At 66.9% G+C, this 115343-nt stretch carries 99 protein-coding genes and 4 tRNA genes (2 of these 103 only partly in view); 72 read left to right on the top strand and 31 right to left on the bottom strand.

From position 1 onward, the window contains the following. A protein-coding gene (locus HMPREF9006_RS02780; RefSeq protein WP_009212016.1) for an ABC transporter ATP-binding protein crosses the window boundary here: on the top strand, window positions 1–1785 show its 3' portion. It extends 144 nt beyond the left edge of the window; 1785 of the gene's 1929 nt are visible here — the last part of the coding sequence; the start codon falls outside the window, past its left edge; it ends in the stop codon at window positions 1783–1785. A 126-nt stretch (window positions 1786–1911) separates the two neighbouring features. On the opposite strand, the gene rpsT is transcribed toward HMPREF9006_RS02780, so the two are convergent. Then, complete coding sequence (gene rpsT / locus HMPREF9006_RS02775; protein WP_009212015.1) at window positions 1912–2178, bottom strand: 30S ribosomal protein S20; 267 nt, start codon at window positions 2176–2178, stop codon at window positions 1912–1914. A 211-nt stretch (window positions 2179–2389) separates the two neighbouring features. Further along, on the bottom strand, window positions 2390–3025 hold the full coding sequence (locus tag HMPREF9006_RS02770) for a type II toxin-antitoxin system PemK/MazF family toxin (RefSeq protein WP_009212014.1): 636 nt from the start codon (window positions 3023–3025) through the stop codon (window positions 2390–2392). Between the two features lie 161 nt (window positions 3026–3186). On the opposite strand from HMPREF9006_RS02770, the gene HMPREF9006_RS02765 reads away from it, so the two are divergent. The 10 genes from HMPREF9006_RS02765 to HMPREF9006_RS02720 all read left to right on the top strand — a co-directional run bounded on the left by HMPREF9006_RS02765 (window position 3187) and on the right by HMPREF9006_RS02720 (window position 14197). Next, window positions 3187–4182, top strand: a complete 996-nt coding sequence (locus HMPREF9006_RS02765; protein ID WP_034231996.1) for a tetratricopeptide repeat protein — start codon at window positions 3187–3189, stop codon at window positions 4180–4182. A gap of 111 nt (window positions 4183–4293) precedes the next feature. Beyond that, on the top strand, window positions 4294–6150 hold the full coding sequence (gene lepA / locus HMPREF9006_RS02760; RefSeq protein ID WP_009212012.1) for a translation elongation factor 4: 1857 nt from the start codon (window positions 4294–4296) through the stop codon (window positions 6148–6150). Between the two features lie 101 nt (window positions 6151–6251). After that, on the top strand, window positions 6252–6995 hold the full coding sequence (gene trmB / locus HMPREF9006_RS02755; protein WP_083806966.1) for a tRNA (guanosine(46)-N7)-methyltransferase TrmB: 744 nt from the start codon (window positions 6252–6254) through the stop codon (window positions 6993–6995). Window positions 6996–7043: 48 nt separating this feature from the next. Beyond that, the gene (gene hemW, locus HMPREF9006_RS02750) at window positions 7044–8336 is read left to right on the top strand and encodes a radical SAM family heme chaperone HemW (RefSeq protein ID WP_009212010.1); all 1293 of its coding nucleotides are present in this window, start codon (window positions 7044–7046) and stop codon (window positions 8334–8336) included. Between the two features lie 287 nt (window positions 8337–8623). Further along, window positions 8624–9307, top strand: a complete 684-nt coding sequence (locus HMPREF9006_RS02745; protein WP_009212009.1) for a SatD family protein — start codon at window positions 8624–8626, stop codon at window positions 9305–9307. After that, window positions 9300–10133: a hypothetical protein gene (locus HMPREF9006_RS02740; RefSeq protein ID WP_009212008.1), complete on the top strand. Its 834-nt coding sequence runs from the start codon at window positions 9300–9302 to the stop codon at window positions 10131–10133. Before HMPREF9006_RS02745 ends, HMPREF9006_RS02740 begins: the two co-directional genes overlap by 8 nt. A gap of 34 nt (window positions 10134–10167) precedes the next feature. Continuing rightward, a complete protein-coding gene (locus tag HMPREF9006_RS02735) occupies window positions 10168–11055 on the top strand; it encodes a DUF3097 family protein (protein ID WP_083806938.1) in 888 nt (295 codons plus the stop codon). Window positions 11056–11182: 127 nt separating this feature from the next. Next, window positions 11183–12226: a heat-inducible transcriptional repressor HrcA gene (hrcA, locus tag HMPREF9006_RS02730; protein ID WP_034230924.1), complete on the top strand. Its 1044-nt coding sequence runs from the start codon at window positions 11183–11185 to the stop codon at window positions 12224–12226. A 60-nt stretch (window positions 12227–12286) separates the two neighbouring features. Next, window positions 12287–13402 (top strand): molecular chaperone DnaJ, encoded by a 1116-nt coding sequence (gene dnaJ / locus HMPREF9006_RS02725; protein WP_009212005.1) that lies wholly within the window; start codon window positions 12287–12289, stop codon window positions 13400–13402. Between the two features lie 6 nt (window positions 13403–13408). Further along, window positions 13409–14197 (top strand): 16S rRNA (uracil(1498)-N(3))-methyltransferase, encoded by a 789-nt coding sequence (locus HMPREF9006_RS02720; RefSeq protein ID WP_009212004.1) that lies wholly within the window; start codon window positions 13409–13411, stop codon window positions 14195–14197. Here the strand turns inward: HMPREF9006_RS02720 and HMPREF9006_RS02715 are convergent. Further along, window positions 14194–15099: an aldose-1-epimerase gene (locus HMPREF9006_RS02715; protein ID WP_009212003.1), complete on the bottom strand. Its 906-nt coding sequence runs from the start codon at window positions 15097–15099 to the stop codon at window positions 14194–14196. The two genes, HMPREF9006_RS02720 and HMPREF9006_RS02715, sit on opposite strands and share 4 nt — an antisense overlap. Window positions 15100–15224: 125 nt before the next feature. Between HMPREF9006_RS02715 and HMPREF9006_RS02710 the strand changes: the two genes are divergently transcribed. The 5 genes from HMPREF9006_RS02710 to HMPREF9006_RS02690 all read left to right on the top strand — a co-directional run bounded on the left by HMPREF9006_RS02710 (window position 15225) and on the right by HMPREF9006_RS02690 (window position 20179). Continuing rightward, entirely contained in the window at window positions 15225–16556 is a 1332-nt protein-coding gene (locus tag HMPREF9006_RS02710) for an aminopeptidase C (RefSeq protein WP_009212002.1), read from the top strand. A 128-nt stretch (window positions 16557–16684) separates the two neighbouring features. Next, window positions 16685–17707, top strand: coding sequence for an adenosine deaminase (add, locus tag HMPREF9006_RS02705; protein ID WP_009212001.1), 1023 nt, complete (start codon window positions 16685–16687; stop codon window positions 17705–17707). Between the two features lie 386 nt (window positions 17708–18093). After that, complete coding sequence (locus tag HMPREF9006_RS02700; protein ID WP_034231990.1) at window positions 18094–18876, top strand: gamma-glutamyl-gamma-aminobutyrate hydrolase family protein; 783 nt, start codon at window positions 18094–18096, stop codon at window positions 18874–18876. After that, entirely contained in the window at window positions 18873–19550 is a 678-nt protein-coding gene (locus tag HMPREF9006_RS02695) for a sugar O-acetyltransferase (protein WP_009211999.1), read from the top strand. The genes HMPREF9006_RS02700 and HMPREF9006_RS02695 overlap by 4 nt, the downstream gene beginning before the upstream one ends. Continuing rightward, a complete protein-coding gene (locus HMPREF9006_RS02690) occupies window positions 19547–20179 on the top strand; it encodes a peptide deformylase (RefSeq protein ID WP_009211998.1) in 633 nt (210 codons plus the stop codon). The genes HMPREF9006_RS02695 and HMPREF9006_RS02690 overlap by 4 nt, the downstream gene beginning before the upstream one ends. A gap of 45 nt (window positions 20180–20224) precedes the next feature. Here HMPREF9006_RS02690 and pflA read toward each other — a convergent pair whose 3' ends face one another. The 3 genes from pflA to pflB form a co-directional block, all read right to left on the bottom strand. Further along, window positions 20225–21103 (bottom strand): pyruvate formate-lyase-activating protein, encoded by an 879-nt coding sequence (gene pflA, locus HMPREF9006_RS02685; RefSeq protein WP_009211997.1) that lies wholly within the window; start codon window positions 21101–21103, stop codon window positions 20225–20227. 133 nt (window positions 21104–21236) lie between these two features. Then, window positions 21237–21488: an autonomous glycyl radical cofactor GrcA2 gene (grcA2, locus tag HMPREF9006_RS02680; protein ID WP_009211996.1), complete on the bottom strand. Its 252-nt coding sequence runs from the start codon at window positions 21486–21488 to the stop codon at window positions 21237–21239. A 122-nt stretch (window positions 21489–21610) separates the two neighbouring features. After that, on the bottom strand, window positions 21611–23716 hold the full coding sequence (gene pflB / locus HMPREF9006_RS02675; protein ID WP_009211995.1) for a formate C-acetyltransferase: 2106 nt from the start codon (window positions 23714–23716) through the stop codon (window positions 21611–21613). Between the two features lie 274 nt (window positions 23717–23990). Between pflB and HMPREF9006_RS02670 the strand changes: the two genes are divergently transcribed. From HMPREF9006_RS02670 to HMPREF9006_RS02550, 26 genes are all read left to right on the top strand, one after another. Beyond that, complete coding sequence (locus tag HMPREF9006_RS02670; protein WP_009211994.1) at window positions 23991–25298, top strand: homoserine dehydrogenase; 1308 nt, start codon at window positions 23991–23993, stop codon at window positions 25296–25298. A gap of 1 nt (window position 25299) precedes the next feature. Beyond that, the gene (thrB, locus tag HMPREF9006_RS02665) at window positions 25300–26247 is read left to right on the top strand and encodes a homoserine kinase (protein WP_009211993.1); all 948 of its coding nucleotides are present in this window, start codon (window positions 25300–25302) and stop codon (window positions 26245–26247) included. Window positions 26248–26464: 217 nt separating this feature from the next. Continuing rightward, on the top strand, window positions 26465–28159 hold the full coding sequence (gene rho, locus HMPREF9006_RS02660) for a transcription termination factor Rho (RefSeq protein ID WP_009211992.1): 1695 nt from the start codon (window positions 26465–26467) through the stop codon (window positions 28157–28159). 229 nt (window positions 28160–28388) lie between these two features. Further along, on the top strand, window positions 28389–28610 hold the full coding sequence (gene rpmE, locus HMPREF9006_RS02655) for a 50S ribosomal protein L31 (protein ID WP_009211991.1): 222 nt from the start codon (window positions 28389–28391) through the stop codon (window positions 28608–28610). A gap of 94 nt (window positions 28611–28704) precedes the next feature. Further along, entirely contained in the window at window positions 28705–29799 is a 1095-nt protein-coding gene (gene prfA / locus HMPREF9006_RS02650; RefSeq protein WP_009211990.1) for a peptide chain release factor 1, read from the top strand. Continuing rightward, on the top strand, window positions 29796–30707 hold the full coding sequence (locus HMPREF9006_RS02645; RefSeq protein ID WP_009211989.1) for a N5-glutamine methyltransferase family protein: 912 nt from the start codon (window positions 29796–29798) through the stop codon (window positions 30705–30707). The genes prfA and HMPREF9006_RS02645 overlap by 4 nt, the downstream gene beginning before the upstream one ends. After that, window positions 30704–31378: an L-threonylcarbamoyladenylate synthase gene (locus HMPREF9006_RS02640; protein ID WP_009211988.1), complete on the top strand. Its 675-nt coding sequence runs from the start codon at window positions 30704–30706 to the stop codon at window positions 31376–31378. Before HMPREF9006_RS02645 ends, HMPREF9006_RS02640 begins: the two co-directional genes overlap by 4 nt. Then, window positions 31375–32478: an MraY family glycosyltransferase gene (locus HMPREF9006_RS02635; protein ID WP_009211987.1), complete on the top strand. Its 1104-nt coding sequence runs from the start codon at window positions 31375–31377 to the stop codon at window positions 32476–32478. Before HMPREF9006_RS02640 ends, HMPREF9006_RS02635 begins: the two co-directional genes overlap by 4 nt. Next, the gene (locus HMPREF9006_RS02630; protein WP_009211986.1) at window positions 32475–32768 is read left to right on the top strand and encodes a hypothetical protein; all 294 of its coding nucleotides are present in this window, start codon (window positions 32475–32477) and stop codon (window positions 32766–32768) included. Before HMPREF9006_RS02635 ends, HMPREF9006_RS02630 begins: the two co-directional genes overlap by 4 nt. 79 nt (window positions 32769–32847) lie before the next feature. After that, on the top strand, window positions 32848–33738 hold the full coding sequence (gene atpB / locus HMPREF9006_RS02625) for a F0F1 ATP synthase subunit A (protein WP_009211985.1): 891 nt from the start codon (window positions 32848–32850) through the stop codon (window positions 33736–33738). A gap of 40 nt (window positions 33739–33778) precedes the next feature. Beyond that, the gene (atpE, locus tag HMPREF9006_RS02620; RefSeq protein WP_003792932.1) at window positions 33779–33988 is read left to right on the top strand and encodes an ATP synthase F0 subunit C; all 210 of its coding nucleotides are present in this window, start codon (window positions 33779–33781) and stop codon (window positions 33986–33988) included. Between the two features lie 5 nt (window positions 33989–33993). Further along, a complete protein-coding gene (gene atpF / locus HMPREF9006_RS02615) occupies window positions 33994–34554 on the top strand; it encodes a F0F1 ATP synthase subunit B (RefSeq protein WP_034230901.1) in 561 nt (186 codons plus the stop codon). Next, a complete protein-coding gene (locus tag HMPREF9006_RS02610) occupies window positions 34551–35369 on the top strand; it encodes a F0F1 ATP synthase subunit delta (protein ID WP_009211983.1) in 819 nt (272 codons plus the stop codon). Before atpF ends, HMPREF9006_RS02610 begins: the two co-directional genes overlap by 4 nt. A gap of 48 nt (window positions 35370–35417) precedes the next feature. After that, the gene (gene atpA, locus HMPREF9006_RS02605; RefSeq protein WP_009211982.1) at window positions 35418–37055 is read left to right on the top strand and encodes a F0F1 ATP synthase subunit alpha; all 1638 of its coding nucleotides are present in this window, start codon (window positions 35418–35420) and stop codon (window positions 37053–37055) included. A gap of 3 nt (window positions 37056–37058) precedes the next feature. After that, the gene (locus HMPREF9006_RS02600; protein ID WP_009211981.1) at window positions 37059–37988 is read left to right on the top strand and encodes a F0F1 ATP synthase subunit gamma; all 930 of its coding nucleotides are present in this window, start codon (window positions 37059–37061) and stop codon (window positions 37986–37988) included. Between the two features lie 24 nt (window positions 37989–38012). Beyond that, a complete protein-coding gene (atpD, locus tag HMPREF9006_RS02595) occupies window positions 38013–39461 on the top strand; it encodes a F0F1 ATP synthase subunit beta (protein WP_009211980.1) in 1449 nt (482 codons plus the stop codon). Beyond that, the gene (locus HMPREF9006_RS02590) at window positions 39461–39733 is read left to right on the top strand and encodes a F0F1 ATP synthase subunit epsilon (protein ID WP_009211979.1); all 273 of its coding nucleotides are present in this window, start codon (window positions 39461–39463) and stop codon (window positions 39731–39733) included. Before atpD ends, HMPREF9006_RS02590 begins: the two co-directional genes overlap by 1 nt. 24 nt (window positions 39734–39757) lie before the next feature. Continuing rightward, the gene (locus HMPREF9006_RS02585) at window positions 39758–40162 is read left to right on the top strand and encodes a DUF2550 family protein (protein WP_009211978.1); all 405 of its coding nucleotides are present in this window, start codon (window positions 39758–39760) and stop codon (window positions 40160–40162) included. 22 nt (window positions 40163–40184) lie between these two features. Beyond that, on the top strand, window positions 40185–40877 hold the full coding sequence (gene nucS / locus HMPREF9006_RS02580) for an endonuclease NucS (protein WP_009211977.1): 693 nt from the start codon (window positions 40185–40187) through the stop codon (window positions 40875–40877). Then, window positions 40877–41980: a DNA glycosylase AlkZ-like family protein gene (locus HMPREF9006_RS02575; protein WP_009211976.1), complete on the top strand. Its 1104-nt coding sequence runs from the start codon at window positions 40877–40879 to the stop codon at window positions 41978–41980. Before nucS ends, HMPREF9006_RS02575 begins: the two co-directional genes overlap by 1 nt. Before the next feature lie 26 nt (window positions 41981–42006). Continuing rightward, window positions 42007–43197, top strand: a complete 1191-nt coding sequence (locus HMPREF9006_RS02570; RefSeq protein ID WP_009211975.1) for an N-acetylglucosamine-6-phosphate deacetylase — start codon at window positions 42007–42009, stop codon at window positions 43195–43197. 50 nt (window positions 43198–43247) lie between these two features. Then, window positions 43248–43490: a hypothetical protein gene (locus tag HMPREF9006_RS10220; protein WP_009211974.1), complete on the top strand. Its 243-nt coding sequence runs from the start codon at window positions 43248–43250 to the stop codon at window positions 43488–43490. A gap of 149 nt (window positions 43491–43639) precedes the next feature. Next, window positions 43640–45256: a hypothetical protein gene (locus HMPREF9006_RS02565; protein ID WP_009211973.1), complete on the top strand. Its 1617-nt coding sequence runs from the start codon at window positions 43640–43642 to the stop codon at window positions 45254–45256. Next, window positions 45253–46248, top strand: coding sequence for a hypothetical protein (locus tag HMPREF9006_RS02560; RefSeq protein WP_009211972.1), 996 nt, complete (start codon window positions 45253–45255; stop codon window positions 46246–46248). Before HMPREF9006_RS02565 ends, HMPREF9006_RS02560 begins: the two co-directional genes overlap by 4 nt. Window positions 46249–46346: 98 nt before the next feature. After that, window positions 46347–47249 (top strand): tetratricopeptide repeat protein, encoded by a 903-nt coding sequence (locus HMPREF9006_RS02555; RefSeq protein WP_009211971.1) that lies wholly within the window; start codon window positions 46347–46349, stop codon window positions 47247–47249. A gap of 730 nt (window positions 47250–47979) precedes the next feature. Further along, the gene (locus HMPREF9006_RS02550) at window positions 47980–48150 is read left to right on the top strand and encodes a hypothetical protein (protein ID WP_034231984.1); all 171 of its coding nucleotides are present in this window, start codon (window positions 47980–47982) and stop codon (window positions 48148–48150) included. Between the two features lie 93 nt (window positions 48151–48243). Here the strand turns inward: HMPREF9006_RS02550 and glgB are convergent, their stop codons facing one another. The 5 genes from glgB to glgX all read right to left on the bottom strand — a co-directional run bounded on the left by glgB (window position 48244) and on the right by glgX (window position 56512). Continuing rightward, the gene (glgB, locus tag HMPREF9006_RS02545; RefSeq protein WP_009211968.1) at window positions 48244–50439 is read right to left on the bottom strand and encodes a 1,4-alpha-glucan branching protein GlgB; all 2196 of its coding nucleotides are present in this window, start codon (window positions 50437–50439) and stop codon (window positions 48244–48246) included. 161 nt (window positions 50440–50600) lie between these two features. Beyond that, window positions 50601–52643, bottom strand: coding sequence for a maltotransferase domain-containing protein (locus HMPREF9006_RS02540; protein ID WP_009211967.1), 2043 nt, complete (start codon window positions 52641–52643; stop codon window positions 50601–50603). A 149-nt stretch (window positions 52644–52792) separates the two neighbouring features. Then, complete coding sequence (locus HMPREF9006_RS02535) at window positions 52793–53050, bottom strand: hypothetical protein (protein ID WP_009211966.1); 258 nt, start codon at window positions 53048–53050, stop codon at window positions 52793–52795. A gap of 23 nt (window positions 53051–53073) precedes the next feature. Beyond that, window positions 53074–54174, bottom strand: a complete 1101-nt coding sequence (trpS, locus tag HMPREF9006_RS02530) for a tryptophan--tRNA ligase (protein WP_009211965.1) — start codon at window positions 54172–54174, stop codon at window positions 53074–53076. Window positions 54175–54223: 49 nt separating this feature from the next. Continuing rightward, entirely contained in the window at window positions 54224–56512 is a 2289-nt protein-coding gene (gene glgX, locus HMPREF9006_RS02525) for a glycogen debranching protein GlgX (protein ID WP_009211964.1), read from the bottom strand. Between the two features lie 187 nt (window positions 56513–56699). Between glgX and HMPREF9006_RS02520 the strand changes: the two genes are divergently transcribed. From HMPREF9006_RS02520 to HMPREF9006_RS02480, 9 genes are all read left to right on the top strand, one after another. Beyond that, the gene (locus tag HMPREF9006_RS02520; RefSeq protein ID WP_034231981.1) at window positions 56700–57503 is read left to right on the top strand and encodes an electron transfer flavoprotein subunit beta/FixA family protein; all 804 of its coding nucleotides are present in this window, start codon (window positions 56700–56702) and stop codon (window positions 57501–57503) included. 1 nt (window position 57504) lies between these two features. Beyond that, window positions 57505–58485 (top strand): electron transfer flavoprotein subunit alpha/FixB family protein, encoded by a 981-nt coding sequence (locus HMPREF9006_RS02515; protein WP_009211962.1) that lies wholly within the window; start codon window positions 57505–57507, stop codon window positions 58483–58485. Beyond that, the gene (locus tag HMPREF9006_RS02510; RefSeq protein ID WP_009211961.1) at window positions 58482–59684 is read left to right on the top strand and encodes a cysteine desulfurase family protein; all 1203 of its coding nucleotides are present in this window, start codon (window positions 58482–58484) and stop codon (window positions 59682–59684) included. Before HMPREF9006_RS02515 ends, HMPREF9006_RS02510 begins: the two co-directional genes overlap by 4 nt. A gap of 3 nt (window positions 59685–59687) precedes the next feature. Further along, a complete protein-coding gene (mnmA, locus tag HMPREF9006_RS02505; RefSeq protein ID WP_009211960.1) occupies window positions 59688–60779 on the top strand; it encodes a tRNA 2-thiouridine(34) synthase MnmA in 1092 nt (363 codons plus the stop codon). Between the two features lie 113 nt (window positions 60780–60892). Further along, window positions 60893–60973: transfer RNA gene (locus HMPREF9006_RS02500), tRNA-Leu, on the top strand. A 52-nt stretch (window positions 60974–61025) separates the two neighbouring features. Further along, window positions 61026–61499 carry a peroxiredoxin gene (locus HMPREF9006_RS02495; RefSeq protein ID WP_009211959.1) on the top strand — a complete coding sequence of 158 codons (474 nt, stop codon included), beginning with the start codon at window positions 61026–61028 and terminating at the stop codon, window positions 61497–61499. A gap of 72 nt (window positions 61500–61571) precedes the next feature. Further along, entirely contained in the window at window positions 61572–62195 is a 624-nt protein-coding gene (locus HMPREF9006_RS02490) for a hypothetical protein (protein ID WP_156794380.1), read from the top strand. A 129-nt stretch (window positions 62196–62324) separates the two neighbouring features. After that, complete coding sequence (locus HMPREF9006_RS02485; protein WP_009211957.1) at window positions 62325–63110, top strand: ABC transporter ATP-binding protein; 786 nt, start codon at window positions 62325–62327, stop codon at window positions 63108–63110. Further along, window positions 63095–64786 carry a hypothetical protein gene (locus HMPREF9006_RS02480; protein WP_009211956.1) on the top strand — a complete coding sequence of 564 codons (1692 nt, stop codon included), beginning with the start codon at window positions 63095–63097 and terminating at the stop codon, window positions 64784–64786. The genes HMPREF9006_RS02485 and HMPREF9006_RS02480 overlap by 16 nt, the downstream gene beginning before the upstream one ends. Window positions 64787–65388: 602 nt before the next feature. On the opposite strand, the gene HMPREF9006_RS02475 is transcribed toward HMPREF9006_RS02480, so the two are convergent. Together HMPREF9006_RS02475 and HMPREF9006_RS02470 are read right to left on the bottom strand one after the other, a co-directional pair. Beyond that, window positions 65389–65461 (bottom strand) — tRNA-Lys (locus tag HMPREF9006_RS02475). Between the two features lie 32 nt (window positions 65462–65493). Continuing rightward, window positions 65494–65566: transfer RNA gene (locus HMPREF9006_RS02470), tRNA-Lys, on the bottom strand. A gap of 142 nt (window positions 65567–65708) precedes the next feature. On the opposite strand from HMPREF9006_RS02470, the gene HMPREF9006_RS02465 reads away from it, so the two are divergent. Continuing rightward, a complete protein-coding gene (locus HMPREF9006_RS02465; protein WP_009211955.1) occupies window positions 65709–66377 on the top strand; it encodes a metal-dependent transcriptional regulator in 669 nt (222 codons plus the stop codon). Window positions 66378–66467: 90 nt separating this feature from the next. Here the strand turns inward: HMPREF9006_RS02465 and HMPREF9006_RS02460 are convergent, their stop codons facing one another. Then, a complete protein-coding gene (locus HMPREF9006_RS02460; protein WP_009211954.1) occupies window positions 66468–66914 on the bottom strand; it encodes an HIT family protein in 447 nt (148 codons plus the stop codon). 121 nt (window positions 66915–67035) lie between these two features. Here HMPREF9006_RS02460 and HMPREF9006_RS02455 point away from each other — a divergent pair, with 121 nt between their 5' ends. Further along, complete coding sequence (locus HMPREF9006_RS02455) at window positions 67036–69966, top strand: leucine--tRNA ligase (protein ID WP_009211953.1); 2931 nt, start codon at window positions 67036–67038, stop codon at window positions 69964–69966. A 6-nt stretch (window positions 69967–69972) separates the two neighbouring features. Continuing rightward, a complete protein-coding gene (locus HMPREF9006_RS02450) occupies window positions 69973–71010 on the top strand; it encodes an Fpg/Nei family DNA glycosylase (RefSeq protein ID WP_009211952.1) in 1038 nt (345 codons plus the stop codon). A 46-nt stretch (window positions 71011–71056) separates the two neighbouring features. Here HMPREF9006_RS02450 and HMPREF9006_RS02445 read toward each other — a convergent pair whose 3' ends face one another. From HMPREF9006_RS02445 to HMPREF9006_RS02430, 4 genes are all read right to left on the bottom strand, one after another. Then, entirely contained in the window at window positions 71057–71548 is a 492-nt protein-coding gene (locus tag HMPREF9006_RS02445; RefSeq protein WP_034230888.1) for a GNAT family N-acetyltransferase, read from the bottom strand. Between the two features lie 113 nt (window positions 71549–71661). Beyond that, window positions 71662–72306 (bottom strand): serine O-acetyltransferase, encoded by a 645-nt coding sequence (gene cysE / locus HMPREF9006_RS02440; protein ID WP_034231978.1) that lies wholly within the window; start codon window positions 72304–72306, stop codon window positions 71662–71664. Between the two features lie 88 nt (window positions 72307–72394). After that, window positions 72395–73327: a cysteine synthase A gene (cysK, locus tag HMPREF9006_RS02435; protein WP_009211949.1), complete on the bottom strand. Its 933-nt coding sequence runs from the start codon at window positions 73325–73327 to the stop codon at window positions 72395–72397. 37 nt (window positions 73328–73364) lie between these two features. Next, complete coding sequence (locus HMPREF9006_RS02430) at window positions 73365–74021, bottom strand: YigZ family protein (protein ID WP_009211948.1); 657 nt, start codon at window positions 74019–74021, stop codon at window positions 73365–73367. 176 nt (window positions 74022–74197) lie between these two features. Between HMPREF9006_RS02430 and rpmF the strand changes: the two genes are divergently transcribed. The 6 genes from rpmF (at window position 74198) to HMPREF9006_RS02400 (ending at window position 80387) form a co-directional block, all read left to right on the top strand. Then, complete coding sequence (gene rpmF, locus HMPREF9006_RS02425; protein ID WP_003792889.1) at window positions 74198–74368, top strand: 50S ribosomal protein L32; 171 nt, start codon at window positions 74198–74200, stop codon at window positions 74366–74368. A 130-nt stretch (window positions 74369–74498) separates the two neighbouring features. After that, a complete protein-coding gene (locus tag HMPREF9006_RS02420; RefSeq protein WP_009211947.1) occupies window positions 74499–75770 on the top strand; it encodes a cation:proton antiporter in 1272 nt (423 codons plus the stop codon). Window positions 75771–75806: 36 nt separating this feature from the next. After that, window positions 75807–75882: transfer RNA gene (locus HMPREF9006_RS02415), tRNA-Arg, on the top strand. 264 nt (window positions 75883–76146) lie between these two features. Further along, entirely contained in the window at window positions 76147–77130 is a 984-nt protein-coding gene (locus HMPREF9006_RS02410) for a methylenetetrahydrofolate reductase (protein ID WP_034231975.1), read from the top strand. A gap of 76 nt (window positions 77131–77206) precedes the next feature. Further along, entirely contained in the window at window positions 77207–79528 is a 2322-nt protein-coding gene (gene metE, locus HMPREF9006_RS02405; RefSeq protein ID WP_009211945.1) for a 5-methyltetrahydropteroyltriglutamate--homocysteine S-methyltransferase, read from the top strand. Between the two features lie 430 nt (window positions 79529–79958). Beyond that, the gene (locus tag HMPREF9006_RS02400) at window positions 79959–80387 is read left to right on the top strand and encodes a winged helix-turn-helix domain-containing protein (protein WP_009211944.1); all 429 of its coding nucleotides are present in this window, start codon (window positions 79959–79961) and stop codon (window positions 80385–80387) included. An 18-nt stretch (window positions 80388–80405) separates the two neighbouring features. Here the strand turns inward: HMPREF9006_RS02400 and ilvA are convergent, their stop codons facing one another. Next, a complete protein-coding gene (ilvA, locus tag HMPREF9006_RS02395) occupies window positions 80406–81692 on the bottom strand; it encodes a threonine ammonia-lyase IlvA (protein ID WP_009211943.1) in 1287 nt (428 codons plus the stop codon). Between the two features lie 86 nt (window positions 81693–81778). Between ilvA and orn the strand changes: the two genes are divergently transcribed. After that, the gene (orn, locus tag HMPREF9006_RS02390) at window positions 81779–82420 is read left to right on the top strand and encodes an oligoribonuclease (RefSeq protein ID WP_009211942.1); all 642 of its coding nucleotides are present in this window, start codon (window positions 81779–81781) and stop codon (window positions 82418–82420) included. 192 nt (window positions 82421–82612) lie between these two features. Next, window positions 82613–83401 (top strand): single-stranded DNA-binding protein, encoded by a 789-nt coding sequence (locus HMPREF9006_RS10210; protein WP_009211941.1) that lies wholly within the window; start codon window positions 82613–82615, stop codon window positions 83399–83401. On the opposite strand, the gene HMPREF9006_RS02380 is transcribed toward HMPREF9006_RS10210, so the two are convergent. From HMPREF9006_RS02380 to HMPREF9006_RS02360, 5 genes are read right to left on the bottom strand one after another with little or no spacing between them, the layout of a single operon-like run. Then, window positions 83341–83835, bottom strand: a complete 495-nt coding sequence (locus HMPREF9006_RS02380; RefSeq protein WP_050786718.1) for a holo-ACP synthase — start codon at window positions 83833–83835, stop codon at window positions 83341–83343. The genes HMPREF9006_RS10210 and HMPREF9006_RS02380 overlap by 61 nt on opposite strands. A 2-nt stretch (window positions 83836–83837) precedes the next feature. Next, window positions 83838–93065 (bottom strand): type I polyketide synthase, encoded by a 9228-nt coding sequence (locus HMPREF9006_RS02375; RefSeq protein WP_034230881.1) that lies wholly within the window; start codon window positions 93063–93065, stop codon window positions 83838–83840. A 44-nt stretch (window positions 93066–93109) separates the two neighbouring features. Next, on the bottom strand, window positions 93110–94666 hold the full coding sequence (locus tag HMPREF9006_RS02370; RefSeq protein ID WP_009211938.1) for an acyl-CoA carboxylase subunit beta: 1557 nt from the start codon (window positions 94664–94666) through the stop codon (window positions 93110–93112). Further along, the gene (locus HMPREF9006_RS02365; RefSeq protein WP_009211937.1) at window positions 94666–96453 is read right to left on the bottom strand and encodes an acetyl/propionyl/methylcrotonyl-CoA carboxylase subunit alpha; all 1788 of its coding nucleotides are present in this window, start codon (window positions 96451–96453) and stop codon (window positions 94666–94668) included. The genes HMPREF9006_RS02370 and HMPREF9006_RS02365 overlap by 1 nt, the downstream gene beginning before the upstream one ends. Next, window positions 96440–97324, bottom strand: coding sequence for a biotin--[acetyl-CoA-carboxylase] ligase (locus HMPREF9006_RS02360; protein ID WP_009211936.1), 885 nt, complete (start codon window positions 97322–97324; stop codon window positions 96440–96442). The genes HMPREF9006_RS02365 and HMPREF9006_RS02360 overlap by 14 nt, the downstream gene beginning before the upstream one ends. Before the next feature lie 317 nt (window positions 97325–97641). Between HMPREF9006_RS02360 and ettA the strand changes: the two genes are divergently transcribed. The 3 genes from ettA (at window position 97642) to malQ (ending at window position 102162) form a co-directional block, all read left to right on the top strand. Continuing rightward, a complete protein-coding gene (gene ettA, locus HMPREF9006_RS02355; protein ID WP_009211935.1) occupies window positions 97642–99324 on the top strand; it encodes an energy-dependent translational throttle protein EttA in 1683 nt (560 codons plus the stop codon). A 361-nt stretch (window positions 99325–99685) separates the two neighbouring features. After that, on the top strand, window positions 99686–99970 hold the full coding sequence (locus HMPREF9006_RS02350) for a PTS transporter subunit EIIB (protein ID WP_009211934.1): 285 nt from the start codon (window positions 99686–99688) through the stop codon (window positions 99968–99970). Window positions 99971–100011: 41 nt separating this feature from the next. Next, entirely contained in the window at window positions 100012–102162 is a 2151-nt protein-coding gene (malQ, locus tag HMPREF9006_RS02345; RefSeq protein WP_034231959.1) for a 4-alpha-glucanotransferase, read from the top strand. Between the two features lie 65 nt (window positions 102163–102227). Here the strand turns inward: malQ and HMPREF9006_RS02340 are convergent, their stop codons facing one another. From HMPREF9006_RS02340 to HMPREF9006_RS02325, 4 genes are all read right to left on the bottom strand, one after another. Continuing rightward, window positions 102228–102701, bottom strand: coding sequence for a PTS sugar transporter subunit IIA (locus tag HMPREF9006_RS02340; protein ID WP_034230878.1), 474 nt, complete (start codon window positions 102699–102701; stop codon window positions 102228–102230). Further along, window positions 102698–102928, bottom strand: coding sequence for a glucose PTS transporter subunit EIIB (locus HMPREF9006_RS02335; RefSeq protein ID WP_009211931.1), 231 nt, complete (start codon window positions 102926–102928; stop codon window positions 102698–102700). The genes HMPREF9006_RS02340 and HMPREF9006_RS02335 overlap by 4 nt, the downstream gene beginning before the upstream one ends. A gap of 107 nt (window positions 102929–103035) precedes the next feature. Then, the gene (locus HMPREF9006_RS02330; RefSeq protein WP_009211930.1) at window positions 103036–104301 is read right to left on the bottom strand and encodes an MFS transporter; all 1266 of its coding nucleotides are present in this window, start codon (window positions 104299–104301) and stop codon (window positions 103036–103038) included. Beyond that, the gene (locus HMPREF9006_RS02325; protein WP_009211929.1) at window positions 104298–105194 is read right to left on the bottom strand and encodes an HAD hydrolase family protein; all 897 of its coding nucleotides are present in this window, start codon (window positions 105192–105194) and stop codon (window positions 104298–104300) included. The genes HMPREF9006_RS02330 and HMPREF9006_RS02325 overlap by 4 nt, the downstream gene beginning before the upstream one ends. 153 nt (window positions 105195–105347) lie before the next feature. Here HMPREF9006_RS02325 and HMPREF9006_RS02320 point away from each other — a divergent pair, with 153 nt between their 5' ends. The 3 genes from HMPREF9006_RS02320 to HMPREF9006_RS02310 are packed head-to-tail and all read left to right on the top strand — an operon-like array spanning window position 105348 to window position 109467. After that, entirely contained in the window at window positions 105348–107780 is a 2433-nt protein-coding gene (locus HMPREF9006_RS02320) for a glycoside hydrolase family 3 C-terminal domain-containing protein (protein WP_009211928.1), read from the top strand. A gap of 37 nt (window positions 107781–107817) precedes the next feature. Then, window positions 107818–108426, top strand: a complete 609-nt coding sequence (locus HMPREF9006_RS02315) for a hypothetical protein (RefSeq protein WP_009211927.1) — start codon at window positions 107818–107820, stop codon at window positions 108424–108426. Window positions 108427–108456: 30 nt separating this feature from the next. Next, a complete protein-coding gene (locus HMPREF9006_RS02310; RefSeq protein ID WP_009211926.1) occupies window positions 108457–109467 on the top strand; it encodes a glycosyltransferase in 1011 nt (336 codons plus the stop codon). Between the two features lie 10 nt (window positions 109468–109477). Here HMPREF9006_RS02310 and HMPREF9006_RS02305 read toward each other — a convergent pair whose 3' ends face one another. Genes HMPREF9006_RS02305 through HMPREF9006_RS02295 form a run of 3 tightly spaced genes read right to left on the bottom strand, consistent with a single transcriptional unit; the run spans window position 109478 to window position 112063 of the window. Continuing rightward, window positions 109478–109996, bottom strand: coding sequence for a GNAT family N-acetyltransferase (locus HMPREF9006_RS02305; RefSeq protein ID WP_009211925.1), 519 nt, complete (start codon window positions 109994–109996; stop codon window positions 109478–109480). Continuing rightward, window positions 109993–111351: an ATP-binding protein gene (locus tag HMPREF9006_RS02300; protein WP_034231956.1), complete on the bottom strand. Its 1359-nt coding sequence runs from the start codon at window positions 111349–111351 to the stop codon at window positions 109993–109995. The genes HMPREF9006_RS02305 and HMPREF9006_RS02300 overlap by 4 nt, the downstream gene beginning before the upstream one ends. A gap of 1 nt (window position 111352) precedes the next feature. Next, the gene (locus tag HMPREF9006_RS02295) at window positions 111353–112063 is read right to left on the bottom strand and encodes a LytR/AlgR family response regulator transcription factor (RefSeq protein ID WP_009211923.1); all 711 of its coding nucleotides are present in this window, start codon (window positions 112061–112063) and stop codon (window positions 111353–111355) included. Between the two features lie 148 nt (window positions 112064–112211). Between HMPREF9006_RS02295 and glf the strand changes: the two genes are divergently transcribed. The 4 genes from glf to HMPREF9006_RS02280 form a co-directional block, all read left to right on the top strand. Further along, window positions 112212–113354, top strand: a complete 1143-nt coding sequence (glf, locus tag HMPREF9006_RS02290; protein ID WP_034230873.1) for a UDP-galactopyranose mutase — start codon at window positions 112212–112214, stop codon at window positions 113352–113354. Window positions 113355–113564: 210 nt separating this feature from the next. Then, on the top strand, window positions 113565–115151 hold the full coding sequence (locus HMPREF9006_RS02285; protein ID WP_009211921.1) for a sodium-dependent transporter: 1587 nt from the start codon (window positions 113565–113567) through the stop codon (window positions 115149–115151). Further along, a complete protein-coding gene (locus tag HMPREF9006_RS10205) occupies window positions 115148–115309 on the top strand; it encodes a methionine/alanine import family NSS transporter small subunit (protein WP_009211920.1) in 162 nt (53 codons plus the stop codon). Before HMPREF9006_RS02285 ends, HMPREF9006_RS10205 begins: the two co-directional genes overlap by 4 nt. Before the next feature lie 9 nt (window positions 115310–115318). Further along, window positions 115319–115343: the beginning of an HAD-IIB family hydrolase gene (locus tag HMPREF9006_RS02280; protein WP_009211919.1), read on the top strand. Its footprint extends 722 nt past the window's final position; only the first 25 of its 747 coding nucleotides appear in the window; it begins with the start codon at window positions 115319–115321; the stop codon falls past the right edge of the window.

Here is a 115343-nt window from a genome sequence, read left to right as displayed (position 1 = left end):
GCCTCCGCCGTGGGAGCGATCTTCATGCAGAGAATCGTCGACACGGTCGTCACCCCCGGCCTGGAGAGCGGATTTGACGCGGTGCGCCCCACCCTGGTGCGCCTTGTGCTCACGATGGGCATCATCTTCGGCGTCGGCGTTGTCGGAAGCTTCATCTACACGCGCGCGATGGCGATCGTCACCCAGGGGACTCTCAAGCACATGCGCGACGACATGTTCGACTCGATGGAACGTCTCCCGCTGCGCTTCTTCGACACCCATCCTCACGGGGCGATCATGTCGACCTTCACCAACGACACGGACGCCATCCGCCAGCTCATCGGCCAGTCGATCCCCACCCTCGTCCAGTCCGGGCTCACGATCGTGGTTCTCATCGCGACGATGCTGTACTACTCCGTGTGGCTTGCCCTGGTCGTGTTCATCGTCGGTGCCCTCATGGCCTCGCTCACCGGAAAGCTGGGCGGTCTTTCGGGGCGCTTCATGAGCGCCCAGCAGAAGGCCCTGGCCGACGAGGAAGGCTACATCGAGGAGATGATGGACGGTCAGAAGGTCGTGCAGGTCTTCAACCACGAGCAGGCCGCGAAGGAGGATTTCCTCGCCTACAATGCTAAGCTCTTCGAATCCTCGCAGAAGGCCAACATCTACGGAAACGTCCTCATGCCGGCGCTGGGCAACATCGGCAACATCATGTATGTCGTCGTCGCGATCGTCGGTGGAATCATGATCCTGCGTCAGACTCCGAATCTCCACCTCGTCGGCTTCGACGTCGTCACCGTCGGAGTGGTCGTCTCGTTCCTGGGCATGGTTCGCAACTTTTCTCAGACGATCGGCCAGATGTCCATGCAGGTTCCCATGATAACGCTCGGCCTGGCCGGGGCAGGACGCGTCTTTGCGCTGATCGACCAGGAGGCCGAGGAGGACCACGGGTACGTGACGCTCGTGCGTGCTCGTGAGGGTGCCGACGGGGTTATCGAGCCGACCGAGCAGCGCACGGGCATCTGGGCGTGGCGCCACCCCCACCAGGCGGAGGGAACCGTCACCTACACGCGCCTGCGCGGTGAACTCGTCATGGAAGGCGTCGATTTTTCCTACGACGGGGAGAAGGAAGTCCTGCACGACATTTCCCTGTGGGCTAAGCCGGGGCAGAAGATCGCGTTCGTGGGCGCCACCGGAGCCGGAAAGACGACGATCACGAACCTGATCAATCGCTTCTACGACATCGACGACGGGAAGATCCGCTACGACGGCATCAACGTCAACAAGATCCGTAAGTCGGATCTGCGCCGCTCTCTCGGCGTAGTCCTCCAGGAGGTGAAGCTCTTTACCGGAACGGTCATGGAGAACATTCGCTACGGGCGCCTGGATGCCACCGACGAGGAGTGCATCGCGGCCGCGAAGCTCGCCAACGCGGACTCCTTCATTCGCAGACTCCCCGAAGGCTACGACACGATGCTGACGGGCAACGGGTCGAACCTGTCCCAGGGTCAGGCGCAGCTCCTGTCGATCGCCAGGGCTGCGGTTGCAGACCCGCCCGCCATGATCCTGGACGAGGCGACCTCCTCGATTGACACTCGCACGGAGGCGCTGGTTCAACGGGGCATGGACAATCTCATGGAGGGGCGCACGGTTTTCGTCATCGCCCACCGCCTGTCCACCGTTCGCAACTCCGACGCCATCATGGTGATGGACCAGGGGCGCATCATTGAACGCGGCACGCACGAGGACCTGATCGCGCAGAAGGGCGTCTACTACCAGCTCTACACGGGTGCCTTCGAGCTCGAGTAAGCGTTGACGGATCAGGGCAGGCCCGGGCCTCGCCGTGCCGTACGCCCCGACAGCGGGGAAGAAGGCATACGAAAGCGGGCCGCCCCACCGGGGTGGCCCGCTCTTTCGTTTGCTCAGCGGTATCGCTCAGTCGCCGAGAGAGGCAACGCGACGCGCAAGCTTGGACTTACGGTTCGCAGCCTGGTTCTTGTGGATGACGCCCTTGGAGACGGCGACGTCCAGCTTGCGCGAGGCAACGCGCAGCGCGGCCAGAGCCTTGTCCTTGTCGCCGGCCTCGACAGCCTCGCGGGTCTGACGGACCAGGGTCTTCAGCTCGGACTTCACGGACTGGTTGCGAACGCGGCGCTTCTCGTTGGTGAGGATGCGCTTCTTCTGGGACTTAATGTTTGCCACAGTCGGATTTCTCCTTGATGTATGTCTGACAGGGTCGGTGAGGGCTGTGTCAAGACCGGGACTTAGGCGTGGGGACACCCGCAAACGGTCTTAACCAGACCCCCTGCCCGACCAGGCCGGGAGTCCAACGACCTATCCTACCAGGAGCGGGCGCCCGCGTCACATGCCGAGGCTTGTCCCCGCCTCGTAAGGTCGGTCACGTGCGCGGGAGCTACTCGCCGTGGCAGCGGTGGTGCTCGGCGAGGGCGTCGACGATGCGCTGCCAGGTCGCGCGGGGAAGAATCGAGCCCTCGCGGCGAACGTCGGTGGCCTTGACCCACAGCGCTCGATCAAGGCGCACCTCCGAGGGGCGTCCCTTCGAGTCCCAGGCACCCGAACCGATGTCGAACCAGTAGCGGCCTGCGGCGGCTTCCTGCGCGGCATCGCGGGTGTGGTCCTTGCTGGTGAGCTGCAGGATGTAGACGCCCTCGCCGTGGGCGCCGACGACGACGGCGGGCCTGTCCTTTCCGACGGAGGCGTCCTCCTGGTAGGGGACCCACGTCCAGACGACCTCGCCGGGGTCTGCGTCTCCGTCCATCACCGGCTCGTAGGAGGCGTGGGCGAGCGCGTCGGCGATACTCGCCTCGCGGATCGAGGTCTCGGGGCGATTCGACGTGGCGGGGTCCGCCTGGCGCGCCGGGCGCGACCGGGGGGCATCGGTGCGCGGGCGAGAATGGGGGGAGGTGCGCGGAGCGGACGTGGAGTGCGGCGAGGATTTCGGTGCCTGCGTGTCGCTGTGGCCGGACCCGCTCAGTCCGGACAGGAAGCCGAGGGCAGCTTCGATGAGGCCGCTGACGAGTGATTTCATGAGACCAGCATACGCGAGGGGCGGGAGCGCCTGTTATCCACAGGGCGACTCGAGTCGCATCGATATCCACAGGTGTCGTGACTGGGGAAGACGTGGGGTGGGCACGCGCGCGATCCTGGTGTTGATCGCAGATATCACGCCGAAAGAGGAAGGTGACAATGATGTCAACGGGAACAACGCACGGTCCGACGCTCGCCCTGGACGCATGTGGTCGGTCTACCCGTGCGGCGGGAGAGGCCAGCGATGCCGACGCGCGGGCGATGGAATCCATCGCGGCGGCGCTCAGGTGTGCGGATTCGGGCCGGATCGATCACGCGATCGATCACGCGATGGAGGTCTATGGCGACGAGCGCGTGTCTGTCGAAGAGCGGTTGGAGGCTGCCAAGCTGTGTGTCGACTGGCATGCTCGGTTGGGGGCGTTCGAACAATGCCGCCGGGTGGCTGCCGATGCCGTGCGACTGGGAGAGCAAGCGCTGGAGCGCGTTCACCCGCTCGTCCTCATGCTGCGTAACTCCGAGGCCTACTGGCTGGCAATTCTCGGCTGCAACGACATGGCGATACGCGCGTTCGCCTCTCTCGTCGCCGACCTCAGGCAGTGCCCCGGACTCGACCCACAGATCGCTTTCGCCATCCGCAACAACTCGGCCATGCCCTGGAAGAACGTGGGCAAGTGGCGCAAGGCGGCGCGCGTGTACCGCGCGCTGCTGGACGACATGGAGGCTCAGCGCGACCCCGCTGACACGACCCTGCTCACGGTGCGGGACAACCTCGCCGAGGTCCTGTCCGCGGACCGGCAGTACGAGGAGGCGATCGGCCTGTACGAGGAGAACATGGACGCGCTGCTCTCGGTGACCGATCGGGGTGATTGGCGCGTCCTGCGCCTGCGACATGAGATCGCCCGCAACACGTGGATGAGCGGCGAGAGAAACGGGGGAGAGGACCTGTGGCGCATCCTCGCCGAGGACTGCCGCAGATATCTCGGAGACAGGGATCCGCTCACGGCACGAGTACGGACTATCCTCCTGACGCTGGCCACCCTGCGAGGGGATGACGAGGAGGCCAGCCGTCTTGCGCGCAAGCTCCGCGACGACCACCCCGACGATTGGGAGGACTGTGACCTGAGTGAGGCCATCTCGCTCATTACCGAGGTGGAGTGAGCGGGCGGGGAGCAGGAGTCGCCACTGTGCGCCACGTCCCGACCCACGACTAGCACAAAGGGGCGCGTCAATGGGACGATAAGTGAGGTCAACGATTTCACGGAGGTACAGGTGCCCATCCCCACGGCCGCGCAGCAGGCTCAGATTCGCCCGTCGCACACCCCGCAGGCGCAGATCCGCAACTTCTGCATTATTGCGCACATCGACCACGGCAAGTCCACCCTCGCGGACCGCATGCTGCAACTCACCGGCGTCGTTGAGGCACGCGAGATGCGCGATCAGTACCTCGACCGCATGGACATCGAACGCGAACGAGGAATCACGATCAAGAGCCAGGCTGTGCGCATGCCGTGGGCGCACGATGGCGTTCCCTATGCGCTCAACATGATCGATACGCCCGGACACGTGGACTTCACCTACGAGGTTTCCCGCTCCCTGGCGGCCTGCGAGGGAGCGGTGCTGCTCATCGACGCGGCCCAGGGAATCGAGGCCCAGACCCTGGCGAACCTCTACCTTGCCCTCGAGAACGACCTGGCAATCATTCCCGTGCTCAACAAAATCGACCTTCCGGGCGCCCAACCGGAGAAGTACGCGCACGAGGTCGCGCAACTGATCGGCTGCGAGGAGGACGAGGTCCTGCGGGTGTCGGGCAAGACGGGCGAGGGCGTCGAGGCGCTCCTCGACCGCATCGTTGAGGTCGTCCCCGCCCCCGAAGGTAACCCCGACGCGCCGACCCGGGCGATGATCTTCGACTCCGTCTACGACACCTACAGGGGCGTGGTTACCTACGTGCGTGTCGTTGACGGTATCCTCTCGACCCGCCAGCGCGTGCGCATGATGTCAACGGGTGCCACCCACGAGCTGCTTGAGCTGGGCGTGATCTCCCCCGAACCCACCCCCGAGGAGGGTATCGGCGCGGGTGAGGTCGGGTACCTGATCACGGGCGTGAAGGACGTGCGCCAGTCTCGAGTTGGCGACACCGTGACCAGCCACGTGCACGGTGCGACCGAGCCTCTGGCTGGCTACCGAGACCCCAACCCGATGGTTTTCTCCGGCATCTACCCGGTTGACGGCTCGGACTTTCCCGATCTGCGCGACGCCCTCGAACGCCTCCAGCTCAACGACGCTGCCCTGACCTTCGAACCGGAATCCAGCGCCGCCCTCGGCTTCGGCTTCCGGTGTGGCTTCCTGGGCTTGCTGCACCTGGAGATCATTCGCGAGAGGCTCGAAAGAGAGTTCAACCTCGACCTGATCGCCACGGCGCCCAACGTCGTCTACCGCGTCATCACGGAGGACGGAACGCAGGTGCGTGTCGACAACCCGAGCGAGTTCCCCGAGGGCAAGATCTCCGAGGTATGCGAGCCCGTCGTGAACGCGACGATCCTGACCCCCACCGAGTTCACGGGGACCATCATGGAGCTGTGCCAGGAACGGCGCGGCTCCATGCGGGGCATGGACTATCTCAGCGAGGAGCGCGTTGAGCTGCACTACCAGCTGCCCCTGGCCGAGATCGTCTTTGACTTCTTCGACCAGCTCAAGTCCCGCACCCGCGGGTACGCATCCCTGGACTACCAGGAGAGCGGAGAACAGAGCGCCGATCTGGTCAAGGTCGACATCCTCCTCAACGGTGACCGCGTCGATGCCTTCAGCGCGATCGTTCACCGAGACGGCGCGTACGCCTACGGTCAGCGCATGACCAAGCGGCTCAAGGAACTCATTCCCCGCCAGCAATTCGAGATTCCGGTTCAGGCGGCGGTCGGCTCGCGAGTGATCGCCCGCGAGACCATCAAGGCGCTGCGCAAGGACATGCTCGCCAAGTGCTACGGCGGCGACATCACGCGTAAACGCAAGCTGCTGGAGAAGCAGAAGGAAGGCAAGAAGCGCATGAAGTCGATCGGACGGGTCGACGTTCCCCAGGAGGCGTTCATCGCTGCCCTGACGTCCGACGTTCCGACGGGCAAGAAGTGAGCGCGCCTGACTCGGGCCGGGACGCGGCCTGCGGTACTCGCGGACGCGAGGGTGCCCCCGGTGCGCGTCTGCTCGGCGAGGTGACCGAGGGCGGCGTGTTCATGAGCCGCACGAAGTCGTTTACGAGGCGCACGCGCGAGCTTGCACCCAACCTGGCGCGCACGTGGGAGGCGCACGCGTCACGTTACGTCGTCGAGCCTCGCCGCGGAGTCGGATACACGACCGTTGCAGAGGACTTCCGGCTCGATCTACCCGAGCTTTTCGGGCGTGAGAGGGCGGTGACGCTGGAGATCGGATCGGGCACGGGCGAGCAGATCGTCGCCGCAGCAGCCGCCCACCCCGAGCGGGACTTTCTCGCCCTTGAAGTGTGGGTGCCGGGGATCGCCAAGCTCGTCTCCAAGGCGGTGAGCGCGGGCGTGGACAATATCCGGGTTCTCGAGGCAGACGCAGCTCAGGCCCTGCCCATCATGCTGGGGGATGGGGTCTTGGACGAGGTGTGGACCTTCTTCCCCGACCCGTGGCGCAAGGCGCGCCACCGCAAGCGGCGGCTGGTCTGCGACGACTTCGCGCTCGAGGTGGCGCGCCTCCTGCGCGACGGGGGAGCGTGGCGGCTCGCCACCGATTGGGACGACTACGCCTGGCAGATGCGCGACGTCGTCGAGGCGTGCGAGCTGCTGGATAATCCGTATGCCGGTCAGCGCCCGGACCCGAACGATCCTCAGCCCGGCCGCGGGGGTTTTGCCCCGCGCTTTTCGGGGCGCGTGGTCACCCACTTCGAGACGCGCGGCACGGATGCGAGGCGTAGGGTCCACGATATCGTCGGCATCCGGCGGCCCCGTGGCTAAGGAAGTGCGCGCGGGGCGCACACGCGTGCCTGCGCGGAGACGGCGCCTATGAGCCCGGCGCAACCCGACGGCGTGCGCTGGCCGGTCGACGGCTCACTCGGTCCGGACCTGGTCGAGGTCGACCGCCGCCGTCCGCTCTCCCTGTACGTGCACGTTCCCTTCTGCCGGGTGCGCTGCGGATACTGCGATTTCAACACCTACACGGTCGGCTTCGGCCCGGGCGCGCAGGTGGGAGACTACGCCCCCTCCGTGCTGGCCGAGGCTCGACTCGCCACGCGCGTCATGGCGGATGCCGGGATGAAAGCGCGCCGGGCGCAGACGGTGTTCTTCGGGGGAGGAACGCCGACGATGCTGGCAACGGCGGAACTCATCGAGATCCTGCGCGGCCTTGACGAGGCGGTCGGCATCGCCAAGGACGCCGAGGTCACCCTGGAAGCCAATCCCGACTCGGTGACACGCTCCGGCCTGCGAGAGCTGGCGCACGCCGGATTCACCCGCGTCTCCTTCGGCATGCAATCGGCGGTCCCTTCCGTCCTTCGCACCTTGGATCGCACCCACGCTCCCAATCGCGTCCCCCTGGTAGTGGAGTGGGCCAAGGAAGCGGGTCTGTCGACCTCTCTCGACCTGATTTACGGAACCCCCGGTGAGGGGCTGACCGACTGGGAGACTTCTCTTCGGTGTGCGCTCTCATACCGGCCCGATCACATCAGCGCGTACGCCCTCGTCGTCGAAGAGGGAACCAAGATGGGCCGGCAGGTCGCCAGGGGAGAACTCCCCACCCCCGACCCCGACGATGAGGCTGCGAAGTATGAGCTGGCGGATGAGCTGCTGGGGGAGGCCGGCTACGCGTGGTATGAGATCTCCAACTTCGCGCGCGTGACGGAAGGCGACCGCTCGCCGGTCCGGGCGCCCACGTCCTACGTGCACGCCTCGCGACATAACCTGGCCTACTGGCGTGATTGGGACTGGTGGGGGCTCGGGCCCGGCGCCCACTCGCACGTCGGACGCGCGCGCTGGTGGAATGTCAAGAATCCCGCGGCGTACGCGGCGCGCGTGCGCGAGGGAGTTTCGCCCGCGTTTGCAGGAGAAATTCTCAGCGATGAGACGCGTGAGCTGGAGCGCGTGATGCTCGGTGTGCGTACCGCGGAGGGAATTGCGCTCGACAGTCTGCCCGTCGTCGCTGACGGGGAAGGTGGGGAGGTAGCGTCGGGCGTGCGCGTCGAAGCGCTCGTCGCTGATGGGCTCATTGATGGGGGCGAGGCCGCGAAAGGCCGGGTGGTCCTGACGCTGCGGGGACGCCTGCTGGCCGACTACGTGACGCGCGAGCTCATGGGGTATTGACACGAGGTGAACCCTGCGTGGCGTGGCCGCGCGCTCGGGGCGTGGGCGCAAGAGGTACGCGTCTCTCTTTTGGTGGCGCCACCGCGAGTTAGGCGCGCCATTTCGAGGAATCTACTTGTCAATCGGTAAAAGTGTATCCTATGACAAGCTTGTATTACGTGCTGATATTGTTGACATCGTGCCTCGGGTGTGTTTGCCTAGGGGGGTCATGTGAAGTCTCGCTGTCCGCATCCCCTCTTCCGAGAAGGGGCTTGTGGAGGGTTAAATACAAGGAAAAGTGTGGTCTTGTGACTCTTCGTTATGCTGTCATCGCCGACATCGTTGGTTCCCGTACACTCACCAATCGCCCGGACGCCCAGCGCACCTTCGAGGAGACCTTCGAGAAGGCAAGTCAGGGGCTTACCTTGCTGGAGGCTCCCTACGCCACGGTTGGGGACGAGTTTCAGGCGGTCGCCAACTCGCTCGAAGACGCGCTCCTGCTGACGCTGCGCTCCCAGCTCCTCCTGCCCGCTCAGCTCCAGCTGCGCTTCGGCATCGGTGCCGGTCGCATCGAGGAGCTGCCCGGCGGGGTGCACGGACACCCGCGCCCGCGCGCAGCTGACGTGGCCTCGCTCCAGGACGGCTCGGCGTGGTGGGCGGCTCGCGCCGCAATCAACCGGGCGCACCAGGTGCAGGATTCCTCCAACCCCTTCATTCGTACCTGGTTCATCGCGGACTCTTCGGTCGAGGCCACGATCTCCCCGAACTACCAAACCTGCGTCAACGCGCTGCTGAGCCTGCGTGATCACGCCATCCTCAAGCTGTCGGCGCGCCACCGCCGGATCACCGCCTCGCTGCTGCTGGGCAAGACCCAGGTCGAGATCGCGCGGGTCGAGAAGCTCTCCCAGCAGGCGATTTCAGACTTCGCCCGGGGCTCGGGGGCAGGGCTGATTCAATCCTCGCTGATCATCGCGGAGGCGGCTCGTGCATGAAACCCTCCTCCTGGGCATCGCCGCCTCGGAGCTGACGGTTCTCCTGACGTCGGATCCGCGGCGCTGGTCGCGGCGACTGATCGTCTTCCTGTCCCTTCTGCTCGTCGTCATCTGCTACTCCGGGTTCTTCCTGGGCGCGAGCGCTCTCGCAAACGCGCTGGGCGCCGCGCTCGCTCTCGTCTGGTTCGGCTGGGACCTGACCGATCCCAGTGCCCGGGGCGTCCTCGCGCGGTGGGCGTGCGCCTCCCTCGGCCTGGTGGCGCTCATGAGCCTGAATCCCGTCGACTTTCCTCTCCTGTCCCTTCTTGCCGGGCGCTCCATTGACCTGATCATCGCGGTGGTCTTCCTCGTGACGGGCCCCGCCAACTACCTGATCACGGCCATCCTGCAGTGCGCGCGCGGCCGCTCCTGCGATCCCGTCCCCGGCTGGATTAACGCGCCCGTGCTGCCCGCTATGCTCTCCCATTGGCACAAAGGCAGGGAGCAAACGGAAGCGGCGGATCCCGATAAGGCCCCGATCAGCGCCGGCTCCATTCCCATCGTCTCCCACAAAGAAGGTTCCGCCGAGGGCTCCGGCGACGGGGTTGCCTTGCGTGGCGGGCGGTGGATCGGTCCCCTCGAACGCCTCCTCATCATCATCCTTGCGGGTGCGGGCGCCGAGGTCGCGATCGGGGCTGTCGTCGCGGCCAAGGGGGTCATCCGATTCCCCGAAATCTCCCAGGACTCCTCGGGCGAGAAGGCCGAAGAGTTCCTCATCGGTTCGGTGTCGTCGTGGATACTGGCGGCCCTCGTGTCCCTGTTCATCCGAGTCGTGATCGGAAACTGACCCGCGCGTCGCTACAGTAGGGCGGGTGACGACAATGGATCCCTACGGGCGCAACATCTTCGAGCATGATCCCCACCGCGACGGTCCGGGCGCGCGGCGCCCGCGCTCGACGCCGGTTCACGTCGAGGTGGGAATGGTGCTGGAAGACGTCTCCTCGGGCTGGGTGGGTGCGGTGACGCGCGTCGAGAAATCGGGCGGGGTACACCTGGTAGAACTCGAGGATCGGCGCGGCGCGCGTCGTTCCTTTCCCCTGGGTCCGGGCTTCTGGCTGGAGGGGCGGCCCATCGAAGCGCTCCCTCCCCGCCCTGCCCCCGCCTCGACCCAGGGGTGGGCCACGGCCTCGGGTCGCAGGGTGACGAATTCGGGGTCCTTCGCTCCCGAATCGAGCGGCCCCAAGGTCGCCAAGCGCTCGCGCATCTGGGTCGAGGGGCGCCACGACGCGGACCTCATCCAGCACGTGTGGGGCGAAGACCTGGCTGAGGCTGGGATCGCCGTGCAGCTGCTTGACGGCGTGGACAACCTGGAGGACATCCTGGAGGTGTTCGCACCGACCGAGCGCGCGCGGGCGGGCGTCCTCGTCGATCACATGGTGCCCCGGTCGAAGGAGTCGCGCATCGCTGAGGCCGTCTCGGGGCGCTGGCCGGGCGCGGTCCTCGTCCTCGGGCACCCCTTCGTCGACATCTGGCAGGCTGTCAAGCCCGAGCGGCTCGGCGTACGCGCGTGGCCCCAGATCCCGCGAGGAGTGGACATCAAGCACGGTACCCTCGCTGCCCTGGGGTGGCCGCACGCCGATCAGCGCGATATTGCGATCGGCTGGAAACGGATCCTTTCGACGGTGCGCACCTACCGCGACCTCGAGCCCGCCCTGTTGGGACGGGTCGAGGAACTGATTGACTTCGTCACGGTTCCCTGGGCGCAGTGAGGATCCCGGGTTGCGCGTCGCGTTCGCGGCGAGCGCACGCCCCGACCCTTCATGTCGCCTCCCTCCGGCAACGGGGAGTAGCATTGGCACTCAGGAAGCGGGAGTGCCAGGAGTGGAGGGAGCTGAGATGCCGAGGAACAGCGCGCAGAGCCGCAGGCTTGACGTGTTGCGCGCCATCGTCACCCAGTACGTGGCCACCCGCGAACCTGTCGGCTCCAAGGCAATCGCCGCGGGGGGACTGGGGGTCTCCTCCGCGACCATCCGCAACGACATGGCCGTGTTGGAAGAGGCAGGCCTCATCTACCAGCCGCACACCTCCGCCGGGCGCGTGCCCACCGACCGCGGATACCGGGTCTTCGTTGACCGTCTCGCGGAGCTCAAGCCGATGAGCGCCCCCGAGCGCCACGCTCTTGAGGCCTTTCTGGCCGAGTCCGTCGACATCGACGACGTCGTGGAGCGATCCGTCCGCCTCCTCGCTCAGGTCACTCACCAGGTCGCGCTCGTGCAGTATCCGGGTGCGCGCGTGCGTACCCTCAAGCACCTCGAGGTCGTCGGCCTCCCGCCCAGCCGAGCCCTCGTGGTCGTCATCACGGCCGACGGGCAGGTGGGCGAGCGCACCCTGACGCTCGAGGTGCCGCTGAGCGAGGATGAGCTCCGCGACGCGCGAGAGCACCTGCGCCGCCACTGCGACGGAGCGACCTCCGCGAACGTGCGCGACTGCGTGGCCGAGGCCGCCACCTCGGCCGCACCTAGCCAGGCCCCTACCGTCGAAGTGCTCGGAGCAGCCCTGTGCGAACTGCTCAGCGGAGCCAGCGACACGAAGATCGTCGTCGCAGGGGCGGCTAACCTCGCCCGAGGAGCCCTCGACTTTCGTGACATCGCCCCCGTTCTCGACGCCCTCGAAGAACAGGTGGTTCTCATGCGACTCTTCGCCGAGGCCGACCCCGGCGACGACCTGCACGTCAGCATCGGCGCGGAGAACCCCCACGATGGCCTCGCCGAGGCAGCCGTCGTCACGGGAACCTACCAGGCTGGGGCGCGCCAGGGCGAGGGGCTGGCACACCTGGGAATCGTGGGACCCATGCGGATGGACTACGCGCGGACCATGAGTTCGGTGAGGGCCGTGGCGGCCTACCTTTCCCGGTACCTGGCTCAGGGACCGCGCAGCTAATCGCGCCAACACGCGCACACGACAGGACGAACGAACGCCCCAAGGGAAGGAACCGCAAGCGTGAGAGACTATTACGAGGTTCTCGGCGTGGCACGCGACGCCAGCCAGGACGAGATCAAGAAGGCCTACCGAAAGCTCGCGCGTCAGCTGCATCCCGACTATGCGGGGCCCGACTCGGAGGAGGCGTTCAAGGAGCTGTCGGTCGCCTACGAAACGCTCTCGGACCCGGAGAAGCGGCGCATGTACGACGTCGGCGGCCCCGACGCCCTGCGCGGGGGCGCCGGAGCGGCGGGCGATTTCGGAGCGTTCTCCGACATCTTCCAAGCGATGTTCAACGGCGGATTCGGGGCATCCTCCCAGGGACCCGCCTCGCGCGTGCGGCGCGGAAAAGACAAGCAGGTGGCCGTCGACATCACCCTTGAGGACGCCGCCTTTGGCGCCGCCAAGGAGGTTGTCTTCGACACCCACGTCCTGTGCGACACCTGCCACGGATCCATGTGTCAGCCGGGCACCGCCCCCGAGCAGTGCGCGACGTGCCACGGATCGGGCTTCGTCATGCAGATCCAGAACTCTCTCTTCGGCCGCATGCAAACGCAGGCCCCGTGCCCCGCCTGCCAGGGCTATGGCAACACCATCCCCTCGCCATGCGTGGAGTGCTCGGGGGCCGGGCGCGTGCGCACGCGCCGCACACTGAGCATCAACATCCCCGCCGGGGCCAGCGAGGGCACGCAGATCCGCGTGAGCGGCGAGGCCGAGGTCGGCCCCGGCGGCGGCCCCAGCGGCGACCTGTACCTGCTGATCCGCGAGAAGAAGCACCCCGTGTTCGATCGGCGCGGAGACGACCTGCACACGTGGATCACGATCCCGATGACGACCGCCGCCCTGGGAACCGAGTTCGAGCTGGAGACACTGGACGGCAAGAAGAGCGTGACGATCAACCCGGGCACCCAACCCAACGATGACATCGTCCTTGAGAGGCTGGGGGTCGGCCACCTCCAGCGCTCCGGCCGCGGGTCCATGCACGTCCACGTCGACGTTGAGATCCCGAAGAAGCTGGACGACGCCTCGCGCGACCTGCTTGAGCAGCTCGCCAAGGTTCGCGGCGAGGTGCGGGTCGAACCCCACCGCCAGCAGGCCTCGTTCTTCGACAAGATCCGCGACACCTTCATGGGGTGATGCGTCGTGACCCTGCCCGTGTTCCTCGGTGAGGACCTGACCCCGCCGCCAGCGTCCCTCGGCGTGGGTGAGCGCGCGACCCTCGGTGGTTCCGAGGGCCGCCACGCCGCGTCGGTGCGCCGCATCGGGGCTGGCGAGCGGGTTGACATCGTGGACGGGCGAGGGCTTCGCCTAACCTGCGACGTCATTGGCTCCGACAAGGACACGCTGTCTCTGACCGTGCGCGAATCCCGCCGCGAGGACGCTCCTGTCCCCGAGGTTGTGCTCGTCCAGGCCCTGGCCAAGGGCGGACGGGACGAGGCGGCGGTTGAGATCTGCACCGAGATCGGCGTGGACCGCGTGATTCCGTGGGCCTCCCAGCGCGCGATCGTCCAGTGGAAGGGACCGAAGGCCGAGAAGGGGAGGGCCAAGTGGCAGGCCGTGGCGCGCGCCGCCGCCAAGCAGTCCCGCCGCGCCTTCGTGCCCCCCGTCGAGGATGCCGTGGACAGCGCTCGGCTCTCCGCTTGGATCGCCTCGCTCACGGCCGAGGGCGGGGTGGCCTTCGTCTGCCACGAGGAGGCCAGTGAGTCGCTCGGAGCGGCGCTCGCGCGCATCCGGCTGGGGAGCGCGGCGGGCTCTCTTCCCGCTCGCATCGCACTCGTCGTGGGCCCCGAGGGCGGCATCGGAGCCGAGGAGAGCGCACAGCTGGTGGGTGCGGGTGCCCTCACGGTGGGCCTAGGCGCACACGTGCTGCGTTCCTCCACGGCCGGGGCGGTCGCCCTGACCCTCATCCGCGCCGCCGCGGGCAGCTACTAGCGGGGCTGGGTGAACCCCCGGATCGACGCGGTGAGCGCGTAGCTCTGCCCGGGGCCTAGGCCAACCAGGTCCGTTCCGGAGTTGAAGGCGTTGGGAGGGCAGCTCATCGGTTCGACGGCCACGCCAACCCGCCCGATATCATCCGCCGAATAGACCTGCAGCCAGCGCGCATCAGAGGACAGGGAGGTGCCCACGCCCGACGCGGGGTCGCGCAGTGTCACGGACCAGGTGCCCTCCGGCAGCCCCGCGAATGCGTGGTCGAGGCGGGTCGAGGCGATGATGCGCGGGGTGCGGAAATCCAGGCCGAGCGAGGCCACGTCGCGGGCGGCCACGGGGATCAGGTGTTCGTCGGCGTCGTAGGCGATGCCGGCGGGGATCGTGAGCTCCAGCTCGTCCGCCCGCGCCCCGCTTGCCGCCAGGTAGGGGTGGAAGCCAACGCCGAAGGGCGCCGTGCCTCGGCCCACGTTGGTCGCCGAGAGCTTGATGAGCAGGCCGCGGTCGGCGTCCAGGTGATAGCGCGCGGAAGCCACCAGCGTCCACGGGTAGGAATAGCGAGGTGCGATCAGGGTGCGCAGGAGCACCGAGGCCTTCTCTGCCTCGACGATCTCCCATTCCTGGAAGGCGACGAAGCCGTGGAGGGCGGTGCCCAACTCCGGCTCATCGACGGGCAGGCAGTAGGAGACGCCCTCCCACGAGTAGGAGCCGCCGGCGACGCGGTTCGGCCACGGCATGAGCACCTTGCCGAGGTAGGCGGGTGGACACTCGTCCGCGTCGTGAGGGACGATCAGCTCGTGACCGCGATAGGTCAGGCCAGCCAGGCCGGCCCCGACGCTGACGATTCGCGCCCGGTAATCTCCCGCAGACAGGGCCACTTCCCGCCCCGACGCGCGCCTATCGAACATGAAAGCTCCTGTGCATTCTCTGAAGTCGAATGACACCCATTCTAAACGGCATTCAGTAGTCCGCGTCACTGCCACGGCGTATCCTTACAGAGAATCACTCTCGACAGAAAGGAAGCTCCCCGCTCATGGCACACGAGATCACGGACGAGTTCATTGCCCGCATGCACGCCTCCTCCGACAGCGCGCGCACGGTCGCTCGCAACGCGGTCGCTCACGCAGGCGTTGAGACGGTCGCCTTCGACCGCGACAAGGTCATCGCCACGCCCACGGTCGTTTCTCACAAGGTGGATGACTGGAAGGTGACGTCGCAGAAGAAGTCCGGTCGCTGCTGGCTCTTCTCCTCCCTGAACCTCCTGCGGTCGACCGCCCGGCAACGCATGGGCCTCAAAGACTTCGAGTTCTCGCAGAACTACGTCCTGTTCTGGGACAAGTTCGAACGCGCCAACTTCTTCCTCACCGACATCATCGCGACGGCATCGACCGAGGAACTCGATGGTCGCCTCGTCCAGTTCCTCCTGGGCGATGTCCTCTCCGATGGCGGCCAGTGGGACATGGCGGTCTCTCTCTACCTCAAGCACGGCCTCGTCCCCAAGGTTGCGATGCCCGAGACGGAATCCTCCTCCAACACGGCGCCCATGAACGCCCGCCTGAAGGTCCTCCTGCGTCGCAGCGCCCTCGAGCTGCGCGCCCTCGTCGTCAGCGGCGCCAGCGACGAGGAGATCACCGAGGTCAAGGAGGCCGCTCTTGCCGACGTGTGGCGCATCCTGGTCATCTGCCTCGGCGAGCCCCCCGTCTCCTTCGAATGGGAGTGGCGCGACGACAAGGACGAATTCCACCGCGACGGCGTCCTCACCCCGCGCGAGTTCTTCGACCGCTACGTCGACGTGGACCTGACCCAGTACGTGTGCCTCGTCGACGACCCCCGACGTGAACACCCCAAGGGGCTTGCGCTGACCGTGGATCACATGGGGAACATCGTCGGCGGGCGCCCCATCCACTACGTCAACGCCCCGGTGGAGACCATCCGCGAGATCACCACCTCGATTCTGGCCTCCGGGCGCGCCGTCTGGTTTGGCGCCGACTGCGGCCAGCAGTCCGACCGTTCCTCCGGTCTCTTCGTTGACGGTCTCTACGACTACGACGCCCTCTTCGGCGTGGACTTCTCCACGTCGAAGGAACAGCGCGTCGTGTCGGGGGAGTCCGCGATGAACCACGCGATGCTCTTCACCGGAGTCGACATCGACGAGGCCGGGCAGGGGCGCCGCTTCCGCGTGGAGAACTCCTGGGGTGAAGAACCCGGTGACAAGGGCTTCTTCACGATGGACGCGCCGTGGTTCGACGCCAACGTCTTCGAGGTGGCCGTGCACGTCGATGATCTCCCCGAGGACCTGCGGGCCGTGGTCGCCGAAGCACCCCTCCACCTGCCGGCGTGGGATCCGATGGGCGCCCTGGCCTAAGGAGGCTCCAAGCGCCGGAAAACTGGCCACCGCGGTGGAGCCAATCGGCGCGGGAAACCCCTGAAAGCGGGGCGGGTTGCGTGGAACAATGGTTCCGCGACACCCGCCCCGCTACCTGTGGAGGACACATGAGCACCGACGTGACCCGAGACTTCGCCTTCGGCCTACCCAAGGCGGAGCTGCACCTGCACCTGGAGGGTACCCTTGAGCCCGACCTGAAGCTGGCCCTCGCCCGCAAGAATGGCGTCGACATCGGCCAGTCCACGGTCGAGGAGGTGCGGGCGACCTACCAGTTCAACGACCTCACATCCTTCCTGGCCGTCTACTATCCGGCCATGGACGTCCTGCAGGACGAGAACGACTTCCATGACCTGGCCGCCGCCTACTTCGAGCGCGCCCGCGCCAACGGCGTCGTGCGCGCCGAGTGCTTCTTCGACCCGCAGGCTCACACCTCGCGTGGCATCGCCATCGAGACGGTGATCCGCGGCTACCATCGCGCCGTCGTTGAGGCTCGCGAGGCCGGACTGTCTGCCGACCTCATCCTGTGTTTCCTACGAGACATGAGCGCCGAGTCGGCGCTCGAGACCCTCCGGGCCGCCCTGCCCTACAAGGACATGTTCATCGGAGTTGGCCTGGATTCTGATGAGAGAGACAACCCGCCAACGAAGTTCGCCCGCGTCTTTGAGGTCGCCCGGGAGGCGGGCCTGCGCATCACGATGCACTGCGACATCGACCAGGTCGGCTCGATCGACAACATCCGCGCCGCCCTCACCGAGCTGGGGGCCGAGCGGCTCGACCATGGCACGAACATCGTCGAAGACCCCTCCCTGGTTGCCTACGCGCGCGATCATGGCATCGGCCTGACGTCCTGCCCGCTGTCCAACTCCTTCGTCGCCGAGCAGATGAAGGGCAAGGAGATCGTCGACCTGTGTGCTGCGGGCGTCAAGGTCAGCGTCAACTCCGACGATCCCGCGTACTTTGGCGGATACATCGGCGACAACTACCTGGCGCTCGCGCAGCGCTTCGAGTTGAGTCGCGCGGACCTGGAGCGCATCGCCCGCAACTCCATCGAGATCGCCTGGATCTCGCAGGAGGAGAAGTCCGAGCTGCTTGCCCGCGTGGACCGCTTCGTGTCCGAGCACGAGGTCTGAGTCGCGTTTGCGGCGGCGTTCACGTCGAGGAATCGGTGCGGCTGGCCTGGTCGTGCTGCCCAGGGGGAGCCTCCCGAGGTACGGACCTGTCGCCGCTGTTCCGCAGCCGACCTGGACGCGAGTTCCGGCCAGCAGGGCGGCGGGCCTCACGCGACGCTCGCCTGGGACACGCCCGCACAGGGCCTAAGGGGGAGACGGGGGAATATCTACATGTTGGCGCCATTGTCGGCGTGTCGGCGGCGTGTCGCCCCACACATGTAGATAAACCCCCGGTCGCGAGGGACGCGAGGCGTCAGCGCGTCCACTGGCCGGACAGATACCGTCACAATTGGTCAACAAGTGAGCGCGCCCGGCAGACGGGGGATCAGCCTGCCATGATGGGCATCATGACGAGCCACGCACAGCCGACGTTGTTGATATCCAACGTCCTGCCGGTAAGACCGGGGGACCAGGCATACAACGACATCTGCATGCGCCTGTGGGATCGTCTAATTCAGGCTGCGGCCCCCGCCTGGAGGGTCGTGCGCGAATACGCGCAGGAAGACGGGGCAGAGGGCGCCACGCTGCGCGCGCAGGATGCCGACGCGATTATCATCATGGGCGGCGAGGACGTTCATCCCAGCCTGTATGGGGCCTCCCAGGGCTACGAGGCCGAAGGCCGCCACTGGTATCGCGCGGACCTAGGGCAGATCGCGCTGGTCGAGTACGCCGTGCGCACCGGCACCCCGCTGTTGGACATCTGCCGCGGGATGCAGATCATCAACACTGCCCTGGGCGGCACGCTCGAGCAACACATTGAGGGCGCCCACGGCACCCACACGAACAACCGGATCCTGTCCGATCACCGCTTCATCCGCCACAGCGTGCGCGTTGGTAAGGGGACCAACCTCCAGCGCGCCCTCGCTCACGTCCTTATCGACTCCGAGCTGGTCATCTCGTCGGCGCACCACCAGCGCGTGGCACGCCTCGCGGAAGGCCTGCGGGTCAGCGCGCAGGCCCCCGACCTCACCGTCGAGGCCATCGAGTCCCTCGACGCCCCGGTCCTCGGCGTGCAGTGGCACCCCGAGGACCCTGCCGCCGACATTTCCCAGCTGCGTGCCCTCCTCGCTCACCTGGATGCGCGCCGCGCGCCCCGCCTGGAGCACGCGTCGACTACCCTGGTCGCATGACCATCGCCCCGGGAACAAATTTCGACGACCCCCGATTCCGCGACGACGAGCGCACGCCCTCCCAGCGCATGCGTCATGGCGACTACTACGTCGCGGACGAGGAGCTATCCGCGCGCACCAAGCGCGCGGTTCGCCTCCTGGCCCTCTACGAGCAAGCCCACCCAAGCGACCCGGACATCGCCCGCTACCTGCTCGGCCAGATTCTCGGCGAGGTGGGGGAGGACGTCGATATTCGACCGCCCCTGCGCGTTGACTACGGGTACAACATCTCCATCGGCGACGGTTCCTGGGTCAACTACGGCCTGACCGTGCTCGACGTCGCCCCAGTCGTCATCGGCGCCGACGTCCTCATCGGTCCCAACTGCTCGCTCTACACGGCGATCCACCCGACCGAGCCCGGGCCTCGTCGCGCAAAGTGGGAATCCAGCGCGCCGATCACCCTCGAGGACAACGTCTGGCTGGGCGGGTCCGTCGTCGTGTGCCCGGGTGTGACCATCGGGGAGAACTCGATCATCGGAGCGGGCGCCGTTCTCACCCGCGATATCCCCGCCAACTGCATCGCGGTCGGCAACCCCGCCCGCGTCATCAACGAACTGGACCCGACCACGCCGCGCGCCATCGAAGCGGCGGGCGTCGGAGTCGTCGCACACGCATCCACGGGGGTTCACGGATGAGCATCCTGCCGATCTGCATCACCGGGACACCGGTCCTCCACAGACTTGCCGCCCCCGTCGAGTCCTTCGATTCGGAGCTGCGTGACCTTGTTACCGACATGATCGATACCATGCACGCTGCCCCCGGTGTCGGCCTCGCCGCGCCGCAGGTGGGCGTGGGTTCCCAGGTCTTTGTGTGGAGGTATGCGGGGGGCGGAGCGTTCGATACCCACTACCGCGACGTCCTCCAGCTCGATGAGGGACCCGCGCGCGGCTTCAACACGGTAACGAGCGGTGTCGTCGTGAACCCCACGCTTGACCTCGTGTGGGATACCCACGGGGCTGGCGCGATCTTGCCCGCGGAGCCCGACATCGCCCACGAGTCCGAGGGCTGCCTGTCCGTGCCCGGCTACGGCTACCCCCTGCGCCGCGCGCTCGGCGCGGTGTTGCGCGGCTACGACACGAGGGGCAATGCGATCGAGGTGAGTGCCCGCGGTTGGCTCGCGCGAATCTTCCAGCACGAATACGACCACCTGCAGGGCACCCTCTACGTCGACCGTCTCGATGAGCCCTATGCGGGCGCGGCTTGCCGCGTCGTCAGCGAGCGCGGGTGGGGGAGCAGCGCACACACGTGGACCCCGCAGGAGTGAGGCAAGCTCACCGCCGCAGGGTCCGGGCGAGCGCACGAGAGGCGCTCAGTGCACCTCGAATCCGAGGGAGCGGAAGTGTTCACGCACGCGTTCCGTTGCCTCGGGGGTCGGTGCCTTCGTCCCCTCCAGCTGATACTCCAAGCCGAGGGAATGCCACTTGTCCCTGCCGAGCTGGTGGAAGGGCAAGACCTCAACCCGGTCGATGACGTTTTTCCAGCGCAGGATGATCTCACCGACCTGACGCACATTCTCCGGGTCATCGGTGAGACCGGGAACCAGGACGAAACGAATCCAGATGCGCGTGGAGCCGCCGCGTGCGGCGATGCGGTCGCCGAATGCGATTGTCGGTGCGAGGTCGCGGCCCGTCACGCGCTTGTACGTCTCCTCGTTGCCGCTCTTGACGTCGAGGAGGACAAGATCGATCGCGTCCAACATCTCGTCGTCGCAGTTTGCTCCCAGGTAACCGGAGGTGTCGATGCATGTGTGCACGCCCATCTCCTTGGCGCCCAAGATGATGCGCTTGGCGAAATGGGGCTGCATGAGGACCTCGCCGCCGGACAGGGTGATCCCGCCCTTTGTGGTGCGGAAGATCCGGCGATAGCGGGCGATGCGCGAGAGGAGCTCGGTGTCGGAAACGGGGGCGCCATCCTTCATGAGGAAAGTGTCGGGATTGTGACAGTAGAGGCAGCGCAGTGGACACCCGTTGAGGAAGACGGTCATACGGGTTCCCGGGCCGTCAACCGCAGTGACGAGCTCCCACGAGTGAATGGATCCCAAGGTTCCTTCGCGCATGCGGCGCAGGCGCTCGGAGCGCTCCAGATCCGTCAACTCCTCCAGGCCCTCAACGCCGGCGCCGACGGTGCGGGATTGGGGGGCTTGGAAATCCTGCTCACGGAACGTGGGGAGAGCGAGGGTCTGCGACATGATTCCTTCTTCGCGGTCGTGTGGGCGCGGTAGCAGTGGTGGGAACGAGGTCTGGTCCCGTCAGAGGCGTGACGGTGCGGACATAGGAGTGGGGCGCCGGGCGCACGCCCGACGCCCCACTCCCCCCGACCGCTCAGGCCGAGTGGTGGAAGGTGCGGGACAGGACGTCCAGCTGCTGCTCACGGGTGAGCTTGACGAAGTTGACGGCGTAACCGGAGACGCGGACGGTCAGGTTCGGGTACTTCTCGGGGTGCTCCATGGCGTCCTTTAGCGTGGACTCCTCAAGAACGTTGATGTTCGCGTGGTACAGGCCGTCCTTGTCGCCGCGCTCTTCGCGGGCGGCCTTCATGTCGGCGAGGCGCTCGTCGTAGGTCTTGGTTGCCATAACATTTCTCCTTTTGTGAGATTCCGGCGGTGCCGGCTGGGCGGGCAGCATCTTGCTCCCTCACCCACGGTGGGGGAGGTGGGGGCCAACGTGTCGATAGTCGACCCCCACCGCGGGGTGGATCAGAAACCCTTGGTTCCGTCGTAGGCGCACGAGTCGTCCGGGACGAAGCCCGCATCGAGGATACCGACCAGGTTCTGGATCTGTTCCTCCTTCGAACGGCCCAGGCCCTGAGGCGTGATCGTGTTCGTCAGCGAAATGCCGTCGAGCGCGTCGTTGTAGTCCAGCTTGCCGACCGACAGCATGGAGGCGACCATGCCGTGGGTGTCGATGCCGTTCTCCGGGTTGGCGCCGGGGGCGAAGGGGGTGCCCTTCTGGTGGCCCGACGGGAAGGAGCCGGTGGCCTTGCCGTAGACGACGTTCGAGGTGATCGTCAGGACGGACTGCGTGGGTACCGCGTCGCGGTACATCGGGATTGCGCGGATCTTGTCCATGATGGTGTGGACGACGGTCGCGGCGATGTCGTCCGCGCGGTCATCGTCGTTGCCGTAGGTCGGGAAGTCACCCTCGGTACGGTAGTCGACGACCAGGCCGGTCTCGTCGCGGATCGGGTACACCTTGGCGTACTTGATAGCGGCCAGGGAGTCGGCGACGATCGACAGGCCGGCGATGCCGCAGCCCATGGTGCGAATGATCTCCGCGTCGTGCAGCGCCATCTCGATGGCCTCGTAGGCGTAGCGATCGTGGCAGTAGTGGATGATGTTCAGCGCCTCAACGTAGGTGCCAACCACCCAGTCGAGCATTTCCTCGTAGCGTGCCCACACGTCATCAAAGTCGAGAGGGCCGTCGCCCTGAACGGGCTCGTAGCCTTCCATGACCTGCTTGCCGCTCATCTCGTCGCGGCCGCCGTTGATGGCGTAGAGAAGAGCCTTGGCGGCGTTGACGCGCGCGCCGAAGAACTGCATCTGCTTGCCGACCTTCATGGGGGAGACGCAGCACGCGATGGCTGCATCGTCGCCCCAGTGGGCGCGGATCTGGGGGTCGGACTCGTACTGGATCGAAGAGGTGTCGATCGAGATGCGGGCGCAGAACTCCTTGTAACCCTTGGGCAGGTTCTCGTCCCAGAAGATCGTGATGTTGGGCTCCGGCGCGGGGCCGAGGTTCACCAGGGTCTGCAGGAGACGGAAGGAGGTCTTCGTGACCAGCGTGCGACCGTCGTCGCCGAAGCCCGCGTCGGACCAGGTGGCCCAGTAGGGGTCGCCCGAGAAGATCTGATCGTAGGCAATCGTGCGCAGGAAGCGGGTGATGCGCAGCTTGATCACCAGGGCGTCAATGATCTCCTGTGCGCCTGCCTCGTCGAGGACACCGTTCTTCAGGTCGCGCTCGAAGTAGCAGTCAAAGAAGCCGGAGAGACGGCCGATCGACATGGCCGCGCCGTCCTGAGACTTCACGGAGGCCAGGTAGCCGAAGTAGGTCCACTGGACGGCCTCGTGGGCGTTGGTGGCGGGGCCGGAGATATCGTAGCCGTAGGAGTTGGCCAGGTTCTTGAGCTTCTTGAGGGCCTTGATCTGCTCGGAATGCTCCTCGCGGTAGCGCGCCCAGTGCTCGGAGAAGGGCTGGTCGGCGTAGCGGTCCTTGTCCTTCTGCTTCTGCTCGATCAGGTAATCCACGCCGTACAGGGCGACGCGACGGTAGTCGCCGATGATGCGGCCGCGGCCGTAGGCGTCGGGCAGGCCCGTGATGATGTGGGAGGAGCGGGCGGCGCGGATACGCGGAGTGTAAATGTCGAAGACCGCGTCGTTGTGGGTCTTGCGGTACTTGGTGAAGATCTTCTTCACCTCGGGGTTGTACTCCTTGCCAGCCTCGTGGATGGCGGTTTCAACCATGCGCCAGCCGCCGTTGGGCATCATCGCGCGCTTGAGGGGCGCGTCGGTCTGGAGGCCGACGATCACGTTGTCGTCCTCGCAGATGTAGCCGGGCTTGAAGGCGTCAATGTCGGCCGGAGTGTCGGTGTCAACGTCGAGAATGCGTACCTTGCGCTCTTCGGAGAGGTACTTCTCTTCAAGGGTGTTCCACACGCGCAGGGTCTTCTCAGTGGGCCCGGCCAGGAACGATGCATCTCCCTCGTAGGGGGTGTAGTTCAGCTGGATGAAGTCGCGTACGTCGATCTCATCACACCAGTTACCTTTAACGAAACCTTCCCAGGCTTTCTGGTCTGCTGTCGTCATTCTTCCTCTTCTCGAATCTCCACATCCGTGTGGGTGCGGTGGGCGGGAGCTCAGCTCCGTGAGTGCGTCGGATCCCGACGCTTAGGCCCATTGTCCTACGGTGGGCGGTGAGCAGACAACCCCTACCGCCCGCTTCGCTATGTTCTCCGTCTCACGATATGAGTCCCATGTTAGTCCGGGCAAAATTATGGGACCAAGGTCCTTGATCTCGCTAGGGTCACTGAACAAGCACATACACTTGTCTCAGTGCCCATCCGACCAAGGAGTAAACCCTATGTCCGCACCCCGTCCAGTCCTCAAAGTTGGCGTCCTCGGCGCCGGAACCGTCGGTAGCCAGGTCATTCGCATCCTGCAGTCGAGTCGCGAGGATTTCGCCGCGCGCTCGGGAGCGGAGATGGAGGTTCGTCGGGTGCTTGTCCGCAATGTGGACGCGCCTCGCGACGCGCCGATCGCTCGGGAGCTGCTGACGACGGAGCCCGCCGAGGCAATTGACTCCATGGACATCGTCGTTGAGCTCATCGGCGGTATCGAACCGGCACGCACCTTCGTCTTGCGCGCCCTCTCCCAGGGGATCTCGGTGGTGACCGGCAACAAGGCACTCCTCGCCGCCCACGGCCCGGAGCTTTACGAGGCCGCGGCGAACAATGGTGCCGACCTCTACTACGAGGCGGCGGTCGCGGGAGCCGTGCCCGTCGTCTACGGCCTGCGCGAGTCCCTCGCGGGCGACCGCATCACCACGGTGATGGGAATCGTCAACGGGACGACGAACTTCATCCTGGACGCGATGAATTCCAAGGGACTCAGCTACGAGGAGGCCCTCGCCCAGGCGCAGGAACTCGGATTCGCCGAGGCCGACCCGAGCGCCGACGTGGATGGGCTCGACGCGGCCGCCAAGTGCTCGATCCTGGCCTCCCTAGCCTTCCACACGCGCGTGGGTATCGACGACGTCGCAGTCGAAGGCATCACGTCCGTGACGGCTGCAGACATGGAGGAAGCGGCGAGAGTCGGACACACGATCAAGCTTCTTGCCATCGCCGAGCGTCGCATTGGCGAGGACGGGCGAGAGGGTGTCGCGATGCGCGTTCACCCCGCTCAGATCCCCTCCGACCATCCCCTCGCCTCCGTCGATGGCGCCTTCAACGCGATCCTCGTCGAGGGTGAGGCGGCCGGACGCCTCATGTTCTACGGGCAGGGAGCTGGTGGCGCCCCGACCGCTTCGGCCGTCCTGTCGGACCTTGTTGCGGCGGCCCACCACCGCGCGTTCGGTGGCCATGCGCCGCGCGAATCCGTCTATGCCCACCTGCCGATCCTCGATCCGGGTTCGACCTACACCCGCTACCAGATCCGCCTGCAGGTCGAGGATCGCCTGGGAGTTCTCTCCGACGTGGCCGGCATCTTTGCTCGCCACGGCGTGTCCATCCAATCGGTTCACCAGCGTGATGACGAGGTCCCCGGCGCCTGCGTCATCGTCGTGACCAGCCACAAGGCCCGCGAAGCGGATCTGCGCGCCGTCGCGCGGGCGCTGGCGGTGTCGGACGCGGTGCGCGAGGTCACGTCGACCATCCGCGTTGAGGGGGAGTGACGTGCGCCTGCGTGATGACTGCGTGGCCGTCAGGGTTCCCGCGACGAGCGCAAATCTCGGACCCGGTTTCGACTGCATGGGCATTGCCCTGGACCTGTGGGACGACGTCACTGTCCACGCGACGACCGGCCCGACCTCGGTCGTCGTTGATGGGGAAGGCGCTGGCAACGTCGAGCAGGGAGAGGACAACCTCGTGGTCCGGGCGCTTCGGATGGCGCTCGACCGGGTGGGGGCGCCGCAGGTCGGGCTGCGCATGCATTGCACGAATCGCATCCCCCACTCGCGTGGACTGGGGTCGTCGGCGGGGGCAATCGTCGCCGGTGCGACCCTGGCTCGCGCGCTCATTGGCGAGGCCGAGGTGCTGGGGCGCCACGAGATCCTCCAGATCGGAACGCAGATGGAAGGCCACCCGGACAACGTCGCCCCGGCAGTCTTTGGTGGAGCAACCGTGGCCTGGACGAATGAAGAGACGGGGCACTCCGGTGCCGTTCGGCTGAGCCCGCCCAGCGCCATTGCGCCGGTGGCCTTCATCCCCGATTTCGAGCTGCGCACCGCCGCTGCCCGGCAGGCCCTTCCCGCGCACGTTCCCCACGAGGATGCGCGCTTCAACACCGCACGCGCCGCCCTCCTGTCCGCGCTCCTGGCGGGAGGCGAGCCGGGCGCCGAGACGGACCTGCATTCCCTCCTCATGGAGGCGACCCGCGACCGCCTGCACCAAGAGCCTCGTCGACGAGCGATGGAAGCATCGCTCTCGCTCGTCGATTGGCTGCGCGCTACGGGCTACGCGGCGGTCGTCTCCGGGGCGGGACCCACGGTTCTCTCCCTCGAATCGGTCGGTGCGGACGTTCGCCGCGACGCGGCCGCCGCCGGATGGCGCGTGGTTCCATTGGGTGTGCCGGAATCGGGTGTGCAGATTACCCGAGGAGGCCTTGCGGCGACGGGCTTCTAGGCGATCGGAGCCTGTGAGTTTGTGCGCAACCACCGCCAGTCATCCTGTCTGATCGGCAGGTGGCTGGCGGTCTTGCTATATTTTGACCAGGTCCGAGTCGAAAGCTCGACCCCGACCTTTGCGGTGCGCCCCTCTTGCGCATCTTCCTCTCAAGCTATTTCTCGTGCTTGAGCATTCACCTCGCCCGTTACGGGCGCATTCCAGTAAGGATCACTTTGTGAGCAACGAATCTCCCGCCGAGATGACGACTGCGTCGCTGTCGGCGATGAAGCTGCCCGAGCTCAAGGCGCTGGCCGCCTCCCGCGGCCTCAAGGGCATTTCTCAGCTTCGCAAATCCCAGTTGATCGAGCTCTTGAGCAACGGCGCCAACGCTTCGACCCCGCGTGAGGCCACGTCGGTCGCGGACAAGCCCGCCGCGCAGGCCCCCGCTCCTGCGAAGGCTCCGCGGGAAGAGAAGCAGGAGACGGCCTCCGACGCTTCCTCGTCCCCCGACGCCCCCCGCCGTTCCCGCCGTCGTCGTGCCGTCTCCCAGGGCGCTGTCGAACCCGCGCACGTGACTCTCGATCTGCCGCTTCCGGCCGGTGAGCGCACCGAAGCGGCCGCGGAGCAGGATGGAACCGTCGTCGAGACGGTCCTCAACATTGAGCTGCCCGACGGCGATGATACCGAGGGGCGTCGTCCTCGCCGCGAACGCGGCCGACGCGGCCGCCGCGACCGAGAAGGCCGTGAGGGACGTGACAATCGCGAGGGGCGCGAAAACCGTTCTGGTCGCGGCGGAGAGGACAACCTCGCTCCGATCGCGGGCATTCTCGACATCCAGGAGAACCACGCCTTCGTGAGGACCTCCGGATACCTTCCGGGCCCCAACGACGTGTACGTCACCCTGGGTAACGTGAGGCGCTGGGGGCTCCGTGGCGGAGACGCTGTCGCCGGCGCCGTGCGCCTGCCCCGCGAGGGCGAACGTCAGCGCCAAAAGTACAATGCCCTCGTGCGCGTCGACTCCGTCAACGGCATGACGATTGAACAGGCGCAGGCCCGTCGCGAGTTTGGCAAGCTCACCCCCGTCTATCCCTCCGAGCAGCTGCGCATGGAATCCTCGCCGAAGGCCTACACCCCGCGCGTCATCGACCTGGTTGCTCCGGTGGGCAAGGGACAGCGCGGCCTCATTGTTTCGCCTCCAAAGGCGGGCAAGACGATGGTTATCCAGCAGATGGCCAAGGCTATCGAGCTGAACAACCCCGAGGTACACCTCATGGTCGTCCTGGTGGACGAGCGTCCCGAAGAGGTTACCGACATGCGCTCGATCGTCAACGGTGAGGTCATTGCCTCGACCTTCGACCGTCCGGCCTCCGACCACACGACTGTCGCCGAGCTGGCGATCGAGCGCGCCAAGCGCCTCGTTGAACTCGGTCAGGATGTCGTGGTTCTCCTCGATTCGCTCACCCGCCTGTCGCGCGCGTACAACCTGGCCGCACCCGCATCGGGGCGCATTCTCTCCGGCGGTGTTGACGCCTCCGCCCTGTACCCGCCGAAGAAGTTCTTCGGGGCGGCGCGCAACATCTCCGAGGGTGGCTCGCTCACGATCATCGCCTCCGCGCTGGTGGAGACCGGATCGAAGATGGACGAGGTCATCTTCGAGGAGTTCAAGGGCACCGGCAACATGGAGCTGCGCCTGTCGCGCCAGCTCGCCGAGCGTCGGATCTTCCCCGCGATTGACCTCAATGCGTCGGGCACCCGCCGTGAGGAGCTGCTCTTCAAGCCCGAGGAGCTGCGCATCATGTGGAGGCTGCGCCGAGTCCTGGGAACCCTCGACCAGCAGCAGGGCCTCGAACTCGTTCTCGATAAGCTCAAGGAGACCCAGTCGAACGCGGAGTTCCTCATGCTCATTCAGAAGACGACGCCCACCGACTGATCGCCCCGCCCGCTCTCGGCCTGCGATGCTTCGCCCATAGCCGATCTCACGTCTGCTCGGGCGCCTCGTCGTTGAAGGCGTGGGGGAGCGTGTGCCATAATGTCGTGTCGGCTGACCGGTTCACCGGCATGCCCCAGGCGCTGCCGCGCGCTGGAGGGCGAGCCCCCGCCAGATGCGAGGGACGCTGCATGTCCGGACCCGGAGCATCAAACGATCCAGGAGAAACTCCATGAAGAAGGGTATTCACCCCGAGTACGTGGACACCGTCGTGACCTGCACGTGCGGCAACTCGTTCCACACCCGTTCCACCATCACCTCCGGCGAGATGCGCGTGGACGTGTGCTCTGCCTGCCATCCGTTCTACACGGGTAAGCAGAAGATCCTCGACACCGGCGGCCGCGTCGCCAAGTTCGAGGCTCGCTACGGCAAGCGCGTGCGTCCCTCCAAGTGAGGGTGGGCAGCTAGCTCAACGGCGGTGTCGTCGGCCTGACGGCCGGCGGCGCCGCCGCTTTTTCAACCCTACGAAGCAAAGGATGTGGTGAATCGTGGCCGCGACGGATGAGCTCGGCGCCCTGGAACCCCTGCTGGCCGAATACGAGCAGGTCGAAGCGCAGATGGCGGATCCGCGCACCCTGGCCGACCCGCAGCTGATGCGCCGCGTGGGGCGCCGCTACGCCGAACTTGGCCGCGTCAAGGCAGCGGCCGACCGCCTGAGCGCGGCGGCCGGAGACCTACAGGCCGCGCGAGAGCTGGCCGTCGAAGATCGTTCCTTCGCAGACGAGATCCCCGCCCTCGAAGAAGAGGAAGCAGCCGCACACGAAGCGCTGGTGAAGATCTTGGCCCCGCGCGATCCCGAGGACGCAATGGACGTCATCTTGGAGATCAAGGCCGGTGAGGGCGGCGAGGAATCCGCGCTATTCGCCTCCGACCTGGCACGCATGTACGGGCGCTACGCGGAGGCGCACGGCTGGAGCGTTACCGAGTTGAGCGCGACCCACACAGAGCTCGGCGGATTCAAGGACGTGACACTCGCGATCCGAGCCAAGGGCACGCCCGCGCCCGACGAGGGCGTGTGGGCACACCTGAAATACGAGGGTGGCGTCCACCGGGTTCAGCGCGTACCCATCACGGAATCCCAGGGCCGCATCCACACGAGCGCCGTCGGGGTCTTCGTCATGCCCGAGATCGAGGATGACGACGAGATCGTCATCGACCCGGCCGACCTGCGCATCGACGTCTACCGTTCGAGCGGCCCGGGGGGACAGTCGGTCAACACGACCGACTCCGCCGTGCGCATCACGCACCTACCCTCCGGCATCGTCGTGTCGATGCAGAACGAGAAGTCACAGCTGCAGAACAAGGAGGCTGCCCTGCGTGTGCTTGCCTCGCGACTGGCGGCCGAGGCGCGAGCCAAGAGGGAGGCCGAGGCCTCGGCTCAGCGTCTCTCGCAGGTACGTACCGTGGACCGCTCCGAACGCATCCGCACCTACAACTTCCCGGAGAACCGCATCGCGGATCACCGCACCGGCTTCAAGGCCCACAACCTTGATGCTGTCCTATCGGGCGCGCTCGACGCCGTTATCTCCTCGCTGCGCGAGGCCGACGAGGCCGAACGCCTGGCAGCGGCCGCGCGATCGTGAGCGTGAACGTGAACGGCGGGTGGGAGCTGACCGAGGCGCGATCCTGGGCGCGCACACGCCTCGGCGCGGCCGGGGTCGACTCGGTCGATGCCGACGTGCGCGAGCTGCTCCAGTGGGCGTGCGGGGTGTCCTCGCCGTGGTCTGTTCCCACCACGCTGTCGGCGGAGCAGGCGGAGAAGCTGCGATCCGGGGTGGGGGAGCGGGCCCTGCGCATCCCGCTTCAGCACGTCACCGGGCGCATGTACTTCCGCTCCCTCACCCTGCAATCGATCCCCGGTGTCTTCGTCGTTCGCCCCGAGACCGAGGTGCTCGCCGGCCTGGCCATTGACGAGGCCGCAGCCGTCGTGCGAGCGCGCGGTGAAGCCCGCGTCGTGGACCTGTGTACCGGATCGGGCGCCATCGCGTTTTCGGTCGCGACGGAGGCTGAGCACACCGAGGTCTGGGCGGTCGAGAAGGAACCCGATCCTTTCGCGTTGGCCTGCCGCAACCGCGACCTTTTGGGAGCGCGCGGTGTCCACCTCGAACGCGGTGATGCGACAGATCCGGCGACTCTTGCGCACCTGGACGCGATGGTCGACGTCGTCGTCACGAACCCGCCCTACGTGCCCGCCGATGAGATGCCGACCCAGCCTGAAGCCGCGGCGGATCCCCATTCCGCCCTCTACGGTGGAAGCTCCGATGGGACCGACATCCCCGTGCGTATCATTGGCCGGTGCCTGACCCTCTTGCGCCCGGGCGGAGTGCTCCTCATGGAGCACTCGCCAAGTCAAGCCGAGTGCCTGCGCGAGCGCGCCCGGGCGGTCGGCCTGTGCGACGTGTCGACGGCTCCCGACCTCGCCGGACGCGCACGTTTCCTGCGCGCCCGATTACCTCAATCGACGCCGGCGGGCGCTTCCGTGACACAATGAAGCCGATGAGCACCGAGACGATCCTGACCATCGCGCCGACCGTGCGTGACGAGGCCCTCGCGCGCGCGGCCGCCGTACTGAGCAACGGGGGGATCCTCGTGGTCCCCACCGACACGGTGTACGGCATCGGGTGCGATGCCGCCAACCACGAGGCCGTGGCGGAGGTCCTGGCCGCCAAGGGGCGTGGGAGACAGATGCCTCCGCCCGTCCTCGTCGCCTCCGTGGACGCGATCGATACGCTGTGCGTTGATGTCCCCGACGCAGCGCGCGCCCTTGCGCGGGCGTTCTGGCCCGGCGCACTCACCCTGATTCTGCGTGCCCGTCCCGACCTCGGGTGGGATCTGGGACAGACCGCAGGGACGATCGGCGTGCGCATGCCCAACCAGGACGCGCTGCTGCGGCTCCTCAAAGAGTTCGGCCCGATGGCCGTCACGTCAGCGAACCTGACGGGCCAGCCTCCCGCCACGACGGTTGAGCAGGCGGTCGCCTCCTTCGGCGCGCGCGTTGGGGCCTACCTGGACGGTGGTCCCACCCGGGCCTCCACGGCCTCGTCCATCATCGACTGTGCCCACGGCGAACCACGCGCCATCCGCCTGGGGGCTATCAGCCTGGAAGAACTGAGCTCCAGGGCGGGCGTGTCCATCGCGCCCGTGGAGGTGGGGCGCGCGTGAAGGTCTATGTGCTGCTGGCCTCCATCGCGATGGCCCTGACGATTCTGCTCACCCCCATGGTCCGCTGGACGTGCCTTCGCTTCGGCATCGTGCCGCCCCTGCGCGGACGCGACCTGCAAAAGACGCCCATCCCGCGCCTGGGCGGCGTCGCCATGACGATTGCTCTCATCGCCACCATGGTGCTTGCCTCGCGCATTCCCTACATGGCCCCGCTGTTTACCACCACGATCCCGTGGGCGGTCATGGCCGGAGCGGGGGCGATGTGCGTCCTGGGCATCATCGACGACATCATCGAACTCGATTGGATGGCCAAACTCGGCGGCCAGGTCCTCATCGCCGGAGGCATGGCCTTCGGGGGAGTCCAGCTCGCGTCCTTCCCGATCTTCGGCATCACGTTGGGATCCTCACGCCTGTGGCTCTTCGTCTCAGTCTTCTTCATCGTCGGCATCATGAACGCCGTCAACTTTATTGACGGGCTCGATGGCCTGGCCTCCGGCATGATCGCCATCGGCGCGGGGGCCTTCTTCATCTACTCCTACATCATCACCCGCCTCATGGGGGCCGCCTCCTACGCGACGACGGCGAGCCTCGTCGTCATCACCCTGCTTGGTGTATGCGCGGGATTCCTCTGGTTCAACTTCCACCCCTCCTCGATCATGATGGGCGGAGGAGCCGAAACCATGGGGCTGGTGCTGGCCGCAGCGGGCATCATCGTCACGGGGAAGATCGATCCATCGCTGCTGGGGCGCCAGCAGATGATCGTCTCGGGGCTGCCCCTCATCCTCCCGATGTCCGTTATCTTCATGCCCGTCGCCGACCTCGTCGTCACCTCGATTCGGCGCATGAAACGGGGTAAGAGCCCCTTCGTCGCAGACCGCTCTCACTTCCACGACCGGCTGCTTGTGGCCGGCCACTCCCACCGCGGGGTCGTCGCGATCCTGTGGATGTGGACCATGATCGTCTGCGTCTCCGCCGTCGGACTGCTCGTCTACGACTGGTGGCTCGTCGCCCTCGTTGCGATCAGTGCGTCCGCCGTCGGCGTCGCCGTCACTACACGAGAGTTCCCGAAGGAAGACACGGGAGAGGAAACCCCCGCATGACCTACGTTCTCGCACTCGCCATGGTCGTTCTCATCCTCGCGGCGCAGTGGTTCTTCACCTCGCGCGCGCTGCGCTCTCCCTCCCACTTCATCGCGTGGGTCAGCGGCGGATACGCCGCCAAGATCGCGCTGCTCGCGCTGGGGCTGTACGTTCCGAGTTCGCTCGGCGTCAGTGTTCGCGTCGCCGCCATCGCCACGATCGCGGCCATTATCGTCTCCTCCAGCGTGGAGATGGTCCTCATGATGCGCCGCCGCACGATGAACGTCGATCCCCGACCCGAGGGCGAGTAGCCCCTGCGCGTGCTGCCCCACGCCTTGGCGTATAGAATGAGTGAGTTAGCCGCGCAGTGACGCTGCCCTTGGAGTCCCGATGAAGGAGGCACACTCGGTGTCCACTAACGCGCCCGCTCGCTCGACAGCGTCCAAGCCACGCTGGTACTGGGTGAGTCTGGCGATCCTCCTGATCGTCCTCGTTGCAACGGCCCCCGCCGCGTTTACGCAGGAGGCGCACCAGCCCTCCCTGAAGGACTTCTTTCCCTCCGTGATCTTCGGCGAAGGAACCTTCTTCGAGTTCAACCGGCTCACCCTGGCGCGGGTCATCATGGGGTTCCTCGTGTGCGTCGTCCTCGTGGCGGTGGCTCGCAAGCCGAAGCTGGTTCCCACGCGCTCACAGATGGCCGTGGAAGCCATCGCAGGATACATCCGCGACAACGTCGCCCTCGACATGCTGGGTCCCACGACGGGCCGGAAGTTCTCAGGCTTCATCGGCTTCCTGTTCTTCGGCGTCCTGTCGATGAACATCGCCGGAATCATCCCGGGCATCAACATCGCCGCCTCCTCCGTCGTCGCAGTGCCGATGGTCTTCGCGATCATCACCTACGTGACCTTCATCGGCGCCGGCGTCGCCAAGCAGGGCATCGGAGGATTCTTCTCCTCCCAGCTCTTCCCGCCCGGCCTGCCCGTGCCCATGTACCTGCTGATCACACCGATCGAGTTCCTCTCCAACTTCATCGTTCGCCCTGTCACGCTGACGCTGCGACTCCTGTGCAACATGATCTCCGGCCACCTCCTGCTGGGCATGACCTACTTCGGCACGGCGATCCTGCTCCACGAGCTCTCCGTGCTCTCCGCCGCCTCTGCCCTGACGGGTGCCGCCATGTTCGTCATGACGGGCTTCGAGGTCTTCGTGGCCTTCCTGCAGGCCTACATCTTCACGATCCTGTCGACCGTCTACATCAAGCTGTCCATCGAACACCACTGACCCCAACGCCACTCGGCGTTACAAACAGAAGGAAACCACTATGGGAACCGCAGCATTCGCCTACATCGGCTACGGCCTGGCCACCCTGGGACCCGGCCTCGGTATCGGCCTCATGGTCGGCAAGACCCAGGAAGCGACCGCCCGCCAGCCCGAGGTTGCCGGACGCCTCTTCACCAACATGATCATCGGCGCCGGTATGGTCGAGGCCCTGGGCCTGATCGGCTTCGTTCTGCCGCTCATCGTTAAGTGATCGCCATGCACCAGATTGTCGCCGCTGCGGACCAGGAGGTCGGCGGCCTCGCCGTCATCCTGCCGCCGCTGTACGAGATTTTCTGGTCGGCCCTCGTCCTGCTTATCGTTCTCCTTCTCGTCGGCCGCTACGCCCTGCCCCGCATCTACAAGACGATGGACGCGCGGGCGGCAGCGATCGAGGAGGGCCTCGGCGCCGCCGAGCAAGCGAAGGCCGACCAGGCCGCCGCTGCGCGCGAGCGCGAGGAGATCATCCGCCAGGCACACGCCGAGGCACACGAGATACGCGAACGCGCCAACGACGAGGCAAAGGCCATCGTGGCGGCCGCGCGCACCGAAGCCACCGGCGAGGCCAACAGAATCCTCGAGGCATCCCAGCGTCAGCTTCTGGCCGAGAAGCAAGCCGCGCAGATCTCTCTGCGCTCCGAGGTCGGTCTGCTCGCCTCCGAGCTGGCCGAGAAGATCATCGGCGAGCAGCTCACGGATACGGCGCTGACCTCGCGCGTGGTGGATCGATTCCTTGACGAACTCGAGGCTGATAGCGCCCGAGTCGAGGAGAGGCGATGACCACCATGCGCACGATCGAGTCGGTTCCCTTCGCGGGCGACCTGGTCGCGGCCCTCCACGCGCCCGACACGGACGCGATGCGCGTTGCCGAGGACTTCTTCGGCCTGGCCGACCTGTTCAAGGAGAACGCGCGACTGGCACGTGCGCTGACGGATCCGGCGCGCTCGGATTCGGATAAGCAGGAACTGGCCACGCGGGCATTCGGCTCGCACGTGACGGGGGCGACCATGACAGTCGTCAGGATCGTCGTCGCCGACCATTGGCGCCGCCCCAGCGACGTGACCAACGCTCTCGAGGTCCTCGGGATCCTCGCGGTCTTGAACGCTGCGGGAACGCGGGGGGCACTTGATCAGGTACGCGAGGAGCTCTTCCAGGTGCGCTATTTTCTGGCACACCATCGGGACCTGCGCGTGCGCCTGTCCGACACCTCCACCGGAAACGCTCACGAGCGCGGCGACCTGGCCAGCTCGCTGTTCTCCCATCGCATCAGCGCCTGGACGATGCGTCTGCTGCGCCGCGCGGTGGGACGTTCCAATCACGGTCGTCTCCTGCACAACCTCCGTCGCTACGCCCAGTGGGCCGCGACCATGCAGGATCGCCTCTTCGTCACCGTGGCCACAGCCTCGCCGATGAGCGAAGCACAGGTGTCGCGCCTTCGAGGAATCCTCGAGAAGCGCTACGGAGTGACCGTCGACATGGCGATCTCGGTCGACCCCACCCTCATCGGCGGTTTCCGCCTGCGCGCCGGCATGACCGCGATCGACGCCTCGCTCGCCACCCGGCTCGGCGAAGCGCGGGACGCGATTGCCAGCTAGTGCCCCTCGTACAGACACAACCCACTTATCAATCAGTTAGGAATCCTCATGGCTGACCTCAGCATCTCCCCGGAGGAAATCCGCGGAGCACTGGACTCCTTCATGGAGTCCTACCGTCCGGCGGACGTGGCTACCGAAGAGGTCGGGCACGTCATCGAAACGGCCGACGGTATCGCGCACGTCGAGGGCCTGCCCGGCACCATGGCGAACGAGCTGCTGCGTTTCGAGGACGGGACGCTGGGCCTGGCCATGAACCTCGACCAGCGCGAGATCGGCGCCGTCGTCCTCGGTGACTTCGGTGGCATCGAAGAAGGACAGGTCGTCCACCGCACCGGCGAGGTCCTCTCCGTTCCCGTCGGCGACGGCTACCTGGGCCGCACCGTCGATCCCCTCGGGCGTCCCATTGATGGCCTCGGCGACATCACCGACCTGGACGGGCGCCGTGCTCTCGAACTGCAGGCCCCCGGCGTCATGATGCGCAAGAGCGTCCACGAACCGCTCGCGACCGGCCTGAAGGCAATCGACTCGATGATCCCCGTGGGACGCGGCCAGCGTCAGCTCATCATCGGCGATCGCAAGACCGGCAAGACCGCGATCGCTCTCGACACGATCCTGAACCAGCGCGAAAACTGGAAGAGCGGCGACCCGAACAAGCAGGTGCGCTGCATCTATGTCGCGATCGGCCAGAAGGGCTCGACCATCGCCTCCGTTCGTTCCACCCTGGAGGACGCGGGCGCCATGGAATACACCACCATCGTTGCGTCCCCGGCCTCCGACCCCGCCGGCTATAAGTACATGGCGCCCTACACCGGATCCGCCATCGGACAGCACTGGATGTACCAGGGCAAGCACGTGCTCATCGTCTTCGACGACCTGTCCAAGCAGGCGGAGGCCTACCGAGCCGTTTCGCTGCTCCTGCGCCGGCCCCCGGGCCGCGAGGCATACCCGGGCGACGTCTTCTACCTGCACTCCCGCCTTCTGGAGCGCTGCGCGAAGCTCTCGGATGCCCTCGGTGGCGGTTCGATGACCGGCCTGCCGATCATCGAGACGAAGGCCAACGACGTCTCGGCCTACATTCCGACCAACGTCATTTCTATCACCGACGGCCAGATCTTCCTGCAGTCCGACCTGTTCAACGCCAACCAGCGACCCGCCGTCGACGTCGGCATTTCCGTGTCGCGAGTGGGCGGCGCCGCCCAGCCCAAGGCCATGAAGAAGGTCGCCGGAACCCTGAAGCTGACCCTCGCGCAGTACCGTTCGATGGCCGCGTTCGCGATGTTCGCCTCCGACCTGGATGCGGCCACCCGACGCCAGCTGACCCGAGGCGAGCGCCTCATGGAGCTGCTCAAGCAGCCCCAGTCCACGCCTTACGCGATGGAAGACCAGGTTGCCTCCATCTGGATGGGGACCAAGGGCTACCTCGATGACATTGAGGTAGCCGACGTGCTGCGTTTCGAGCGGGCGCTGCTTGATCACCTCCACGCCAACTCGACCGTGCTCAACACGATCGCATCGACCGGCGACCTGGACGCCGACACGGAGGAGGCCCTCAAGGTCGCCGTCGAAGAGTTCCATCGCCAGTGGCTCAGCGCCGGACGCGGCGTGTCCGATCTCGACAGCGGCGAGGTCGTTGCCGAGCGCACCCGCGAGGAGATCTCTCGCGGACGCACGAGCGAGAAGGCCTAAGCGATGGGCGGACAGCAGAGGATCTACAAGCAGCGTATCGCCTCGACGACAACGCTCGCGAAGGTCTTCCGCGCCATGGAGATGATCGCCGCGTCTCGCATCGGCGCGGCGAGGCGTGCTGCCACTGAGGCTGGACCCTACGAGAAAGCCCTCACCCAGGCGGTAGCGGCGGTCGCGGTCCACACGGACCTGGACCATCCGCTCACGGAAGAACGCGAGGACACCAAGCGTGTTGCCGTCCTGGTCGTCGCATCCGACCGCGGCATGGCCGGAGCATACTCGGCGACTATCCTGCGCGAATCCGAGAAGCTCATCGCTGACCTGACCGCGCAAGGCTACGAACCCGTGCTCTACACCTTCGGGCGCAGGGCGTCGGCGTACTTCCGCTTCCGGGCAGTGAGCATCGAACGCGAGTGGGAAGGGGAGTCGGACTCCCCGAGCCCGGAGACCGCCCGCGACATGGCCAGCGTGCTTCTCGGGCGTTTCCTCGACCCCGATCCAGCGAGCGGCGTCGGCGCGCTGCACCTCGTGTACACGCGATTCAAGACGGTCATGAGCCAGGTGCCCGAGGTACGCCAGATGCTCCCGCTGACGGTCGTGGACGCGCCAGAATCCGACGAGGAACGCGAGCGCGAACGCGGCTACGCGGACGATCCGTCCTCGGCGCTTCCCGAGTACGAGTTCATTCCCTCGCCCGAGGCGGTCCTGGACACGCTGCTGCCCCTGTACGTCGAGGCGCGCATCCACAACGTTCTGCTCCAATCCGCCGCGTCCGAATTGGCGTCGCGTCAGCGCGCCATGCACACGGCGACGGACAACGCTCAGGAACTCATCACCAAGTACACGCGACTGGCGAACTCGGCCCGCCAGGCGGAAATCACCCAGGAAATTACCGAAATCGTGGGCGGGGCCGACGCTCTGGGCGCGAGCTAAGCCCTTCGAGACACGGAGTAAAACATGACTGATACACCTGCAATCGCCGAGGGGCGCGTCGCCCGCGTCGTCGGCCCTGTCGTCGATGTCGAGTTTCCCCCGGACCGCATCCCGCCGCTGTACAACGCGCTGACGGTCGACGTGAATCTCGCGGGGCAAGGCGAGGGCGAGTCCTCGTTCACGATGACGCTTGAGGTCGCCCAGCACCTGGGCGACAACCTCGTTCGTACCATCGCGCTCAAGCCGACGGACGGCCTCGTGCGCGGGGCACCCGTTACCGACACGGGAGCCCCCATCTCGGTGCCCGTGGGCGATGTGACCAAGGGACACGTGTTCAACGTGACGGGCGACGTGCTCAACCTCGAGGAGGGCGAGACCCTCGAGATCACGGAGCGCTGGCCGATTCACCGCCAGCCGCCCGCCTTTGACCAGCTCGAGGCCCGCACCAAGATGTTCGAAACCGGCATCAAGGTCATCGACCTGTTGACCCCCTACGTTCAGGGCGGCAAGATCGGCCTGTTCGGCGGCGCCGGCGTTGGCAAGACCGTTCTCATTCAGGAAATGATCCAGCGCGTTGCGCAGGACCACGGCGGCGTGTCCGTCTTCGCGGGCGTCGGTGAGCGCACGCGCGAGGGCAACGACCTCATCGGAGAGATGGAGGAGGCCGGCGTCTTCGACAAGACCGCGCTCGTCTTCGGACAGATGGATGAGCCGCCGGGCACGCGTCTGCGCATCGCCCTGACGGGCCTGACGATGGCGGAGTACTTCCGGGACGTGCAGCACCAGGACGTGCTGCTGTTCATCGACAACATCTTCCGCTTCACCCAGGCGGGCTCCGAGGTGTCCACACTGCTGGGCCGCATGCCGTCGGCGGTGGGCTACCAGCCCAACCTCGCCGACGAGATGGGACAGCTGCAGGAGCGCATCACCTCGGCCGGTGGCCACTCGATCACGTCCCTTCAGGCCATCTACGTTCCCGCCGACGACTACACGGACCCCGCTCCGGCGACGACCTTCGCGCACCTGGATGCGACGACCGAGCTCTCCCGCGAAATCGCCGCCAAGGGCATCTACCCGGCCGTGGATCCCCTGGCCTCCTCATCGCGCATCCTCGACCCCGCCCTGGTCGGACGCGAGCACTACGATGTTGCCACCCACGTCAAGGCGATCCTGCAGAAGAACAAGGAACTGCAGGACATCATCGCGATTCTCGGCGTTGACGAGCTCAGCGAGGACGACAAGGTGACGGTGGCCCGGGCGCGCCGCATCGAGCAGTTCCTGTCGCAAAACATGTACATGGCAGAGAAATTCACGGGCGTCCCCGGATCGACCGTGCCCCTGTCGGAGACCATCGAAGCCTTCAAGCGCATCGCCGAAGGCAACTACGACGACGTCCCCGAGCAGGCGTTCTACAACTGCGGCGGCATTGACGACCTGGAGCGCAACGCCCACGAGCTGGCCAAGGAAGCCTGATGGCGTCCGGAAGGTCCCTGCAGGTTGAGGTCGTCTCTCACGAGGGGCGGCTGTGGCACGGCAGCGCCGCATCCGTCCAGATTCCGACGGTGGATGGCTCCCTGGGCGTCTTGCCGGGGCGCCAGCCGCTGCTCGCCCAGCTCGGCGAGGGCGCCGTCACCGTGACGCGCTCCGACGAGGTCACGTCATTCACCGTCAGCGGGGGATTCGCCTCAGTTGACAACGACTACGTCACTATCGTCGCTGATCACGCTATCGTGGTCGTGCAGTAAACCGACGAGCCCGGGGAGGACCTCATGAGCCTGACGCTCGTAGCAATGTGGTGCGTGGCCGTCCTCGTGTGCGTCGGCGCGGTCCTGTGGGTGTACATGAATGTGCGCGCCCGCAGGATCGCGTCGCGTTTGGGTGCCTTTCGCTGCTGGTCGCGCCCCGACGTCCAGTCTGGCTGGACGGCCGGCATCGGCGTCTATGGCGTTGACGACCTATCGTGGTACCGACTCGTTGGTTTTTCCCTGCAGCCGGTCTACACGGTGCCCCGTTCCGGCCTTGAGGTATCCGCTCCGATCGCCCACTCGGCGGACGGGTCGGTCGTCGAGGTGCGCCTCGCATACGGTGAGCATCGTTACGAGGTCGCCGTCGAACGCCTGACATACAACGGATTGGTCTCCTGGGTGGAGTCCGGTCCTCCGCGCCTCGTATAGGCGGCATTGATAAGCTCGGCGTGTGCGTATTGTTATTGCTTCCTGCACCGTCGACTACTCCGGACGCCTCAGTGCTCATCTGGATCCCGCCAAGCGCGTCATCATGGTCAAGGGCGACGGCTCGGTCCTCATTCATTCTGAAGGCGGCTCCTACAAGCCGCTGAACTGGATGACCGCGCCGTGCTCGGTGACCATTGACGAGGGTGGGGAGGACGAACCGAACACGCAGCAGGTGTGGACCGTTCAGGCCGACAAGACCGACGACAAGCTCGTGATCCGTGTCCACGAGATCATCTGTGACGTTACCGAAAACCTGGGAGTGGACCCCGGCCTCGTCAAGGACGGCGTGGAGGCGCACCTGCAGGAGCTCCTCGCCCAGCAGGTCCCGCAGATCCTCGGCGAGGGGTGGGAGCTCGTGCGACGCGAATACCCGACGCCGGTGGGGCCGGTCGACCTCATGGTGCGCGACGAGACCGGCGCGCACGTGGCTATCGAGGTCAAACGGCGAGGCGGCATCGACGGCGTCGAGCAGCTGACGCGCTACCTGTCCCTGCTGGGTCGTGATTCGCTGCTGGGCGACGTGTCGGGGATCTTTGCGGCGCAGGAGATCACCAAGCAGGCGCGCACGCTGGCCGAGGATCGCGGGATTCGCTGCGTGGTCCTCGACTACGACGCCATGCGCGGTTTTGACGACCCATCCTCCCGGCTGTTCTGATGGTGGCGGTGGCCGATACCAGCCTGGCGCGCATCGTCGCCCAGGGGCTGGTGCCGCTCACGCGCGGGCGCGATCCCGTGGCCGCCGTCGAGTTGCTGCTCGCTGTCCAAGGCCAGATGGCGGGCGCGATCCCGTGGGCGATCGGCGCGCGTTGCACCGCGGTCACGCGCGCTCAGGTCGCCGAGTCCTTCCAATCGGGTGAGCTCGTCCGGTCCTGGCCGATGCGCGACACGTTGCATGTGACAAGCGCGCGCGATCATCACTGGCTGCGTCGGTTGCTGCGCCACCGATACGCTTCGTGGATTCGTCAATCGACGGGGTTGGGGCTCAGCGATGCTCTCGTCGAGAAAGCCGCGGCGGCGGCGTTCGAGCTGCTGGGAGAGAACCCCTCGGGTGTGAGCCGCGGCGAGGTCATCCGCGCCTGGGATGAGGCTGGTATCGCAACCGTCACCTCGGGAGCCGGGGGCGGGGTGCGGCGACGTCATCTGATCAAGAGGCTTTTCCTCGACGGCCTGCTCGTCTCTGGTCCGCTCCGGGGCGGGGAGCACCTGATCGTTGATGCCCGGCAGCTGCCGGGCGCTCCGGGCGTCGCGAAGGGGGAGTGCGGGCACGAGGAGGCGCTCGCGCTCCTGGCCGCCCGCTACGCGTGGGGACACGGCCCCGTGGATGCTGCAGACCTTGCTCGGTGGGCGGGGCTGACGCTCACCGAGGCGCGTCGTGCGCTGGCGGGTTCGGCCCAGATCGGCGAGAGTATCGGTCGGCCGCTCATCTCGCGTGAGGGGCGCGTCGCGCGCGCCGATATTGATGACCTTGTCGAAAGTAGCCGCGACGAGGCCCGGGCAGTGCTTGCGCTGCCCTCCTTCGACGAGCTGCATGTTGGGTATCGTGACCGTTCGTGCCTGACCGACCGGGCTGGTGAGGCCCTCATCTGTCCCGGGGCGAATGGGATGTTCCGCCCCATCGTCGTCGCGAACGGACGGGTTGTTGCGGCGCGTTCTCCCGGCGGCGAGCTTACCTTTACCGAGGAAGGCTCCTCCTATGCGCAAGAAGCTCAGCGTGAAATGGCGCGCTGGGGAGATTGGTTGTTTGAGAAGCGGCGCTGAACTGTCAGGTGTGCCACAATGAGGGCATGACTGATTGTGTGCTACGTGGCCGCCTGGTCCTGGAAGATTCCGTTGTCGAGGACGGAATTATTGAGATCGACGGTTCGACCATTACCCGTGTATGCCCCGCTTCCGACTATGACGCAGACCTGCCCGCCGCCACGGACTCAACGTTCCTGCCCGGCCTGGTCGATGTTCACTGCCACGGCGGAGGAGGGGAATCCTTCCCGAACGCGCAGAGCGAGGAGGCGGCCCTCGTGGCCGTCATGGAGCATCGACGCCACGGCACGACCTCCCTGGTCGCCTCCTGCGTGACCGCTTCTGCCGAGGTGCTGCGTGCTCGCGCCAAGACACTCGCCCAACTGGCCAGCGACGGAGAACTTGCGGGCATCCACTTCGAGGGACCCTTCGTCTCGCACGCGCGCTGCGGCGCCCAGGATCCCACCTACATCATCGATCCCGACGCGGAGCTGACGCGAACCCTGCTGGAGGAGTGCCGCGGATACGCCCTGTCGATGACGCTGGCCCCGGAGAAGCCCGGCGCGTACGGTCCCGGCTCCGTTGCTGAGGCCCTCATCGACGGGGGCGCCCTGCCCTCGTGGGGACACACCGACTCCAACTCGGCGATGGCCCGCGAGGCGCTGGAGTACTCTCGGGAGCGTTTCAGCCAGGTTTCCACTACGCGCGGACCTCGCGCCACCATCACCCACCTCTTCAACGGCATGAGGCCGCTGCACCACCGCGACACCGGTCCGATCGCCGAGTTCCTCTCCGATGCCGCGCGCGGGGGCGCCGTCGCCGAGCTGATCTGCGACGGCATCCACGTCGATCCTTCCCTCGTGCGCGACGTGTACGAGCTGGTGGGACGCGACCACGTCGTGTTCGTCACTGACGCGATGGCGGCGGCGGGGATGCCCGATGGCGAGTACACGCTGGGCCCGCAGGACGTCGTCGTGCGCGACGGTATTGCGCGCCTGGCCCAGGGGGATGCGATCGCGGGCGGAACCGCGCACCTCCTGGACTGCGTGCGGGTCGCCGTGACGCGCGGCGGCATACCGCTTGTGGACGCCGTGTACATGGCCACCGTGCAAGGAGCCACCATTTTGGGCGACGACACGATCGGTCGCCTCGCGGCCGGCAAGAAGGCCGACGTGCTCGAGGTCGATGACGGCCTGAACGTGCGCCGCGTGTGGCGCCGTGGCACTGTAGTTGCGTGAGAGGCAAACGAAGCGCGAAACGCCCGTGGGGCGAGGCGCGGCCACTGCAGATGGAGCGCCTCGCCTCCGTGCCACGAAGCGAAACCGGCCCGGATGGCGGCACCTACCAGGTGCGTCGCCTGCCCAGCGCCGCCAAGGAGTACACGTGTCCGGCGTGCCTGCGACCCATTGCCCGCGGAAGCGCTCATATCGTCGCGTGGCCGGAAGAAGCCCCCTTCGGTATGCCTCAGGGCGTGGAGGGGCGACGTCACTGGCATTCGGAGTGCTGGCGGCGCCGTCTGCGACCGGCGTGAGAGTGGATGTGATGTATCACTGCCCTGCGTGCGGATTCGATGGGCACCGGGCAGAGCACGTAGAGTGGGGTCTGGAGAATGCCCTGAGCAGGGCGTGGATATGAGGAGCAACCGTGGAATTTCTTAAGCGATACGTGGCGGCGGCGTCGATGCTCGTTGTCGCTCTCGTATGCGCCCTCGTCGGACTGCTCGGCTTGACCGTCTTCCGGCCTCCGACACAGCAGGTGTCCTCGGTCGATTCGGCGACTGATCTGATCATGACGCGCGGCAACGTACTGTCGATCGTCAAGGATGATGTGACGGTAACCGCGACGTCGAAGTCCGGCGCGCCGGTCACGCTCAGCATCGGCACGACGCAGGACGTCAAGGGCTGGATTGGCGACGCTGCCTACACCGAGGTCATCGGTGTGGAGTCTGATCGTTCAAAGCTCAAGGCCGAGTCGCACGACGCCGCGTCGTCGCCGGACGCGCACGTCGCCCAGCCCGGTGCGCAGGCCGACGTGCAATCCGGAGCACAGCCCCTCAAGGATCCCACCTCGGCGGAGCTCGTTGCGCAACTGGCGTCCTCCGACATGTGGTTCAAGAAGGCGAGCGGCGAGGGGAGCGTCAGCCTGGACTTGGAGAACGTTCCCACGGGACGCTCCGCTTTGGCGGTTTCGGCCGCCGGAGCCGGTGACCTGACGCTGACGCTGACCTGGAAGGTCGAGCAGACCAACACGCTCGCCATCATTGCATTCCTCACGGCCTGCGTCTTCACACTCATCGCCCTCGCGCTCTTCCTGACCCGCTGGCAGCTCCTGCGCCTGCGCAAGATCCGTGCCGCGCGCATCGAAGAACGCCGCAAGGCCGACTCGTTGGAGACCGCATCGATCAACTCCGCGGCGGTCGCCCAACGCGTGGCCGCTCGCCGCGATTCCTCGCCCGTCCCCGCCGAACAGCGTGAGGACGAGGCGCCCGAGGCCCGCGACGAGTCCGCGCAGCGGAGTGAGAGGACGCCGGAGGAAGGCTGGGGGGCAGCGGTCTTCGCCGCGACGCCCACCCGCAGCGAGCCGACCGAACCCGCCGTCGAGGACACGATCGTTCGCGACGTGCCCTCGGGGTCGGACCGTGCGCGCACCCCGGAGGCCGCCGGACTGCCCGAGGACACGATCGTTCGTGACGTGCCCTCCGGGTCGGACCGTGCGCGCACCCCGGAGGCCGCCGGGCTGCCCGAGGACACGATCGTTCGCGAGGTGCCCTCCGGGTCGGACCGTGCGCGCACCCCGGAGGCCGCCGGGCTGCCCGAGGACACGATCGTTCGTGAGGTCCCGCAGGACACCGTCGTACGCGAGGTGCCCGCAGGCTCCCCAAGCGACGCCGCCGCGACCCACGATGACGCCGCCACCACCGGCGCGGAGTACACTCCCGACCCGCTGACCGACACGATGGAGCGTCGCGGACGCCACGGGCTGGCGCAGGGACCGATCGACCAGGATCCGCCCGAGCGAGCGACCACCGACACCGGCGTCATCGACCTGTCAGGCATCCGAGGCGGGCGCACCCTGCCGTCGCGCCGCGCGCTGCGCGAAGCGCGCAACAACGGGGAGCAGGTCCTCGTCGTCGACGGCCAGGAGTTCAACACCGGCCTCATTCCGGTCACGCGCCCCCGCGACGCCGAGCAGGCCCCCGCACCGACGTCAGCCCCCGACGACGACGCGTCGGCAACCGGGGGGTGGACCTCCATCATGTCCGGCTGGCTCAAGGACCGGGAGGAGGGGACCCGATGAAGCGACGCACACTGGCGGCCGCGACCGCGGTCTTGATGGCCTCCACGCTTGCGCTGGGCGCGTGCTCTGGCGAGATCGTCGCCCAATCGGGCGATGCCGCTCAGAGCGCCGCCAACCTCGACCTGGAGCGCATCTCCTCCGTGCTCAGCGACACGGGCACGGCGATGGCTCACGCCGACACCTCAATGAACGCCGCCGACCTGTCGGGGCGCGTCTCGCAGGGGGCGCTGGCGACGCGCACCGCGCAGTACGCGCTTGCCTCCGCGTCGGGGCAAACCCCGCTCGCGCTCGACTTCACGCCCTCGTCCCTGGCGATTACGAACTCCGAGTCGTGGCCCCGGGCGATCTTCAACATCTCCGGCTCCTCCTCGACCGCGCTGCCGGTGCTCCAGGTCTACGTGCAGGAGTCGGCACGCTCGGACTACCAGCTGACCAACTACGCGCGCCTCCTGGGAGGAACGCAGCTGACACTGCCGCCCGTGGGAACAGGTTCCGCGTACGTGACCGGCACCTCCGAAGGATTCACGGTGAGTCCCGAGGCGGCGCTCGCCCAGTACATCACGATGCTCAACTCCGGGACGCAGGATACCTCGCAGTTTGTCGCGGACGAGTTCACGAAGTCCTACTTCTCGATCATCGAGGACCTCAACTCCTCGGTCAGCGCGGCCGGCTCTGTCACGCCGGCGGCAACCGCATCCGACTACCCGATCTCGGGCCTCGTCTTGCAGGACGGTTCGGCCCTGGTCGCCGCGAACTTCAAGTACACCCTGACCTACCAGCGCACTGTCGCCGGGGCCACCATGAGCCTGGGCGGCAACACGGCGGCGCTGAGCCAGTCGGGAGCAACCGTGGAAGGCAGTGCCGTGGCCAACTACCTGGGCACCGTCATCATGCGCATCCCTTCCAAGAGCGCGGGAGGAACCATTCAGATCGTCGGCGGCGAACGCTCCATCGCCTCGGTCACGCTGGATCCGTCCAGCAATCCCGGCTGAGTTTCACCCTCAGCGCACAGTTTGTCCCCGTGGCCTGGCGGCGCGGGGACGACGCCTATCATCGTCACGTACACACCTGAGTTCACGATAGGACCACGATGAACACCCAGACTCCCGGTCACAACGCGCCCGAGGCGCCCGCGCCTACACCCGCCGATTCGCACGGCGCTATCGACCTGTCGGCGCGCGTCGCCACGCCCGCTCCCAACGAAGCGGCTCCGACCGGCGAAGGCCTGCACATTCCGCTCATCACCGCCACCGACGAGGCGGGCTTCCAGGACGTTATGTCGACATCGCAGGCGGTCCCGGTGGTACTCGTCATGTGGTCGTCTCGGTCGCTCGAGTCGAAGCCAACGCTGGCCATGCTCGAAGAGATCGCACGCGAGCACGCGGGCGCGTTCCAGCTGGTCGAGGTCGACATCGATCAGGCGCCGCAGATCGCCCAGGCTTTCCAGATCCAGGCTGTTCCCACGGTCGTCGCCCTCCTCGGTGGGCGCCCCGTTCCCCTCTTCCAGGGCAGCGCCGCCAAGGAACAGGTGCTCCCCGTCGTCTCCCAGCTCCTCGAGGCGGCGGCTCAGATGGGAGTTACCGCGCGCATCGCGGTCGCCGCGGCCGACACCGCCGCTCCCATCCCGCCCGAGCATGAGGGTCCCCTGGAGGCTGAGGCGCAGGGACGCCTCAACGACGCGGTCGCGGCCTGGGAGAAGGTCATCGAGCTCAACCCGCGCGACGAGGCGGCGAAGTCTCACCTGTCGCGCGTGCGCCTGGCCGCCCGTAGCGCGCAGGCCGACGCCACCGACCCCGCGGCTCACGCGGATGCGCTTTTTGCCGCTGGGGACGCAGCGGGTGCCTTCGATGTGCTGCTTGACCTGCTGGCCGCCGCAAGCGACGATGAGGAGCGCGACGGGCTGCGCCTGCGCCTCCTCGACCTCTTCCGCGTTGCAGGCTCCACCCCCGACGTGACCAGGGCGCGCACGCGACTGGCCATGCTCCTCATGTGATCGCGCCGTCGCGCGCTCGGCAGCAAGCGCAGTGCGAACGAGGCCGGAGCAGGATCGCCTGCCCCGGCCTCGTCGTATTGTCCTGGGTTAGCGCACCTGCGAGACCGGTGCCAGCCACACGGCGCCCAGCGGGGGAACGCGCAGCTGCGGCACGAGGGGAGGAGTCACCGAGCGATCGGTAGAGGACCAAGCGACAGGTCTTGAAATCGCGAGCAGGAGTGCGAACATGCTCCTGACGCGAGGTTTGTCATGCCTCGGAAGGGCGTGGGGCTCAGTGCTGTGAGGCGGAAGACCTCGGGGGCAGTCACGTACCCGGAGACGAGCGTCGTCGGGACGAGGATGAGATCCCGGTTACTATACGCAACATCACGCTAATCGCAAAGAGCTTTTAAAGAAAGTGTCTTGACAGTGTATAGAATCGCTCGTTACAGTCAAGATGACAGTGAGGTCGGAAGAAGGAATAACTGACATGAGGATAGCAATGCGCCTGTCGTGCTGTGTTGTTCTTATCGTAGGCATGATGGGCGTTGTCGCGCCCGCGAGTGTTTCGGCACATGCGGTGTTCTCAGCGTGCTGAAGAACTGTGCGTACTACTCGGAGAGTGGACACTGCGTCGATTGGTATCCCCAATCAGTGGACGTGCTATAACGATCTGGAATCGTCCTCATGAGGATTATCAGATTGCCCAATGTCTGGCTTGGTTGGGCTACGGTTCGAGGGGGTGAAACCGGTGAAGTGGTTCATTATCGCCGCCATCTTCGTTGTCGTCGCCACCTGGTATGGCTGGCATTCGACGCACAGTGAGCTGACGAAGAAGATCGACCGAGAATCCGATCCTGAGGCCCGGCGCGAACTCATCAAGCTACAGGGACAGATAGACCGGGGGAGGGCGGGCCTCTAACCGCCCGACACCCACCATACCCTCGCCAGCAAGCGCAGTGCGAACGAGGCCGGAGCAGGATCGCCTGCCCCGGCCTCGTCGTATTGTTCTGGGTTAGTGCACCTGTGAGACCGGTGCCAGCCACACGGCGCCCAGCGGGGGAACGCGCAGCTGCGCCGACACGGGACGCCCGTTCCACGGCGTATCCTCCGCGATGACGGAGCCGACGTTGACGACACCCGACCCGCCGAACTCTTCGGCGTCGGTGTTCAGGATCTCTACCCACTCACCGCCGAAGGGCAGGCCCACGCGGTAGCCCTCGTGCGGGTTGCCGGCGAAGTTGGACACGCACACGATGACCTCGCGGTTGCCCTGTTCATCCGAGCCCTTACGCAGGTAGGAAATCAGGTTGTGGTCCCCATCGGAGGCGTCGATCCACTCGAATCCCGTGTAGTCGTCGTCCCACAGAGCGGGGGAGGAGGTGTAGATGGCGTTGAGCCGCTCGATCAGGTGCGCGACGCCCGCGTGACCCTCCTGGTCCAGGAGCCACCAGTCGAGGGAGTAGGACTCGTTCCACTCCTGCTCCTGGCCGATCTCCTGACCCATGAAGAGGAGCTGCTTGCCCGGGTGGCTCCACTGGTAGGCGTAGAGCGAACGCAGCCCGGCGAGCCGCTGCCACTTGTCCCCGGGCATCTTGGAGATGAGGGAGCCTTTGCCGTGGACAACCTCGTCGTGGGAGAGGGGAAGCACGTAGTTCTCGGAGAACGCGTACACGAGCGAGAAAGTCAGCTCGCCGTGGTGCCACCTGCGATTGACGGGGTCCTCGCTGAGGTAGCGCAGGGTGTCGTTCATCCACCCCATGTTCCACTTCATGCCGTAGCCCAGGCCGCCGCCGCTGGTCGGCGCGGTCACGCCGGGCCACGCGGTGGACTCCTCCGCGATCATCACGATGCCGGGGTGGCGGCGGTAGGCGGTCGCGTTCGCCTCCTGGATGAACTCGATGGCCTCCAGGTTCTCTCGCCCGCCGTACTGGTTGGGACGCCACTGACCGTCCTTGCGCGAGTAGTCCAGGTAGAGCATCGACGCCACCGCGTCGACGCGCAGGCCGTCAATATGGAAGTCCTCCAGCCAATACAGGGCGTTGGCGACCAGGAAGTTGCGCACCTCGCGGCGACCGAAATTGAACACGTAGGTGCCCCAATCGGGGTGCTCTCCGCGCAGCGGGTCCGGGTCCTCGTACAGGGGCGTGCCATCAAAGCGCGCCAGCGCGAAGTCATCCTTCGGGAAGTGCGCGGGAACCCAGTCCAAGATGACGCCGATACCCGCGCGGTGGAAGGCATCAACCAGGTAGCGGAAGTCATCCGGCGTCCCGTAGCGCGACGTGGGCGCAAAGTAGGAGGTCACCTGGTAGCCCCACGAGCCGCCGAAGGGGTGCTCGGCCAGGGGCATGAACTCGACGTGCGTAAAGCCCATCTGCTTGACGTAGGGGACCAGCTCGTCGGCCAGCTCGCGGTAGCCCAGGCCCTGACGCCACGAGCCCGCGTGGACCTCGTAGACGGACATGGGGCCGGTGTGGACGTTGCGGTCCTTGCGCGTTTCCATCCACTCCTGGTCCCCCCAGGTGTGGAAGTAGTCGGTGACCACCGAGGCCGTGGCGGGGGGAATCTCCGTGGCGCGGGCGAGCGGATCAGCCTTCTGGAACCAGTTGCCACCCGGACCCTGGATCTCGAACTTGTAGCGCGCGCCCACGCCAACGTCGGGAACGAAGATCTCCCACACGCCCGAGGATCCCAGAGAACGCATCGACGTCGTGGAGCCATCCCAGTAGTTAAACTCGCCGACAACGCGCACCGCGCGCGCGTTGGGGGCCCACACGGCAAAGGCGGTGCCGGAGGTCTCGCCCAGCTCGTCGGTGTAGGTCGTCACGTGCGCGCCGAGAACCTTCCACAGGTTCTCGTGGCGGCCCTCGGAGATCAGGTAGGTGTCCATCTCGCCCAGGGTCGGCAGGTAGCGGTAGGGATCGTCGCGCACCGTCGTGTCTTCGCCGTAGGTGACGGACACGCGGTAGGGAGGGATCTCCTTGCCGGGCACGACCGCGACCCAAACGCCGCCTCGCTCGTGGGTGGCGGCGTAGGCTCCCGTGGGCGTGATGATGTCGACGGCGTCAGCCAGGTGGGCGACCGTGCGAATCGTGACGCCCGTGTCGCCAAGGTGCGCGCCGAGCACGGCGTGTGGCGAGTAGTAGGAGCCTGAGGCAACGGCGTCGAGGGTGTCGTCATTGACCGGGATCGGCGTAAGTTCGAAGCTCATGGATGTTCCTTACTCCAGGTGGTGTGAACCGCTCAGTTCACGGGTGTTTGTAGTCTATCCTCTGCCTGGCAAAAGGGGGAGGTGGGTCTCATTTTGCCGGGCGTTTGAGGCGGCGCGGGAACGTCGGCCTTGCCGGGTTGCACGCCGACGACCCGCCGCCGTCAGGCCTGTGCCCACGGGGAGGAGTGGGCGGGTTCGACCGTGAAGACGTGGCCGAGGCGAGTCACGGGGGAGAGCGACACCCAGTTGGACGAACCCCACACGTAGGAACGCCCGTCCAGCTCGTCCACGACGGTGATGTGTCCGCCCGGCGTGGCCAGGCCCATGGCCTCCAGGTCGAGTTCCACCGAGGCGTCGACGCCGTTGTGCGGATCCAGCGAGATGACACAGATGACGGTGTCGGGTACGCCGTCGTGCGTGAATCGTCCGGGCATCTGGCGCGAGAACGCGACGAGGCGGTCCGAGGACGTTGGGTGAATGCGGATCTGGTGGAGCTGACGGAGCGCCGGATGCTTGGCGCGCGCCGCGTTGAGCAGTGTGAACAGGCGCGTAATCCCGATGTCGTCGGCGTCCGCCCACCGGCGCGGCCGGAACTCGTACTTCTCGTTGTCGTTGGGTTCCTGGAAGGACCCTCGCGGCACATTCTCGACGAACTCGTAGCCAGAATAGATGCCCCAGGTGGGCGAGCCCAGCGCGGCAAGCATCGCGCGGATCGCAAAGATGGCTGTGCCCCCCTCCCACATTTGCGGGGTGAGGATGTCATGAGTCGTCGGCCAAAAGGCCGGGCGCATGAGGTGCGCGGTGTCCTGGGAGACCTCAAGCAGGTAGTCTTCGATCTCCGTCTTGGCGGTCCTCCACGTGAAGTAGGTGTAGGACTGATCGAAGCCGATTGCCCCCAGGGTGCGCATCATCGCGGGGCGCGTGAAGGCCTCAGCAAGGAAGAGCGTGCCCGGGTGGGCGGCCTTGACGTCGGCGAGCATCTTCTCCCAGAACGGAATGGGCTTCGTATGCGGGTTGTCGACGCGGAAGATCGTGACCCCGTGGCGAACCCAGACCTCGATAACCGCCCGGATCGCCTCGTAGATCCCACCCGGATCATTGTCGAAGTTCAGCGGGTAGATATCCTGGTACTTCTTGGGTGGGTTCTCCGCGTAGGCGATGGAGCCGTCGGCGCGGGTCGTGAACCACTCGGGGTGCTCGCTCACCCAGGGGTGGTCGGGGGAGCATTGGAGGGCGAGGTCCAAGGCGACCTCCAGCCCAAGGCTGCGCGCGCGGGCGACAAACCGATCGAAGTCGTCGAAATCACCTAGGTCGGGGTGGATCGCGTCATGCCCGCCGTCGGGGGAGCCGATGGCGTAGGGGGAGCCGGGATCGCCCGGGGCGGCGGTAAGCGAATTGTTCTTGCCCTTGCGGTGGGTCGAGCCGATCGGATGGATCGGTGTCAGGTAGACAACGTCGAAACCCATCTCCGCGATGCGGGGCAGCTCCTCGGCGGCGCTGGCGAGCGTGCCCGAGACCCACGACCCGTCTGGGCGTTGGAAGGCCCCAGCCGATCGGGGAAAGATCTCGTACCAGGCGCCGGCGAGCGCCTTCACGCGGGCGACGTCGAGGCGGTACGTGCGCGAGGATCCGATGAGGTCGCGCAGCGGGTGATCGCGGAAGATGAGGCGCACGCGCGAGGAAATGCCCGCCGAGAGGCGCTGCTGGGCGGAGTGGGTGGTGTCGCGCAGGCGGCGGGCGGCGTCGTGGAGGACCTCAATGTCCGAGGCCGGGGGGCGCTCCTGCGTCGGGTTTGCCTCGGCATCACCGGCAGCTGCCCGCTCCATGAGGCGGGCGCCCTCTTCCAGCATGAGTTCCACGTCCACGCCCGCGCCGAGCTTGACGGTGGCGTCGTGGTGCCACGTGGCGTAGGGGTCGGACCAGGAATCGACGCGGAACGACCATGCGCCCGGCGCGTCCGCGGCGACCCATGCTTCGTAGCGGTCCAAACCGGGGGCGACGTCGACCATGCGCGTGCGGGAGTGCTCACCTCCGCCGGGGGTGAGGAGGACGGCTTCGGCGGCAAACGCGTCGTGTCCTTCGCGGAACACGGTTGCGCGGATGGGGAAGGGCTCTTCTTCGGTCGCCTTAGCGGGAAGCGTTCCGTCCTCGACGACGGGAAACACTTCAATGATCGGGATACGGGGTAGCAGGTTCTCGCTCACATGTCTCACACTAGCCTATTGGCACGCTCGGGCGGAAGCGAAACGGCCGCGGTGACCCGTGCGTGTCGGGGCGGGAGAACCCCGTTGGCGAGGCGCACAAGAACGCGGAGCAACCCGTAGGGGCGCTCCGCGTCCAAACGAGGCGACGCCTAGTACCGCACGCTCTCGAGGGCAGCCCAGATGGACGCGCCAAAGACGACGAGCACGATGATCGTGACGACGACGCCGATGATCTGCCAGACGAACAAGGCACGCGCAAAGTTCCTCTTGGACGGGGAGGAAGCGGAGGACAGGGCGAGAACCAGGAGGTAGACGAAGCCAACCAGCGGAATCCAGCACAGGAGGAGGGTGATCATCCACCCGCCGACGCTATCGTCGGGATGCTCCGGGAAGTGACCGTATGCCATGGGCGTCTCCAATCGCGTGAGGGTCAGTAGTTCATCTGCATGGCGGTGCGGACCTCGGAGAGGGTCTGGTCCGCCTGCTCGTTCGCGCGTTCATTGCCCGCATGCAGGATGGACAGCAGGTGGTCCTCGTTGGCGATGAGCTCGGCCCGGCGCGCACGCAGGGGAGCGAGCATGTCGTTGAGGGAGTCCGTGACGAGGGCTTTGAGGGCTCCCGCGCCGCCGTCTCCGATGCGATCGGCGATCACCTCGGGGGCATCACCGGTGGCGAGCGAGGCCAGCATCAGGAGGTTCGACACCTCGGGACGCCCCTCGGGGTCGAACGTGATGCGGCGCTCGGCATCGGTCTTGGCCTTCTTCAGGATCTTCGCGGTCTCATCGGCGCTCATGCGCAGTTCGATCGTGTTCCCGCGCGACTTGGACATCTTCTGTCCGTCGGTGCCCAGCAACAGAGGGACCTCGGACAGGAGGGCCTCGGGGCGAGGGAAGACGGGACGCTCCGGGGTCGCGCGCCCGTAGCGCTTGTCGAAACGTTGAGCAATGAGGCGGGCCTGCTCCAGATGGGGGAGTTGGTCCTGGCCGACCGGGACAATGTTGGCCTTGCAGAAGAGGATGTCTGCCGCCTGGTGGACCGGATAGGTGAGCATGAGGCCCGTCATGGCGCGCCCCTCCGTGGCCTCCAGCTCCGCCTTGACCGTCGGGTTGCGGTGCAGCTCGGACTCTGTGACGAGGGAAAGGAAGGGGAGCATCAGCTGGTTGAGGGCGGGCACGGCCGAATGATTGAAGATCGTGGAGCGCTTCGGATCAATCCCGGCGGCGAGGTAGTCCGCCACGAGGCCCAGGACGCGCTCTCGAATCGGCCCCACGCCGTCGCGGTCGGTAATGACCTGGTAGTCGGCGACCAGCACCCAGGTGTCGACCCCGCGATCCTGCAGGAGCACCCGGTTGCGCAGGGTGCCAAAGTAGTGACCCAGGTGGAGGTGCCCCGTCGGGCGGTCACCCGTGAGGATGCGGAAACGCGACGGATCCTGGTCGATGGCCAGGTCGATCTCGGCGCTGCGCGCCTTGGATCGAGCCAGAGAGGCATCGGAGGTGGAGGTTTCCAGGGCGTCTTCACTGCGTGTCATGCGTTGTTCCTAACGGGTGGATGGGGGTGAAGGGAAAACGTGGGTTCGCTCAGCTTTCCGGGTGGAAGCATACGTCCGACAGGAGGATGGTCACGGAGAGAGCCTCGATGGAAAGCGTGGAACGAGGGGTGACGTGCTCGACCTCGAGGGAGAGCTCACCTGGGTCGCGTAAGGCGCCGACGCCTCCCTGCGCGGGAGACTCCCACACGGTGGAGTATGCGATCAACCAATCCAGGTCGTGTCCCGCCGGGAGGGTGACGTGAGCGTCGTCGAGGTTCGCATTGATGATGATGAGGGCGTCGCGATCCCCCCACTTCAGACCGGATCGCAGTATCTGGAACGTGCGATGACGCGAGTCCGTCCACCCGTAGTCCGGCATGGGCGTGCCCTGGGCGGTGTACCACGACAGGTCGGGAATCGTGTCGCCGCCGTAGGGCTGGCCGGTGGCAAAGCGGTCAGGGCGCAGGACCGGGTGAGCCCTGCGCAGTGCGATCAACCAGGAGACGGTGTCGATCTGCGCCTGCTGGCCCTCGGCCAGGTCCCAGTCGATCCACGAGATCGGATCGTCCTGGCAGTACGCGTTGTTGTTGCCGTACTGGGTGCGGCCAAACTCATCCCCTCCCAACAGCATCGGCGTGCCCGAGGAGACGAACAACGTGGCCAGGATGTTGCGCTGCGAGCGTGCCCGCAGGTCGGCGATCGTCATGTTGGAGAGGATCGCGTAGGGGGTCACAGCGTTGGGGTGCGTCGCGTTGGACGCGAGAGTGCCCTCGACCCCGTGGTTCCACGAACGGTTGTCGTCCGAGCCGTCCCGGTTGTTCTCCAGGTTCGCCGTGTTGTGCTTGCGGTCGTAGGCGGTCAGGTCCGCCAGCGTGAATCCGTCGTGGGCGGTCACGAAGTTGATGGATGCCCGAGGTCCACGCAGTCGCCCGAGGCCGTGTTCGAAGACGTCCTGGGAGCCAGACAGGCGAGTCGCCAGGTCATTCGGCCCGGACACGACATGGCCCGATGCCTGGGCGCGCACGTCCGCGAGCCAGAAGTTACGCAGCGCGCCCCGGTAGTGGTCGTTCCACTCGGAGAAGGGGACCGGGAAGTTACCTGTCTGCCAGCCGCCGGGGCCCACGTCCCACGGCTCGGCGATGAGCTTGGCGTGCGCAAGGTCGTCATCGGTCGCCATGGCGATGAGCAGCGGGTGCATGGGACTGAATCCGGTCGCGAAGCGGCCCAGCGTGGCCGCCAGATCGAAACGGAAGCCGTCCACGCCCATGTCGCGGACCCAGTAGCGCAGCGAGTCCAACACCATCTGGATCGCCTTGGGGTGGTCCACGTTCACCGTGTTGCCGGTTCCGGTCACGTCGATGGTCTGGACCGGACGCGAGGTGGTGTGTCGGTAGTAGAGATCGGAGTCCAGGCCTCGCCACGACAGCGAGGGGCCTGCGTCGCCTCCCTCGCACGTGTGGTTGTAGACGACGTCGAGAATGACCTCGATGCCGGCTTGATGCAGCAGGGACACCATGCCGCGGAACTCGTCGACAACGGCCTGGGCGCCTCCCGCCCGGGACTCGGCGGTCGCGTAGGAGGGTTCGGGTGCAAAGAAGGACAGGGTGGAGTAGCCCCAGTAGTTCGTCAGGCCGCGCTCGGTGAGGAAGGGCTCGTCGCACTTGGCGTGCACGGGGAGCAGTTCGACCGCCGTGATCCCCAGATCCTTCAGGTAGGACACGGACGCCGGGTGGGCGAGGCCGGCGTAGGTGCCGCGCAGGCGCGGGGGCACACCCGGCATGTTCTTGGTAAAGCCCTTGACGTGAATCTCGTAGATGACGGTGGTCTCCCACGGCGTGTGCGGCCTGGGTGCAATGGGAAAGGACGGGTCAACGACAACCGAGCGCGGCATGTGCGGGGCGGAATCGAGGGGCGAGCGGCGCATCGGATACTCCGACGGGTACAGCTCCTCGTCCACGCAGTGGGCGTACACCGCGGGCCGCAGATCAACAGCGCCTTCGATGCCCCGCCCGTAGGGGTCGAGCAGGAGCTTGTGGGAGTTGAAGAACTTGCCGCCGTCGGGGTCCCAGGGGCCGTGGACGCGGAAGCCGTAGCGGGTGCCCGCGCCAAATCCGGGAATGTGGCCGTGCCACACGCCCGTGCGCGGACCCATCAGGGCGTAACGTGTCTCCGCCCCCTCCTCGTCGAAGATGCACATGTCCACAGCGTGAGCGTCCCGGGCTACCACGGCAACGTCAAGCCCATCCCCGGACGTGTACACGCCGATACGTGTCGGGGTCGGGTTGGGCGCGGTGACCCGCACGGTTGGGATGCGGGACGAGCCCGAACGCTCGGACATAGACGAGAGCCTCTTCCTGATGAACGACCGACCGTGCCGCGGCGGCGGGCACAGTCGCCATCCATGATACGTGACCGTTAACGTCGGGGCCGGATTGGAGGTCTCGGCTCGACTATGAAGAGCGGCACGCGTCGGTGAGGGGACCCTCATGTGGGCGAGGGGCGCGGAGTATGGCACGCTAGAAGCCATGAGAATTGTCGTGTGTGTGAAGCATGTCCCCGACATGCAGTCCGAACGTCGCTTCGAGGGCGGCCGCCTGGTGCGCGGTGAGGACGATGTGCTCAACGAGCTAGACGAGAATGCCATCGAAGCTGCCGTCAGCCTGAAGGAAGCCGAAGAGGACGCGGGCCGCCAGGCCGAGGTCATCGCGCTGACGATGGGACCCGAGGACGCCGAGGACTCCCTCATGCGCGCCCTGCAGATGGGCGCCGACCGTGCCTACCTCGTGACCGACGAGTTCCTTGAGGGCTCTGACGTCATCACGACCGCCTCTGTCCTGTCCGTTGCGATCGCGAAGATCAGCGAAGAATGCGGCCCCGTTGATCTCGTGATCACCGGCATGGCCTCGCTGGACGCGATGACCTCCATGCTGCCCGGCGCACTGGCCGCCAAGGCTCACATGCCCCTGCTGGGACTGGCGCGCTCCCTGAGCGTCGACAGTGGCGCCGTCACGATCGAACGCGCCGTCGACGGCTACACCGAGACCGTGCGTGCCGCGCTGCCCGCCGTCGTCTCCGTGACCGATCAGATCAACGAACCGCGTTACCCGGCCTTCGCCGCCATGAAGGCGGCTCGCAAGAAGCCGCTGGAACAGTGGGGGATTGATGACCTCGTCGAGGTTCCCGGTGGTGAGGCCCTGACGCTGCGTCGCGCCCTTTCCTCCGTGACTCACGGCGAGGAGAAGATACGCGACGGCTCCGGAACGATCATCCAGGACGCCGGCGAGGGCGGGCGCGCGCTGGCCGACTACATCCTTTCGGTGGTGAAGTGATATGACGCAGCAGCAGATGAGTTCCCCGATCCTTGTTCTGGCCGATCAGGCGGGCGATCACCTGACGCCCCTAGCCCGCCAGGCGCTCACGCTGGCCGCGTCCCTGACCTCCGCCGACGTCGTCGCCCTGTCCCTGGCCGCCACCCCGGATGTGGCCGCGCTGTCTGAGCTGGGTGCGACCCAGCTGCTGCATGCCGACATGGGTCAGGTCGCGCGTTCATCGGTCGTCGCCTCCGACGCGCTTGTTTCCGCGCTGGCGACCGACAACTTCGGCCTGGTGCTGCTGTGCTCGGACTACCGCGGGCGCGAGATCGCCGGTCGCGTCGCGGCGCTGACCGAGGCGGGCGTGGTTTCCGGTGCATCCTCCGTCTCCTTCGACGGCGGAGTCCTCCAGATCGGCAAGACCGCACTGGGGGGTTCCTGGTCGATGCGCATCGTCCTCGAGGGCCAGACCCCGATCGTCGGCATCGCCTCCGGCGTCATCGACGAGGCAGAGGTGGCCTCTCCTGTTGCCCTGACTCCGCAGGCCCTGTCGGTCGAGCTGAGCCCCGAAGCCCGCGCGATCGAGGTCGTCTCAAGCGTCGCCGACGACTCCGAGGGCGTGTCCCTCCAGGACGCGTCGACGGTCGTGTGCGGCGGACGCGGCGTGAACGGAGACTTCGAGCTGGTTCGGTCCCTGGCCAACGCCCTGGGTGGCGCCGTGGGGGCGACCCGCGTCGCCTGCGACGAGGGCTGGGCTCCGCGCAGCGAGCAGATCGGGCAGACCGGCCTGACCATCACCCCGAACCTGTACATCGGGCTCGGCGTGTCCGGGGCGATTCACCACACCGTTGGCATGCAGTCCGCAGCCCACATCGTCGCGGTCTGTGACGATCCCGACGCCCCGATCTTCGAGATCGCGGACTTCGGCGTGGTGGGCGACGTCACCGAGGTGGTGCCCGCGGCGCTGGCGGCCATCGAGGAGGCGCGCGCCCAGGAGTGAGCGTTTATCTCGACCATGCGGCCACCACCCCGCTGCGCGAGTGCGCGCTCGAAGCGTGGACCCGCGCTCAGCGCGACCTGAGCGCCTCTCCCGGCAACCCCGCCGCCCTTCACTTCGGAGGGCGGCGCGCCCGTCGCATGCTCGAAGACGCCCGCGAGCAGGTCGGGGCCTGCCTAGGGGCCGACATGCACGAGGTCATCTTCACCTCCGGTGCCACCGAATCGGATGCCCTCGGCGTCATGGCTGCCGCCCGAGGGATGCGCTCGCGCGATGGGGCTCGTGAGCTGATCGTCGTCTCGGGTCTCGAGCACGACGCGGTCGCCCATCAACGTGAGGTTGCCTCGCGCGAGGGCTTCGAATGGGAGGTCCTTCCCGTGGATGCGGGAGGGGTCTCGGAGCTGCCCGTGACCGTGAACGGCGCTCGCTCATCCTGGGATGGACGCCTCGCGCTCGGCTCCATGACCCTCGTGTCCTCCGAGATCGGTACGATCCAACCCGTCGAAGAGTTTGCGTCGCGCGTGCACGCGGACGGCGGCCTGGCTCATAGTGACGTTGCCCAGGCGATTGCCACCATGGACGTGTCGTTTCGTCGCATGGGAGTGGACCTCGTGAGTGTTGGCGGGCACAAGGTCGGCGCGCCCGCAGGTGTCGGGGTCCTCGTCGCCACGCGCGGCATACCCATGGTGACCGACCGGCCTGGGGGCGGACACGAGCGCGCGATTCGGTCGGGCACGCCCGACGTCGCGGGTGCCTGCGCCCTAGCTGCGGCGCTCGATGAAACGGTGCGCGAGCGCCCCGCGTTTGCCCGCCGCTCCCGTGAGCTGCGTGAACACCTCCTCACTCACCTGCCGCTCGGCGTGGAGGCGACGGTGGGGGAGTCAGCCGCCTCCAGCGCGATCATTCACCTGTCCCTGCCCACTGCACGCCCCGAGGCCGTCCTCATGGCCTTCGACATGGCCGGCATCGCCGTATCCGCCGGGTCGGCGTGTCACGCGGGGGTCACGCGCCCCTCCGAGATCGTCATGGCGATGGGGCGCAGCGAGGAGGCGGCGCTGGGGGTCCTGCGCGTGTCCCTCGGGCATGACACGACGCGCGCCGACATCGACGCTTTCCTCGGTGCCCTTCCGTCGGCCATTCGGGCGGGAGCATCCCTCGATGGAGTCACTCACGCCCGCAACGAACGCAACGAGGAAGGGTAGCGTATGCGAGTACTCGCAGCTCTGTCCGGCGGAGTGGATTCCGCGGTCGCCGCCGCGAAGGCCGTCGAGGCCGGGCACGACGTCGTCGGTGTCCACATGGCGCTGTCCTCCCAGCCTCAGGAATGCCGCATTGGCTCGCGCGGATGCTGCTCGATCGAGGATGCCGGGGACGCGGCGCGTGCCGCGCAGATCATCGGCATACCGTTCTACGTGTGGGACCTCGCCCAGGAATTCGAGCAGACCGTCATCACGGACTTCGTCGCTCAGTACAAGGCCGGGCGTACCCCCAACCCCTGCGTGCGCTGCAACGAGTTCGTGAAGTTCCGCGAGCTGGCCAGCAGGGCCCGCGCCCTCGGCTTCGACGCGGTGTGTACGGGGCACTATGCTGCAATCGTTGACGGGCCCTCGGGGCCGGAGCTGCACAGGGGAGCGGACGCGCTCAAGGACCAGTCCTACGTGCTGGCGGTGATGGGACCGGAGGAGCTGGCTCGCGTCGTTCTTCCCCTGGGACAGGCGCCTTCCAAGGCGTGGGTGCGCTCCGAGGCCGAGCGCCTGGGCCTGGGCGTGTCCAATAAGCCCGACTCCTACGACATCTGCTTCATCCCCGACGGGGACACGCAGGGCTTCTTGCGCGCGCACCTGGGTGCCTCTGAGGGTGAGATCGTCACCCCCGACGGCGAGGTCCTGGGACGCCACGAGGGCTACTGGAACTACACGGTCGGCCAGCGTAAGGGCCTCGGCATCGGCGCGCCCGCACCGGACGGACGTCCCCGCTACGTGCTGGAGACGAGGCCCGAGACCAACCAGGTGGTCGTGGGGCCCTCAGAGCTCCTGTCCATCTCCCGTATCCACGCGACGAACGCCGTGTGGCTCGCCTCCGACGACGCGGGGAACGAACCCGCCGACCTCTTCGTTCAGCTGCGCGCCCACGGTGCCCCCATCCCCGTGGCCGAGCTGGTGCGCGACGAGGCCTCGGCCACGATCGACGTGGTCCTCGAGGATGGCGCGCGCGGCGTTGCCCGGGGCCAGTCGATGGTCATCTACCGGGGAAGCCGCGTCCTGGGGGAGGGGACGATCGGGCGCACGGAGCGCTGAGGGGCGCACCCGGGCGAAAGCCCACCGCTGACCGACCGGCGCGGAGGCCCCGCACGCGCCGTGTGGCTCGGTGCGGCGACGCCGCCTGGCTCTTCGGCTACACTTGGGTGCGCGCGCGAGTGGCGGAATTGGCAGACGCGCTGGATTTAGGTTCCAGTGTCTATGACGTGTGGGTTCGAGTCCCATCTCGCGCACGGTTGCCCGGCCCGGTCGCACCGGGCGAGGTCGCGCCGATAGACTGAGGCCATGAGCGCTTTGGAAATTGGCTGCAAGGCCCCCGAGTTCACCGCCGAGACCACTCAGGGAATCCTGTCCCTGTCGGATCTCCTCGCCGCTTCGTCGCGCGGCGTCGTCGTCTACTTCTACCCGAAGGCATCCACGCCCGGCTGCACCAAGGAGGCCTGCGACTTCCGCGACTCCCTGGCCTCCCTGCAGGGCGCGGGCTACTCGGTCATCGGCGTGTCCGCAGACTCGATGGCCGCATTGGAGCGCTTCAGCGAGAAGCAATCCCTGACCTTCCCCCTGGCCTCCGACCCCGAGCATCACGTTCTCGAGGCCTACGGCGCGTGGGGTGACAAGAAGAACTACGGTCGCACCTACGTGGGCATCATCCGCTCGACCATCGTCGTGACACCCGATGGGCGGGTGGCCCTGGCCCAGTACAACGTGAAGGCCACTGGGCACGTCGCCCGCCTGCGCAAGGCACTGGGACTCGACTGAGAGATTTGCTTCCTGAGTAATTGCAGCGTATGATTGTCGAGCAATTCATAGCGTCCCGTCAATGGAGAACTCATGGGAGCAACATCGCCGGAATCGTATCGGAGCAACTTAGGGCATCTTGCTGGAGGAAACCGTCAGGGGGTGTATCCCAGTCCGGCGCCGCGCCTCGTGTCTGTTGGGCAGATGTATGTTCCTGAATCGGAGTTGCATGAGTCGCGTCAGCGCGATGCTCAATCGATGTTCCAGAACGATACGACGGGTGTCGAGTCCTACATGCGCGGTGCGCAATACGAACGGAAGAAGAACTGGAAGCTTGGCTTTGGGATGTTGATGTTTGGGCTAGTCATTGGGCTCATCGTATCGCTTGCGGTAACGGCGTCAATTGTCTACTTCAATAAGATTCGTGTGAAGAGCTTCGCGCAGGCGGTGAAGTCGTGCAACGCCGAATACTATTCGACGGTAGCCGTGGATGGCTCCAGCCTCGAGATGCACACGGCCGGGACCAAACACCCGGGCATGAGCGTCACGACGATGCAATGTGTTTTCGATGAACTTCATGTTCCTGCCGCAGCGCGACAGCGAATGGCCTCGACCCGCGCGCTTGACGGCACTCAAGAGGAAACATGGGGATCGTATCGTGCGACATGGAACTATCATCCCGAGAACGGACTGCACGTTGTCGTCAGTGTCCGCTAGGCCCTGTGTTCCAGTCGGATCGTGCCGCGTTACTCGCGGGGGCATGGCCCGGAGCGTGAACGGTGCGTGAGTGACAAGGGGAAAGCACGTAAGATTGGAGCGAATTTCAATCAGTGAAGGAGTAACCCCGTGTCCGAACCGCTATCCGCCGCACCCGTCGGCGATGATATCGCCCTGGCGATCCGAGGACTCGTCAAGATCTACGGCAACCTCGTCGCGGTTGCCGACCTCTCGCTCGACATTCCGACCGGTTCCTTCTACGGGATCGTCGGCCCCAACGGTGCTGGCAAGACAACGACGCTGACGATGGCCACGGGCCTGCTCACCCCCGACCGCGGCACCGCGCTCGTGCACGGGGTTGACGTGTGGCAAGAAACCGATCGTGCGCGAGGCCTCCTCGGCGTCATGCCGGATGGGATGAGGCTCCTCGACCGCCTCTCCGGCCCGGACTTTCTGGTCCACGTCGCGATGCTTCGCGGCCTCGACACCGACACCGCCCGCGAGCGCTCCCAGGAGCTGCTCACCGCCCTCGACCTCGCCGAGGCCGGAAAGAAGCTCATCGCCGACTACTCGGCAGGCATGACAAAGAAGATTGCCCTGGCAGGCGCGCTCATTCACTCACCCAGGGTCCTCGTCCTCGACGAACCCTTCGAGGCCGTCGACCCCGTGTCCGCGGCCAACATCCGCCAGATCCTCATGGACTACACCAAGCGCGGCGGAACAGTCATTCTTTCCTCCCACGTGATGGCCACCGTTCAACAGCTGTGCAGCCACGTGGCAATCATCGACAAGGGACGGGTCCTCGTGGCGGGCACGACCGACGAAGTCGCGCAGGGCGGAGACCTCGGTGAGCGCTTCACCTCCCTGGTCGGCGGCGTCCACGCGGAGGAGGGCCTGTCGTGGTTGGGCAACTGATCCGCCTGAAGTTTCAGATCATTTGGAACACGATCCGGCGCCAGACCGCCATCCTGGTGCTGTCGATCATCGGGGCGCTCTACATGGCTTTCGTGGGAGCGAGCATCTACGTGGGACTCGCGTTCCTCGCCCGTTCCGAGGAGGCCGCCCGGGTGGCGCCTCTCTTTGCCTTTGCGGGCCCCCTCGTCATGGCTGCGTGGCTCGTGTTCCCCATCCTGTTCTCCTCCATGGATAACTCGGTGGACCCGGTGCGCTTGGCTCCTTTCGTTGGGCCGAGCAAACGCCTTGCCACAGCCCTAGCGGCTGCGACTGCCATCGGCCCGGGCGGCATCTTCTCAGCCGTGATACTCGGCCTGCCGACGTGGTTCGCCCTGTGGCGTGCTCAGTGGCTTGAGGCGATCGGCTGGCTGATTGCCTCCGTCGTGTCCCTCGGCATCGCGGTCCTGTGGGCGCGCGCCGTCGGAACCTGGTTCGCGGTCCGGCTCAACACCTCCGGAAAAAAGGACCTGATCACGCTCCTCGGCGTCACCGTTTTCATGGTGATCCTCACACCGATGGGATATTGGGTGAGCGTCCTGAGCCGGAACTTCTCGGTTGATGCCTTCAGGGCCGGTGTCGAAGTGGCGCTGTGGACCCCCTTCGGTGCCCCCTTCGGGGTCGTCGCCTCCCTCGTCGAGGGAGCGTGGCTGGCGGCCGCTGTTCGCGCGGCGATCAGTGTGCTCACCGCCTACGTGGGATGGCGCGCGTGGGTCAAGGTCTTGGGGCCGGTCATGAGCGGATATGCGAATACGGTGTCGGCTGACGCTCAGCGTGCAATCGACGAGGGGCGCCACCTCATCGACGACTCCGTTGAGGTGGCCGAACGTAGTGAGCGCGTCGCGCAAGCCCGCTCCGCGGGACTGCGCAGCGTCGACTGGTTTACTCGCCTCGGCCTCGGTCCTCGCAGCGCATCCCTTGCTGCGCGTACCCTGCGGTACTGGATCGTCGATCCGCGCCTGAACATGAGCTGTGTCCTCGCGGTGATCTTCCCGATCCTTGCGATCCTCATGGGACGCATCGATGTGGGAGGACAAACCGTGATGTTCACTGGAGTGTTCCTGTACCTGGTGCCGATCACGATGGGCCTGTCCACCGGAGCGCTCATGCAGTACGACTCGACGGGTGCGTGGATCGTCATCTCCTCGGGCATGAGTGGGCGCGAGGAACGCCGGGGGCGCCTCATCGGCTCCCTCCCGGCGCTTCTTCCGCAGGTTGTCGGATACCTGATTCACGATGTTGCCGTGGGGGCGAGCGCCCAGGACTTCGTCTACCACCAGGTGATGGGTGTCATTTTCTTCGCCGGAGCGGCTGCCACGACTCTCATTGTCAATGCTCGCTGGGTCTACCCGGTTCAGCCTCCCGGCACCTCGCCGCTGGGCGCGAAGGGCACGGGGTCCTTCCTGATGACCATGCTGCTGCAGCTCGTTGGTTTCGCGGGCACGGCCCTTCTTCAGGCGCCCTCGTACGTGCTCTTGGCGCTGGCGGCCTTTGGCGTCGTGCCCGCCTGGGTGGCGTTCGTCGTCGCCATCGCGTGGTCCGTCGTTGTCCTCGAGGCGGGCGTTCGCATCGGAGGGCGCGTGTGGGACCGGTACGCCGTGGCGGCGTTGACGACGATTCGCAGCTGGCCCGGGCACTGATCGGGTTCCCGTCGTTGCACCGGGGCCGGGCTCGTCCACTGGGGGCGCCCGGCCCCGGCTGTCTCTGACAGAAGCATGGATGTCGTTCTCCCGCGTGCCATCGCGAGCACACACTCGGTGAATTGAGCGCCGCTTTGTGCATCGATTGAGACATCGACAAAAGGCGAAGGAGGGAAGCAGCGATGGCGCAACGTGTCATGCCCGCCTGTGCGTGGCCTGATGGAGGGACGATGTCGTTGAGTGAGTCGGATGCGTGTTGCGAGGGGACGGCACGAGGTCACCGCGACATGTCGTTGCCCGTGGCCATGCACCTGGTGCCGTTTCGCGTCAGGGTGAACGTCGCGACGGATGCCGTACGGTGACGCTCTGAGCGGCGGTGCTGGTGGAGAGTGCGCGCACTGTTCGACGCTGAACGACGCGGATAGGTTGTTCTCATGCGGATAGCTTGTTCGCTTGCGGATAGGCTACGAGGCTATCCGCGTGGTCATAACCTATCCGCGTATTCGTAACCTATCCGCGAGACGGGCGAATGCCGCCGGGCGCGAGAGCGTGCGCCACGGGTACGAAAAACCGGCGGTCACTGGGCCGCCGGCTAATCGCTGTGCGTCATGGGGGACTTGAACCCTCAACCCGCTGATTAAGAGTCAGCTGCTCTGCCAATTGAGCTAATGACGCGGAACTTTCACCGGCGCGAGCCGGGAAAGCTGTGCGTCATGGGGGACTTGAACCCTCAACCCGCTGATTAAGAGTCAGCTGCTCTGCCAATTGAGCTAATGACGCGGGGGTTTTGCAACCGAGAGACAAATATACATGCGAGGCAGTGTGGTCGCAAGTCAGCCGACTTGGCCGTGTCCTATGTCGCACGCGGCAGGGCGACGGACGCCACCCCATACAATGGACCACGAAACGAAAGGGGAGGGCAGTGTCGCAAGTATCGAGCATCTATTCCACGGTCGCAGAGGACATCCTTAAGCTCGTGTGGTCGGCGGAGGAGGCCGGACGCGACGGGGTTAAGCCCAAGGACATTGCCGACCACATGCGAGTGGTTCCCTCGACCGCAACCGAGAACGTTCAACGCCTCGCGCGCCAGGGCCTCGTCGTGCACGAACGCTACGGGCGTGTCCGGCTGACCGATGAGGGGCGCGCCATCGCCCTGGGCATGGTTCGACGCCACCGACTCCTGGAGACCTACCTTCACGAGGAGCTCGGTTTCTCCTGGGACGAGGTGCACGAGGAGGCGGAGATCCTCGAGCACGCCATCTCGCAGCGACTCCTGGATCGCCTGGACCGGGTGCTTGGCTATCCGAGGCGAGACCCGCACGGGGATCCGATCCCACGTCCCGACGGGTCGAGCGAGGCGGTACCCGGCGTCCCGGTGGCGGACGCTCCGCTTGGTAAGCACGCGACCGTTGAGCGCCTACCGGACCGCGACGCGGGCGCCCTGCGCGCCTGGGAGCGCGGCGGCTTGATCCCCGGGGCGCGGATTGTGATTGTCGGGCGAGCGGACGCGGGGGTCACGGTCGCCCTCGCCGATGGACGGAGCGTGCTCCTTGACCCCACCCAAGCCTCGGAGGTCATCGTCCGCGACTAGCGCATTGCCGCGTCGGTGTCCGAGCGGCCGTCACGGGAGGTTGCGCGCGGCCTCGTCCTCGTCGTCCGTCGCCCCGCCGTCCGGGCGTTCTCACCCCAGCGCGGCGGAACTCATCGAGGGCGGCACGTGTGCGCCGTGCCCGGCGGCGAGCAACGCGCCTCGCAGGGCGCTCATCGCGGAGTCGAGTTCCTCCTCGGACGCTGGGGCAGCCTTCGACAGCAGCACGTCCGTCTCGTCGCGCGCCGCGATGACGTGCAGGTGCGTGTGTGGAACGTCGAAGCCTGCGATGACGAGCCCGACGCGAGGGACCCCGAAGGCGGCCTTCTGGGCGATGCCGATCGTGCGTGCCACCGTCATCAGATGGGCGGCGACATCGGAGGGAGCGTCGGTCCACGCCTCGTAGGGGCGGCGCGGAACGACGAGCACGTGGCCGGGGGATGTCGGCTCGATCGTCGCGAAGGCGACGCACAGGTCGTCAGCCCACACGAAGCGTCCCGGCCACACGCCCGACATGATGTTCTCAAAGACTGTACTCATGCGACTATTGTCACCCATGGGCGCGCTCTTTTGCCGGTGGGCGCGCGGCGGCTCGCGCGACGGTGAACTACCCTTGTGGGGAGTATTGATACGCGACCCATCCAAGCAGAGGAACGCACAGATGAGCGACAATCCGCAAGGTGCCCCGGCGCAGCGCTACACCGCCCAGCTCGCCGGCCAGATTGAGACGAAGTGGCAGGACCGCTGGGAGGAACTGGGAACCTTCCACGCCGATAACCCGGTCGGCTCCCTCGCGGGCCCCCTGGCCTCGCGCGACCCCTACTTCATTCTCGACATGTTCCCCTACCCCTCGGGCAAGGGGCTGCACGTGGGGCACCCGCTCGGCTACATCGCGACCGACACGCTCGCGCGCTTCCGGCGCATGAGAGGCGACAACGTCCTGTACACGATGGGCTACGACGCATTTGGACTCCCGGCCGAGCAATACGCCGTTCAGACCGGCCAGCATCCCGCCGTCACCACCAACCAGAACATCGCGAACATGCGTCGTCAGCTGCGCCGCATGGGACTCTCGCACGACTCCCGGCGCTCGTTGGCCACGACCGACATCGAGTACGTCCACTGGACCCAGTGGATCTTCCTCCAGATCTTTAACTCCTGGTTCGATCCCTCCGCCACTGCCCCCGACGGCTCGATCGGTGCGGCGCGCCCCATTGACGAGCTGATCGCCAAGCTGGAGTCGGGGCAGGTGCGCCCCGCCGATGGGAGCGACTACGCGACACTGGGCCGCGCCGAGCGGGCCAAGGTCGTTGACTCCTTCCGCCTCGCGTACGTGTCCGAGGCGCCCGTCAACTGGTGCCCCGGCCTGGGCACGGTCCTGGCCAACGAGGAAGTCACCGCGGACGGGCGATCCGAGCGCGGCAACTACCCGGTGTTTAAGCGCAACCTGCGCCAGTGGATGATGCGCATCACCGCATACGGCAAGCGCCTCGCCGACGACCTCGAGACCATTGACTGGCCGGAGAAGGTACGCACCATGCAGCGCAACTGGATCGGTCGCTCCGAGGGTGCCACCGTCCGTTTCGACGTTCCGGGAGCCCGTGAGGTCGGTGCCTCTCACGCCAGCCTCGACGTCTACACGACGCGCCCCGACACGCTTTTTGGCGCAACCTTCATGGTTGTTGCACCCGAACATCCGATCCTTGGAGGAACGGTCGGCGGGGACGACGGGGACGAGGCGGCGCTTACCCTGCCCGAGGCCTGGCCCGACGGAACCAAGGACGCGTGGACGGGCGGCGCCCCCACTCCTCGCGTGGCCGTGAGCGCCTACCGCGCCCAGGCCGCGGCGAAGACCGAGGCCGAGCGCGTCGACGAGGAACGCACGAAGACCGGCGTGTTCACCGGCCTGTTCGGCATCAACCCCGTCAATGGACGCCGGGTGCCGATCTTCGTTGCCGACTACGTCCTGTGGGGCTACGGCACGGGCGCTATCATGGCGGTTCCCGCCCACGACGACCGCGACTGGGAGTTCGCCCGCGCCTACGACCTGGACGTCGTGCGCACCATCGGGCCGGCCGACGACCCCTACGGGCCCGACCTGAACGAGGGCGCGTATACCGGCGACGGCGTGGCCGTGGACTCGGCGAACGATGAGATCGACCTGAACGGACTGGCCAAGGACGAGGCGAAGGCCGCCATGACCGCCTGGCTGACCGAGAAGGGCCTGGGCCACCGCACTGTCACGTACCGGCTGCGCGACTGGCTGTTTAGCCGTCAGCGCTACTGGGGCGAACCCTTCCCGATCGTGTGGGACGAGGACGGCGTCGCACACGCGCTGCCCGAGGAGATGCTTCCCGTCCAGCTTCCCGAGGTGTCCGACTACAGTCCGCGCACCTTCGAGGCAGACGACGTGGCCTCCGAACCCGAGGCGCCCCTGGGGCGGGCCGAGGAGTGGGTGAACGTCACCCTCGACCTGGGCGACGGGCCCAGGCGATACCGCCGGGAGACCAACACGATGCCCCAGTGGGCGGGGTCGTGCTGGTACGAGATGCGCTACACGGATCCCACGAACGCGGATCGTTTCGCAGGCGAGGAGAACCTGGCGTACTGGATGGGTCCGCGCGATGGCAAGGCCAGCGGCGGCACCGACATGTACGTGGGCGGCGTCGAACACGCGGTCCTCCACCTGCTCTACGCGCGTTTCTGGCAGAAGGTCCTCTTTGACCTGGGGCACGTTCCGGACTCCGAGCCTTACCACAAGCTGTTCAACCAGGGGTACGTCCAGGCCTACGCCTACACGGATGCGCGCGGCCAGTACGTGCCCGCCGACGAGGTGGAGGGCGACGAAGCGTCGGGCTTTACCTACCGCGGTGAGCCCGTTGCCCGCGAGTACGGCAAGATGGGCAAGTCCCTGAAGAACATCGTCACTCCCGACGAGATGTACGACGCCTACGGCGCCGATGTCTTCCGCGTGTACGAGATGAGCATGGGGCCCCTCGACCTGTCGCGCCCGTGGGACACCCGGGCCGTGGTGGGCTCCCAACGTTTCCTGCAGCGGCTGTGGCGCAACGCGGTTGATGAAGAGACGGGCGAGGCCACCGTCACGGAGGACCCCGTCGACGAGGCCACGCGACGCCTGGTCGCCCGAACGATCGCCGAGGTCACCGAGGAGTACGAGAACCTGCGCATCAACACTGCCCTGTCCAAGCTCATCGTGCTCAACAATCACCTGACGGGACTGGACGCCGTGCCGCGGGGCGCGATCGAGCCGCTGATCCTCATGCTCGCCCCCGTCGCCCCCCACATCTGCGAGGAGCTGTGGAGCAGGCTCGGTCACCCGGAATCCCTGGCTCGCGAGCCCTTCCCCGTGGTCGAGGACGCCTCGCTGCTGGTCGAAGACACGGTCACGGCGGTCATCCAGGTCAACGGCAAGGTCAAGGCGCGCATCGAGGTCTCACCCTCGGTCACGCCCGACGACCTGACGGCCGCGGCGCTGGCCGAGGCGCCCATCGTCAAGGCGCTGGGCGGTTCCGACCCCCTCAAGGTCATCGTGCGCGCGCCGAAGCTCGTCAACGTCGTCGTCAAGAAGTGAGGACGCATGCCTGAAGGCGATGCCGTACGTCGCCTAGCCGGAACCCTCGACGAGCTTTTCGTCGGGGGAACCGTCTCGGCCTCTTCCCCGCAGGGGCGTTTCGCGTCCTCGGCCTCCCTCCTCGACGGGTGGGTGATACAGCGAGTGCGGGTGCACGGAAAGCACATGTTCATCGGCTTCGTCGCGCCGCAGCCCGGTCGCACCTACGAGGCAGGGGTGGAACTCTTGGAGGGAGCAGCCGCCGGGAGCGGCGAACCCATCCTGGGTGAGGACGCCCCCTGGCCCAACCACTGGGTGCATATTCACCTGGGGCTGTACGGGTGGTGGCGCTTCAACGGCGACGAGACGGTCGTCGATGAGGGGCACGGGGTCGCCCACCGCATTCCCAATGTCGCGCCCGGGCAGTGGAATGGGCACTCCGAGACCCGGTGGGGCGAGGGATTCGGCGAGGCCAAGGCCGGGGAGTGGCAACCGCCGGAGCCGGTCGGCGCCGTGCGCCTGCGCCTTGCCAACGACCACGCGGTCGCAGACCTGGTGGGACCCAACCGGTGCGAGCTGATCAGCGACGAGGAACGCCGCGCCGCCGAGGCCAAGCTTGGCCCGGATCCGCTCGACGCGGGGGCCCGCTCCGATGCGCAGGCCGCGGAGCGTTTCGCCCAGGTGGCGCACGCCAAGCGGCGCTCGATCGGCGAGATCGTCATGGATCAGTCCATCATCGCCGGGGTGGGCAACATCTATCGCGCGGACGCGCTATTCCTGGCGGGAATTTCGCCCTACCGCAAGGGGGCCAATGTCTCGCTCAAGCGCCTGCGCGACCTGTGGGTCCTCATCTGCGACCTCATGAATCGGGGGCTCGCGGCGGGACGGCTTGACACGATGGATCCCGACGAGGCTCCGAACCCGCCCATTGAGGGCGACGAGGAGGCTTCGCGCTGGTACGTCTACCATCGGACGGGCAGGGCGTGCCTGCGCTGCGGGACGCCGATTCGCGAGGCGCTCATGCAGAATCGCCGTCTCTTCTGGTGCCCGTCCTGCCAGCGCTGAGCGCGGGAAGGCGCCCGCGGCGGGGCGCCGACCCCTCGGACATTGGCTAGGCGATCTCCTCGAAGCCCAGCACCGAGTAGAGCTCGTTCGCCCCGCCGTGGCGTGAGTCGAGCCGTAGGGCAAGGCTGCCGAAGCCCCACGAGGCGCAGCGGCCGGCGACCTCAGCGACGAGCGCCGTGGCGATGCCGCGCCTACGGTAGTCGGGAGCAACGATCAAGTCGACCACGAAGGGATCGTCCGGCGCATCGTCCCACGGGGATTCTCGCACGACGAGGATCGCTCCGACGAGAGTTCCCCCGTCCCACGCGCCCACGAAGGAATCTTCCGTGGTCGCGCCGAAGGCTCCTTCGAAGGTCAGGCGAAGCTCCTCGGAGGTCTCCAGGAGGGCCTCGGGGGTGACGTCGTCGCCGTAGGCCTCGAGGGTGAGCACCGCGAGAGCGGGAATGTCGAAAGTCGTGAGCGTGGCGATCTCAATACCCTGGGGGCGAGTCGCCGCCGACAACGCATTCAGTGGGGCATGTAGAGTTCGAGCTTCCATAAACCAACTATAGGTGAGGGCGCTCACTTTGTCACGGCTCGTCGCGTCGGGTGGCGCGCGAGGCACCCACGAGGCGGTCGGGAGGTGGGCGTCGCCGAACCGAGGGGGCCGACTCAGATGTAGAGCGCGGGCTCGTCGAAGAAGTAGTTGGGATCCACGATGAGGTCGCGGTCGCGCGTGTCCTTCTCGGGTTTGGGAAGCAGGCGCGCCGGAACGCCGATGGCGACGTTGCCGCAGGGAACGTCCTTGACGACGACGGCGTTGGCACCGATCTTGACTCCGGTTCCCACGGTGATGGGACCCAGGACCTTCGCGCCGGCACCAATCATGACATGGTCGCCCACGGTGGGGTGACGCTTGCCCGGCGTCATCGCCACCCCGCCGAGCGTAACACCGTGGAAGATGACGACGTCGTTCCCGACCTCGGCGGTCTGACCGATGACGACTCCCGTTGCGTGATCGATGAAGACGCGCCTGCCGATGCGTGCCTCCGGATGGATGTCGACGCCCGTGACTGCGCGGGCAGCGGAGGAGAGAAAGCGGGCGGGCGTGCGGGCTCCGCGCTGCCACAGGGCATGGGAGACCCGGTGGGTCCACAGGGCGTGAACGCCGGGATAGGTCAGGGCGATCTCCAGAGAGGATGTTGCCGCGGGGTCGCGCCGTCGCGCCGTGATGAGGTCTTCTCGAAACAGACCGAGCGCCTTGGTAGGAAGCGCTCGAGAGAGCGTGCGCGACAGGGCGCGTACGGTAAGTGCCACGGGGTCCTCCTGCGGGATCGACTGGTGTGCGAAACGCTCGGGTGGCTTCGAGTATTCCATCGAAAGCCACCCGAGCCGTCGCGAGTACTCAGTCCTCCAGACCGGCGAAAAGCGCGGTCGACAGGTAGCGCTCACCCGTGTCGGGTAGGAGCGTCACGATCTTCTTTCCGGCAAACTCGGGGCGAGCCGCCACTGCCGCCACGCCGGCGAGCGCCGCTCCGGAGGAGATTCCCACAAGGAGTCCCTCCTCGGCGGCCGCGCGGCGAGCGAACTCCAGGGCGCTCGCCGTCTCGACGGAGATGACCTCGTCAACGACCGAGGAGTCGAAGGTCTCGGGCACAAAGTTGGGCATGAGTCCCTGAATGCCGTGGGGGCCGGGGTTGCCGCCGGTGAGGAGGGGGGACTCGGCGGGCTGAACCGCGATGACACGCACGTTCGGGTTCTTGCCCTTGAGGACCTTTGCCACGCCCGAAATCGTTCCGCCCGTTCCCACGCCGGCCACGAAAACGTCGACCTGACCGTCAGTGTCCGCCCAAATCTCCTCGCCCGTGTGCGCGACGTGTGCCGCGGGGTTCGCGGGGTTCGTGAACTGGGAGGCGATGATCGCGCCGGGTCGCTCGGAGGCGATGCGCTCGGCTTCGGCAACGGCCGCGGATACGCCGCCCTTGGGGTCGGTGAGGACGAGTTCGGCGCCGAAGGCGCGCACGATCGCTCGGCGCTCCACCGACATGGAGGCGGGCATGACGATCACGACCTTGTAGCCGCGCGCCGCGCCGACCATGGACAGGGCGATACCGGTGTTGCCCGACGTCGCCTCGACGATGGTGCCGCCGGGGCCGAGGGCTCCCGCCGCCTCAGCGGCATCGATGATCGAGCGGGCGATGCGGTCCTTGACGGAGGAAGCCGGGTTGAAAGACTCAACCTTGGCGACCACGTCGACGCCTTCACCGACGACGTGGTTGATCCTAACGAGGGGGGTGGCGCCGATCAGATCGGCGACGGTGGAGGCAATACGTGCCATGTGAAGTCCTTCCAGAGGCGTTCGTGCATCACGATTGTCATACCGCGCTTGGGGGCGCGTCTAGTTCAACCCGGCGCGTTTCCACGTAGCGAAACTTTGCGACACCCGCCGACGCTTGGGCGAGGCAGGCGTCGAAGCTCTCGCGGCGCTTCGGCTCGATCGCGATCGTGAGGCTCACCTGGGATGCCCACACGGTATCGAGCACGGTGGCGCCCTTGGCGCGCAGCTCCCCCTCGATGCGTCCGGCGTCGGAGGGATCCAGGTCGGTTCGTAGCACACAGCGCTCGGCGAGGTAGGCGATGCGGGCGGCGGCCACCGCCTCGGACACGGAGGTCGAATAGGCGCGCACGAGGCCGCCCCCGCCCAGGAGGATCCCGCCGAAGTAGCGCGTCACAACCGCCGTCGCGTTCCAGGTGTTGGAGGCGCGCAGGGCCTCCAACATCGGCGTGCCCGCCGTGCCCGATGGCTCGCCGTCGTCGGAAGAATGCTGCAGGGGAGCGGCGTCCTGTGGGTCAATGAGGTAGGCCGAGCAGTTGTGACGTGCCTGCGGGTGATCTGCCTTGACCTCGTCAATGAGGGCGCGAGCCGCCTCGGGCGTATCCGTCCTGGCTAGCGTCGTGATGAAACGGGAGCGTTTGATCTCGATCTCGTTGGTCAGGAGGGTGCCGGCGGCGAGCGTGCGAAGAACGGCCATGCGCCCAGTCTAGGTGAGGCCAACTCCGCGCGGTCTGTAACCAGGATCGCAGGCACGCGACCAGGCGCGGTGTGCTCGCGGCTATCGACCGTGGTAGTCTGGTCGGGTTGTCGCCGTGCGCTCGCGTGGCGCACCGAATCAGAAAAGTCGTCGAGAAAGAAGAGGAGCGGTAAGACATGGCAGTTCCCAAGCGCAAGATGTCCCGTGCGAACACCCGCACCCGCCGGTCTACCTGGAAGGCTGATCTTACCGAGCTGAACACCGTCAAGGTTGCCGGCCGTGAGATCCGCGTGCCCCGCCGCCTGGCCAAGGCCTACAAGAATGGCCTCCTGGACGTCGAGGGCTGACCTCGCTTCCACACACGGGCCCGGGACAGCAGTCCCGGGCCTTTGCCATGCCTCTCATCTCTGAGTGCGCGGCGAAGGCCCCTCCGGTCGTCGGCGCGCGCCTGAATCCAGCACCCGAAGAGGAACGCACATGAGCCTGCCACCGTCTCTGCCCGCCGCAAGCGGGGGAGTGGGCCACGGCCTCGTCGCGACGTCGGCAACGAGTGGCACCGAGGGAGCCATCGTCTCCCTCTTCCTGATCGCCGCAGCTGCGGCCATCGCCCCACTGCTGTCCTCGCTCACGCGCAAGCGCGTGCCCGACGTCGTCTGGCTGCTTATCCTTGGCGTCATTATCGGGCCGAACGTTCTGGGACTCGCATCCCTGACCGAGCCAATCTCCGTGTTCCGCGAGGTCGGCATGGGCATGCTCTTCCTCATCGCGGGCACCGAGATCGATGTCGAAGAGGTGCGCGGCCGGGCGGGCAGGCGCTCGCTGCTCACGTGGCTCGTGTGCTTCGGTATCGGCATGGCCGTCTCCTGGGCGGCGGTGGCCGCGTCGGGTACGACGGGGGTCGCCACCGCGACGTACATTGCCCTGGCCATCGCGCTGACCTCGACGGCGCTGGGCACGCTGCTGCCCATCCTCATGGAGGCCGGCGTCATGGGGACGACGATCGGCAAGGCCGTCCTCGTCCACGGCGCGGTCGGCGAGCTCGCGCCCATCATCGCCATGTCGCTGCTATTGTCGGCGCGTAGCCCCTGGGCCGCGGCGATCGTTCTGCTGGTATTCGCGCTTGCCGCGCTCCTTGCGGTCGCTATCCCGACGCGCTTCATCCTCAGGCATCCTGCGATCGGGCGGACGATCCTGCACGGGGCGCAGACCTCGCAAAAGACGCTCATGCGCGTCGTCATGGTGGTCCTCACCGGCCTCATGGCGCTGTCCGCGGTCATGGAACTGGACATGGTACTTGGTGCATTTGCGGCCGGCATCATTGTGCGCGCGCTGGCACCCGGCAACTTCACGATGGTCGAGGGCGAGCTGCGCACCCTCGGCTTCTCCTTCCTCATCCCGCTGTTTTTCGTCACCTCGGGTATGACCATCTCACTGAGCGCGGTCGCGGGCTACCCCTTCCTGCTCGTCGCCTTCGTCGGCGCGATCCTCGTGGTGCGCGGCGTGCCCATCGTTCTTCTGGAACGCTTCCACGGGTCGATCGAGCGCGTCGGCTGGACGGATGCCACACGCATCGGCCTGTATGGTGCGACCGGCCTGCCGATCATCGTTGCCGTCACCGAGCTGGGCGTATCGACGGGTGTCCTGCCTTCGTGGTTCGCCTCCCTGCTCGTCGTCGCGGGCGCGATGTCCGTGCTGCTCTTCCCGCTGCTCGCCTTCCTGCTGGGGCGTGCTGGTGGAAAGGCGCGCTAACCTCCGCTAGTCTTACAGACGGCGCGTAAGCGCCACGCCTCCGTAGCTCAATGGATAGAGCAAGGGCCTTCTAATCCCGAGGTTGCAGGTTCGAGTCCTGTCGGGGGCGCCACCTGTTTCCACGCGCCCGTCTCGCTTCTGAGACGGGCGCTGTCACAAACTCCCGTTACATGGACCCCTCCTGCGCCACCCGCGCGAAGGCGGACATACTGGGGCCATGAACGCACGAACGAACACCGCCCGTCGCATGTGCGGGTCGATTCGTGCCCGAATGCGAGCCTGACACCGACGTTCGCCATTGGCCAGGTCCCCGATGCAGCCTCAAGCACACGACGACGCCACCGTCGCATCGGCGCCACAATCCGAGAGTTCCCCCGTGCCCTACACAGACGACACCTACGCGTGCCCCTGCACCCACGATCACGAACCCACCCTTCTCTCCTTCGAGGTGATGCCCCCGCGCAAGCCCTCGCTGGAAGCCCCCTTCTGGAAGACCGTCGATTCCCTGCTCGGCGTGCGGCCCGACTTCATGTCCGTCACCTACGGGGCGGGTGGAAAAGACCGGTCGAATGCGCGCTCGACCGTCCACCGTCTCGTCGCAGACACCCCGATTCAACCCATCGCCCACCTGACCTGCGTCGGTAACTCCACCGACGAGGTCGTTTCCGCCGTCTACGACTACCTCGACTCGGGCGTGCGCACCTTCCTCGCCCTGCGCGGAGACCCGCCGGCGGGGGAGAACAGCTGGGAGCCCGGTCCCGGCGGCGTCGGCAGCGCAACGGAGCTCATCCACCTGATCCGAACCGTCGAGAAGCGCCGCTGTGACGCACACCCGGGCGAAGCCCTGCGCTCAGCCTTCAAGCCCCTCACCATCGCCGTGGCAGCGTTCCCGGCGGGAAACCCGGCGGCGGGAACGACGCCCGCACAGGAAGTGGAACGCCTCCTCGTCAAACAGGCTGCGGGCGCATCCTTCGCCATCACCCAACTCTTCTGGGATCCGGACGTCTACGCATCCTTCGTGGAGCGCGCCCGCCGGGCGGGAGTCACCCTGCCGATCGTACCCGGCATCCTGCCCGCCACCGACCCGGCCCGCCTACGTAGAGTCCAGGACCTCACGGGCATCGAGGTCCCCGAGCACATCCTCGCCGCCCTTTCCGACCGCAGTGACCAGGAGGCCCGGTACGCCTTCGGTGCCGCGTTTGGCTCCCGCCTCTTCCACGACGTTATCGACGCGGGAGCTCCCGGCGTCCACCTCTACACCTTCAACCAGGCCAGGCCCGTCCTCGACATCCTCGCCCTCGTGGGAGTGGGGGCCGACCCCGATCGGTTCCCGGCCTCGCCTTCCGATACCCGCGCCTGAGCAATCGACCACCCCGCGGCACGGAGCGGGCCAGCCCCGCGCATGCCGAATGAGTAGCACCCCCTAGGAGAACACTATGTCTGCTGCCCCCGCGCAGTTTCCCACCGCCACGATCCTGGCCTACCCGCGTATCGGCCGCGAGCGTCAGCTCAAGCGTGCCCTCGAGGCGCGCTGGGCCGGACGCATCACCGATGCCGAGCTGACCCAGGCCGCCGACGAGCTGCGTCGGGAGAACCTGGCACGCCTGGTCGAGCTCGGTCTGGGCGCGACGGACGCCTCGCTGGCCGACGCACCCTCCCTCTACGACCACGTCCTGGACGCGACCATTCTCCTGGGCGCGATCCCGCCGCGCTTCGCAGGACGGAAAGGTCTCGACCTTTACTTCGCGCTCGCGCGCGGCGACGACCAGGTGGGTCCCGAAGAGATGACGAAGTGGTTCGACACGAACTACCACTACCTGGTCCCCGAGATTGGCCCCGACACCCCGCTGCACTTCGCGGACGACACTCTCACCCGTCGATTCGTGACCGCCCGTGAATGGGGATACGTGACCCGTCCCGTCGTGGTTGGGCCGGTCACCTACCTTGCGCTGGCCAAGGCGGACCCTGCCACCCCCGATTTCGATCCGCTCTCGCGCATCGACGAGGCCGTGGCCGCGTACGCGCAGGCGCTGGCCTCCCTGCACGCCGCGGGAGCCCCGTGGGTCCAGCTTGACGAGCCGGCCCTGACATCGGACAACCTGTCGCGTCCCCGCGCCGAGCTGGCCGAGCTGGCGGCGCGCGTCTACGAACGCCTGGCGGCCCAGCAGGATCGACCCCAGATCCTGCTCACGACCCCCTACGGCGACGCCTCCGACGCGATCGGCGCGTGTGCCGCCACCGGCGTGGAGGCCATTCACGTGGACACCCTGCGTGGCTCCCTGCCGCAAGGCGCGGACCTGTCGGGCGTGACCCTGGTCGTGGGCGCGGTTGACGCGCGCTACATCTGGCGGGCCGACCTGGCCGCCCTGCGTGCCACCCTGGCGCGCGCGCAGCAGCTTGGGGCTGCGCGGGTCAGCGTCGCCACCTCCAACTCCCTGCAGCATGTCCCTCACGACACCGCCCTTGAGACGTGGGACGATCCCACGCTCAACGAGAATCTTCACGCGTGGCTGGCCTTCGCTGACCAGAAGGTCACCGAGGTTGTCACGCTGGCTTCCGGCCTGCGCGAGGGCTGGGACGCTATCGATAGCGAGGTCGCCGAGGCGACGCGCGTCCTCGAGCAGCGGGCCGCCGCCCCCGGAGTGGTGCGCCCCGACGTCCGCGCGCGTACGCAGGCGCTGACCGACGCCGATCGCACGCGCGAACCCTACCTGGAGCGCGAGGCCGCACAGGCCCAGCGCCTGCACCTGCCGCCCCTGCCGACCACGACGATCGGTTCCTTCCCGCAGACAACCGAGATTCGCCGCGCTCGCGCCGCCAACGCGCGCGGGGAACTGAGCGACGCCGACTACGAGGCGCGCATGCGCGAAGAGATCGCCTCCGTCGTGTCTGTCCAGGAGGAACTGGGCCTTGACGTCCTCGTTCACGGCGAGGCCGAGCGCAACGACATGGTCCAGTACTTCGCGGAGCTCCTGGACGGCTTTGCCGCCACGCGCAACGGCTGGGTCCAGTCCTACGGATCGCGATGCACGCGCCCCTCGATCCTGTGGGGCGACGTGTCTCGACCGGCTCCCATGACGGTCGGCTGGACCAGCTACGCCCAGTCGCTGACCGACAAACCCGTCAAGGGAATGCTCACCGGTCCCGTCACGATCATCGCCTGGTCCTTCCCGCGCAACGACCTGCCCCTGGCCGAGGTAGCCGACCAGATTGGCTTGGCGCTGCGCGACGAGGTCAGTGACCTCGAGGCCGCGGGAATCGCCGCCATCCAGGTCGACGAACCGGCGCTGCGCGAGCTGCTGCCTCTCGACGCCGACCGGCACGCCGACTATCTGGCCTGGTCCGTGGGTTCCTTCCGCCTGGCGACCTCCTCGGTGCGCCCCGATACCCAGATCCACACCCACCTGTGCTACTCCGAGTTTGGCCAGATCATCGACGCCATCAAGGCCCTGGATGCCGATGTCACGTCGATTGAAGCGGCGCGTTCGAAGATGGAGGTCGTGCCCGAGCTTGCGGACGCTGGCTTCGACCACGGGATCGGCCCCGGCGTCTGGGATATCCACGCTCCCCGCGTTCCCGGTGTCGAGGAGCTGGCCGAGCTGATTGGCCTGGCCGCCGACGCGGTGCCCGTCTCGCGCCTGTGGGTCAATCCGGACTGCGGCCTGAAGACCCGTGGCTATGAGGAAACGAAGGCGTCGCTGGACAACCTTGTCTCCGCTACTCGGCAAGTGCGTGCCCAGCGCGGCCTGGAGAGCTGACACATCCAGGCGCTCGGTGAGGGGTGGGGCCATCGGTCCCACCCCTGACCTTTGTCCGGCGCCGACGGCACCTACTGGGGTCGGCTGGTCGAGTGCAGGGGGCAGTGGGGACGGACCAGGCGAGGAAAGGACGCGGTTGGCGGGGCAGAAGAGCAAACCGGCAGGCGGCACTGGCACGCGCGGACCGCGCCACCCCGACGGACCACCTCCGTTACCTCGTCTCATTCTGTGGGCGCGGTGTTGCCGGGCATTCATGCCTCCGACAAACTAGTGGCATGACGACTTTCGCGAACCCCATGTGCTGCCCCACCGGCGGCATGATGTCGCGAATGTGTATGTGATTGACGCCCCAACTTTCCTGTCAATCACCGCCGCAGTGATATGCCCACAGTGACCGTGGGAGTGCGGCCCCGAAGAATCGGATACACCCATGACCCTCGTCAACACTCCCGCCACCTCCGCCGCCTCGACGGACGCTCCGACCTCCTACGAAGACTTCCTTGACGTTCTGGCCGGGCTGCGACTCACCTCCTCGCGCATCGACATCGACCTCGACCGTGGACAGGTCACCCTTGACGGACGGGACGCCGGCCTGTCCGCCAAGGAACACGACCTCCTCGCCCACCTGGCCGCCAACGCAGACCGTGCGGTGACGCGCGCCGAACTCTTTGCCTCCGTGTGGGCGCAGGCCGACTTGGGAGCCGACTCCCGCACCGTCGATGCTCACGTCCGTCGCTTGCGCAAGAAGCTCGCCGCCGCCCCCGATCTGATCTCCACGGTCCGCGGAGAAGGCTACCGCTTCAACTCCACCCCGGCCGTGCGCGTGCGCCTCACCCGGCCCGTCGCACTGGCCGCCTAAGCACAGCGGGCGAACACCTCAGATCACGAGCCGCGTGATCTCGGAGTCGAGCGGGAGTTCCTCCACGTGCAGGGGAGAGGACTCCATGCGGCGACGCAGCCCATCAATGTCATCGGGGGTGGACAGGTCGATACCCACCAGTGCGGGCCCGAGCTCGCGGTTGTTTTTCTTCGTGTACTCGAAGTGAACGATATCGTCGGCGGGGCCGAGCACATCCTCCAGGAAGATGCGCAGCATGCCCGGCTGCTGCGGGAATGTCACGAGGAAGTAGTGGCGCAACCCCTCGTGGCGCAGCGAGCGCTCCATGACCTCCGCGTAGCGCGTCAGGTCGTTGTTTCCGCCCGAGACGACGCACACGATCGCCCCATCGGCGCGCCCCAGCAGGGCCTTGCGATCCGCGGGATCGGTCAAGAATACGTGAGCCGCCGTCGATGCCAGCGCGCCCGCAGGCTCGGCGATCACACCGTCGGACTGGTAGAGCTCCAGCATTTCGGTACACACGGCACCCTCGGGGACGACCAGGACGGAATCGACAAACTGGGCGGCGATACGGAAGGGAAGAGCTCCGGCCCGTCCCACTGCCGTCCCGTCGACGAAGGGGTCAACCTTCGCCAGGGAGATGGGCTCACCCGCCTCGAGAGCGGCGTGCATGGAAGCCGCTCCGGCCGGCTCGACGCCGATGATTTTCACCTCCGGGCGGTGAGCTCGCAGCCAGGTAGACACTCCCGCCACGAGACCTCCGCCCCCGACCGGAACGAGGACGGCGCACGTGTCGGCGGGCATCTGCGACTCCAATTCGACGCCAATCGTTCCCTGCCCGGCAATCGTGAAGGGATCATCGTAAGGATGAACATAGGTGCGTCCCGTTGCCCGCGCGGCCTCCTGTGCGAGGGCGTTGGCGCGATCGAACGTTCCATCCACGATGACCTGCTCGACCCACTGCCCGCCGATCGCCGCGATCCTGCGGCGCTTTTGGCGTGGCGTGTTGGACGGAAGATAGATCGTGCCGCGCACCCCCAGGTGGGCGCAGGCGTAGGCCAGTCCCTGAGCGTGGTTGCCGGCCGAGGCGCACACGACGCCGCGCTCACGCTCGGTGGGGGAAAGGATCGACATACGAGCGTAGGCGCCACGAACCTTGAAGGAACGGCACTTTTGCTGGTCCTCACGTTTGAGCAAAATATCCACGCCCGCCTCACTCGAGAGGCGCTCGGAGCGCTCCAGGTTCGTGCGCACGGCAACCCCCTCCAGGGCGGTGGCGGCCTGACGAATATCCGTGGGCGTGGTCACGTGAGAACGAGTGGGCATGGGTGCTCCTTCCAGTACCCCTCCAGTGTAGTAGTGGCCACGCCCCCCAGCGCACCACCCGACCGTATGGCGAGGAGAGCACTACCATGGAGGACGTGAAAACACTGAAAGACCCCCTGATCTGGATCGACTGCGAGATGACCGGCCTGGACGTCGCGAATGACGCCCTCATCGAAGTGGCCGTCGTCGTCACCGACGGTGACTTGTCGATCGTCGACCCCGGCATGGACGTCCTCATTACGCCACCCGCCTGCGCCCTCGAGAACATGAACGACTTCGTGCGCAACATGCACACCAGCTCCGGGCTGCTGACCGAGCTCGCCAGGAGCGGGGTGTCCATGGAGGAAGCGACCGAACAGGTCCTGTCCTACATCAAGCGTTTCGTGCCCCAGCCGGGCAAGGCGCTGCTGGCCGGTAACTCGGTGGGCACGGACAAGATGTTCCTCGAGGCCAACATGCCCTCCGTCATCGAGCACCTGCACTACCGCCTCGTCGACGTATCCTCCATCAAGGAGCTGGCAAAGCGCTGGTATCGCTCGGCCTTTGCCGAGGCGCCCGTCAAGCACGGGGGACACCGCGCGCTGGCCGACATCCTGGAGTCCATTCAGGAGTTGGAGTACTACCGCCGTGTCCTCTTCCCGGCGCAGCCCGTGCCAACCGACAGGGCGCGAGCGGTCGCCCGAGAGGTCGTCTCGCTGGGAATCGCCCCCGCCGACCACGCCCAGTAGGCTCCGCTGAGCTGCACGGTGACGGTGCTGCCCGCGAGGCGGCGCCGCCTCGCACCCGCCCGCTGCTGCGTGCACAGGTGTCCGTTGCGGTGCCCACCTGTCCACAGGGGAGAAGGGACGCCTTGAAGGCGGGCTGGGCGCGGTGTTTCCTGGGGTAACCGGCACGGGCCGGTCACCCCAGGAAAGGATGCAATGATGCAAGACACGGCGACAACTCTGAGGGGACGCATCGGATCAGATCCGATCATGAAGCACGTCAAGGACACGTGCGTGACGACCTTTCGGATGGCGATCACTCGCTGGCGCTTTGCCAGCGAGGCGCGCCCCGGGGCAGCCTCCTACGTGGAGGACGGAGCCCACTGGTACACCATCGAAACCTGGGACACGCTTGCGCAGAACGTGTTTCGCAGCTGCCGCAAGGGCGATCCCGTCATCGTGGTCGCGCGGCCAGTTCCCAACGGCTGGGTTGACGCGGCGGGCGAGGTGCGTTCGTCGATTGTCTTTCGAGCCTGCGCGCTCGGACACGACCTGGCCAGGGGATACGCGCGCTTCACGAAGAATCAGGTGATCAGCCTCGCCGAACCGTCGGCGGGTACGGCCGATGACCCCTTCTCGACCAGGCCGGGGCAGCCGGGAGAGATTCCCACCGACGCGCAGGAGAATACGCACGGAGCGGACGGGAAAGACACCTCGGAAGCCGATCAGGTGGAGGAGGGCGCTGGGGAAAGCGCGGATGGGGCGGATGCCCCCTCAAGACGCGCCGATGGCCGAGCGGGGGAAAGCGCGGGGGCAGCGCAACCAGGTGAGAGGGATATGAGGGCGCCCGGGGCTCCCGCGAAGGAGAGCGACCTGCTCCCTGCTGAGGATGCGCCCGCTGAGCTCGTGGCTGCAATCGCGGGTACGCCCGGAGCGCGTTTCGACTACGGCGTGACCCGGTCGTCCCGGGGAACCGAAGTGCTGGCGTCGGCGATCACGACGTGAGCGATCGCGCAGGGGCCGTCGTGACTGATCGAGACCAACACCCTCCACGAGGAAGCCGCCCCGAGGCTCGTCTCGCACGCTCGTGCGACGGCGCCGTGCAGCGTGATGGCGGGGCGATCCCATTCGTCGTGAACGACCTCGATCTCGCGCCAGTCCACCTCGTCGATGCCGAGGAGGGGAGGGGACCCAAACAGGGCGCACGACCACGCCTTGATGAAGGCTTCCTTCGCGGCCCACAGGCCCCCCGCGTGACGGGCCACCGCCTCGTCATAGCGGGCGGAACCGTCTCGCGCGCCGGACGTCGCGGCCGCGCGGGAGCGGACCCGGCGAGCCTCCCTGGGCGTCAGGACGCCGGTCAGGAAGGTTGAACCCGGCGCCCCCACCTGAGCGGCAAACTCAGGGAGGGACACCAGGTCGACGCCGAGTCCGCGCACGATCACCGGCCCTCGGGCAGGTGGTACAAGCCATCCTCGCCGAGGCGGGCCGACGGATCCAGCAGGATCGCAGCCTCGACCTCGTGCGCGTCACCTGCGACTCCTGCCGCCGGGTCGTCCGGCAGGCGGCGGCCCTCCACCGAGGTGAACAACGGGGCGTGGCCCAGCATGCCCATCTCGATGTGACGCTGACCGTTGCGCAGTCGGCGATCGGAAGCCGCGCGCCACGCGTCGAGGCGCTCGCGTCCGGTCTCGCGCTCCACGATGGCCTCGAAGGCCGCCGGGTTGACCAGTGCGAGGAAGCCGGACACGTGGCCGAAGCCAAGCGACGTGGCGAAGGCCGCGCGCACCGGTCCACGAGCGGACAGGTCGAGCGGGGAACGCAGCCACACGAGCGGGCTGTACTTCTCCATTGCGTCGTCAACGCAGTCCAACGCGACGTTCGCGGGGATCAGACCCGTACGGAACACGTCGATGATGCCGCCCACCTGGAACACGCAGGCACCGCCCTTCGCGTGACCCGTCAGGGTCTTCTGCGAGATGACGAGCAACGGGTTACCCGGGGTGCGTCCCAGCGCCATGCCGACGCGGGTGTGCAGGTCCGACTCGTTGGGGTCGTTGGCATTCGTGGACGTATCGTGCTTGGACACGACAGCCACGTCGTCGATACCCACGCCCAGCTGCCCCAGGCTGCGGGCGATGACCGAGTCCTGCCCGCCACGCGCCACCGCGAGAGCGCCCAGGCCGGGCGCCGGAATCGAGGTGTGTGCGCCGTCGCTGAAGGTCTGCGCGTGAGCCACGACGGCCAGGACCGGCAGGTTCATCTCCAGAGCCACGGACGCGCGGGTCAGCAGCACGGTACCGCCACCCTGCGCCTCGACGAAGCCGCCGCGGCGACGGTCGTTGGCGCGCGAAACGAAGCGCGAGGAGATGCCGCGAGCCAGAAGCTCATCGGATTTTGCGGTCGCATTCATCGCGCCGAAGCCCACGATCGACTCCACCTGGATGTCGTCAATCGCGCCCGCCACGACGAAGTCGGCCTTACCGGCCTTGATCTTGTCCAGACCCTCCTCGATGGAGACCGCGGCGGTCGCGCAGGCACCCACCGGGTTGATCATCGAGCCGTAGCCGCCCACGTAGGACTGCATGGTATGCGCGGCCACGACGTTGGGCAGGGTCTCCTGCAGGATGTCCTGCGGGTAGTCCTCGCCCAGGAAACGGTCGACGAAGAGCTTGTGCATCGAGCGCATGCCACCGAAGCCGGTGCCCTGCGTGGATGCCACGGTCGCCGGGTGGACGACACGCAGCAGCTCGGCGGGGCTGAAGCCGGCCGACACGAACGCGTCCACGGCGGACACCAGGTTCCACACGGCAATCGGGTCGATCGAATCGAGCATCGAGGCCGGGATGCCCCAACGCGCCGGATCGAAGTCCGTCGGGAACAGGCCGCCGATACGGCGGTTGAGGGTCGCGCGACGCGGCACGCGCACCTGGGCGCCGGACTTGCGGGTCACCTGCCACTCGCCGAAGGCCGTCTGCTCGACCACCGTGAACTGCGGGTCTGCCTCGGCGTAGGAGCGTGCCTCCTCCTCGTCCTCGACCGTGAACGTGATGTCGCGGTCCAGGAAGACCATCGCGGACTCGGGCGTGTAGCCGTCGTGCAGCGGGCCGTCGTCGTGGAAGAAGCGCACGCCGGAGCGGGCCACGACCTCGTCGCGGTAGCGTTCAAAGATCTCCGACTCAGGAACCAGCTGATCGTCCTTGTCGTACCAGCCGCCCACGGGGGTATCCGACCAGGTGAGCAGGCCCGTCATCCACGCCAGCTCGAGCACGCCCGCAGGGGTGAGCTCAACGCTACCGTCGGTGTGAATGCCCAGCTCGGCCTGGACCCGGGTACGAGCCGAGCCCCACGGGCCGACCTCGCCGTGGCCGACGATGACGACCGTGTCGGCCAGCGACGCGGTGGTCTGGCCCCACTGGGTGGGCTCGATATGCGGCACGGCGACCTGCGAGGGCGAGGGCAGCGCGGAGACGGTCGCAACAGGCTCGGCGGCAGGTGCCTCGGACACGTGGGCCTCGGCCTGGGCGCGCAGGGCGCGCAGGTCGATGGAGGAGTCCAGACCGCCGGTCAGGTCGGCGTCCACGGGAGCGGATGCGGCCTCGGCGCGGACCTGAGCACTCGACAGGTTCAGGAGCTGCTCGGCCATCTCCTCGGTCGACCAGGTGCGAACCCCCGCAGCCTCGACCGCGGCGACCATCGGGTCGTTGCCGCCCATCAGGCCCGTGCCGCGCACCCAACCGATGCGCGGGTGAGCGATCGACACACGCGACCCCCAGATCGGCTCGGCCGCCCACCGGGTCGCGATCGCGTCAAAGGAAGCCTTCGCCTCGGCGTACGCGCCGTCGCCGCCGAAAATCCCGCGGTTGGGGGAACCGGGCAGGACGACGTGCAGACGGTGATCGGCGTGGGTGTCGGAACCGATCGCGCACAGGCCGGCGATGGAACGCTCAACGCTCCACAGCAGCAGGCGCATCTGGTTCTCGGAGACAGGGCCTGCGTCGGCCAGCGTGCCGGAGACGCGCGGAGCAGCGAACGGGTAGAAGAGCGTCGGGACCAGGGCCTCCTTGGTCACCTTGACGTCGGCGCCCACGGACTTGGTCTGCTCGGTGCCGATCCACTCCACGAGCGCGTCCACGTCGCGGTAGGAGGCCAGGTTCGCGGGAACCAGCCACAGCTTCGCACCGCCCGCGGCGTGCGTGCGGTAGAGCTCCTTGGCGAAAGCCAAGCGCGAAGCGGAAATTGACGAAGAAGTCGCGATGACGGTCGCGCCACCGGCGAGGAGGCCGCCGACGACCGCGCCACCGATGGAGGCGGGCGTCATGCCGGTGACCACGGCGACGTCGTTCGCGTAGGGCAGGTCCTCTGCGGAGGATAGCGCGTCGGACGCGATCTGCTCGAGGCGAGCGGCGCGATTGCCGTCGCCCTCGGAACGCAGGCGGTTCGCCCAATACGAGGCCTGCTCGGCAACCGCTCGTCCCGTCCCGACGAAGGACGCGCCCTCGGCGAGCGTGCCTTCGGCGACGTAGCGGGCGACGTCCTCGCGGGCGGAGGCCCAGCGGTCGTCCAGGAGGACGGCGCGTGCGGCGTCGAAGCGAGGCTCGACCAGGTCGACCCAGCCCGAACCCAGCTCGGCGGCGACGGCGTCGATGACGCGAGCGTCGTCGGAGGAATCCTCGCCGGTGGGGGCGGGGGCGTTAAGACCCAGCTCGGAAAGGATCGTGCGAGCAGTCTTGGCCAGGACGCCGTTCTCACCCGTCACGGACGCGGCGTAGGCATCCAGCGCGGCGGAGTCAACGACGCCGCCACCGGACGCACCACCGGCGCTGGGCAGGGACACAGCAATACCTTCACGGGCCGCGACGGCGGCCACGGCAGCGTCGATGAGGGCATCGACACCGGCGGCGTTCGTCGGGGCATCGAGCGGTAGCGTCGCCAGGTCGCCGTCGCGCGTCGAGGCGCCCTCGCGGGTACCCAGAACGATCTCGACGGTGACGTGATGCGCCCAGCCGGAGCCGAGCTGCCAGGTCCCCGTCACTCGTTCGGCGATGTGACCGGCCTTGACGCCCGCCGCGCCGAAGAGCTTGCGGGTGCGCTCCTTGACGGCCTCGGACAGGACCGGGCCGAAGGGCTTGTAGCCCTTGGCAGCCTTGTCCACCGTGGCCGATAGGGTCGCGACGTCGGCCTCGCCGGCGCCGTCGATCGAGTTTAGGCCCAGCTCGGAGGACATGTCCATGAGCAGCTGATTGCGGCGCGAGGACACGCCGTTGGTCAGCGACTCGGTCGTGTCGGTGGCGCCGACCTCGTCAATGCGAATCTTCGCGGACAGGGCCAGCAGAGCGACGATGGCGGAGGACGCCGTGAAGGGCAGATCCGCAACGTCGGCACCCGAGGGGCCTCCGGTCGGAGCAGCGGGGGCGGGGGCCGGAGCGGCCTCGGCGGCAGGAGCTGCCGGGGCGGGCGCGGGAGCGGCCTCGGCGGCGGGGGCAGCCGGGGTGATCTCCTCGTCCTCGTCCTCCTCGATCACGGCGACGTCAGTCGCGTAGACGCGGGGCTCATCGCGCTGGACGTTGAACACGTCGACGCGAGAGAGCGCGAACTCGGGGGCGAGCAGGGTACGGGCGGCCAGGTTGGCCAGGGTCGGGGCACCGCCCAGGCCAATCTCGATGACCTGATCGACGCCAAGGCCGGGAACGCCGGGGGCAGCCTCTTCGGTCGAGAGCAGCACGCGCTGGGTCTCGATCCAACGCACCGGGGATGCGAACTGCCAGCACAGCAGCTCGATGAGCAGCGTGCGGGTCAGGACACCCGGGTTGGCCAGGGCCGCATCCCACGCCCCGGGGGTCTCCAACAGCTCGCGCACCGTGTCGGAGGGAACCACGTCGAGGATCGACTGGGCGAACTCGCGGGTGAGCTCGAAGGGACGCGCCACCAGGTTGGGGATGTAGCGGCCCACGAGCTTCGAAGGATCGATCTCGGCGGGAATACGCTCGTCGAGCTTCGTGCGGAAGTCCGCCACGCCGCTGCGCAGGACAGTGGAGTGGAAGGGCACGTCGATGCCGGGAACGTACATGAAGGGACGCTTGCCACCGTGCTCGGCGGCACGCTTGGTGGCGTCCTCCTCGAGGGCCTTCAGGCCCGCGACCGTACCGGCGACCGCGTACTGCTGGTCGGCCAGGTTGAAGTTCACGATCTGGAGGAACTCACCGGACGCCGAAGCGATCGAGGCGACGTACTCCACGACGTGAGCGTCGTCGACGCCGAACTGGTTCGGGCGCAGGGCGCCCATGCGGTAGTTCGAACGGCCGTTCTCATCGCGGGGCACGAGCGAGTGCATCGTGGAACCGCGCTGGAAGACCAGGTCGAGGACGGTTTCGAGCGGGAAGACCTCGGCGTATGCGGCCAGCGCATCGTATTCGCCCAGCGAGTGACCGGCGAAGGCAGCACCCGGAACCAGGACGCCCTCTTCGCGCATGCGGGCCGTCTGGCCGATCGCCAGCGTCGCCAGTGCCACCTGCGTGAACTGGGTGAGGTTCAGGACGCCCTCGGGGTGACGGTAGGTGACGCCGCGCGCCACGATCTCGGTCGGGTTGTCGCGCACGATCGCCAGGATGGAGAAGCCCATCGCCGAGCGGGTGTGCGCGTCGGCGCGGCGCCACACCTCGTCGACGGCCTTGGACTTGGTGCGCTCGTCCAGGCCCATGCCGGCGCTCTGAATGCCCTGGCCCGGGTAGACGTAGGCGACCTTCGGGGCGAAGGTGTAGGCCGACGCGCGAGAGACGACCTGCTTGTTGATACGGCAGGTGACCTCGAGGGACAGGCCGCCGCCGACGACGCGGCCCACGCGCTCGACGGTGATCTCAACCTCGTCGTTCAGGTCGACGGTGCCGTACATGTAGTACGTCCAGCCGGCGATCTGAGCGCCGCCCTGACCGGCGACGATGGCCTCGGCCGCGTGCTGAGCGGTGGCCGATAGCCACATGCCGTGCACGAGAGGCACGTCCATGCCGGCGACCTTGGCGGCCGCGTAGGAGGTGTGGATCGGGTTGTAGTCGCCCGAGACGATCGCAAAGGGCGTCATGTCGTCGGGAGCCTTGACGCTCACGCGGCGCAGGACCGAGCGGGGCGTGTCGACGACCTCGATGTTCGCGCCGCCGAAGGGCGCGGCCTCGGAGGGCGCGCGGTTGCCGGTGGCGCGGCCGCGGATCGCGAAGCGCTCCTGCGTGGAACCCACGTGCTCGCCGTTCGAGGTGAGCTCGAGGGCCACCGTGACGATGCGTCCGGAGGAGGACTCGTCGACCGCGGCCACGTGGCTGGTCACATCGATCGTGTGGAAGCCGCGCTCGAGCATCTGCTCGGGCGTGTACTCCAAGGTGATCGAGTGATCGAGGTGGACGGCGTTGAGCAGGCCCTCGATGACCGGGTAGTCATTGTGGATGGCCGAACCCAGGGCCGCGTAGATGGCGGGCCAGGCGGGGCCGAGCAGGGCGTCGGGAGCCCAGGCGGCCAGCTCGTAGTCGGCGGGCAGGGTAGCGCCCGTGGCCTGCGCGTGGTCGAAGCCGAGCGTCGGGGCGAGCGTGAAGGAGTAGTGGGCCTCGCCGAAGACGGACTTCGAGGAAGGCACCATGACCGGCAGTGCGTCGACGGTGTCGTCGGCGACGGACACGGAGGTCACGCCGGCGGTGGCGGCCAGCATCGCGTACATGTGCTGGGGCAGCTTGGCCTCGTCGATGACCGGGACCGCGCCGTCTTCGCCGGACAGAACCAGTGGGAAGACCAGCTCGCGCACCGCGTGCTTCTCGGCGCCGCGCGGGTCGTTATCCCAGGCGGTGTCCAGGTGGATGACCATGTCCACGCCGGTGTCGGTCGGGTTCAGGGACACGCGCTCGGGATCGAGGATGGAGGCGGGGTTGGTCATCAGGTGGCCGGTCCACGAGATGAAAGGAACCTTGCGCAGCCATTCCTCGCGGGTGGCGGCGGGCTTGCCGTTGCCCAGGCGTGCGGCCACCGGTGCGGCAATCGCGCCGGTCTGCTCCAGGCGAGCGGCGGCGGCGGCCTCGAAGCGGCCAAGCAGGGAGGCGACGGGCTCGTCGACTCGGTCGATGCCTGCGACGGAAACCGGGCCGGGAATGATGCGCACCTGATCGGCCGTGTAGCGCTCGTCCTGGGCCTGCCACAGGCAGTCCTGGCCCCACCAGCGGATCAAGTCGTCGTCCAGGATCGGCACGAACGGCATCGGCTTGGGGTAGGAGCGGCACAGGGCCGGGAACCACGCGGCATCGATCGGCGTGACGTGGGTGGTCGCCGCGTTCGGGTAGGCGGCCATCAGGCGGTCGGCCGCAGCGTGAGCGTCGGCGACGTCCTCGACCGTCGGGAACAGGGTTTCGACCTCGCCGTGGTCCACGGGCGCCAGGCGCGCCTCGACGCGCTGGAGCAGGTCGTGGTAGCGGATCTGCCAGGTGGGATCAACCCACGGGTAGGACAGGTCGGCAAAGCGGCGCACCCAGGCCTCGTAGGTCATCTCTTCGAGGTCGCCGAAGTAGGGCTTGGCCGTGTGGGACAGGATCTCAACGATCTCATCCTTGCGGGCGCGCACCTGAGCGCCGTCCGAGCCGATCTCGGCGATGATGCGTGCGGCAGCAGCAGCAGCGTTGGACACCTCGTGCATGTCGGCGCGCAGGTGGGACAGGCCCGACGTCATTCCGCCGCGGCTGACTCCCTCGCCAACCCAGCCGTCTGAGTCGTCGTCCGCCGGAACACCAGGCGTGGCGACCAGCAGCTCCTTGACGGCCCTGGTGGTGTGCGCCTCCTTTGTCGTCATCGCGGCCGTGCCCACGAGGACGCCGTCAACGGGCATGGGTGGGCGGCCGTAGCGGGCCGACCAGTCGCCGGTCAGGAAGTCGGCGGCGCGCTCGGGCGTGCCGATGCCGCCGCCCACGGTCAGGACGATATTGGACTGAGCGCGCAGCTGAGCGTAGGTGGCCAGCAGCAGGTCGGACAGGTCCTCCCAGGAGTGGTGGCCGCCCGAGTGGCCGTCCTCGACCTGCACGATGATCTTAGTCGGCGCCGCCTCGCGAGCGATGGCGATGACCTTGCGGATCTGGTCGACCGTGCCCGGCTTGAAGGCCACGTAGGGGAAGCCGTCGGCGCGCAGCTGCTTGATGAGGGCGAGGGCCTCGTCCTGCTCGGGAATACCCGCCGAGATGACGACGCCGTCGATGGGGGCGCCGGACGCGCGCGACCGCGACACGATACGGGCCTGGCCGAACTGCAGGTTCCACAGGTAGCGGTCCAGGAACATGGAGTTGAACTCGGCCGTGTGGCCGGGGCGGAGCTGGGCGCGCAGGCCCGCCAGGTTCTCGTTGTAGACCTCCTCGGTGACCTGGCCTCCGCCGGCCATCTCCGCCCAGAAGCCCGCGTTTGCGGCCGCGGCAACGATCTCGGGGTCAACGGTCGTCGGAGTCATGCCGGCCAGCAGGATCGGGGAACGGCCGGTGAGACGAGAGAAGGCCGTATCGACGACGGTCTTGCCGTCGGGCAGCGTCACGAGGCCGGGACGCAGACTCGACCAGTCGCTTCCGGCCTCGGGCTCCCACCCGGGGGTTGCGGCCTTGTCGCGATCCGCCGCGGTGCCTGCCGCAACGATACCGACGCCCGTGCCCTCCACGAGGGCCCGCGTCATGCGCACGGTCGTCGCGCCGGGACCCATGTCGACGATCCACGCGGCGCCCGAGGCGGTGGCCGACCGGATCTGCTCCGGCCAGTCGACGGGCGTGGTCAGGACGGCTGCGGCGAGCGAATGCGCGAGTGAGGCGTCAATGCCGCACTGCAGTGCCCACTCATCCACCAGCTCCAAGGCGTCTGCGAGCATCGGGGAGTGGAAGGGCGCGTACACCGGCAGGTATTCGCACACGGGAGACAAGGGACGTCCCCCGCGCTCGTGTGCGTCGTGGGCCGCCTTATCCTTCACGGCCGCGCGCTCAATGGCGGCGACGAGCGAGGCCAGGTCAGCGGGCGCGCCGGAGACGACGTGCGTGTCGGTGTCGTTGCGCAGCGCGATCGACAGCGGGTGGGAGGCGGAGGGCAGAGACTCAAGGATGCGCGCCAGGAGGGAATCCGACACGCCGCGCACGGACACCATGTAGGTGGCGTCCCCGGCGTGCGGGGCGCGCGCGCGACGCGTCACTCGCGCCGCAGCGGCGCCGATCAGGCGAGCCAGCGCGAACACGGAGGCGGCCCGGGCCTCGTCGCCCTCAATCCAGGCCCGTGCGATCTCCACGCCGAGCACTCCCTGCGAATGTCCCTCGAAGGCGCGCGGCTGGTTGGCCACGATGTTGAGGCCGGCGCGCGTCAGATCGATGAGAGCGCCGAGCTGCGCCGCGACTATCCCGGGGACGGACAGGGCGGCCTCGTCTGGACCTGCGGCCTCCCGGGTCACTGCCGCCTGCCCGTCCTCGGCGGGAAACTCGAACGGCAGGGAGGCCACCGACTGTGTTGCCAGCGAGCGGCGCACGGGAGAGAGCACCGCATCGGAGGCCTTGACGACGCCGCCGACGATCGCGGCGATCTCGGGGTCGTGGGCGATCTCGTCGAGGGCGGAACGCCACGGCGTGGCCTGGCCGGCGAACGTCAGCGCGTAGGGGATCTCATTGAGGGAGGAGACAAAAGACATGGTCGTACTTTCCTTCGGGGACATTACTTCTCAAACGGCGACGGTCACAGGGGGCCGTTGTCGTGACGCTTCACGTGGGGTGCACGCTGGTCCTTGGACGCCAGCAAATGCAGGGAGTTGATAATGGTCTGTCGGGTGTCGGCGGGGCGAATGATCCCGTCGAGCTGGCCCGAGGCCACGGATACTTCGGGGTTGACCGTTTCCTCCTCGTAACGAGCGACCAGGGCGGCCTTGGTCTCGTCGAAGGTTCCCTCCTCCCGGGCGGCCGCCAGCTCGCGGCGGTACATGATCGACGCGGCACCCTCCGCGCCCATGACGGCGATCTGCGCGTCGGGCCATGCGAAGGCCAGGTCGGCACCGATGGACTTCGATCCCATGACGATGTACGCGCCGCCGTAGGCCTTGCGCAGGATCACGGTCACCATGGGAACGGTGGCGTTGGCGTAGGCGACGATCACCTTGGCTCCGCGGCGAATGATGCCCGCTTGCTCCTGCTCGGTTCCCGGGCGGTACCCGGGAACATCGACGAAGGTCACGATGGGCAGGCCGAATGCGTCACAGAAGCGCACGAAACGAGCCGCCTTCTCCGACGCATCCACGTCCAGGGTTCCCGCGTCACTCATCGGCTGGTTGGCGACGACGCCAACGGAGAAGCCGTCGACGCACGCGAAACCGATCGTCACGTTGGGCGCGAACAGGTCCTGAATTTCGACGTACTCGCCGTGATCGACCAGGGCGCGCACGACGTCGCGCACGTCGTAGGGCTGGCGGGCGGAGGTGGGCACCAGGTCCGCAACCGCGCGTGCGGCGGCCTCGTCTTCGGGGTTCGCCAGGTACTCATAGCGCGGGGGAGCGGCTTCGCACGAGGAGGGCAGATAGTCCAGCAGCGAGCGGACGTAGTCGATGGCTTCCTCCTCGGTGTCTGCCATATGGTGGGCGACACCGGACTGGAAGTTGTGGATGGCAGCGCCCCCGAGCTCGTCGAGGGTGACCTTCTCACCCGTCGTCGCCGCGACCACGTCGGGCCCGGTCACGAACATGTGCGAGTTCTCGCGCGTCATCACGATGAAGTCGGTCAGGGCCGGCTGGTACACGGCTCCGCCCGCGCACGGACCCAGGATGATCGAGATCTGGGGGACGAGGCCGGAGGCCTCACACGTCTTCTTGAAGATGCGCCCGTACTGGGCCAGTGCGACGACGCCCTCCTGGATGCGTGCGCCGCCCGAATCCTGGATGCCGACGATTGGAATGCGCATGCGGATCCCCAGGTCGATGAGGTCGACGATCTTATCTCCCTCGACCTTGCCCAGGGTGCCGCCCAACACCGAAAAGTCCTGCGCGTAGGCGGCCACCATTCGTCCCTGCACGCGCCCGTAACCGGCGGCAACGGCCGAGCCGACGCGCCCGGCCCGCACGGAGCCGCCGATGAACTGGCCGACCTCGTGCCACTGCCCGTCGTCAAAAAAGAGTGAGAGGCGCTCACGGGCAGTGAGCTTGTGCTTGGCGTGCTGGCGCTGAGCAGCCTTTTCTTCGGCGGCGCTGGCCAGTGCGTCCTGCGCCTGGATGAACCCGTCGCGGGTCAGTGTGCTGGCTGTGCTCATTATGCCTCCTCGGTGCTGATGTGGGCGATGCGCGTTCCGGCGCTCACCGTGTCGCCCTGGCTCACGGCCAACGACTCGACGGTTCCCGCGCGGGGAGCGAGCAGCGGCTTTTCCATCTTCATGGCTTCGAGGACGGCGACCAGCTGTCCCTCCTCGACGCGTTGTCCTTCGCTCACGGCCAGGGCGACGACGATGGCCTGCATGGGAGCGACGATGTCGCCGGGGGCACCCTGGTGCGGGCCGGAGTGCGGGGAGACCGAACCGGCGCGGCGGGGGGTGGAGCGCAGCGGCTGCGGCGGGCGCGGGGCGGGGTTGGCCGGCGCGTTGAACATGCCCGCCGGGAGGGTCAGGCTCACGCGGCGCCCGTCCAGCTCGATGATGTAGGTCTGGCGGGGCAGGTCGGCGGTCTGCGAGGCCTCGGCGGGGATCGCGAGGTCGGAGTAGTCGTGGCGGGGCATGAAGCTGGTTTCGAACCAGCGGGTTGAGACGTTGAAACCGCCGACACCGCAAAAGTCGGGGTCGCTGATGATGTCCTGGTAGACGGGGACCGGGGTGGCGACGCCCTGGACAGAAAACTCTCCGAGCGCGCGGCGCGAGCGGGCGAGAGCCTGCTCGCGGTCGGCTCCCGTGACGATGATCTTGGCGATCATCGAGTCGAAGGCAGTTTGGACGGTGTCGCCCTCATCGATGCCCAGCTCGAGGCGGATGCCCGGGCCGAGCGGCCAGTGCACCTCGTCGAGGCGCCCGGCGGTGGGGGTGAGGTCCTGGGAGGGATCCTCGGAGGTGATGCGGAACTCGAAGGAGTGTCCGCGCGGGGCCGGCGGCGTCGTGAGAGCCAGGCCCTGAGCGATGCGGATCTGTTCGCGCACCAGGTCGACTCCGGTGACCTCCTCGGACACGGGGTGCTCGACCTGCAGGCGGGGATTGACCTCGAGGAACCAGATGCTCCCGTCGGGTTCGAGGAGAAACTCCACGGTCCCCACGCCCACGTAGCCCACCTGCTCAAAGAGCGCGCGGGACGCGCCCACGAGATGCTCGTGGGCGCCGTCGGGTAGGAAGGGCGCGGGGGCCTCCTCGACGAGCTTCTGGTTGCGGCGCTGAACGGAGCAGTCGCGCGTCGAGATGACGTGGAAGTTGCCGAGCGCGTCGCGGGCGCATTGGGTTTCGACGTGGCGTGCGACCTCGACGAAGCGCTCGACGAAGTGGGCGCCAAGGTCGGCGCTGTCACCGTGGCGGGCGAAGAACAGGTCGAGGTCGGAGGTGGAACGAACGACGGTGATGCCGCGTCCGCCGCCCCCGTCGGCCCGCTTGAGGACCACGGGATAGCCTGCCTCCTCGATGAAGGCCTCGACCTCCGTGCGGGAGGTGACGGGCTGGGAGACACCGGGCACGGGGGAAACACCGCAGGCCTCGGCGACCAGGCGAGCCTTGATCTTGTCACCGAGGGCGTCAATGACGGCGGAAGAGGGGCCGAGCCACGCGATGCCGGCGTCTTCGACGGCCCGCGCGAACTCGGAGTTTTCGGAGAGGAAACCGTAGCCGGGATGGATGGCGTCGGCACCGGTTTCAATCGCGATGGCGAGAATCTTCTCGCCGTTAAGGTACGTCGAGGCGGCATCGTCCCCTCCGAGGGCGAGAGCCTCGTCCGCTTCGCGGGTGTGGGGCGCCGCCATGTCCTGATCGGCGTAGACGGCGATGGTGGAGATGCCCATGTCGGTGGCGGTGCGGCAGACGCGCAGGGCGATCTCCCCTCGGTTCGCGACGAGGATTCGGTTAATTGTTCGCACGCTTCTCCTTGGTTGTGTGAGTGGTTCTCAAAGGTGTTCCGGTTGTCAGCACGTCCCCGGCGTTGATGTCGTGGATGCGGCCGTCGTCGGTGCGCAGTTGCAGGGCGCCCGTGTCGGCCAACCCGATGGCCGTGCCTTCGATCGCCGCGCGTCCGGTCGGGTCGGTCGGCTCCGCCAGGGCGATGCGCTTGCCGATGAGCGGCATGGCAGCGAGCACCTCGTCCGCGAGGCCGCTGGCCGAAACGCTGCCGTGCGTGACGAGGCTTCGCACGCGCGCCTCGAGTCTGACAAGGATCGTGGACAGGAGGGCGTGCGCGGCGGCGCCGGAGTCTTCCCCGGCGGGGATGTCGCCTTCGGCACGCAGGGATGTTGCGTGCGCGGTGGGCAGATCGGCACCCTCTTGGGCGATGTTCACCCCGTATCCGAGGAGCGCGGTCGTCGTAAAGGGGGACGAGGCCGGGGCCAGCTGGGCGAGGATGCCGCAGACTTTGCGTTCGCCGTCCACGAGGATGTCGTTGGGCCACTTGAGGGTGACGTCGTGGTGAAGAGGGGTCAGGCGCAGGCTCAGCGCGTCGCGCACGCTGAGTGCGCAGGCGTAGACGAGCCACCCCAGGGTGGCGGTCGGCAGCGAGGTGGGAACGGAGACGATCGTTGTGGCAAGGAGCGCTTGGCCGGCGGGGGCAATCCAGGAGCGCCCGAGTCGGCCGCGCCCAGCGCTCTGGTGGTCGGCGATGATCGTCGTCAGGTGCGGCGTGGGGGTGGCGGTATCGGCGAGGAGTGATGCGGCCAGGTCGAGGGTGGAGGAGGTGGAGGGAACGTGGTACACGGGCGCGTGAATCCCCTCGATGGTGATGCGGGTGGGCGCGCTCATGTCGGCTCCTTCCTTCCTTCGTGGCACGGGAGATGGCGGGGCGAGGCCCCGCAGTACTTCAAAGTTTGTCTTAAAACTCAGGGACGCGCACACGCTTCTTCAAAAGTTGCAGTAGTTGTTCGTGAATCACTACGCTTGCGTAACCAAGCGCGATGCCAGGAAGTGCGCGGAAGGCGCGATTTTCCCACGTTTTTCCCCTGAGAGAAGGATCACCGGTGCGCCGGGCGTGCTGGTCGGCCCGCAGCCGCGTCCGGGGTCGCTACGATAGGGGAGACACGCGCGCGCTTGCGCGCCCCGAACCACCCGAACGGAGTAACGTGGCGGAGTTTATTTATCAGATGATCAAGGCCCGCAAGGCCGTCGGTGACAAGGTCATCCTCGACGATGTGACCATGAGTTTCTTCCCCGGAGCGAAGATCGGCATGGTCGGCCCCAACGGGGCCGGTAAGTCCTCGATCCTGAAGATTATGGCCGGACTCGACGAGCCCTCCAACGGCGAGGCTCGCCTGACCCCCGGATACTCGGTTGGCATTCTCATGCAGGAGCCGGTTCTGGATGAGTCCAAGACCGTCATCGAGAACGTGCGCCTGGGGGCCGCCGACACCTTCGCCAAGCTCGCCCGTTTCAACGAGATCTCCGAAGAGATGGCCAACCCGGATGCGGACTTCGACGCGCTCATGGAGGAGATGGGCAAGCTCCAGACCGAGATCGACGCCGCAGGCGCATGGGACATTGACTCCCAGCTGGAGCAGGCGATGGACGCGCTGCGCTGTCCTCCCTCGGACCAGCCCGTCTCCGTCCTCTCCGGCGGTGAGCGTCGTCGCGTCGCCCTGTGCAAGCTCCTCATTGAGGCGCCCGACCTGCTCCTGCTCGACGAGCCGACCAACCACCTGGACGCCGAGTCCGTCCTGTGGCTAGAGAAGCACCTGGCCTCCTACCCGGGCGCCGTCATCGCCGTCACCCACGATCGCTACTTCCTGGATCACGTTGCCGGCTGGATCGCCGAGGTTGATCGCGGCCACCTCTACCCCTACGAGGGCAACTACTCCACCTACCTGGAGACCAAGGAGAAGCGTCTGCAGGTTCAGGGGCAAAAGGATGCGAAGCTGGCCAAGCGACTGAAGGAAGAACTCGAGTGGGTCCGCTCCAACGCCAAGGGGCGCCAGGCTAAGTCCAAGGCGCGTCTGGCCCGCTACGAGGAGATGGCCGCCGAGGCGGAGCGCACCCGCAAGCTCGACTTCGAGGAGATTCAGATTCCGCCGGGGCCGCGCCTGGGCAGCGTCGTCATCGAGGCGAAGGACCTGAAGAAGGGCTTTGACGGACGTTCCCTCATCAATGGCCTGTCGTTCTCCCTGCCGCGCAACGGAATCGTCGGCGTTATCGGCCCCAATGGCGTCGGAAAGACGACGCTGTTCAAGACGATTGTCGGTCTCGAGCCCCTCGACGGCGGTGAATTGACGATCGGGGAGACCGTCAAGATCAGCTACGTCGACCAGAGTCGCGCGGGCATCGACCCGGAGAAGACCCTGTGGCAGGTGGTCTCCGACGGCTTGGACTTCATCCAGGTCGGCAACGTCGAGATGCCCTCGCGTGCCTACGTCTCAGCCTTCGGCTTCAAGGGACCGGATCAGCAAAAGCCGGCGGGCGTTCTGTCGGGTGGCGAGCGCAATCGCCTGAACCTTGCGCTGACCCTCAAGCAGGGCGGCAACCTGCTCCTGCTCGACGAGCCCACGAACGATCTGGACGTCGAGACCCTCGGCTCCCTGGAGAACGCGCTCCTTGCGTTCCCTGGCTGCGCCGTCGTCGTCACGCACGATCGCTGGTTCCTGGACCGGGTGGCGACCCACATCCTGGCATGGGAGGGCACGGAGGATCAGCCCGACAACTGGTACTGGTTCGAGGGCAACTTCGAGGCCTACGAGAAGAACAAGGTGGCGCGCCTGGGCGAGGCGGCGGCGAATCCCCACCGTGTCACGCATCGGAAACTGACGCGCGACTGACAGTGGCCACGCGCGGGGGAGGGCCTGAGGGCTCTCCCCCGCGCGCAGCTGCGACGGGTGGGTGGCGCATCGGAGAGTGTCCCACATGGCCGACGCGCCTCCTCGCAGGCCAATCATCGGGAGCCAACGATCGGGCATGCGTGCGCGCGTCTCGTGGGTCCAAGGTCCCGGCGTGTGTGCGCTGCCCTCTTGACAATGGAGCCGTCGAGGACGCTCGTCGGTCAATGGCGAGGAAGTCTACCCTGCATCGTGGGCTTGACAGGCTGGCAACTCGTGTAGTGAAATGCACTTGCCTTTCGCGTAGGTCACATCTACCATGTGACTCGTATCCCAAATTACCGACGGTGCGAAAGGGGCTCCGATGGCGATCGAGCAAGCGCTCATTGACGCGCTGGGAGGACACCTCAACATTGTCGAGGTCGAACCCTGCACGATGCGTATCCGCATCCAGGTGAAGTCTCAACGGGCCGTCGATGAAGCAGCGCTGCGCGTTGACGGCGTCTTGGCTGTCGTGCGCTCCGGAGACGTCGTACAGGTGGTCTGCGGTGAGCCCTCGGATGATATCGCCGGTGCAATGATCTCCACTCTTGATTCCGTGGCCCATGACACGCCAGTGGATGTTCTTCCCCAGCGTGCGCACGCCTAAAATGAAGAGTGTTCTCAGCCCACAACGTAGAAGGCTTTGTCGTGACTCTCCCCGCTCCCGCATCTGACAACATCGAACAGCTGAGGCGGCTCGCCGACGCCAACGGCGTCGCAACCGGCTTCTGGGACTGGTATGGGAATTGGGTGGGCGTCGGCGCCCACACCCTCCTGAAGGTTCTCGGCGCCCTCGGCCTGCCCCTTGACGAATCCTCGAGCACGGCTGACGTTGATGACGCGCTTCGCCTCACCGAGGAACGTCCCTGGCGCAGAACCCTCCCACCGACCATCGTCGCCCGACAGGGCGGAGGCTACGAGTTCCCCGTGCACGTCCCGGACGGCTCCTGGGTGAACGTCCAATGGGTCCTCGAGGATGGCCGCAAGGGATTCTGCGAGCAGCTCGACCGCTACGTCCCGCCGCGTATGATTGACGGGCGGATGATCGGCCGCGCCACATTCGACGTGCCGCACTGGCTGCCGCTCGGGTGGCACCGCCTCGTCGCCACCGTCGAGGGAGGACACGTCGAGTCGGCGACGCTCATCATCGTCCCCCATGCCCTGTCTGTGCCCCTCCTGGAATCCCCGCGCCGTGCCTGGGGTGTTAATGCTCAGCTGTACTCAACGCGGTCGACCGGCTCGTGGGGGATCGGTGACGCCTCCGACCTTGCCGACCTCGCCGCCGTGTGTGCCGACCGGGGCGCCGACTTCCTCCTCATCAACCCCGTTCACGCCTCCCAGCCTGTCTCACCCGTCGAAACCTCGCCCTACCTGCCGGTGTCGCGTCGCTGGCTCAACCCGATCTACATCCGCCCGGAGGATATCGATGAGTACGGTGCCCTGCCCGAGGCATCACGGGCAGCCATCGAGGAGTTGCGTCAGGAGACCCGACAGTTCGCGACCCGCGAGGACCTCATCGACAGGGATCGTTCGTGGGAAGCCAAGCGTAAGGCGCTCGAGCTGATCTTTGCTCAGCCGCGCTCCTACCATCGCGAGTCCCAGCTCCAGCACTTCGTGGAGAACGGCGGAACGGAGCTGTCCAACTACGCGCTGTGGTGTGCCCTCGTGGAACGCGAGGGAAGCATCGAGCTGCCCGAGGACCTGTCCCGTTCGTCGGCACCCCGCGTTGAGCTCGAACGGCTTGAGCTCGCCGATCGAGTCGACTTCTATGAGTGGTGCCAGTGGGTTGCTGCCCAGCAGCTGGAGGGCGCCCAGCAGGTCGCGCGCGAGGTCGGCATGGAGATCGGCATTATGGCTGACCTGGCGGTGGGAGTCCACGGCTTTGGGTCGGAGAAGTGGAGCCGACCCGAGCTCTTCGCCTCCGGTATGTGCGTGGGTGCTCCGCCGGACGTCTACTCGCAGCAGGGGCAGAACTGGTCCCAGCCGCCGTGGTCGCCGCGCAGCCTCGCCGAGTCGGGCTACCTGCCCCTGCGTGACATGGTGCGCGCTGCCCTGGCGAACGCGGGCGCCGTCAGGATCGACCACATTCTTGGGATGTTCCGGCTGTGGTGGATTCCGGACGGCTGTGGCGCCACCGAGGGAACCTACGTGTACTACGACCACGAGGCGATGATGGGCGTGATCCTCCTGGAAGCCCAGCGCGCCGGGGCCGTGGTCATCGGTGAAGACCTGGGCGTCGTCGAGCCGTGGGTACGCGACTACCTGCGCGAGCGCGGCGTGCTGGGTACCTCCGTGGTCTGGTTCGAGAAGGACGGGGGCGGGTGGCCGCTGCGTCCTGAACATTACCGTGACCGTGCGCTCGCCGCCGTCAATATTCACGACCTGCCGCCAACATTGGGCTACATTCGAGGCATCCAGACCACCCTGCGCTCGGAGCTGGGCCTGCTGACCGACGACATCGACACCGTTCGTTCCTCGGATCGACTCGAACTTGAACGGGTTGTCGCCCGTCTTCACGAGTACGGCTGCATCGACGGCGCCGAGCCCAGCGAGCGCGAGATCGTCGAGGGGCTGTATCGCTACGTCGCCCGAACGCCGTCGAAGCTGGTCGTTGCTTCCCTCGTTGACGCGGTGGGGGACGTGCGTCCGCAGAACATGCCGGGAACGGGCGCCGACCTGTACCCGAACTGGTGCGTGCCGCTGTGCGATTCGGACGGCGAAGAGGTCGGAACCGAGGACCTGTCCTCCAACGAGCGCCTGACCTCACTGTTCGCTCTGCTGCGCGAGTCGGTGCGATAATCCGTCGTGCAACAGTTGAGCCCCGCGGCGATCATTCCGCGGGGCTCGACCGCATGGTTTCGACGCTATTGGAGTGCGGCAACCTCGAAGAGGGGGTCGAGCACGGTGCAGCGTGCGGGCAGATCATCCGGACCGTGGAGGAGTGCGGTCTCATGCCCACTGATGACGATCAACGGGACGTACACGCACAGCCGAGCCGCGCGAGCGGGCATGAGATCCCAGTGGATGAGCGGATCTCCGGCGGCGACGATCTCGCCCTCGTCGACGAGCGCGGCAAAGCCCTTACCGCGCAGATTCACGGTGTCGATTCCCAGGTGAACGAGAATTGACGCGCCGCCCGTCGACGTGACAATGGCGGCGTGCGGCTTGAGCTTGGTAACGACGCCGTTGATGGGGGAATGGACGGTGAGACACCGAGCCTGTGAGGAAGGCTCAAGGGCAAGGCCCGGTCCGACGACACCGCTGGCGAACACAGGGTCGGGCACGCCGGACAGCGGCAGGACGCGCGCCGCGAAGGGCGCGCGGACAACCACGCTCACCGAGTCTCGTTCATGGCCGCGACGATGTCTTCGGAATCGGGGCCCATGACGACCTGAACGGCGTCGCCAACGATGACGACGTCGAAAGCGCCTGCGGCCCGCAGCTGCGCCTCGTCAACGAGATCGGTGTTGGCGCAATCGAGGCGGATGCGCGTGATGCAGGCCTCGAGATTGGAGATGTTGTCCCACCCACCCAGGGCGTCAACGATGGTCGTTGCGGTGCTCATGGCGTCCTCCTTGGCTCGATCACCGAAACAGGTGCGGTTTTCCTCACACTTATGGTAACGCCTGCGATGCCTCGGCGACACGATTGCGAGATCGGGAGCGCGTCACATTATGAGATCCCGGGAACGAGGCTGGCGCCCCGGATGCGTGCCGCGGGTGTGAAACCCATGGCGACCCCCGACGCAACGGCCACCGCGATGACGACGTACATCGCGGCTTCCACCCCCACCCACGTCGCGAGCGTACCCGAGGCGAACGCTCCCAGTGGCATCACTCCCCACACCGCGAAGCGGAACGTCGCGTTCATGCGACCCAGCATGGCGGTGGGACACACCTCCTGACGCAGGCTCATCTGCGTCACGTTGTAGATCGTCTGGAAGTACGAGGAGACGACCCCGGCCCCCGCGATCACCCACGGAGCCAAGCCGGGAAAATGGACGGCTGCCGGCTGGAACACCAGAACCGTGACCCCGGCGATGTTGGTGATGACAATGGATCGACCGATCCCGAGCCGGTTGATCCACGCCGAGCGTGTGAGCGCTCCGAGGAGCCCCCCGAGCGCGCCGACACTCAGCACGATGCCCAGCCCGGTGGCGCTCATGCCCAGCGTGCGCAGCACGAGAACGGGCAGGAGCACGTTGATCCCCGCCGCGGCACAGGCGGCGCACGCGATGCACGAAAAGAGCGGAAAAAGCAGGCGGTGGCCGCGCACGAAGGCCACCCCCTCACGGATCTGGGTGCCCAGGGAGGACGTGGGACGCAGGCGCTCACTCTCGGGGGTGCGAATCCGCCAGATCGCCCACGTTGAGAACGCGTAGGTCGATGCGGTCAGCAGGTAGGCCAGGGGAGGGGCAACGACGCCGAGGAGCCAGCCGCCCAGGCCGGGGCCACCCGCACGCCCAACCTGAAAAGAGATCTCGAGGCGACCGTTGGCCGCCCCGATGTAGCGCTTGGAGGCCACTTCCGGAACGTAGGACTGGTAGGCCACGTCGAAGAAGACCGTGGAGAGGCCAAGCAGGCCGGCGACGAGCATCAGGTGGGTGAGAGTCAGCGAAAAACACGCGTAGGCGAGCGGAACCGAGACGAGGGCGGCGATGCGCGCGAGGTTGGCGCTGATCATGACGCGGCGCTTCGACCACCTGTCAACCCAGGCGCCCGCCGGGAGGCCGACAAGCAGGAACGCCAGGGTCTGCACGGCCGCGAGGGCGCCGACCTGCGACTCGCTCGCGTGAAGCATCGTAATCGCGATGGCCGAGGTGGCCAGCGTCCCCACCTGGAAACCGACCTGCGCGGCGCTCTGTCCCGCCCACAGGTGCATGAACGCCGAGTTGCGAGTCAGGGGGTGGCCAAGCCACTGGCGAATCGCGCCGCTCACCCGCGGCCACCGGATTGGGCCTGCCCGCGCGGGTCGGCTCCCGCCAGGGCGGTGGCCAACCCCCAGGCCAGGCCGCCAGCGTCAACCGACGGAGCGATGATGTCAGCGACCTCGACGAGCGCCTCGCACCCCGAGCCAATGCTGACACCGATCCCCGCCGCGGCCACGGCCTCCACGTCGTTGTTCGAATCACCGATCGCGACACTTCGCGACAATGGGATCCCCACGTGCTCGCACACCGCGCGGATGCCGACGGCCTTCGACAGGTGCGAGGGAAGAACCTCGATGGGCACGTAGCCGCCCGCGCCCACCGACCCGATGATCGCTCGGTAGCCTGTGGGCAGTGCCTCCTGCACGGCATCGAGCACAGCACCGGCGGGCGGAACATACGCCGTCACCTTCGTGAAGGACCCCGAGCCAATGTCCGTGATGAAGGGGCAGATCGATTCCGCGTACTCCGCCCAGTCTCCCGGTTCGATACCCGCCCCGGCAACAAAGAAATCCAAGTATCCCTCGCACGGCCCCATCTGATCAGGCCCCTGCCATATGTAGAAGGCATCCAGGTCCTCCCACAGGCGGCTCAGCGCGTCGATGTCGCCTCGAGGCATTCGCTCATCAAGCAGCACGCTCTGCCCGACGGCCGCGTAGCCTCCCGCTCCACCGACCAATCCTTCGAAGCCCAACTCCCAGAAGCGGGGGTACACCTCCGGCACAGATCGCCCCGTGCACGCGAACAGGCGGTGGCCGCGCTCGCGCACCTCCCGCAGCGCCCTGACCCCCGAGGAGGGAACCCGCTGACGCGAGTCGCACACGGTCCCATCAATGTCGACGAAGACCGCGTAGGGGCAGACGGCTGCGCGACCATCAAGCACGCGCTGTGATAGCACACTCATCTCCTCATCCTACCGCCACGCCCGCCACCGCCACCGCGCAGAACAGGGGCCGCAAACGACAGATCATGCGCCCACCCCTCCCGTCAACGAGTGCCTTGCCCACAATGGAAGCAACGACCCAATCGGCGAGGGAGCGAAAGGCAGTTCACACCCATGACACCCACACCGGTCACCGACGCCCGCAGCCTCTCGCTCGTGCAAGCCGCCGCCCTGGCGTCCGGAGCGAGCCAGTGGGACTCCCGGCAGATCCCCAGTGCCGGCATCCCATCCTTCGTCATGAGCGACGGCCCCCACGGGGTGCGCCGACAGCTCGGAGACGGAGACCACCTCGGCATCGCCGCCTCCGAGAAGGCCACGTGTTTTCCCACCGCCTCCGCCCTCGCCGCGACCTGGGATCCGGAGCTCGCCCGCCTGATGGGGCAGGCCCTCGGCCTCGAGGCCCGCTCCCTCGGCGTGCACGTCCTCCTTGGTCCGGGACTCAACGTCAAGCGCTCCCCCCTGTGTGGACGCAACTTCGAGTACTTCTCCGAGGACCCCTTCCTCGCCGGAACCATGGGAGCGGCCCTCGTGCAGGGAATACAATCCATGGGAACAGCGGCATGCCCCAAGCACTTCGCCGTCAACTCCCAGGAGCTGCGCCGCATGGCCTCGGACTCCATCGTCGACGAACGGACGATGCGCGAAATCTACCTCACCGCCTTCGAGATCGTGTGCCGCAGTGCCCACCCGCGCGCCATCATGAGTTCCTACAACCTCGTCAACGGCACCTACGCCCACGAGAACGCCCACCTGCTGACCGACATCTTGCGCGCGGAGTGGGGCTTTGACGGCCTGGTCATCTCCGACTGGGGAGGATCCAACGATGCCGTCGCAGCGGTGCGCGCCGGAGGCAGCCTCGAGATGCCCGGACCCGGCCTGTACGGGGCGCGCCAGATCGTCGCGGCCGTCGCCGAGGGACGCCTCGACGAGGCCGACGTCTACGCTCGCGCCCAGGAGGTCGTGGACATGGCCCTCGCCGCTACACAGCAGCCCGACGCCCGGCCCTACGACGAAGACGAACACCACGAACTCGCCACGCGCGTCGCCGCCGAGTCCATCACGCTCCTGCGCAACGAGGGGGGCCTGCTTCCGCTGGGAGCGGGGACTCGGGTTGCCCTCATCGGCGATATGGCCGAGACCCCTCGATACCAGGGAGCAGGTTCCTCGCAGGTCAATCCCACGCGCCTCGACCGCGCCCACGACCTCCTGGCTGATGGCGGAACGCGCGCCCGAGGCCTCGTCCTAGAGGGCTACGCCCCCGGATACGCCCGTCACGGCGGCACCACCGACGCGCTCCTGGCCGAGGCCAGCGACGTGGCCGCGCGCGCAGACGTCGCCCTCGTCTACGTCGGCCTCGACGAGCTCGCCGAATCCGAGGGCCTGGACCGGCCCCACATGCGCTTACCCGACGGACAGGCCGAACTCATCGAGGCGGTTGTCCGCGCCAACCCGAAGACCGTGATCATCCTGTCGGGAGGAGCCAGCGTGGAGATGCCCTGGGCCGAGCGGGTTCCCGCCCTGGTGCACGCCCACCTGGGCGGCCAGGGTGGCGCGGGCGCGGTGCTCGACGTTCTCACCGGCGCCGTCAACCCCTCGGGGCGCCTGGCCGAGACCTACGCCCGCGCCTACGACGATCACCCGAGCGCCGCCTGGTATCCGGCCACCGGCCCCCTCTCCCTCTACCGCGAGGGACCCTACGTGGGATACAGGTACTTCACATCCGCCCGGGTGGACGTCGCCTACCCCTTCGGCTACGGCCTGTCGTACTCGACCTTCGAGTACTCCGACCTCACCGTCGACAAAGACGGGGCATCGCTGACTGTCACGAACTCCTCGACCGTCGACGGGACGGAGGTCGTCCAGCTCTACGTGAGCTCGCCGGGTGGGGTCGTCGGCCCCGTTCGCGAACTCAAAGGCTTCGCCAAAGTCCGGGTGCGTGCGGGGTGCTCCCAGAGAGTGTCCATACCCTTCGACCGCTACACGTTCCGCCACTGGGAAACCTCGCGTTCGGCCTGGGAGACGGAAGGGGGAACCTGGACCATCTGGGTGGGCCCCAACGTGGAAGACACGCCGCTGAGCGCCACACTCGACATCGAAGGAGCCACTCCCGGCCCGATCGACCCCGCCCTCGGTCACTACATCAACGCCGACGTGGCGGGGGCCACGATGGGTGAGTTCGCCGTCCTGTTGGGCCGCACCGTCCCCACGGCGCACCCGTCTGATCAGCTGAGCGCCAGCGATCCCCTGTCCGACATGGTGCGCGCCCGCAGCGGGCTCGCCCGTTTCGTCGCCCGCAGGCTCGTGGCGATGAAGGCCAAGGCTGACGCGAGTGGGCACCCGGACCTGAACATCCTCTTCGTCCTCAATATGCCCTTCCGGGCGATCGCCAAGATGAGCGCGGGCGCGGTGAGCGCGGACATGGTCGCCTCCATACTCGACGCCGTCAACGGCCACCCGATCCGGGGGCTGGCCCGCGCTCTCGTCGGCTACGTCGCCAATGCGCGAGCCGACAGGGCAACGCAACGACAGATCGACCGGCGTCGGTGACCCGGCGCCCACGACAGCAACGCGACAAGGAGCACTCATGCAGGCGCGCACGCACTGGTGGAAGAAGTTCGAGGACAAGCACCGCACCGTCGCACAGTTCATCGTCTTCTTCATACTCTCCAACGGCATCACCGTCCTCCAGCTGGTCCTCATGCCGGCCTTCAAGGCGGCTTTTGCCCACACGGGCCTCGTGGACACGGCCCTGCAGTTCCTGCCGGTGGGGTTCTCCCACGGACACACCGTCTACCTCTTCGACTACCCCTCCGGAGCCCTTGCGGCCGGGGGAGGGGGAGGAGTCGCATACTTCCTGGCCGTGGAGATCACGCTCCTCATCGCCCAGGTCATCAACTTCTTCGCCCAGCGTTCGGTGACCTTCAGATCCAACTCTTCCGTCCTCGTGGCGGCCTTCTGGTACGCGATTGCCTACGTTCTCATCACCGTGGCGGCGGCCGCGCTGCAGGTGCTGTACAAGGACCCCATCTACGCCTGGTCGATTGACGTGCTGGGCGCGGGGGGAGAAACAGTGGCCGACGTGATCACGATGATCATCAACGCCGCCGTCTCCTTCTGGGTGTTCTTCCCGATCTTCAAAGTGATCTTCAAACAGAAACCCGAGGAGGACGCGCAGGTTGGCGGCGGGCAGTAGACTACGGGGAGACTATCGAGAGGAGACCCCGTGAGCACGCCACTGCTGACCGTGATCGTTCCCGCATACAACTCTGAGGACTACCTCGATCGCGCGTTGACGACGCTGGTGGGGTACGGCGACGAGTTGGAGGCGATCATCGTCAACGACGGTTCCAAGGACCGCACGGCGGAGATTGCTGACGACTGGGCGGCACGATACCCCTCCGTGAGAGTCATTCACCAGGAGAACAAGGGACACGGCGGGGCAGTGAATGCGGGTTTGGCGGCTGCCACCGGCACGCACGTGCGCGTCGTGGATTCGGATGACTGGTTGGACCGGCGCGCGGCAAACGCCGTGCTGGACGTGCTCCGCGAGGAACGGGAGGCGGGGCGAGACCTGGACCTCCTCGTGACCAACTACGTCTACGAGAAGCAGGGGAAAGCTCACAAGGTCACGATCCGCTACCGCAATGTCCTGCCGCGTGGGCGCACCTTCGGGTGGGACGAACTCGGGCGCTGCCGCTACGACCAGTACCTCATGATGCACGCGCTCACGATGCGCACCGACGTTGTGCGCAGCTCGGGCTTGGTGATGCCGGAGCACACCTTCTACGTGGACTACCTGTATTCCTTCGTTCCCCTTCCCTACGTGCGCACCATCAGGTACCTGGACGTTGACCTCTACCGCTACTTCATCGGTCGAGACGACCAGTCCGTCAACGAAAAAGTGATGATCACGAGGCTGGACCAGCTGGCCCGGGTCAATCGAGCGATGACCGAGGCACTGCCGGCGCGGGCCGATGTGGAGGACAAGCTGTGGCGATACATGGTGCACTACCTGCGCATCAACGCCGTCGTGTGCTCCGTCATGGCCCAGCTCTCGGGAACCCCCGAACACCTCGCGCTCAAGGAAGAGATCTGGGAGACGATGGACGACATCAACTCGGAGGCCACCGAGCGCCTGCGCAAGGACCTTCTCGCAGGGCTGGTGCGCCACGCCTCGCCCGCAGTCGTGCGCGGGGGCTACAGGGCTGCGGGATTCGTCCTCGGCTTCAACTGACAGTCGGCCGCTACCCCTGGGTGAGCGCCATCGCCGTGCGATGGAGGCTCACACGCTTGCCGATGAGGGGGAACTCCACGCCCTCTTCGCGCCCCTGCCACGTGAATCCGAGCTTGTGCGCGACCCGGCGCGAGGCCTCGTTGCCCTCGAAGTAGGACAGAGTCAGCGTCGCGTAGCCCAGGTGGGCGGCGCGGTCCACGATCGCCCGCCCGGCCTCGGTGGCGTAGCCATTGCCCCAGTAGGGGCGGCCGGTCCAGTAGCCAAGGTCGGCGACGTTGCGTTGATCCGCTGCCTTCATGCGTAGCGCGATGGCGCCCACCAGCTCGTTGCTCTCGCGCAGTGTCACCGCGTAGCTTTCGGGGGCTGCCAACACGGTGGAGAGGCCGTCGTAGGCGTCGTCAATGCGCGTGTAGGGCCGCCAACCGCACGCCATGCCGATGCGCGGTTCCTTCGCCAGCTCATAGAGAGCGGGCGCGTCACTGCGGTTCCACGGACGCAAGCGGAGCCGCTCGGTGTCGATGATTGTCACTGTTCCTCCAAAAGCGTTGTCGAGGGCAGCAGAACCGTCAGAGTGAACCAGTGATCGCGTGCCCGGGTGACGGCTTGTCCGCCGTACTTGCGTGCCGTCCATTGTATCGACTTCACGCCCCATCCGTGACGCATGGCGTCGGCCTTGATCGTCGTGAGGCGCCCGCCGGCGTCGACGTGCAGCTGACCGTCGAACCAGTTATCGACCCGGAGCACGAGCATTCGTCCGCGCCGAAACAGAGCCAGTTTGATGAGGCGCTTGCTCGGCTCACCGACCCTGCGCGACGCTTCGATCGCGTTGTCAAGGGCATTGCCGAAGAGCGTGGCGATGTCCATCGAGGACATGCCCGTCAGGAGGGATCCGTCGGCGACCGCGGTGAAGGTGATGCCCTCGGCGCTGCACACCTTCCCCTTTGCCGTCAGGATGACGTCCAGGACCGGGTGCCCGCTGTGGTAGTGCTGGCCGATCTGCGCGATCTGGGACTCAAGTTCCTCGAAGGAGGCAGCCGCCCGCCCCGGGTCCAGCTCGGCTCGGATCGCGGCCACCTGGTGTTTGAGGTCGTGGTGGGCGCGGGCCACCTGCTCCATGTCCGCCTTGGCCAACAGGTACTGGCGGTGCTGGGCCTCCAGCGACGACTGGATCGATGCGAGCTCGCGTTGCGTCTCGCTCTGCTGGATGCGCTCGTACTGCGCGAAGAGGATCGCGTAGCCGCCCAGGTCGACGAGCGTGCGGATGTAGAAGACCTCCAGACCCGCGCGTCCCGAGAAGGGTGTCGCCGTCGAGACGAAGCTGAGGTTTGACAGGGCGAAGATGGCGACCCCGACGACGAGCGTGGCTGCCAGCTCGCCGCGCGTGAGGGGCGCCGACAAGCCCTGGCGTAGGACCCGTCGCTCGCAGTAGTAGACGATCCCCAGGCACGCCGAGGCTAGAGCGATGAAACCGCCGAGAGATTCGGGGCGCCAATACTCACGATCAGCGTGGAAGAAGACCACGACCTGCCACGCGAGCGACGCCGCCAATTCGGCGACGATGAACGCGCGTACACTCACGTGCGTCACCCACCGCCACGGCGCTCCCGTCCCCGCCTCGATCATGCCCCACAGGAGAAGGAACGCGAGCCCCATGCCGGGAATCCACAGGCTCAGGGGAGAGTGGCCGAGGAACTCCTGAGTGACGACGAAGGCGACAAGCCCGCCCGCTGCCGTGACAGCGATACGCCACCGGGGCATCGAACGCGATGGAGCGAGGTCGTGTGGGCAGGAGGCGCGTGCGATGGCGAGCACGTACACGAGGCCAGCGCCCCACTCGGCCAGCGCTGTGAAGAGTCGGGGAATGTCGGGCAGCGACTCGAACACGTCAGTCGATCCCGCCCGCATAGTCGGCCAACGCGCTCATGAAAGCCTTCCTGCGGGGGCGTGAGATGCGCAGGCGATCGCCGCCCGTCATGAGGCACTCATGATCAGAGACGCCGCGCACGTGCGCCAGGGAGACGAGGTAGCACGAGTTGGATCGGAAAAAGTTGTGGCCCGCGAGTTCGGCCTCCATGGCCTTGAGTGTGGAGACGACCGAGTACACGCCGGACAGCGTGTGCACGTCGATCCGGTGCTTGACGGACTCCGCGTAGACGATGTCCGCCACGTCAACGCGGTGCGTGGTCGCCCCCGACTGCAGCAGCAGGCTTGCCCTCTGGCGTTTGGCCAGTGCGCGCATGCAGCGGTCGAGCTCCTGAGAAAACGCGAACCAGGGGAGGGGCTTGAGTAGGTAGGACAGGGCGCCCACTTCGTAGCCGTTGATCGCAAACTGCGGTGCGGAGGTGATAAACACGAGGATCACCTCCTGATCGACCTCGCGGATCGCTCGCGCAGCACTCATTCCATCCAGGTGCGCCATCTGGATGTCCATCAGGATGATGTCGTAGACGGGCTTGTAGTCCCCGACAATTGCCGCGCCATCGGTGAAGTACGTCGCGTCGATGTGGAGGGTGCGTTCCTCGCCGTAGCGCCTCAGATAGTCGCGAAGAAGCGTGCGCGAGACGGCCTCGTCCTCAACGACCGCTATCCGAACCATCGAGCTACCCCCTTATCCCCTTGGCTTCCCTCCAGGATATCCGAGCCTTGGGCCGCTACCCGAGGCGTCCACGGTCCCTGGCCCGTGAGCCAGCGCTGTGCCGGGCGCGGAAGCTAGGATGGGACCAACAGCGCGAAAGGGGAGCAACGTGGATCTGCTCGTTGTTGGTTCTGGTTTCTTCGGCCTGACGGTTGCCCGTGAGGCGGCGGAACGCTACGGCATGGACGTGACCGTCATTGAGCGCCGCGATCACATCGGCGGCAACGCGTACTCCTCGATCGACGAGGCCACCGGGGTGGAGGTCCACCGCTACGGCACTCACCTGTTCCACACGTCGAACGAGCGCGTGTGGAGCTACGTGAACCGCTTCACGTCCTTCAACGACTACCGTCACCGCGTGTACGCCAACTACCGGGGCGTCGTCTACCCGCTGCCGATCAACCTGGGGACGATCAACCAGTTCTTCGGTGCCGCCTACTCCCCGGACGAGGCTCGCTCGCTGATTGCGCGCCAGGCCGCCGAAGTCTCGGGTGAGCCGCGCAACCTGGAGGACAAGGCGGTCAGCCTCATTGGGCGTCCCCTCTACGACGCGTTCATCGCGGGCTACACCGCCAAGCAGTGGCAGACCGACCCGCGTGAGCTTGACGCCTCGATCATCACGCGGCTTCCCGTGCGATTCACCTACGAGAACCGCTACTTCCAGGACCGCTACGAGGGGCTGCCTCTCCACGGGTACGGGGCGTGGATCGCGAACATGGTGGATCACCCGCGCATCAGCGTCCACACGGGGGTGGACTTCTTCGACGACTCCTCCGCTTTCTCCAAGCGAGCAACCGTGGGGCAGGTCCCGGTCGTCTACACCGGCGCGATCGATCGGTACTTCGACTACGAGGCCGGGCAGCTGGGATGGCGCACCCTCGACTTCGAGACCGAGGTCGTTGATGTGCCCGACTTCCAGGGGTGTTCGGTCATGAACTACTCCGATCAGTGCGTCCCCTTCACGCGCATCCACGAGTTCGCTCACCTGCACCCCGAACGAGACCGCAAGGACGCGACCAACACGATCATCCAGCGCGAGTACTCCCGCTTCGCGCGCCGCGGCGACGAACCGTACTACCCGATCGCGTCCCCGTCGGATCGTGCGACCCTGGCCGCGTACCGCGAGATGGCGGCAGGCGAGGATCGTGTTCTCTTCGGTGGCAGACTCGGCTCCTACCAATACCTCGACATGCACATGGCGATCGCCTCCGCCTTGACGAAAGTGGACGAGGCCTACGCCACCTGGCGTTGATGGGAGAGCGTGGCTGCCCCTTCGATGCGCGGGCCTTCGCGTCGATTGCGCCACGGAGTGGGGGCCGGGAGCCGACGTGATGACGGGCCAGGCGGCGCGCTCCGCACGCGGAACATCCTATATCGTGGACTTTTGCTGACATCGGCGTTCGCGGGTCCTAGTCTGACTGGGAATTATCCCGAATACACACGAACGCAAGGAACTCACCCAATGTCATCCTCCGCATCCAGCCCCGCGCCCCGCGCGCGCGACTCGTGGAGCGGCCAGACCGGCTTCCTCCTGGCGGCCATCGGCTCCGCGATCGGACTGGGCAACATCTGGCGCTTCCCCGGCGTCTCCTACTCCAACGGCGGCGGCGCCTTCCTGATCCCGTACCTGGTCGCCCTGGTATTCGTCGGCATTCCGATGCTCTGGCTCGACTACGCGGTCGGACACAAGTTCCGGGGTTCACCGCCGTGGGCGCTGCGAAAGATCATCGGCGGCGGCGAGTTCATCGGCTGGTTCCAGACCTTCGTCTGCTTCGTCATCATGGTCTACTACGGTGCTGTCCTCGCGTGGGGCGTGCAGTACACAATCTACTCCGTGAACGAGGCCTGGGGTGGCGATCCGACGAGCTTCTTCCTGGAGTCCTTCCTCGAGAAAGTCCCCGGCAACACCTTCTCCTGGGCCCCCGCGTGGTCCGTGATGATCCCGCTCGCCCTCGTGTGGGTCCTCGTGCTGCTCGTCATCGGCCGCGGACTGTCCAAGGGCGTCGAGGCGGCGAACAAGATCTTCCTGCCCCTCCTCATCGTCCTCTTCCTCGCGCTCGTCGTGCGCGCCCTCTTCCTGCCCGGTGCCGTCGAAGGCCTCAATGCCTTCTTCACCCCGAACTGGGCGGCGCTGGCCGACCCCAAGGTGTGGCTGGCGGCCTTCGCGCAGATCTTCTACTCGCTGTCCGTGGGATTTGGCATCATGCTGACCTACGCCTCCTACCTCAAGCCCAAGTCGAACCTGACGGGCACAGCGCTCGTCGCCGGCTTCGCGAACTCCTCCTTCGAGATCCTCGCGGGCATCGGCGTGTTCGGCGCCGTCGGCTTCATGGCCCACCAGCAGGGCGTCGCCGTCGCCAAGGTTGAGGGTCTGACCGGTCCGATCCTGTCCTTTGTGACCTTCCCGCAGATCATTTCGATGATGCCCGGCGGCCCCATTTTCGGTGTCCTCTTCTTCTCCTCCCTGGTCCTGGCCGGCGTCACCTCGCTGCTGTCCCTGCTCCAGGTGGTCTCCGGCGGCCTGCAGGACAAGTTCGGCTGGTCGCCCGCCCGCTCGGCCCTCGTCCTGGGTGTTCCCGCCACCGTGATCTCCCTCGCGCTGTTCGGCACGCGCTCCGGGCTCAACAACCTCGACATCGTCGACAACTTCATCAACTCGATCGGCGTGGTCTCCTCCGCGATCATGTTCGCCGTTCTGTGCGCGGTGGCTGGACCCCGCCTGGGAGCCCTGCGTGCCCACCTCAACTCGGTGTCCAGCGTGAAGGTCCCCAAGGTTTGGGAGCCCCTCGTCGGCATCGTCATCCCCCTCGTCCTCTTCATCATGATGGCCATGTCCGTCGTCGATCTCGTGACGAAGGGATACGAAGACTACCCGAGCGGCTACGTGATGGTCTTCGGATGGGGCGCGGTTGCAATCGCCGTCATCGCCGCCCTGATCTTTACCTTCATCCCGTGGAGGCACCGCACGGTAGACACCCACGCGACGGTCACCCAGATTCTCGCGGATGACGCCGACGCAATTGCTTCGACCGAAGGAGATGCCCAGTGACCGCTCCCGCTATTGCTCTGATGATCCTGACGATTCTGCTCGTCTGGGGTGGACTTGTCGCCTCGGTCGTCCTGCTGCAGGTCCTGTCGGTGCCCACCGACGAGGAGACCGAGGCCGCGCAGCGCGCTATCGATGCCACTGCAGCCGCGAAGCGGTAGGGGGAGATCGTGAAGCTCGTAGCCTTTGATCTCG

Origin of the sequence: Actinomyces sp. oral taxon 180 str. F0310, assembly GCF_000185285.1 — a bacterium.
Taxonomy (GTDB): Bacteria; Actinomycetota; Actinomycetes; order Actinomycetales; family Actinomycetaceae; genus Pauljensenia.
The sequence above is the reverse complement of the archived record's forward strand: the minus strand, read 5'-3'. Positions and strand labels throughout refer to the sequence as shown.

Excerpts from the sequence above, each read along its gene's own strand:
- HMPREF9006_RS02770 (WP_009212014.1), bottom strand. The coding sequence starts at position 3,025 with ATGAAATCACTCGTCAGCGGCCTCATCGAAGCTGCCCTCGGCTTCCTG.
- HMPREF9006_RS02765 (WP_034231996.1), top strand. The coding sequence starts at position 3,187 with ATGTCAACGGGAACAACGCACGGTCCGACGCTCGCCCTGGACGCATGT.
- trmB (WP_083806966.1), top strand. The coding sequence starts at position 6,252 with ATGAGCCGCACGAAGTCGTTTACGAGGCGCACGCGCGAGCTTGCACCC.
- hemW (WP_009212010.1), top strand. The coding sequence starts at position 7,044 with ATGAGCCCGGCGCAACCCGACGGCGTGCGCTGGCCGGTCGACGGCTCA.
- HMPREF9006_RS02735 (WP_083806938.1), top strand. The coding sequence starts at position 10,168 with ATGGATCCCTACGGGCGCAACATCTTCGAGCATGATCCCCACCGCGAC.
- hrcA (WP_034230924.1), top strand. The coding sequence starts at position 11,183 with ATGCCGAGGAACAGCGCGCAGAGCCGCAGGCTTGACGTGTTGCGCGCC.
- HMPREF9006_RS02715 (WP_009212003.1), bottom strand. The coding sequence starts at position 15,099 with ATGTTCGATAGGCGCGCGTCGGGGCGGGAAGTGGCCCTGTCTGCGGGA.
- HMPREF9006_RS02710 (WP_009212002.1), top strand. The coding sequence starts at position 15,225 with ATGGCACACGAGATCACGGACGAGTTCATTGCCCGCATGCACGCCTCC.
- add (WP_009212001.1), top strand. The coding sequence starts at position 16,685 with ATGAGCACCGACGTGACCCGAGACTTCGCCTTCGGCCTACCCAAGGCG.
- HMPREF9006_RS02700 (WP_034231990.1), top strand. The coding sequence starts at position 18,094 with ATGACGAGCCACGCACAGCCGACGTTGTTGATATCCAACGTCCTGCCG.
- HMPREF9006_RS02695 (WP_009211999.1), top strand. The coding sequence starts at position 18,873 with ATGACCATCGCCCCGGGAACAAATTTCGACGACCCCCGATTCCGCGAC.
- HMPREF9006_RS02690 (WP_009211998.1), top strand. The coding sequence starts at position 19,547 with ATGAGCATCCTGCCGATCTGCATCACCGGGACACCGGTCCTCCACAGA.
- pflA (WP_009211997.1), bottom strand. The coding sequence starts at position 21,103 with ATGTCGCAGACCCTCGCTCTCCCCACGTTCCGTGAGCAGGATTTCCAA.
- grcA2 (WP_009211996.1), bottom strand. The coding sequence starts at position 21,488 with ATGGCAACCAAGACCTACGACGAGCGCCTCGCCGACATGAAGGCCGCC.
- pflB (WP_009211995.1), bottom strand. The coding sequence starts at position 23,716 with ATGACGACAGCAGACCAGAAAGCCTGGGAAGGTTTCGTTAAAGGTAAC.
- HMPREF9006_RS02670 (WP_009211994.1), top strand. The coding sequence starts at position 23,991 with ATGTCCGCACCCCGTCCAGTCCTCAAAGTTGGCGTCCTCGGCGCCGGA.
- rpmE (WP_009211991.1), top strand. The coding sequence starts at position 28,389 with ATGAAGAAGGGTATTCACCCCGAGTACGTGGACACCGTCGTGACCTGC.
- HMPREF9006_RS02640 (WP_009211988.1), top strand. The coding sequence starts at position 30,704 with ATGAAGCCGATGAGCACCGAGACGATCCTGACCATCGCGCCGACCGTG.
- HMPREF9006_RS02630 (WP_009211986.1), top strand. The coding sequence starts at position 32,475 with ATGACCTACGTTCTCGCACTCGCCATGGTCGTTCTCATCCTCGCGGCG.
- atpB (WP_009211985.1), top strand. The coding sequence starts at position 32,848 with ATGAAGGAGGCACACTCGGTGTCCACTAACGCGCCCGCTCGCTCGACA.
- atpE (WP_003792932.1), top strand. The coding sequence starts at position 33,779 with ATGGGAACCGCAGCATTCGCCTACATCGGCTACGGCCTGGCCACCCTG.
- atpF (WP_034230901.1), top strand. The coding sequence starts at position 33,994 with ATGCACCAGATTGTCGCCGCTGCGGACCAGGAGGTCGGCGGCCTCGCC.
- HMPREF9006_RS02610 (WP_009211983.1), top strand. The coding sequence starts at position 34,551 with ATGACCACCATGCGCACGATCGAGTCGGTTCCCTTCGCGGGCGACCTG.
- atpA (WP_009211982.1), top strand. The coding sequence starts at position 35,418 with ATGGCTGACCTCAGCATCTCCCCGGAGGAAATCCGCGGAGCACTGGAC.
- HMPREF9006_RS02600 (WP_009211981.1), top strand. The coding sequence starts at position 37,059 with ATGGGCGGACAGCAGAGGATCTACAAGCAGCGTATCGCCTCGACGACA.
- atpD (WP_009211980.1), top strand. The coding sequence starts at position 38,013 with ATGACTGATACACCTGCAATCGCCGAGGGGCGCGTCGCCCGCGTCGTC.
- HMPREF9006_RS02590 (WP_009211979.1), top strand. The coding sequence starts at position 39,461 with ATGGCGTCCGGAAGGTCCCTGCAGGTTGAGGTCGTCTCTCACGAGGGG.
- HMPREF9006_RS02585 (WP_009211978.1), top strand. The coding sequence starts at position 39,758 with ATGAGCCTGACGCTCGTAGCAATGTGGTGCGTGGCCGTCCTCGTGTGC.
- HMPREF9006_RS02575 (WP_009211976.1), top strand. The coding sequence starts at position 40,877 with ATGGTGGCGGTGGCCGATACCAGCCTGGCGCGCATCGTCGCCCAGGGG.
- HMPREF9006_RS02570 (WP_009211975.1), top strand. The coding sequence starts at position 42,007 with ATGACTGATTGTGTGCTACGTGGCCGCCTGGTCCTGGAAGATTCCGTT.
- HMPREF9006_RS10220 (WP_009211974.1), top strand. The coding sequence starts at position 43,248 with ATGGAGCGCCTCGCCTCCGTGCCACGAAGCGAAACCGGCCCGGATGGC.
- HMPREF9006_RS02565 (WP_009211973.1), top strand. The coding sequence starts at position 43,640 with ATGCTCGTTGTCGCTCTCGTATGCGCCCTCGTCGGACTGCTCGGCTTG.
- HMPREF9006_RS02560 (WP_009211972.1), top strand. The coding sequence starts at position 45,253 with ATGAAGCGACGCACACTGGCGGCCGCGACCGCGGTCTTGATGGCCTCC.
- HMPREF9006_RS02555 (WP_009211971.1), top strand. The coding sequence starts at position 46,347 with ATGAACACCCAGACTCCCGGTCACAACGCGCCCGAGGCGCCCGCGCCT.
- glgB (WP_009211968.1), bottom strand. The coding sequence starts at position 50,439 with ATGAGCTTCGAACTTACGCCGATCCCGGTCAATGACGACACCCTCGAC.
- HMPREF9006_RS02535 (WP_009211966.1), bottom strand. The coding sequence starts at position 53,050 with ATGGCATACGGTCACTTCCCGGAGCATCCCGACGATAGCGTCGGCGGG.
- trpS (WP_009211965.1), bottom strand. The coding sequence starts at position 54,174 with ATGACACGCAGTGAAGACGCCCTGGAAACCTCCACCTCCGATGCCTCT.
- glgX (WP_009211964.1), bottom strand. The coding sequence starts at position 56,512 with ATGTCCGAGCGTTCGGGCTCGTCCCGCATCCCAACCGTGCGGGTCACC.
- HMPREF9006_RS02520 (WP_034231981.1), top strand. The coding sequence starts at position 56,700 with ATGAGAATTGTCGTGTGTGTGAAGCATGTCCCCGACATGCAGTCCGAA.
- HMPREF9006_RS02515 (WP_009211962.1), top strand. The coding sequence starts at position 57,505 with ATGACGCAGCAGCAGATGAGTTCCCCGATCCTTGTTCTGGCCGATCAG.
- mnmA (WP_009211960.1), top strand. The coding sequence starts at position 59,688 with ATGCGAGTACTCGCAGCTCTGTCCGGCGGAGTGGATTCCGCGGTCGCC.
- HMPREF9006_RS02495 (WP_009211959.1), top strand. The coding sequence starts at position 61,026 with ATGAGCGCTTTGGAAATTGGCTGCAAGGCCCCCGAGTTCACCGCCGAG.
- HMPREF9006_RS02490 (WP_156794380.1), top strand. The coding sequence starts at position 61,572 with ATGGGAGCAACATCGCCGGAATCGTATCGGAGCAACTTAGGGCATCTT.
- HMPREF9006_RS02460 (WP_009211954.1), bottom strand. The coding sequence starts at position 66,914 with ATGAGTACAGTCTTTGAGAACATCATGTCGGGCGTGTGGCCGGGACGC.
- HMPREF9006_RS02455 (WP_009211953.1), top strand. The coding sequence starts at position 67,036 with ATGAGCGACAATCCGCAAGGTGCCCCGGCGCAGCGCTACACCGCCCAG.
- HMPREF9006_RS02450 (WP_009211952.1), top strand. The coding sequence starts at position 69,973 with ATGCCTGAAGGCGATGCCGTACGTCGCCTAGCCGGAACCCTCGACGAG.
- HMPREF9006_RS02445 (WP_034230888.1), bottom strand. The coding sequence starts at position 71,548 with ATGGAAGCTCGAACTCTACATGCCCCACTGAATGCGTTGTCGGCGGCG.
- cysK (WP_009211949.1), bottom strand. The coding sequence starts at position 73,327 with ATGGCACGTATTGCCTCCACCGTCGCCGATCTGATCGGCGCCACCCCC.
- HMPREF9006_RS02430 (WP_009211948.1), bottom strand. The coding sequence starts at position 74,021 with ATGGCCGTTCTTCGCACGCTCGCCGCCGGCACCCTCCTGACCAACGAG.
- rpmF (WP_003792889.1), top strand. The coding sequence starts at position 74,198 with ATGGCAGTTCCCAAGCGCAAGATGTCCCGTGCGAACACCCGCACCCGC.
- HMPREF9006_RS02420 (WP_009211947.1), top strand. The coding sequence starts at position 74,499 with ATGAGCCTGCCACCGTCTCTGCCCGCCGCAAGCGGGGGAGTGGGCCAC.
- metE (WP_009211945.1), top strand. The coding sequence starts at position 77,207 with ATGTCTGCTGCCCCCGCGCAGTTTCCCACCGCCACGATCCTGGCCTAC.
- HMPREF9006_RS02400 (WP_009211944.1), top strand. The coding sequence starts at position 79,959 with ATGACCCTCGTCAACACTCCCGCCACCTCCGCCGCCTCGACGGACGCT.
- ilvA (WP_009211943.1), bottom strand. The coding sequence starts at position 81,692 with ATGCCCACTCGTTCTCACGTGACCACGCCCACGGATATTCGTCAGGCC.
- orn (WP_009211942.1), top strand. The coding sequence starts at position 81,779 with ATGGAGGACGTGAAAACACTGAAAGACCCCCTGATCTGGATCGACTGC.
- HMPREF9006_RS10210 (WP_009211941.1), top strand. The coding sequence starts at position 82,613 with ATGATGCAAGACACGGCGACAACTCTGAGGGGACGCATCGGATCAGAT.
- HMPREF9006_RS02375 (WP_034230881.1), bottom strand. The coding sequence starts at position 93,065 with ATGTCTTTTGTCTCCTCCCTCAATGAGATCCCCTACGCGCTGACGTTC.
- HMPREF9006_RS02370 (WP_009211938.1), bottom strand. The coding sequence starts at position 94,666 with ATGAGCACAGCCAGCACACTGACCCGCGACGGGTTCATCCAGGCGCAG.
- HMPREF9006_RS02360 (WP_009211936.1), bottom strand. The coding sequence starts at position 97,324 with ATGAGCGCGCCCACCCGCATCACCATCGAGGGGATTCACGCGCCCGTG.
- HMPREF9006_RS02350 (WP_009211934.1), top strand. The coding sequence starts at position 99,686 with ATGGCGATCGAGCAAGCGCTCATTGACGCGCTGGGAGGACACCTCAAC.
- HMPREF9006_RS02335 (WP_009211931.1), bottom strand. The coding sequence starts at position 102,928 with ATGAGCACCGCAACGACCATCGTTGACGCCCTGGGTGGGTGGGACAAC.
- HMPREF9006_RS02325 (WP_009211929.1), bottom strand. The coding sequence starts at position 105,194 with ATGAGTGTGCTATCACAGCGCGTGCTTGATGGTCGCGCAGCCGTCTGC.
- HMPREF9006_RS02320 (WP_009211928.1), top strand. The coding sequence starts at position 105,348 with ATGACACCCACACCGGTCACCGACGCCCGCAGCCTCTCGCTCGTGCAA.
- HMPREF9006_RS02315 (WP_009211927.1), top strand. The coding sequence starts at position 107,818 with ATGCAGGCGCGCACGCACTGGTGGAAGAAGTTCGAGGACAAGCACCGC.
- HMPREF9006_RS02295 (WP_009211923.1), bottom strand. The coding sequence starts at position 112,063 with ATGGTTCGGATAGCGGTCGTTGAGGACGAGGCCGTCTCGCGCACGCTT.
- HMPREF9006_RS02285 (WP_009211921.1), top strand. The coding sequence starts at position 113,565 with ATGTCATCCTCCGCATCCAGCCCCGCGCCCCGCGCGCGCGACTCGTGG.